General features: G+C 49.1%; 110 protein-coding genes and 3 tRNA genes. 41 read left to right on the plus strand and 72 right to left on the minus strand.

The window, feature by feature from the left end:
- Positions 1-94: 94 nt before the first annotated feature.
- From ACTHUG_RS09375 to ACTHUG_RS09430, 12 genes are all read right to left on the minus strand, one after another.
- A complete protein-coding gene (locus ACTHUG_RS09375) occupies positions 95-400 on the minus strand; it encodes a hypothetical protein (protein ID WP_440385788.1) in 306 nt (101 codons plus the stop codon).
- A gap of 25 nt (positions 401-425) precedes the next feature.
- Positions 426-1,316, minus strand: a complete 891-nt coding sequence (locus ACTHUG_RS09380; protein WP_039863638.1) for an NAD(+) kinase — start codon at positions 1,314-1,316, stop codon at positions 426-428.
- A 26-nt stretch (positions 1,317-1,342) separates the two neighbouring features.
- Positions 1,343-1,915: a ubiquinone biosynthesis accessory factor UbiJ gene (locus ACTHUG_RS09385; RefSeq protein ID WP_003746353.1), complete on the minus strand. Its 573-nt coding sequence runs from the start codon at positions 1,913-1,915 to the stop codon at positions 1,343-1,345.
- Between the two features lie 50 nt (positions 1,916-1,965).
- Positions 1,966-2,739: an SDR family oxidoreductase gene (locus ACTHUG_RS09390; RefSeq protein ID WP_440385789.1), complete on the minus strand. Its 774-nt coding sequence runs from the start codon at positions 2,737-2,739 to the stop codon at positions 1,966-1,968.
- An 89-nt stretch (positions 2,740-2,828) separates the two neighbouring features.
- Positions 2,829-3,470, minus strand: a complete 642-nt coding sequence (locus ACTHUG_RS09395; protein WP_036491149.1) for a TetR/AcrR family transcriptional regulator — start codon at positions 3,468-3,470, stop codon at positions 2,829-2,831.
- Between the two features lie 18 nt (positions 3,471-3,488).
- Positions 3,489-4,529, minus strand: a complete 1,041-nt coding sequence (gene murB / locus ACTHUG_RS09400; protein ID WP_440385790.1) for a UDP-N-acetylmuramate dehydrogenase — start codon at positions 4,527-4,529, stop codon at positions 3,489-3,491.
- 46 nt (positions 4,530-4,575) lie between these two features.
- Entirely contained in the window at positions 4,576-5,349 is a 774-nt protein-coding gene (locus tag ACTHUG_RS09405) for an LEM-3-like GIY-YIG domain-containing protein (protein WP_440385791.1), read from the minus strand.
- Positions 5,350-5,412: 63 nt separating this feature from the next.
- Positions 5,413-6,792, minus strand: a complete 1,380-nt coding sequence (locus ACTHUG_RS09410; protein ID WP_440385792.1) for an MATE family efflux transporter — start codon at positions 6,790-6,792, stop codon at positions 5,413-5,415.
- Between the two features lie 103 nt (positions 6,793-6,895).
- Entirely contained in the window at positions 6,896-7,333 is a 438-nt protein-coding gene (locus ACTHUG_RS09415; protein WP_440385793.1) for an acyl-CoA thioesterase, read from the minus strand.
- 26 nt (positions 7,334-7,359) lie between these two features.
- Positions 7,360-8,289, minus strand: coding sequence for an LpxL/LpxP family acyltransferase (locus ACTHUG_RS09420; RefSeq protein WP_440385794.1), 930 nt, complete (start codon positions 8,287-8,289; stop codon positions 7,360-7,362).
- 4 nt (positions 8,290-8,293) lie between these two features.
- The gene (locus tag ACTHUG_RS09425) at positions 8,294-9,019 is read right to left on the minus strand and encodes a glycosyltransferase family 2 protein (protein ID WP_107737032.1); all 726 of its coding nucleotides are present in this window, start codon (positions 9,017-9,019) and stop codon (positions 8,294-8,296) included.
- Positions 9,020-9,165: 146 nt separating this feature from the next.
- A complete protein-coding gene (locus ACTHUG_RS09430) occupies positions 9,166-10,932 on the minus strand; it encodes an ABC transporter ATP-binding protein/permease (protein WP_440385795.1) in 1,767 nt (588 codons plus the stop codon).
- Positions 10,933-11,164: 232 nt separating this feature from the next.
- Here ACTHUG_RS09430 and ACTHUG_RS09435 point away from each other — a divergent pair, with 232 nt between their 5' ends.
- The 3 genes from ACTHUG_RS09435 (at position 11,165) to ygfZ (ending at position 15,190) form a co-directional block, all read left to right on the plus strand.
- Positions 11,165-13,447, plus strand: a complete 2,283-nt coding sequence (locus ACTHUG_RS09435; RefSeq protein ID WP_440385796.1) for a TonB-dependent receptor — start codon at positions 11,165-11,167, stop codon at positions 13,445-13,447.
- A gap of 199 nt (positions 13,448-13,646) precedes the next feature.
- Positions 13,647-14,210, plus strand: a complete 564-nt coding sequence (locus ACTHUG_RS09440; protein ID WP_004519955.1) for a peptidylprolyl isomerase — start codon at positions 13,647-13,649, stop codon at positions 14,208-14,210.
- A 122-nt stretch (positions 14,211-14,332) separates the two neighbouring features.
- Positions 14,333-15,190: a CAF17-like 4Fe-4S cluster assembly/insertion protein YgfZ gene (ygfZ, locus tag ACTHUG_RS09445; protein WP_440385797.1), complete on the plus strand. Its 858-nt coding sequence runs from the start codon at positions 14,333-14,335 to the stop codon at positions 15,188-15,190.
- 342 nt (positions 15,191-15,532) lie between these two features.
- On the opposite strand, the gene ACTHUG_RS09450 is transcribed toward ygfZ, so the two are convergent.
- The 3 genes from ACTHUG_RS09450 to alaS form a co-directional block, all read right to left on the minus strand.
- Positions 15,533-15,988, minus strand: a complete 456-nt coding sequence (locus ACTHUG_RS09450; protein ID WP_440385798.1) for a hypothetical protein — start codon at positions 15,986-15,988, stop codon at positions 15,533-15,535.
- A 2-nt stretch (positions 15,989-15,990) separates the two neighbouring features.
- Positions 15,991-16,890 carry a hypothetical protein gene (locus tag ACTHUG_RS09455; protein WP_265511163.1) on the minus strand — a complete coding sequence of 300 codons (900 nt, stop codon included), beginning with the start codon at positions 16,888-16,890 and terminating at the stop codon, positions 15,991-15,993.
- 75 nt (positions 16,891-16,965) lie between these two features.
- Positions 16,966-19,860, minus strand: coding sequence for an alanine--tRNA ligase (alaS, locus tag ACTHUG_RS09460; RefSeq protein WP_440385799.1), 2,895 nt, complete (start codon positions 19,858-19,860; stop codon positions 16,966-16,968).
- Positions 19,861-20,110: 250 nt separating this feature from the next.
- Between alaS and ACTHUG_RS09465 the strand changes: the two genes are divergently transcribed.
- Positions 20,111-21,241: a polyamine ABC transporter substrate-binding protein gene (locus tag ACTHUG_RS09465; RefSeq protein ID WP_070504654.1), complete on the plus strand. Its 1,131-nt coding sequence runs from the start codon at positions 20,111-20,113 to the stop codon at positions 21,239-21,241.
- 167 nt (positions 21,242-21,408) lie between these two features.
- Here ACTHUG_RS09465 and ubiE read toward each other — a convergent pair whose 3' ends face one another.
- The 7 genes from ubiE to ilvD form a co-directional block, all read right to left on the minus strand.
- Positions 21,409-22,146, minus strand: coding sequence for a bifunctional demethylmenaquinone methyltransferase/2-methoxy-6-polyprenyl-1,4-benzoquinol methylase UbiE (ubiE, locus tag ACTHUG_RS09470; protein WP_004519946.1), 738 nt, complete (start codon positions 22,144-22,146; stop codon positions 21,409-21,411).
- 29 nt (positions 22,147-22,175) lie between these two features.
- Complete coding sequence (locus ACTHUG_RS09475) at positions 22,176-22,439, minus strand: ribonuclease Z (protein ID WP_440345872.1); 264 nt, start codon at positions 22,437-22,439, stop codon at positions 22,176-22,178.
- A 120-nt stretch (positions 22,440-22,559) separates the two neighbouring features.
- Positions 22,560-22,991 carry a gamma-butyrobetaine hydroxylase-like domain-containing protein gene (locus ACTHUG_RS09480; RefSeq protein WP_049344227.1) on the minus strand — a complete coding sequence of 144 codons (432 nt, stop codon included), beginning with the start codon at positions 22,989-22,991 and terminating at the stop codon, positions 22,560-22,562.
- Position 22,992: 1 nt separating this feature from the next.
- The gene (locus ACTHUG_RS09485) at positions 22,993-23,226 is read right to left on the minus strand and encodes a cytochrome b6 (RefSeq protein ID WP_314511984.1); all 234 of its coding nucleotides are present in this window, start codon (positions 23,224-23,226) and stop codon (positions 22,993-22,995) included.
- Between the two features lie 76 nt (positions 23,227-23,302).
- On the minus strand, positions 23,303-24,592 hold the full coding sequence (locus tag ACTHUG_RS09490; RefSeq protein WP_314511982.1) for a CAP domain-containing protein: 1,290 nt from the start codon (positions 24,590-24,592) through the stop codon (positions 23,303-23,305).
- Positions 24,593-24,661: 69 nt separating this feature from the next.
- On the minus strand, positions 24,662-24,793 hold the full coding sequence (locus ACTHUG_RS09495) for a hypothetical protein (protein WP_256388404.1): 132 nt from the start codon (positions 24,791-24,793) through the stop codon (positions 24,662-24,664).
- A 69-nt stretch (positions 24,794-24,862) separates the two neighbouring features.
- Positions 24,863-26,722 (minus strand): dihydroxy-acid dehydratase, encoded by a 1,860-nt coding sequence (gene ilvD / locus ACTHUG_RS09500; RefSeq protein WP_003746398.1) that lies wholly within the window; start codon positions 26,720-26,722, stop codon positions 24,863-24,865.
- A gap of 278 nt (positions 26,723-27,000) precedes the next feature.
- On the opposite strand from ilvD, the gene ACTHUG_RS09505 reads away from it, so the two are divergent.
- Positions 27,001-27,564: a YceI family protein gene (locus ACTHUG_RS09505; RefSeq protein WP_070585678.1), complete on the plus strand. Its 564-nt coding sequence runs from the start codon at positions 27,001-27,003 to the stop codon at positions 27,562-27,564.
- Between the two features lie 97 nt (positions 27,565-27,661).
- Here the strand turns inward: ACTHUG_RS09505 and ACTHUG_RS09510 are convergent, their stop codons facing one another.
- Together ACTHUG_RS09510 and ACTHUG_RS09515 are read right to left on the minus strand one after the other, a co-directional pair.
- A complete protein-coding gene (locus ACTHUG_RS09510; protein ID WP_314511979.1) occupies positions 27,662-28,609 on the minus strand; it encodes a bile acid:sodium symporter family protein in 948 nt (315 codons plus the stop codon).
- A 149-nt stretch (positions 28,610-28,758) separates the two neighbouring features.
- A complete protein-coding gene (locus ACTHUG_RS09515; protein ID WP_314511977.1) occupies positions 28,759-29,640 on the minus strand; it encodes an NAD(P)H-hydrate dehydratase in 882 nt (293 codons plus the stop codon).
- Between the two features lie 53 nt (positions 29,641-29,693).
- Here ACTHUG_RS09515 and ACTHUG_RS09520 point away from each other — a divergent pair, with 53 nt between their 5' ends.
- Positions 29,694-30,350 (plus strand): cytochrome b/b6 domain-containing protein, encoded by a 657-nt coding sequence (locus ACTHUG_RS09520; RefSeq protein WP_314511975.1) that lies wholly within the window; start codon positions 29,694-29,696, stop codon positions 30,348-30,350.
- Between the two features lie 91 nt (positions 30,351-30,441).
- On the opposite strand, the gene ACTHUG_RS09525 is transcribed toward ACTHUG_RS09520, so the two are convergent.
- The 9 genes from ACTHUG_RS09525 to ACTHUG_RS09565 all read right to left on the minus strand — a co-directional run bounded on the left by ACTHUG_RS09525 (position 30,442) and on the right by ACTHUG_RS09565 (position 37,336).
- Positions 30,442-31,530: a class I SAM-dependent methyltransferase gene (locus ACTHUG_RS09525; RefSeq protein ID WP_440385800.1), complete on the minus strand. Its 1,089-nt coding sequence runs from the start codon at positions 31,528-31,530 to the stop codon at positions 30,442-30,444.
- Between the two features lie 36 nt (positions 31,531-31,566).
- Positions 31,567-33,270 carry an AMP-binding protein gene (locus ACTHUG_RS09530; RefSeq protein WP_440385802.1) on the minus strand — a complete coding sequence of 568 codons (1,704 nt, stop codon included), beginning with the start codon at positions 33,268-33,270 and terminating at the stop codon, positions 31,567-31,569.
- A gap of 15 nt (positions 33,271-33,285) precedes the next feature.
- Positions 33,286-34,041, minus strand: coding sequence for a hypothetical protein (locus ACTHUG_RS09535; protein ID WP_440385803.1), 756 nt, complete (start codon positions 34,039-34,041; stop codon positions 33,286-33,288).
- Positions 34,042-34,080: 39 nt separating this feature from the next.
- Positions 34,081-34,620: a hypothetical protein gene (locus ACTHUG_RS09540; protein ID WP_440385804.1), complete on the minus strand. Its 540-nt coding sequence runs from the start codon at positions 34,618-34,620 to the stop codon at positions 34,081-34,083.
- A 122-nt stretch (positions 34,621-34,742) separates the two neighbouring features.
- The gene (locus ACTHUG_RS09545) at positions 34,743-35,183 is read right to left on the minus strand and encodes a hypothetical protein (protein WP_440385805.1); all 441 of its coding nucleotides are present in this window, start codon (positions 35,181-35,183) and stop codon (positions 34,743-34,745) included.
- Positions 35,184-35,301: 118 nt separating this feature from the next.
- A complete protein-coding gene (locus ACTHUG_RS09550) occupies positions 35,302-35,550 on the minus strand; it encodes an acyl carrier protein (RefSeq protein WP_003680823.1) in 249 nt (82 codons plus the stop codon).
- 12 nt (positions 35,551-35,562) lie between these two features.
- Positions 35,563-35,823: a phosphopantetheine-binding protein gene (locus tag ACTHUG_RS09555; RefSeq protein WP_003680822.1), complete on the minus strand. Its 261-nt coding sequence runs from the start codon at positions 35,821-35,823 to the stop codon at positions 35,563-35,565.
- A complete protein-coding gene (locus ACTHUG_RS09560; protein ID WP_003746415.1) occupies positions 35,820-36,578 on the minus strand; it encodes a lysophospholipid acyltransferase family protein in 759 nt (252 codons plus the stop codon). Before ACTHUG_RS09560 ends, ACTHUG_RS09555 begins: the two co-directional genes overlap by 4 nt.
- The gene (locus tag ACTHUG_RS09565; RefSeq protein WP_315611849.1) at positions 36,575-37,336 is read right to left on the minus strand and encodes a beta-ketoacyl synthase chain length factor; all 762 of its coding nucleotides are present in this window, start codon (positions 37,334-37,336) and stop codon (positions 36,575-36,577) included. Before ACTHUG_RS09565 ends, ACTHUG_RS09560 begins: the two co-directional genes overlap by 4 nt.
- 110 nt (positions 37,337-37,446) lie before the next feature.
- Here ACTHUG_RS09565 and ACTHUG_RS09570 point away from each other — a divergent pair, with 110 nt between their 5' ends.
- The 3 genes from ACTHUG_RS09570 to ACTHUG_RS09580 all read left to right on the plus strand — a co-directional run bounded on the left by ACTHUG_RS09570 (position 37,447) and on the right by ACTHUG_RS09580 (position 39,958).
- Positions 37,447-37,935, plus strand: coding sequence for an ApeP family dehydratase (locus tag ACTHUG_RS09570; RefSeq protein ID WP_204787863.1), 489 nt, complete (start codon positions 37,447-37,449; stop codon positions 37,933-37,935).
- 65 nt (positions 37,936-38,000) lie between these two features.
- Positions 38,001-38,729 carry a 3-oxoacyl-ACP reductase FabG gene (gene fabG, locus ACTHUG_RS09575; RefSeq protein WP_003746422.1) on the plus strand — a complete coding sequence of 243 codons (729 nt, stop codon included), beginning with the start codon at positions 38,001-38,003 and terminating at the stop codon, positions 38,727-38,729.
- On the plus strand, positions 38,723-39,958 hold the full coding sequence (locus ACTHUG_RS09580; protein WP_440385806.1) for a beta-ketoacyl-ACP synthase: 1,236 nt from the start codon (positions 38,723-38,725) through the stop codon (positions 39,956-39,958). Before fabG ends, ACTHUG_RS09580 begins: the two co-directional genes overlap by 7 nt.
- Positions 39,959-40,052: 94 nt before the next feature.
- On the opposite strand, the gene ACTHUG_RS09585 is transcribed toward ACTHUG_RS09580, so the two are convergent.
- From ACTHUG_RS09585 to rluD, 6 genes are all read right to left on the minus strand, one after another.
- Positions 40,053-40,577 carry an RDD family protein gene (locus ACTHUG_RS09585; protein ID WP_440385807.1) on the minus strand — a complete coding sequence of 175 codons (525 nt, stop codon included), beginning with the start codon at positions 40,575-40,577 and terminating at the stop codon, positions 40,053-40,055.
- Between the two features lie 91 nt (positions 40,578-40,668).
- Entirely contained in the window at positions 40,669-41,088 is a 420-nt protein-coding gene (locus ACTHUG_RS09590) for a hypothetical protein (RefSeq protein ID WP_003746427.1), read from the minus strand.
- A gap of 147 nt (positions 41,089-41,235) precedes the next feature.
- Positions 41,236-42,237: a DNA polymerase III subunit delta gene (gene holA / locus ACTHUG_RS09595; protein WP_440385808.1), complete on the minus strand. Its 1,002-nt coding sequence runs from the start codon at positions 42,235-42,237 to the stop codon at positions 41,236-41,238.
- Positions 42,237-42,716: an LPS-assembly lipoprotein LptE gene (locus ACTHUG_RS09600; protein ID WP_003680809.1), complete on the minus strand. Its 480-nt coding sequence runs from the start codon at positions 42,714-42,716 to the stop codon at positions 42,237-42,239. The genes holA and ACTHUG_RS09600 overlap by 1 nt, the downstream gene beginning before the upstream one ends.
- 120 nt (positions 42,717-42,836) lie before the next feature.
- Positions 42,837-43,607 (minus strand): peptidoglycan editing factor PgeF, encoded by a 771-nt coding sequence (gene pgeF / locus ACTHUG_RS09605; protein ID WP_440385809.1) that lies wholly within the window; start codon positions 43,605-43,607, stop codon positions 42,837-42,839.
- Positions 43,608-43,689: 82 nt separating this feature from the next.
- A complete protein-coding gene (gene rluD / locus ACTHUG_RS09610) occupies positions 43,690-44,814 on the minus strand; it encodes a 23S rRNA pseudouridine(1911/1915/1917) synthase RluD (RefSeq protein ID WP_070822062.1) in 1,125 nt (374 codons plus the stop codon).
- Between rluD and ACTHUG_RS09615 the strand changes: the two genes are divergently transcribed.
- The 5 genes from ACTHUG_RS09615 (at position 44,813) to pflA (ending at position 51,972) form a co-directional block, all read left to right on the plus strand.
- On the plus strand, positions 44,813-45,616 hold the full coding sequence (locus ACTHUG_RS09615) for an outer membrane protein assembly factor BamD (protein ID WP_049328486.1): 804 nt from the start codon (positions 44,813-44,815) through the stop codon (positions 45,614-45,616). The genes rluD and ACTHUG_RS09615 overlap by 2 nt on opposite strands.
- Before the next feature lie 321 nt (positions 45,617-45,937).
- On the plus strand, positions 45,938-47,095 hold the full coding sequence (locus ACTHUG_RS09620; protein WP_440385810.1) for an ATP phosphoribosyltransferase regulatory subunit: 1,158 nt from the start codon (positions 45,938-45,940) through the stop codon (positions 47,093-47,095).
- A 43-nt stretch (positions 47,096-47,138) separates the two neighbouring features.
- Complete coding sequence (locus ACTHUG_RS09625) at positions 47,139-48,437, plus strand: adenylosuccinate synthase (RefSeq protein WP_440385811.1); 1,299 nt, start codon at positions 47,139-47,141, stop codon at positions 48,435-48,437.
- Positions 48,438-48,740: 303 nt separating this feature from the next.
- Complete coding sequence (pflB, locus tag ACTHUG_RS09630; protein ID WP_049348204.1) at positions 48,741-51,026, plus strand: formate C-acetyltransferase; 2,286 nt, start codon at positions 48,741-48,743, stop codon at positions 51,024-51,026.
- 139 nt (positions 51,027-51,165) lie between these two features.
- Complete coding sequence (pflA, locus tag ACTHUG_RS09635) at positions 51,166-51,972, plus strand: pyruvate formate lyase 1-activating protein (protein WP_440385812.1); 807 nt, start codon at positions 51,166-51,168, stop codon at positions 51,970-51,972.
- Between the two features lie 65 nt (positions 51,973-52,037).
- Here pflA and ACTHUG_RS09640 read toward each other — a convergent pair whose 3' ends face one another.
- A complete protein-coding gene (locus ACTHUG_RS09640) occupies positions 52,038-53,750 on the minus strand; it encodes a proline--tRNA ligase (RefSeq protein ID WP_440385813.1) in 1,713 nt (570 codons plus the stop codon).
- Between the two features lie 496 nt (positions 53,751-54,246).
- Here ACTHUG_RS09640 and fghA point away from each other — a divergent pair, with 496 nt between their 5' ends.
- A complete protein-coding gene (fghA, locus tag ACTHUG_RS09645) occupies positions 54,247-55,095 on the plus strand; it encodes an S-formylglutathione hydrolase (RefSeq protein WP_440385814.1) in 849 nt (282 codons plus the stop codon).
- A 91-nt stretch (positions 55,096-55,186) separates the two neighbouring features.
- Here the strand turns inward: fghA and recA are convergent, their stop codons facing one another.
- The 3 genes from recA to ACTHUG_RS09660 all read right to left on the minus strand — a co-directional run bounded on the left by recA (position 55,187) and on the right by ACTHUG_RS09660 (position 60,383).
- Positions 55,187-56,233 carry a recombinase RecA gene (recA, locus tag ACTHUG_RS09650; protein WP_003680794.1) on the minus strand — a complete coding sequence of 349 codons (1,047 nt, stop codon included), beginning with the start codon at positions 56,231-56,233 and terminating at the stop codon, positions 55,187-55,189.
- Between the two features lie 147 nt (positions 56,234-56,380).
- Complete coding sequence (aroA, locus tag ACTHUG_RS09655) at positions 56,381-57,673, minus strand: 3-phosphoshikimate 1-carboxyvinyltransferase (RefSeq protein ID WP_440385815.1); 1,293 nt, start codon at positions 57,671-57,673, stop codon at positions 56,381-56,383.
- Positions 57,674-57,818: 145 nt separating this feature from the next.
- Positions 57,819-60,383, minus strand: a complete 2,565-nt coding sequence (locus ACTHUG_RS09660) for a glycoside hydrolase family 66 protein (protein ID WP_440385816.1) — start codon at positions 60,381-60,383, stop codon at positions 57,819-57,821.
- 319 nt (positions 60,384-60,702) lie between these two features.
- Here ACTHUG_RS09660 and cysG point away from each other — a divergent pair, with 319 nt between their 5' ends.
- Positions 60,703-62,100, plus strand: a complete 1,398-nt coding sequence (cysG, locus tag ACTHUG_RS09665) for a siroheme synthase CysG (RefSeq protein ID WP_440385817.1) — start codon at positions 60,703-60,705, stop codon at positions 62,098-62,100.
- Between the two features lie 52 nt (positions 62,101-62,152).
- Here the strand turns inward: cysG and ACTHUG_RS09670 are convergent, their stop codons facing one another.
- Positions 62,153-62,758, minus strand: coding sequence for a CoA pyrophosphatase (locus ACTHUG_RS09670; protein ID WP_440385818.1), 606 nt, complete (start codon positions 62,756-62,758; stop codon positions 62,153-62,155).
- A gap of 175 nt (positions 62,759-62,933) precedes the next feature.
- Between ACTHUG_RS09670 and ACTHUG_RS09675 the strand changes: the two genes are divergently transcribed.
- The 8 genes from ACTHUG_RS09675 to ACTHUG_RS09710 all read left to right on the plus strand — a co-directional run bounded on the left by ACTHUG_RS09675 (position 62,934) and on the right by ACTHUG_RS09710 (position 68,346).
- Positions 62,934-64,796 (plus strand): tetratricopeptide repeat protein, encoded by a 1,863-nt coding sequence (locus tag ACTHUG_RS09675; RefSeq protein ID WP_440385819.1) that lies wholly within the window; start codon positions 62,934-62,936, stop codon positions 64,794-64,796.
- Positions 64,797-64,852: 56 nt separating this feature from the next.
- Positions 64,853-65,437 (plus strand): lipoprotein insertase outer membrane protein LolB, encoded by a 585-nt coding sequence (lolB, locus tag ACTHUG_RS09680; RefSeq protein ID WP_188213225.1) that lies wholly within the window; start codon positions 64,853-64,855, stop codon positions 65,435-65,437.
- 8 nt (positions 65,438-65,445) lie between these two features.
- On the plus strand, positions 65,446-66,294 hold the full coding sequence (gene ispE / locus ACTHUG_RS09685; protein ID WP_440385858.1) for a 4-(cytidine 5'-diphospho)-2-C-methyl-D-erythritol kinase: 849 nt from the start codon (positions 65,446-65,448) through the stop codon (positions 66,292-66,294).
- 5 nt (positions 66,295-66,299) lie between these two features.
- Positions 66,300-66,375 (plus strand) — tRNA-Gln (locus ACTHUG_RS09690).
- Positions 66,376-66,385: 10 nt separating this feature from the next.
- Positions 66,386-66,461: transfer RNA gene (locus ACTHUG_RS09695), tRNA-Gln, on the plus strand.
- Between the two features lie 11 nt (positions 66,462-66,472).
- A tRNA-Gln gene (locus tag ACTHUG_RS09700) sits at positions 66,473-66,548 on the plus strand.
- Between the two features lie 176 nt (positions 66,549-66,724).
- A complete protein-coding gene (locus tag ACTHUG_RS09705; protein WP_107831933.1) occupies positions 66,725-67,708 on the plus strand; it encodes a ribose-phosphate pyrophosphokinase in 984 nt (327 codons plus the stop codon).
- A gap of 65 nt (positions 67,709-67,773) precedes the next feature.
- Positions 67,774-68,346, plus strand: a complete 573-nt coding sequence (locus ACTHUG_RS09710; RefSeq protein WP_049349632.1) for a 50S ribosomal protein L25/general stress protein Ctc — start codon at positions 67,774-67,776, stop codon at positions 68,344-68,346.
- Between the two features lie 150 nt (positions 68,347-68,496).
- Here the strand turns inward: ACTHUG_RS09710 and hscB are convergent, their stop codons facing one another.
- Positions 68,497-68,997, minus strand: a complete 501-nt coding sequence (hscB, locus tag ACTHUG_RS09715; RefSeq protein WP_440385820.1) for a Fe-S protein assembly co-chaperone HscB — start codon at positions 68,995-68,997, stop codon at positions 68,497-68,499.
- Positions 68,998-69,079: 82 nt separating this feature from the next.
- On the opposite strand from hscB, the gene ACTHUG_RS09720 reads away from it, so the two are divergent.
- Positions 69,080-69,301, plus strand: a complete 222-nt coding sequence (locus ACTHUG_RS09720; protein WP_003746467.1) for an alternative ribosome-rescue factor A — start codon at positions 69,080-69,082, stop codon at positions 69,299-69,301.
- On the opposite strand, the gene iscA is transcribed toward ACTHUG_RS09720, so the two are convergent.
- From iscA to iscR, 7 genes are all read right to left on the minus strand, one after another.
- Positions 69,261-69,581: an iron-sulfur cluster assembly protein IscA gene (gene iscA, locus ACTHUG_RS09725; RefSeq protein WP_440385821.1), complete on the minus strand. Its 321-nt coding sequence runs from the start codon at positions 69,579-69,581 to the stop codon at positions 69,261-69,263. The genes ACTHUG_RS09720 and iscA overlap by 41 nt on opposite strands.
- 66 nt (positions 69,582-69,647) lie before the next feature.
- Complete coding sequence (locus ACTHUG_RS09730; protein ID WP_440385822.1) at positions 69,648-69,893, minus strand: recombinase RecA; 246 nt, start codon at positions 69,891-69,893, stop codon at positions 69,648-69,650.
- Between the two features lie 448 nt (positions 69,894-70,341).
- Entirely contained in the window at positions 70,342-70,728 is a 387-nt protein-coding gene (gene iscU, locus ACTHUG_RS09735; RefSeq protein ID WP_003674559.1) for a Fe-S cluster assembly scaffold IscU, read from the minus strand.
- 38 nt (positions 70,729-70,766) lie between these two features.
- Complete coding sequence (locus tag ACTHUG_RS09740; protein WP_440385823.1) at positions 70,767-71,369, minus strand: putative adenosine monophosphate-protein transferase Fic; 603 nt, start codon at positions 71,367-71,369, stop codon at positions 70,767-70,769.
- A gap of 4 nt (positions 71,370-71,373) precedes the next feature.
- Positions 71,374-71,796 carry a hypothetical protein gene (locus tag ACTHUG_RS09745; protein WP_440385824.1) on the minus strand — a complete coding sequence of 141 codons (423 nt, stop codon included), beginning with the start codon at positions 71,794-71,796 and terminating at the stop codon, positions 71,374-71,376.
- Between the two features lie 106 nt (positions 71,797-71,902).
- Positions 71,903-73,117 carry an IscS subfamily cysteine desulfurase gene (locus ACTHUG_RS09750; protein WP_440385825.1) on the minus strand — a complete coding sequence of 405 codons (1,215 nt, stop codon included), beginning with the start codon at positions 73,115-73,117 and terminating at the stop codon, positions 71,903-71,905.
- Positions 73,118-73,168: 51 nt separating this feature from the next.
- The gene (gene iscR, locus ACTHUG_RS09755) at positions 73,169-73,615 is read right to left on the minus strand and encodes a Fe-S cluster assembly transcriptional regulator IscR (RefSeq protein WP_003746476.1); all 447 of its coding nucleotides are present in this window, start codon (positions 73,613-73,615) and stop codon (positions 73,169-73,171) included.
- A 359-nt stretch (positions 73,616-73,974) separates the two neighbouring features.
- On the opposite strand from iscR, the gene ACTHUG_RS09760 reads away from it, so the two are divergent.
- Positions 73,975-75,147 carry an alpha-hydroxy acid oxidase gene (locus ACTHUG_RS09760; RefSeq protein WP_070838113.1) on the plus strand — a complete coding sequence of 391 codons (1,173 nt, stop codon included), beginning with the start codon at positions 73,975-73,977 and terminating at the stop codon, positions 75,145-75,147.
- Between the two features lie 61 nt (positions 75,148-75,208).
- Here the strand turns inward: ACTHUG_RS09760 and dsbD are convergent, their stop codons facing one another.
- Together dsbD and folE2 are read right to left on the minus strand one after the other, a co-directional pair.
- The gene (dsbD, locus tag ACTHUG_RS09765; RefSeq protein WP_440385859.1) at positions 75,209-77,014 is read right to left on the minus strand and encodes a protein-disulfide reductase DsbD; all 1,806 of its coding nucleotides are present in this window, start codon (positions 77,012-77,014) and stop codon (positions 75,209-75,211) included.
- A 217-nt stretch (positions 77,015-77,231) separates the two neighbouring features.
- Positions 77,232-78,005: a GTP cyclohydrolase FolE2 gene (gene folE2, locus ACTHUG_RS09770; RefSeq protein WP_440385860.1), complete on the minus strand. Its 774-nt coding sequence runs from the start codon at positions 78,003-78,005 to the stop codon at positions 77,232-77,234.
- 177 nt (positions 78,006-78,182) lie between these two features.
- On the opposite strand from folE2, the gene ACTHUG_RS09775 reads away from it, so the two are divergent.
- The 5 genes from ACTHUG_RS09775 (at position 78,183) to ACTHUG_RS09795 (ending at position 82,728) form a co-directional block, all read left to right on the plus strand.
- A complete protein-coding gene (locus tag ACTHUG_RS09775) occupies positions 78,183-79,340 on the plus strand; it encodes a trans-sulfuration enzyme family protein (protein ID WP_440385826.1) in 1,158 nt (385 codons plus the stop codon).
- A 66-nt stretch (positions 79,341-79,406) separates the two neighbouring features.
- On the plus strand, positions 79,407-80,276 hold the full coding sequence (locus ACTHUG_RS09780; protein ID WP_440385827.1) for a hypothetical protein: 870 nt from the start codon (positions 79,407-79,409) through the stop codon (positions 80,274-80,276).
- Between the two features lie 33 nt (positions 80,277-80,309).
- Positions 80,310-80,765 carry an META domain-containing protein gene (locus ACTHUG_RS09785; RefSeq protein ID WP_440385828.1) on the plus strand — a complete coding sequence of 152 codons (456 nt, stop codon included), beginning with the start codon at positions 80,310-80,312 and terminating at the stop codon, positions 80,763-80,765.
- 98 nt (positions 80,766-80,863) lie between these two features.
- Positions 80,864-81,643 carry a ferredoxin--NADP reductase gene (locus ACTHUG_RS09790; protein ID WP_440385829.1) on the plus strand — a complete coding sequence of 260 codons (780 nt, stop codon included), beginning with the start codon at positions 80,864-80,866 and terminating at the stop codon, positions 81,641-81,643.
- Positions 81,644-81,720: 77 nt separating this feature from the next.
- Positions 81,721-82,728 (plus strand): adenosine deaminase, encoded by a 1,008-nt coding sequence (locus tag ACTHUG_RS09795; RefSeq protein ID WP_440385830.1) that lies wholly within the window; start codon positions 81,721-81,723, stop codon positions 82,726-82,728.
- 49 nt (positions 82,729-82,777) lie between these two features.
- On the opposite strand, the gene bioB is transcribed toward ACTHUG_RS09795, so the two are convergent.
- Positions 82,778-83,830: a biotin synthase BioB gene (gene bioB, locus ACTHUG_RS09800; RefSeq protein WP_440385831.1), complete on the minus strand. Its 1,053-nt coding sequence runs from the start codon at positions 83,828-83,830 to the stop codon at positions 82,778-82,780.
- Positions 83,831-84,047: 217 nt separating this feature from the next.
- Between bioB and miaA the strand changes: the two genes are divergently transcribed.
- Genes miaA through hpnC form a run of 3 tightly spaced genes read left to right on the plus strand, consistent with a single transcriptional unit; the run spans position 84,048 to position 86,584 of the window.
- Positions 84,048-84,989 carry a tRNA (adenosine(37)-N6)-dimethylallyltransferase MiaA gene (gene miaA, locus ACTHUG_RS09805; protein WP_440385832.1) on the plus strand — a complete coding sequence of 314 codons (942 nt, stop codon included), beginning with the start codon at positions 84,048-84,050 and terminating at the stop codon, positions 84,987-84,989.
- A gap of 3 nt (positions 84,990-84,992) precedes the next feature.
- Positions 84,993-85,715: a tRNA adenosine(34) deaminase TadA gene (gene tadA / locus ACTHUG_RS09810; RefSeq protein WP_070838098.1), complete on the plus strand. Its 723-nt coding sequence runs from the start codon at positions 84,993-84,995 to the stop codon at positions 85,713-85,715.
- A gap of 53 nt (positions 85,716-85,768) precedes the next feature.
- Positions 85,769-86,584 (plus strand): squalene synthase HpnC, encoded by an 816-nt coding sequence (hpnC, locus tag ACTHUG_RS09815; RefSeq protein ID WP_440385833.1) that lies wholly within the window; start codon positions 85,769-85,771, stop codon positions 86,582-86,584.
- Between the two features lie 47 nt (positions 86,585-86,631).
- Here the strand turns inward: hpnC and htpX are convergent, their stop codons facing one another.
- From htpX to surE, 6 genes are all read right to left on the minus strand, one after another.
- The gene (htpX, locus tag ACTHUG_RS09820) at positions 86,632-87,471 is read right to left on the minus strand and encodes a protease HtpX (RefSeq protein WP_440385834.1); all 840 of its coding nucleotides are present in this window, start codon (positions 87,469-87,471) and stop codon (positions 86,632-86,634) included.
- 189 nt (positions 87,472-87,660) lie between these two features.
- Entirely contained in the window at positions 87,661-88,569 is a 909-nt protein-coding gene (gene hemF / locus ACTHUG_RS09825; RefSeq protein WP_314595268.1) for an oxygen-dependent coproporphyrinogen oxidase, read from the minus strand.
- Between the two features lie 129 nt (positions 88,570-88,698).
- Complete coding sequence (locus ACTHUG_RS09830) at positions 88,699-89,232, minus strand: C40 family peptidase (protein ID WP_036491269.1); 534 nt, start codon at positions 89,230-89,232, stop codon at positions 88,699-88,701.
- A 43-nt stretch (positions 89,233-89,275) separates the two neighbouring features.
- Entirely contained in the window at positions 89,276-90,799 is a 1,524-nt protein-coding gene (locus tag ACTHUG_RS09835) for a phospholipase D family protein (protein ID WP_440385835.1), read from the minus strand.
- 78 nt (positions 90,800-90,877) lie between these two features.
- The gene (locus ACTHUG_RS09840) at positions 90,878-91,789 is read right to left on the minus strand and encodes a peptidoglycan DD-metalloendopeptidase family protein (RefSeq protein ID WP_049343617.1); all 912 of its coding nucleotides are present in this window, start codon (positions 91,787-91,789) and stop codon (positions 90,878-90,880) included.
- Between the two features lie 93 nt (positions 91,790-91,882).
- Positions 91,883-92,638 carry a 5'/3'-nucleotidase SurE gene (surE, locus tag ACTHUG_RS09845; protein ID WP_440385836.1) on the minus strand — a complete coding sequence of 252 codons (756 nt, stop codon included), beginning with the start codon at positions 92,636-92,638 and terminating at the stop codon, positions 91,883-91,885.
- A 98-nt stretch (positions 92,639-92,736) separates the two neighbouring features.
- Here surE and ACTHUG_RS09850 point away from each other — a divergent pair, with 98 nt between their 5' ends.
- The gene (locus ACTHUG_RS09850; RefSeq protein WP_049349531.1) at positions 92,737-93,075 is read left to right on the plus strand and encodes a hypothetical protein; all 339 of its coding nucleotides are present in this window, start codon (positions 92,737-92,739) and stop codon (positions 93,073-93,075) included.
- A 54-nt stretch (positions 93,076-93,129) separates the two neighbouring features.
- Here ACTHUG_RS09850 and ACTHUG_RS09855 read toward each other — a convergent pair whose 3' ends face one another.
- Both ACTHUG_RS09855 and ACTHUG_RS09860 read right to left on the minus strand, forming a co-directional pair.
- The gene (locus ACTHUG_RS09855) at positions 93,130-93,498 is read right to left on the minus strand and encodes a rhodanese-like domain-containing protein (RefSeq protein ID WP_003746517.1); all 369 of its coding nucleotides are present in this window, start codon (positions 93,496-93,498) and stop codon (positions 93,130-93,132) included.
- 112 nt (positions 93,499-93,610) lie between these two features.
- A complete protein-coding gene (locus ACTHUG_RS09860; RefSeq protein WP_003686488.1) occupies positions 93,611-93,946 on the minus strand; it encodes a carboxymuconolactone decarboxylase family protein in 336 nt (111 codons plus the stop codon).
- 128 nt (positions 93,947-94,074) lie between these two features.
- Here ACTHUG_RS09860 and ACTHUG_RS09865 point away from each other — a divergent pair, with 128 nt between their 5' ends.
- A complete protein-coding gene (locus ACTHUG_RS09865) occupies positions 94,075-95,031 on the plus strand; it encodes a cupin domain-containing protein (RefSeq protein ID WP_440385837.1) in 957 nt (318 codons plus the stop codon).
- Between the two features lie 101 nt (positions 95,032-95,132).
- Here ACTHUG_RS09865 and typA read toward each other — a convergent pair whose 3' ends face one another.
- Entirely contained in the window at positions 95,133-96,944 is a 1,812-nt protein-coding gene (gene typA, locus ACTHUG_RS09870; RefSeq protein WP_003746523.1) for a translational GTPase TypA, read from the minus strand.
- A gap of 419 nt (positions 96,945-97,363) precedes the next feature.
- On the opposite strand from typA, the gene bfr (ACTHUG_RS09875) reads away from it, so the two are divergent.
- Both bfr (ACTHUG_RS09875) and bfr (ACTHUG_RS09880) read left to right on the plus strand, forming a co-directional pair.
- On the plus strand, positions 97,364-97,828 hold the full coding sequence (gene bfr / locus ACTHUG_RS09875; protein ID WP_036491023.1) for a bacterioferritin: 465 nt from the start codon (positions 97,364-97,366) through the stop codon (positions 97,826-97,828).
- Between the two features lie 29 nt (positions 97,829-97,857).
- Complete coding sequence (gene bfr, locus ACTHUG_RS09880; RefSeq protein WP_003680736.1) at positions 97,858-98,331, plus strand: bacterioferritin; 474 nt, start codon at positions 97,858-97,860, stop codon at positions 98,329-98,331.
- Between the two features lie 121 nt (positions 98,332-98,452).
- Here the strand turns inward: bfr (ACTHUG_RS09880) and ACTHUG_RS09885 are convergent, their stop codons facing one another.
- Positions 98,453-99,568, minus strand: a complete 1,116-nt coding sequence (locus tag ACTHUG_RS09885; RefSeq protein WP_440385838.1) for a methyltransferase — start codon at positions 99,566-99,568, stop codon at positions 98,453-98,455.
- Positions 99,569-99,793: 225 nt separating this feature from the next.
- Here ACTHUG_RS09885 and ACTHUG_RS09890 point away from each other — a divergent pair, with 225 nt between their 5' ends.
- On the plus strand, positions 99,794-101,587 hold the full coding sequence (locus ACTHUG_RS09890; protein ID WP_003746532.1) for a 2-isopropylmalate synthase: 1,794 nt from the start codon (positions 99,794-99,796) through the stop codon (positions 101,585-101,587).
- An 82-nt stretch (positions 101,588-101,669) separates the two neighbouring features.
- On the opposite strand, the gene ACTHUG_RS09895 is transcribed toward ACTHUG_RS09890, so the two are convergent.
- The 5 genes from ACTHUG_RS09895 to ACTHUG_RS09915 all read right to left on the minus strand — a co-directional run bounded on the left by ACTHUG_RS09895 (position 101,670) and on the right by ACTHUG_RS09915 (position 104,292).
- On the minus strand, positions 101,670-102,002 hold the full coding sequence (locus ACTHUG_RS09895; RefSeq protein ID WP_440385839.1) for a hypothetical protein: 333 nt from the start codon (positions 102,000-102,002) through the stop codon (positions 101,670-101,672).
- A gap of 89 nt (positions 102,003-102,091) precedes the next feature.
- Positions 102,092-102,577 carry a 5-(carboxyamino)imidazole ribonucleotide mutase gene (gene purE / locus ACTHUG_RS09900; RefSeq protein WP_440385841.1) on the minus strand — a complete coding sequence of 162 codons (486 nt, stop codon included), beginning with the start codon at positions 102,575-102,577 and terminating at the stop codon, positions 102,092-102,094.
- 79 nt (positions 102,578-102,656) lie between these two features.
- Positions 102,657-103,412, minus strand: coding sequence for a tetratricopeptide repeat protein (locus ACTHUG_RS09905; protein WP_440385842.1), 756 nt, complete (start codon positions 103,410-103,412; stop codon positions 102,657-102,659).
- 14 nt (positions 103,413-103,426) lie between these two features.
- Positions 103,427-104,095 (minus strand): class I SAM-dependent methyltransferase, encoded by a 669-nt coding sequence (locus tag ACTHUG_RS09910; RefSeq protein ID WP_440385843.1) that lies wholly within the window; start codon positions 104,093-104,095, stop codon positions 103,427-103,429.
- 11 nt (positions 104,096-104,106) lie between these two features.
- Positions 104,107-104,292: a DUF3460 family protein gene (locus ACTHUG_RS09915; protein WP_003746542.1), complete on the minus strand. Its 186-nt coding sequence runs from the start codon at positions 104,290-104,292 to the stop codon at positions 104,107-104,109.
- Positions 104,293-104,509: 217 nt separating this feature from the next.
- On the opposite strand from ACTHUG_RS09915, the gene ACTHUG_RS09920 reads away from it, so the two are divergent.
- On the plus strand, positions 104,510-105,862 hold the full coding sequence (locus tag ACTHUG_RS09920; protein ID WP_440385844.1) for a polynucleotide adenylyltransferase PcnB: 1,353 nt from the start codon (positions 104,510-104,512) through the stop codon (positions 105,860-105,862).
- A 104-nt stretch (positions 105,863-105,966) separates the two neighbouring features.
- Here the strand turns inward: ACTHUG_RS09920 and rpoD are convergent, their stop codons facing one another.
- Positions 105,967-107,919 carry an RNA polymerase sigma factor RpoD gene (rpoD, locus tag ACTHUG_RS09925; protein ID WP_440385845.1) on the minus strand — a complete coding sequence of 651 codons (1,953 nt, stop codon included), beginning with the start codon at positions 107,917-107,919 and terminating at the stop codon, positions 105,967-105,969.
- Positions 107,920-108,113: 194 nt separating this feature from the next.
- Positions 108,114-109,886 (minus strand): DNA primase, encoded by a 1,773-nt coding sequence (dnaG, locus tag ACTHUG_RS09930; RefSeq protein WP_440385846.1) that lies wholly within the window; start codon positions 109,884-109,886, stop codon positions 108,114-108,116.
- Between the two features lie 197 nt (positions 109,887-110,083).
- On the opposite strand from dnaG, the gene ACTHUG_RS09935 reads away from it, so the two are divergent.
- The gene (locus ACTHUG_RS09935; RefSeq protein ID WP_141756472.1) at positions 110,084-110,224 is read left to right on the plus strand and encodes an IS3 family transposase; all 141 of its coding nucleotides are present in this window, start codon (positions 110,084-110,086) and stop codon (positions 110,222-110,224) included.
- Positions 110,225-110,445: the final 221 nt, after the last annotated feature.

Raw genomic sequence — 110,445 nt, forward strand, 5'->3', positions numbered from 1 at the left:
GTTATAAAATATTAAAAAGGCCGTCTGAAACAATCCAATGTTTCAGACGGCCTTTTTATGAAATCAAAAATTGTTAGAGCTAAGACAGAGGTCTTTATTCACAGCTCAAGTTTTTTGTTTTTTCGGCGAATGTATCCATGGCAATTTGGCACATGCGTTCACGTTGGCCTACGTCGGCAGCAGGCAGGATTTGGCGCAGGTATTTTGTGTTGTCGCGTTGAAACGATGCTTTATTGCCTGCTTTTTGGTAACACGCATCCGCACGGGTAAAGTATTGCTGGCAGATTTTCGGCAATTCTTCAAAGGACAAGGGTTTGCTTTTGTGCATGCCGTGTGCGGAGACGGAGAGGGAGGAAAGGGCGCACAGCGCGATGATTAAGGTTTGGGAAATGGTTTTCATGGTCAGCCTATTTATTGAAGTGGTTTTAAATCAATTGTTCGCCCCAATGCAGCTTTTGGCGCAGGGTTTTGAAGTATTGGTAATCGGTGGGATGGAGGACGCGCAAGGGGTTGTGATAGCGGCGGATGATGATGCGGTCGAAGTTTTGCACGTCGATATGGGATTGTCCGTCAAAATGTGCGCGTGCGTCGCCGCTTTTGGTAATGAGGATTTCGATCACGCTGGTGTCGGAGATGGCAATCGGGCGGTTGGTCATGGATTGCGGGCAGATGGGCACGAGTGTGAAGGCGTGCAGACCGGCCTGCATGATGGGGCCGCCGGCGGCAAGCGCGTAGGCGGTCGAACCTGTCGGTGTGGAAATAATCAGGCCGTCCGAACGTTGGGTATAGACAAATTCTTGATTGATAAAGACTTCAAATTCGATCATTTGGCCTGCGCCGCCACGAGACAGTACGGTGTCGTTGAGGGCGAGGGCGCGTTCGATGGTTTCGCCGTCACGAATGATGCTGGCTTCGATGAGGATGCGTTCTTCGGGCAGATATTTGCCCTCTAGTACGGGGCGGATGCCTTCAACCATGGTGTCGCGCGAGATTTGGGTGAGAAAGCCCAAGTGGCCTTGATTGATGCCGATGATGGGTACGGCGCGCGGGGCGACTTCACGGGCGGCGGAGAGGAAGGTACCGTCGCCGCCGAGTACAACGACGAGGTCGCAGTATTTGCCCAGCTGGGCTTTGTTGACGGTTTCGCAGTAGGCGGAATCTTGGATATAGACGCAGTGTTCTTCTACGCTCAATTCATCCAGATAGATGGTAAAGCCGTTTTCGCGTAGAAAAGAAACCAATGTGTGGACGGTATCTTGAATCTCGGGTGTATTGGGACGCGTAACGATACCGATGTTTTTAAATGGGCTTTTCATGTAATAGGCCGTCTGAAATTAAGTATTTAATCTATCCAGATATCGCGCTCGAGGCGGTCGAGGCGTTCGTTTAAGCGGGCAACGTCGTCGCGCAGTTTGTCCACTTCTTCCAGCCATGCGGCAAGCGTGGCTTGGTCGATAACAGGGGATTCTGGTTCGCGTGAAAAGTCGCTGATTTGCTCGGCAATGCTTTTGCCGATTTTTTTCATGGTGCGGCCGATGTCGCCGGCACGCGAGCTGATGCTTTCTGCGGCCACATGACCGAATACACGCGCCAAATCTTCGCTCGGATAATAGCGCAGTCCACCCAAAATAGGAAGGACGGACATGCCCAATACCAAGTCGCCTTCGAGGCTGATATCGCCCACGCCGGGCTGGCCGCCTTGGAGGATTTTTTGGATGGCGCTGTTGTGGAATGTGATGTTGGTGTCGGCGGTGTCGTTTGCGGTTTCAAGAAAACCTTGTTCGCTGATGCGTCCGGTCAGTCTGAAACCGGTCAGGCTGATGCAGATGATGCTGCCTGCAAATTCAGACAGCTCGCGCTGTTGCTCCGGATTTTGCTGTATCAGGTGGTTGATAATGGGAAATAGGGCGGACATGGTTTACTCTAAATGCCGTCTGAAACGGATGAATGGATTGAGTCGCAATTTTACAGGCTTAGCCCGTCTGCGCAAACGGTATTTACAATTTTGCCGTTGCTTTCATCATCAACGATGAAATCAGGAGCCGGCAGCCCGAGTTTGGCCGCTTCGGCAGTATAAAATTCGCCCCGGCTTGGGTGGCGGGGTTCGACAATATTGCGGATACGTTTGCCGTCTGCTTGGCAGGCCGTCTGAAAAAGGATTTGGACGGCCAAGTCTTTATGAAGGATATTGACGGGTTGATTGCCGCCTTGAATGCGTGTTTTCCGAACCAGTTTGGTAACGGGGTGACGGTCGGCAGAGTAAAGCCCGCCCAGTCGCAGTATGTCGATATGGGGGACGGCACTTTCCAGCAAGGCTTGCTCAACCGCGAGGATTTGACGGGCGGATTCGGTTTGCGGATCGGGCGGCGTGGTTTCATCGCATACGCGTACTTGGTTGCCATATACGCTGGTGCTGCCGGTAAAGATGATGTGTTGTACCTTGCATCGCTCGGCAAGCTGAATCCATTTTTTCAGGGTATCGGCGTAATGGTTTAATGACGAAGGCGGAAGCAGGCAAAACCATGTCGGCTTGTTGATGTGGTTTTGCCACAAGGCCGAACTGTGAAAAAGATCGTCTTGATTCAAATCGATGATGTCGAGCTCAATCGGCAGATTAATGTCGTCGGAGGTTAGATTGCGTTTGACGGCGGCTACCTGACTGCCTTGCTCGTAAAATTTTTGTGCCAGCGGTAGGCCGAGATAGCCTAAGCCGAGAATGGAAATATCGGGAAGGTGCATAAATAAAGCATCCGAAAATTAACAGGCCGTCTGAAAATAGCTTTAACTTGGTTAAAGCCACGTTTTCAGACGGCCTTTGTATGGAAAAATTAATGGTTGCTGCCGATTTTTTGGTCGAATTCGGCACGGTGTTCCGGCAGGAGGTAAGGGCGCAACAGGCTGAGTGTGCGGCTGATGCCCCGTACTTTGGAATCTTCGGTCAACTTGGCGCGGCCGCGCAGGGAGCTGTCGAAGTCGAACCAGTATTTCGTCACCATCCACATATTGACGGCAAGGTCGTTCATGGCGGTTTGGTCTGCGCTGATGATGTTCAGCCCGTTGAGCTGGGTCAGCAGGTTAACCAACAGTGGGGACACTTTGGCTTGGGTAAAGGTATTGTGTTCGCCCAATAATTCGGCACTGCGGGCAAGCAGGGTATTCACATCGCTGAAAAGGAAACGGTATTCCCACATCACATCATAAATACCGGCCATGTAGTTAATGGAGTCTTCGACATTAGACGGCAACACGGCTTCGTTAAGATAGGCAAGCAGGGCCTCGCTGTAACGCTTGAATAATTGGACGATGATTTCGTCTTTGTTGCGGAAATGGTAGTAGAGGTTGCCCGGGCTGATGCCCAAGTGGGCGGCAATGTGGTTGGTGCTGATATTGCGCTCGCCTTCTTCGTTGAACAAGGCGAGGCTGGCATTGATGATTCGTGTGTAAGTGTTGACTTTAGCAATGCGCGGCATGGGATACACTCCTTTGTTTTATAGGCTGTATGAAGTCGGCAGCCAGTTGGGTTCTGCGTGTAATTCTACCTGAAATTGAGTAAATACTGTATTACAAACATATTGCGCCAGCTGGTGGACATCTTGCGCGGACGCGTTGTTTTTATTCACCAAAACCAAAGCCTGCCTGTCATGCACGGCCGCACCGCCGATCTGATGGCCTTTCAGACGGCATTGGTCAATCAGCCAGCCGGCCGCGAGTTTGACCGAACCGTCAGGCTGCGGATAGCGTGGCATATTGGGGTATTGCTGCAACAAATCGGCCGCTTTTTCAGCGCTGACAACTGGGTTTTTAAAGAAACTGCCGACATTACCAAGTACGTTAGGATTAGGCAGTTTACTGTTGCGGATTGCACACACCGCATCGGAAACATCTTTGGCCGTCGCCTCGCGGCCTTGGCTCAGCTGGGCAACCGCGGCCGCCAAATCGCCATAGCCCAAGTTCGGCACAAAATGCTCTTTTAACGCAAATACAACCGAAACAATCACATAACGCCCTTTGCCTTCCTGTTTGAACAGGCTTTCACGATAAGCAAAATCGCAATCGGCATTGGAAAGCTCGACAAAGGTTTCTGTATTCAAATCAAAGCAGCGTACGCTATGGATAACATCTTTGACTTCAACGCCGTATGCGCCGATGTTTTGTACCGGAGATGCGCCGACCGTACCCGGAATCAGGCTGAGGTTTTCCAGTCCGCTCAAACCCAGTCCAACCGTATGCAAAACAAAATCATGCCAAATTTCCCCGGCCTGCGCTTCGATATAAACCAGGCCGTCTGAACGCTCAATTTTGCGTATTCCCTTGTTTTCCATATGCACAACCAGACCGGCGTAGTCTTCCATCAAAAGGATATTGCTGCCGCCGCCGAGCCATAAAACAGTATCTCGGTCGAACTCGGGCAGCCGGACGATGTCGCGCAACTCGTCGGCGTGTTCGAGTGCGATAAAGGCTTGAGCTTGGGCTTTGAGGCCGAAAGTGTTGTAAGGGGTAAGGTCGGTTTGGTATTGGATGGGTTGCATGATGATTTGTGATTTTGTGGATTCAGGTCGTCTGAAAACTTACTATTTAACAATTACGATAGGTAATGGGGTTTTGGGGCGCTTTATAATTTTCTTGGGAAGAATAGGTCAGCTTATTCACGATTTCTTCATAAATGTCGGAGCCTTCTGGTAACGACTTGCCTTCAAACATCCAACGGCCTTGAATAATATCGTCGGCAGAAATCCATCTTTCGATTTCATACACTGCCAATGTCCAGCCGCGATAGACTGCAACTGCATATTTTGCTTTTTCACGTCGGCTTCCGATTTTCCAATATTTCCGTGTGCGTTCGTAAATTTCCTTATCCCTATTGGCTTCAGGAATATTCCCAGATCTAATGCCTTTTTTTAGTTTCTCATATTCGTTATTAATCGTAATTAAAACAATGGGTTTATCAGTTTTTAATTCTTGAGCATCATACTTTCGTTTTAATTCCGACAAACTCATTAATCCTACTTCTGAAGAATGCGCACCCCCTTGAATATTAGTCAGCGGCTGCTGGCTCGGCTTGACTAGGGAGAGTAGGTCTATTGCCATTGCTTCATATTCAAAAGCCTGTTTGTCTGTTTGGATGTTGTGCCGCAGAATGTAATACACGGGCTGGTTTCCGCTTTTATGTATTTCCCTAATCAAAGCAATTTTATCACTTGGCTTTTCTGTTTCTTGTAATGAACCTAGGGCATGATGGAAAACGCGATTGCCCACGCCTTTTCCTACATAGAAAATATTGCCGTCTCTAGGGTCAATCAAGCAATAAACATAGTAAGCAAGTTTTTCTATAATGGGAGTTGAAAACATTTTTTTCCTTAAGAGTGAATAAGCCGTAAATGAAATATCAATGGAGGCCGTCTGAAAGAAATTTCAGACGGCCTTATGCGATCTGACCCTCTCTTTACTGCAAAGCTCCAAGCACCATACCAATGCAATGGCGGCAATCGTCAGTGAAACGGTCAGCGCGGTCCAGAAGCCGTAAATGCCCATATCGGCATAATAGGCAAGCAGGTAGCCGGGCAACAGGCCGCAACCCCAGAAAGCCACGGCATGGATGAACATCGGCATTTTGGTCACTTTATAGCCGCGCAGCGCATATGAAGCGATACATTGGGTGGCGTCTGCCAATTGGAATAGGGAGGCGAAAAATAAAACAGTCGCGGCAATGCCTAATACTGCCGCATCGTTGGTGTACATACCGGCCAACTGAAAGCGAAAGATGACCAAGAGCAGCGCGGTGCAGGCAGCAAGCATCCAGCCCAACACCAATGAAACGCCTGAAATATAACGCGCCCGCAAAAAATCGCGCCGCCCGAGCGAAAAGCCAACGCGTACCGTGCTTGCCGAGCCGACGCTTTGCGGAACCATATACAAAATACCCGACAGGCTGATGACGACTTGTTGCGCGGCGACATAATCCTCGCCGAATGGTGCCACCAAAAAGACGATAAACGAAAACGCGCTGGCTTCTAAAAAATAAGACAAGCCGATGGGGGCGCCGATTTTCCAAATCTGTTTGAAAGCCGTCAAATCTGGTTTGCCGATTTTTGCCGTCAAACCAAACGGGCGGAAGAATTTTTCTTTGGCGATATAAAGCCACAAAGCCAATGCGCTGAACCAAAATACCGCTGCCGTTGCCACGCCGCAACCTGCGCCGCCCAAAGCAGGCATACCGAATTTGCCGTAAACGAACACATAGTTCAGCGGCACATTCAACACAAACGCCGCAAAGCTGACCAACATAATCACGCGCGGACGGTTCAAGCTGGAGGCATAAGCGTGCAGGGCGCGGTGTATCATGGCGGCCGGCATTGCCAAGCTGGTGAAGAACATATATTGCGCCATCGTGTCTTCGACATAATCGTTCAATGTCAGCCAATGACGGAACGGCGTAATCATCGCCCACATCAACAACATGCCGAATACGCCCAAACACAAGCCAAACCAAATGCCCTGCATTCCTGTTTTGCCGACTTCTTCGGTTTTACCCGCGCCGTACAACTGGGCAATCATCGGGTTCAACGCCGCCATCACGCCCATAAAGGTAATGTAAATCGTAGAAAACGCGCTGCTGCCCAAAGCCACTGCGGCCAAATCTTCCTTGCCTGCGCCGCCGGCCATTACTGTATCGACAAAACCAATGCCCACTTGCGCCACTTGCGCCAACAGCATGGGCAGGGCGAGGGCGGTAAGCAGGCGGGTTTCTTTTAAGAAAACAGGAAAGGCAAAGCGGTTGAGGTTCAGTAGCATAATGTGTGCGGTTTGAGGACAAAGGCCGTCTGAAAACGGAAATTTAAAATTATAAAGGGTAATGTTTGTACACAGACAAAGATTGGTTTAATCGTTAAATTTTTCAGACGGTCTTAAATGTCGGATGTCTTTTGACGGCTTCCAACCAGCTGTCCGGCGTTTGAAACTGCATCAGGCCGTCTGAAAGCGAAACTGCGGCTTGGGTAGTCGAAGCGCGGGTCAGCTTTTCATTGGTTTCGGCATCGTAAATGGTGTAATCGATACGCAGGCAGCTTTCGATTTCGACAATGTCCATATCAACGCGGATTTTTTGGCCGAAACGGGCAGGGCGGATGTATTTGAGGTTCATCTGCACAATCGGCCAGCTGTACCCCTGCCGCCCCATTTCGTTGTAGTCATAACCGATGGAAGACAGAAAAGCGCAACGTGCGGTTTCAAGGTATTTGACATAGTTGCCGTGCCACACGATGTGCATGGCATCTACGTCAAAAAAAGGAACTTCGGTTTCAAAGCTGTGTTGGCAATAGATGTGTTTTTTCATGGCTTAAAAAAGTGAGTGTGATGGTTTCAGACGGCGTCTTCGCCCCAAAAATCATAAAAATTGAACCATTGTAGCGGATTTTGCGCACATTCTTGCGCCAAAATGTCGGCAAAACCCTGCATTGCATCCTTAACGGCAGCCTCACGGTTGCCGCGTTTCCAGCTGGAAGTATCGGTAAAGCGGCGCAATTTCAAATGATAGCGGCCGTTTTGTTTGACGCAAAACAGCGTGTTTACCTGCGTTTTTAAAAGCGAAGCCAATAGCCATGCGCCTTGCGGCATAGGGGCCGTGTGGCCTAAGAAATTAATGTCGGCGGTTTTCTCGCCGCGTACAGGTACTCGGTCGGCCGCGATGGCAATCCATTCGCCGTCTTCGATACGGCGGTTCAATTCCATCATCAGGGTAGTGTCCAAATCGGTTACCTGAATCAGGCGGATATGTTCTGCGCCGGCTTTTTGCAATGCCTCGTTAAATGCCTGCGCGTGTTTGCTGTGCACCAATACATTGAGTCTGAAATCTTTATGGTGCGACACCAGCGCACGGCAAACTTCGGTATTGCCTAAGTGCGAACAGGCAAAAATCTGGCCGCGTTCGTTACGCTTGACTTGCGAATAGATGTCGTCCGGATCTTCAATCACCAAATCTTCATAACGGATTTTGCGTTGCCACACGGCAAAACGGTCGCAAACCGCTTCGCCAAATGCGACGAATTGTTTGAATACGCTGTGTTTCGGCAGGACGGTATGGGGAAAGGCCGTCTGAAGACGGGTTTGATAGCGTAAGACATGACGGCGCGGTTTGGGCGCGGTTGCATAAAAATACAGCACCACAAACCAAATGCACGGCTTCATCAAAAAGGCCGGCAGATGGCGCACCATCAGCGTGGTCAGGGCGAGAAACAAGCGGCTGCCGCGTTCGGGCTGCGCCGCCCAATGGGTTTGTTTATGGTCGGTCATGGTTTCAGACGGCCTTTCCGAAAACTTTGCCCAATCGGTGTTTCAACATACCGAAAAACAGCCGTGTGTGCATTTTGCTGATGCGGACATTGTCGGCAAAGGCATCGAAGTGGGACACGCCGTCGGCGGCGTATTGGACGGGTGTTTTAATCCAAACCGGTTTGACGTCGCGCCAGTACAGGCGGATAAGGATTTCCGTATCGAAGTCCATACGGTCGCCTACGGTTTCTTCGCGGACGACGGATAGCGCGGGTGCAAGCGGATAGAGGCGGAAGCCGCACATGCCATCTTTGATGTCGCATGACCAAGTGTGCAGCATATTCCAAAAGTCGGTAATTTTGCGTCCGTAAAGCCGTGCTTTGGGCGCGTCGTCGCCGTATTGCGGCCAACCGCAGACAACGGCTTCGGGATTTTGTTCCGCAGCGGCAAGGAGTTTGGGTGTGTCGTTTAAGCAGTGTTGGCCGTCTGCATCAACCTGCAAGACGTGGGTATAACCATGCTCTTCGGCGTATTCCAAGCCGGTTTTGACCGCTGCGCCTTTGCCGCCGTTGATAGGGCGGTAAAGGACATCGATGCCGTCTGAAACCAAAGCCTGCAATACAGGTTTGCATTCTTCGCGTGAACCGTCGTCCACAATTAAAACGTTTAAACCGAAGCCGCGCATGGTTTCGGCAACGTAGCTGATGGTGGTCGGGTGGTTGTAATGTGGAATGAGGGCCAGGGTTTTCATCAATATTCTTTAGGCGACGTTAACACAATGCAGAGTATAGCAAATAAACATGCCATAGCGTTTGAAAAGGCCGTCTGAAACGGCGATGACAAAATCGTTAGATTTCGTTTTTCACTGTTTCAGACGGCCTTTGGTATGCCCTTAATTCAGCATTGTACATAACCGACATCAAGGCATAAATCATGGAACTCGTTGAGCGTGCTGCGGTGTCCGATGCTGATGATGATGGTGTCGGGCAGTTTTTGTTTTAAAGCACGGTAGAGCATGGCTTCGGTCGGTTCGTCCAAGGCAGCAGTGGCTTCGTCGAGTAGGATGACTTTAGGCTGCGAGAGCAGGGCGCGGACGAAGGCGACGCGTTGCAGCTCGCCCGGCGAGAGTTTGTGCTGCCAGTCGTCGGTTTTATCCAATTTGTCCACCAGGTAGTCCAAGCGGCAGGTATTCATGGCTTCGGCTAACTCGGGGTGATGATGGTCAATGTCGGGGTAACAAATCGCATCGCGCAGACTGCCTTGCGCCGTGTAGGGGCGTTGCGGCAGGAAAAGGATGTCTTGGTGCGGCGGATGGCTGACTTTACCGCTGCTGCCGAAAGGCCAAAGACCTGCCAGCGCGCGCAGAAGGGAAGTCTTGCCGCAACCGCTCGGGCCACGTATCAACAGGGAATCGCCGCTTTTAAGGTTGATGTTGATGCCGTCTAATAAAACTTCGCCGTTGTGGCGGTATAGGGCAACGTTTTCTAAGATCAGGCCGTCTGAAACTTCGGTAAGCTCAGGTTGTTGTGCGGCGTGTTTTTCTTCCGTGCTCAGCAAAAAGCCGTACAGACGCTCCAATCGGGCGCGGTAGGCGGTGAACTTGTCATAGAACATTCGAAAGAAAGACAGCGCACTTTGCAGTCGTGCGAAGGCTTGGACGGTCTGCTGGATGTCGCCGATTTTGATTTGTCCGGCAAACAGGCGCGGGGCTTGCAAAATAATGGGGAAGAGCTTGATGCCGTTGGTAAACATATCGTTAAAGCCGCTCAGGCAGACGCTTTGCCGCGCGATGCGCCAACGGTTGCGGATGATGGCTTTGAAGCGGTCGGCAAGCTGTTCGTGTTCGTATTTTTCGCCGTTGTAAAACGCGACGCTTTCCGCATGGTCGCGCACGCGGACAAGGGAATAACGGTAGTCGCCGTTGAGTTTTTCGTTTTCATAATTAAAACGAATCAAAGGGTTGCCTATCCACATGGCGATAAAGGTCGCCAAAATCACAAACATATAGACAAACCAAACGATGCCGTGCGGAATATCGAAGCCGAACACGGTCAGGATGCCCGCCAAGCCCCACAAAACAACGGCAAATTCCAGCGAGGTAACGACCGAATTGACCATGCCGCGCACAAATTCGATGGTCGAAGCGATGAATTCCTGCGCGTCCTGTTGGATACGCTGGTCGATATTGTCCGGCGCATGACGGCGCATTTGCAGGCGGTAGTAGTTTTTGTCGGCAAGCCAGCGCGAAGTCAAAACTTTATTGAGCCGCTCCGACCATTTAATCGCCAAGCCTTGATCGAGAAAGTCGTTGACGACGTTGTTAAACGCCCGTATCAACACCACGCCTGCATTCATCGCCGCAAACATCCAAAACGCGGAGGCATTCAAATCCTGCATTGAGTCGTAAAGCCCTTTGGACATAAAGGTACTCAAAACATTCAACCGCACTTCGGTCAGCAGCAGCGTAATCATCGCCGTAATCAGCAGCAATACTTTAACTGCACTTTTGGGCGTCAGGCAAAGGCGCAGAATATAGCTGAACTCGCGCCCGAAACGCGTGTTGCGTGCAAAAAACAGAATCACCGCCGAAGCTGCGGCGACCATCAACAAGGTCTGCACCAGCCAAGACGGTGAGGAATAAAGCTCGGTTTGCCATTTTTGCATGGGTGTATTCTCTGAAAGGGTCGTAAAGGCCGTCTGAAAGGACGGCGAATTTATTGAATTATGATCACTATGAAAATAGTTTTTCAAACTGTTGTATTTTTGTATTTACAAACAGTTCTTATTTGTTTTTGTGGAAAGTAGGAATCTTATCAAATATAATCGCAAAGCTAAATTACTTTGTAATTTTTTACCCGATATAAGAATTATTAATATTTCAACTCAGAAGGAATTTATGAACAGCAAATTAGCCCTGATGCCGCTTGTGGTTGCAAGCGCATTCGCCTACGCCGCCGATGAAGCCACCCCTGCTCCCGAAGCCCATGCAGAAGTGCAGGAAGTCAAAGTCCACGCCGACGCCAAACGCGTGAAGGCCGCACGCTCGTATTCTATTGCCAGCGACGGCGATATGCGCGACCGTGTGAATTTGGGCGTATTGGGTAAAGCCAATGCCTTTACCGCGCCGATTACCGTGGTCAATTACGACGAAAAAGCCCTCAACAACACCGAAGCGCGTACTTTGGTGGATGCCGTAGCGAAAAAAGACGCTTCGACTTGGCAGTTTGGCGGCGAAAGCAATACTTTGACCGGTCTGTACTTCCGCGGTTACCAACTTGATGCGCGCCAATTCAGCGTCAATGGTTTGGCGGGCATGTACGGTACGCAAGGTACGGCCAGCGTGCAAGTCGGCTCCGCGCAACTGATTAAAGGTGCGTCCACCGCCGTAAACGGCATGGACCCTGAAGGCGCGGTATCCGGTTCCGTCAATATCGAAACCAAAAAAGCCGCCGACGAAGGCAACCGCAAAATCGGTTTGGGCTGGTTCAGCAACAATCGCGCCCAAGGTACGTTCGACTTGGGCCAACGCTTCGGCGAAAACAAAGAATTCGGCGTACGCGCCAACGGTAAACTGCGCCACGGCGACACCCCGCGCCACGGTTACAGCGAAGACAACAAAGAATTTGCCTTGAATGCCGATTATCGCGGCGAAAAACTGCGTATGGCATTCGATTCCATCTACGCGAAACGCAAAACCAACGGTGGCCGCGCACGTATTCAGGATATTCAAAACGCCAACGGCCGCTTGTTTGACGCACCTGACGGTAAAACCAACCTGCTGCCTTCTTGGAACTGGCAAAACACCGTCGGCCAAACCAATATGCTGACGTTTGAATGGGATGCGTTTGACAATGCACAGATTACAGGCGGTATCGGCTACAACAAAGCGCGTTATTACGGTACGCTGATTTCCCCTACTGTATGTTTGAATGCCACCAGTACTTGTACCGATGCGCAAAACACAAACGCCAGCGGCAAAGTAACGGCCCGCAACTATGACTACAACACCGGTACGGCCCGTCTGACCGACCAATACTTCCGCACTTTAAGCATGAACCTGTCTGCGCGAGGCGAATTTGAAACCGGCCCTGTAACGCACAACTGGAGTACGGCTTTTGACCGCGTTATCCGTCAACGCGCCACTACGCGCGGTTTGTCAGCAGGTAGCAGCAGTGCGAAAATTTCTGCAAGCGGCGATATTGCAGCGCAACTTGATTCTTTCCAACCGGACTATGCAACCGATTGGGAAAGCTCTGCCAATCTTGATGCCAATATCAAAGTCAACAGCTTGGCTTTGTCTGACACACTGGGTTTTGCCGACAACAAATACCGTCTGACTTTGGGCGGTCGTTTCCAAGCGGTTGAATATACCGATAAAAAAGCAGGACAAAGCGGCGATGCCAAACGCTTCAGTCCGATGTTGATGGCTGCATGGGTGCCGCAGCCCGATTTGGTGGTATACGGCAACTATATGGAAGACTTGGAGCCTGCCGATATCAAAACCGACGATGACGGCAATACCACCATGTCCAAACCGCGTGTCAGCCGTCAGTTTGAAGTGGGTGTGCGTAAAAACTGGGGTAATTTCGTGACCACGTTAAACGCGTTCCAAATCAAACGTCCGGGTTACTGGCGCGGTTCTACCACCGGCAAAACAGACTTCGCAGCGTATAAAGCTTTGGGCGGCGCAGCCGGCGACGAGCAAGGCATGGAGCGTAGCCGCGGTATTGAGTTCAACACCTACGCGAACTTGCTCAACAATACTTTGCGTCCGACTTTGGGCCTGATGTATCTGCAATCGACCGTGAAAGACTACCCAAATTCACGCGATATGCTGGTAAACGGCGTACAAGTCGCCAATCCGCGCGTAATTGCCAAAGCAGGTGTCGAGTGGGATACCCCGTTTGCTAAAGGCTTGACCTTGAACAGCAATGTTTCATATTTCGGCAAGTCTTACCAAGACACGCAAAAACAATACGCCTTCCCGTCCTACACCTTGGTTGACGTAGGCGCGCGCTACAAAACCAAGCTTGGTAAAAATACTTTGACCGTCAGCAGCTCGGTAGAAAACCTGTTCAACAAAAACTACTGGCAGGTTCAGCGCGGCCAATTCGACCGCAGCTTCGCCGTCGCCGGTATGCCGCGCACTTATTGGCTGAAAGCGGAATTGGATTTCTAATCTGATTTTGGTTTGACCGTAATAGCAGGCCGTCTGAAAGGGAATGATAAAAAGCAAGAATTTGTTTTTTATCCCTTTTCAGACGGCCTGATTTGATTGCCTTATGTTTTTTGCTTGAAAAATCTTACATGTTTTTTATGGATTTCACGCGAAACAAGGTTAATATTCCATTTTCACAATACATCATTCGAGAAGACATATGAAAAAATCCATCAAACTGACCCTGTGCGCCCTCGCACTCTCACTCTCCGTGCAAGCGCAAGCGGTTACCCATGCCGTGATTGAAACCAATATGGGCAACATCCAACTGGAGTTGGATGAAGTCAAAGCGCCGAAAACCGTGGCAAACTTTGTCAATTATGCCAAAAAAGGTTTTTACGACAACACGATTTTCCACCGCGTTATCGACAATTTTATGATTCAAGGCGGCGGATTTACCGAGAAAATGGTTCAAAAGTCCACCGATAAAGCCATCAACAACGAAGCAGACAACGGCCTGAAAAATAATGTCGGCACCATCGCCATGGCGCGCACCGGCGATCCGAATTCCGCAACCAGCCAGTTCTTTATCAATACGGCCGACAACGACTTTTTGAATTTCAAAAGCAAAACCCCTCAAGGCTACGGCTATGCCGTTTTCGGTAAAGTCACTTCCGGCATGGACGTTGTCCGTAAAATCAGCAAAGTGAAAACAGCGACACGCGGTTTCCATCAAGATGTACCGACCGAAGCCGTGATTATCCGCAAAGTCAGCATCAAATAATTTTGATTGCTTGAATCCAAACAACAGGCCGTCTGAAACATTCAGATGGCCTGAATTTATTTATTTGATAATAAGCGGCAATTTGGGAGATAATTCAGCATCTACTATTTAAGGAGTCGATTATGCAAACCCACCTGCCTTTTTTCGGCGTTGTCCGTGTCAGCGGTGAAGACAGAGCATCATTTCTTCATGGCCAATTATCCAACGATATTAATAATTTAGCTTCCGGTCAGGCATGTTACGCCACATACAATACGCCTAAAGGCCGTGTGTTGGCGAATATGCTGGTCATCAATCGCGGAGAAGATTTACTGTTGGTCATGGCTCAAGATTTGACCGAAGCCATCGTCAAACGCCTGAGAATGTTTGTCTTGCGTGCAAAAGTCGTCTTCGAGCTTATGCCTGATTTAGCAGTCAGCGGCGAGTTGGCAGACAATGCAGAGCCTCATCCCGCTGCCGAACCGCAACTGTCTTTCCCAGCCCAAATTCAAGCAAACACCGTAGAAATTACCTTGCCGCACACAGGCCGTCTGAAAATTTCAGCAGCCGAAAACGCAGCCGAATATCAAGCAGGAGCCGAAAACGCGTGGAACCTGCACGAAATCCGCAGCGGCTATCCGTGGATTTGCGCTGCAACCAAAGAAGCGGCTGTTGCCCAAATGCTCAACCAACACATCATCGGCGCAGTCCATTTCCGTAAAGGTTGCTACCCCGGCCAAGAAATCATCGCCCGCGCCCAATACCGAGGCCAAGTCAAACGCGGTTTGGCCGTATTAAGCGGCGATTCTTTGGAAGCCGCCGGTATTGTCGTCAAAGTCGGCGAAGAAGAAGCAGGCGTCATCCTCAACACAGCACTGACTGAGCAAGGCAGCCTCAGCCTTGCTGTTATCAAGTTTTCCGCAGCAGAAGCAGCATTGACCGATGCAGACGGTAATGCTTTGAAACAGGAAGAACTGTTTTTTACGGTTGAGAAAGATTGATTGTTAGATGATTGAATAAAAAGCTTAAATATCAGCTTGAAATGAAAACAGAAAGGCCGTCTGAAATTCAGACGGCCTTTGATATTGAGTTTTGTTGGTACATGACCCAAGCTGCGTTTGCTGCTGACTGGATTACGGCATGGTTTGGAATCATTCGGTAGCAACAAAAACCGCGTGCGTGCGTACCGCACACACCCTACACCTTAACTTAAGGTTTGCGTCGCCCGCAGGTAGGGTGTATGGCGTAGCCACGCACGCGGTTGATGGGAATGCAAGCTACGGCTTACTCAAAACCACACTTGCTGTGAGTTCGTTGATTTTGCAAAACAATCTTATGCACAATTATGAAGAGCTTTTAACAAAAATGTCTTTTATCTCCCCATGAGCGAGATAAAAGCTAATTGCAACAATTGATAAAACTAGCACGCCGCAACAAAAAGCTATTGTATGCAATGCCGTCTTTTGATAAGTTACTGCGGAAATAATACATATTATTAACGAAGATACCGCATGAATAAAGCCAACATAAAAACATATTTTTAATTTTTTATATTCTTCTAAGTGAACCAATATTTTTGCATACTCTGTATCACGAAGGAGAAATTTTCCCCCATCCTTAAAAATCCAGCAGAATATTGCAACTGGAATGGGCAAAATATATTTAAGCATATCTTCGTTTAATGCTATCGTTTTTAACAAATTCTCTAAGACTTCTCCAAAAAATATATATACAAATATACTGAATAAAATTGTAAGAAATTCAAAACTAATAAAAAATGTTCTAATAAATTCTTTCAAATTTAATGCTCCATTTTTCTTTCTTCACTAACTTTTATAAATTCTTCATTAGCTTTTCGTGCTAAGAAATCCGGGGATGGATCTTTTTCAAATAGAAAACTTTTTTGTACATCTCTAGTCCTTACTTCTATTATTTCTCCATTATTATCTTCCCCTGCAACTTTTCCTGTACCGTAACCATCTGCTGCCATAAGAATAGCAGCATCAGGCAATGCAACTTCTTGCTTGTAATTAGATATATTATTTTTCTCAATACTATTAACCAAGTCGTGAAGATTTGTTTTTAGTCCTTCTCTTTTTTCGCTTTCCTCATTAATTCTAAGTGTACTTGTATTCCTTTTTTCCAAGGTCTCTTTTAAAGATTTCCAAATTCTGCCAAACAGAGGATTAGGGGGAGATACGGTAGCTTCAATTTGAGTAATTTTTTTAATCATTATGATTTTATTACGGAAAGAAGCGTAGTCAGAAATTGCATCTACATCGCACTCTATCAATAAATCGTTATATTTTAAATTACGAGCATCCTCTATAATTTTCTTAAACCTACGGGGAAACGTTTCGGATTCTATACCGTTATATACATGCAAGAAACACAATCCAGAAAATCTAGGTAAATAAACAAATGGGGAAGATGCTTTGACAAGGTTTGCTGTCATCGACTGGTCTTGTGTGTGATTATATTCATCCACTACGTCCTGAGTATCATCAGCGTACTTAACCAATCTACCATAGATAAAAGGTAAAGATTCATCATCCCTTTTGTCTATCATATCCGTTATTGTCCAGTTATATTTTCCAACTTTGATAATTGCAGGATTACAAATTGCATCTATCAAATTTTCCTGAGAAAGATTAATTTTTACAACTCGGCTGAGGAAATAACGGCCTTTTCTAATACGCATTTATTTACCTTCAAACAATTTATAACAGAGGTCGTCTGAAATAATTCAGACGACCTTTCTTATTTAATCAAAGAATTAAGCTAACTTCTCTCTAACCCAGCCTTCTGCTGAATTCAGCATCGCGCCGACTTGGGAAACATCCGCCCCCCCCGCCTGTGCCAAATCCGGTCGGCCGCCGCCTTTGCCGCCGACTTGTTCGGCTGCAAATTTAACCAGATCGCCTGCTTTGACTTTGCCAGTCAACGGTTTGGATACACCTGCGCACAGGGAGACTTTGCCGTCGTTGACTGCGGCGAGCAATACGATGGCTTGTTCTGATTTGCCGGTCAAGTCGGTCACGATTTCGCGCAGGGCTGCGGCATCTGCTTCGATTTGTGCGGCAACGAGTTTGGCTGAACCCAAGTCTTTTGCATCGTCCAAGAGTTTGGCGCCTGCGTGGACGGCGAGTTCGGCTTTGGCGCGTGCCAATTCTTTTTCCAATGCTTTGGCGTGTGCCGCGCCTGCTTGGATTTTCGCCAGTACGTCTTTTTCGGTTTGGGCTTTGGTTTCGGCAATAATGTCTTTCACCAAACGCTCTTGTTCTTGCGCCCATTTGAGTGCGTTCAGGCCGGTGATGGCTTCGATACGGCGTACGCCTGCGGCAATACCGCCTTCGCTAATGATTTTGAAGAGGCCGATGTCGCCGGTGCGTGAAACGTGTGTACCGCCGCACAATTCGGTAGAGAAACCGCCCATTTGCAGTACGCGTACTTCGTCGCCGTATTTTTCGCCGAAGAGCATCATGGCGCCGGTTTTTTGGGCATCTTCCATGCTCATAATGGCTGCGTTGACGGCAACGTTGGCCAAAATGGCTTCGTTGACGCGGCGTTCTACTTCGGTGATTTCTTCGGCAGTGACCGCTTGAGGATGGGAAATGTCGAAACGGGTGGATTCGGCGGTAACCAAAGAGCCTTTTTGTTCAACGTGTTCGCCCAATACGTCGCGCAGGGCTTTGTGCATCAAGTGGGTCGCGCTGTGGTTGCGCATATTGGCATTGCGGATTTCGTCATCCACTTTGGCGGTAACGCTGTCGCCGACTTTCAGACGGCCTGAAGTCTGTACGCCGAATTGGCCGAATACGGCCGCTTTGATTTTTTGGGTATCGCGTACTTCAAAGCGGTTTTCGCCTGCGAAGATATAGCCGACGTCGCCGACTTGGCCGCCGGATTCTGCATAGAACGGGGTAAAGTCGATAACGACGGCACCTTCGTCGCCTTCGTTCAATTCGTTGACTTGCTCGCCGTTTTTGTAGAGGGCGAGGACTTTGGATTCGGTTTGGCGTTCGCTATAACCTTTAAACTCGGTGTCCTGACCTTCGTAAGGCAGTTGAGCGTTGGCTTTGAAGCTTTGTGCGGCGCGTGCGCGTGTGCGTTGGGCTTCCATCTCACGCTCGAAGCCTGCTTCGTCCAGTTCGATGCCCAGTTCGCGCGCCATGTCGGCGGTTAGGTCGTAGGGGAAACCGTAGGTGTCGTAGAGTTTGAAGATGTGTTCGCCGCCGATAACGAGTTTGCTGTTGGCGATGTTGTCCATCAAGTAGGTATTCAAGGCTTCGGCAAACGGTTTTTTCGCGTCGGGAATATGGGCGGTTTCCAAAGCAGCCTGCAAATCGATATACATGCCTTCGTTCAGGCTGCCTGAAACTCGAGGACGGATAACGATTTGCTTTTTGCTCGGAGCAACACGGGAAGCGGCGGTAAATTCCACACCATCTGCGGTTTTCAATGTCAGAGGTTTGCCTACACCGTCTTGCGGCAACAAGCTTTCCAGTTTCAGGAATTTCATGCCGTTGAGCACTTGGTTGAACAAGCCCATGCCTTTTTCCAGCGTTTCGCCGAAGCGGCTTTCTTCCGCGCGCAAGGCTTCCATAATCTGTGTCTGTTTCTCTTTCAACTCAGGATACGCGGCGCCCATTTCTTTCACCAAATCGGGCACGAGTTTGTAGAAAAACGCCTGTTTCTGGCCTAGTTTGTAACCGTGGCGCACGGCGCGGCGGATGATGCGGCGCAATACGTAGCCGCGGCCTTCGTTGGAAGGCAAGACACCGTCTGCAATCAGGAAGGAGCAGGAGCGGATGTGGTCGGCGATGACTTTCAGGCTGGGTTCTTCCATGCTGAAAGCTGCGCCGGTTTCGCGGGCAACGGCTTTGAGCAGGTCTTGGAACAAGTCGATTTCGTAGTTGCTGTGAACATGCTGCATGACGGCGGCCATGCGCTCCAAGCCCATGCCGGTATCGACGGAAGGCTTAGGCAGTGGATTCATATTGCCTTGTTCGTCGCGGTTGAACTGCATAAATACGCAGTTCCAAATTTCAATCCAGCGGTCGCCGTCTTCTTCAGGGCTGCCCGGAATGCCGCCCCAGATTTCTTCGCCGTGGTCGTAGAAAATTTCGGAGCAAGGGCCGCAAGGGCCGGTGTCGCCCATTTGCCAGAAGTTGTCGGATGCGTATTTCGCACCTTTGTTGTCGCCGATGCGGACGATGCGTTCGGCAGGCATACCGATTTCGTTCAACCAGATGTTGTAGGCTTCGTCGTCTTCTGCGTAAACGGTTGCCAACAGTTTGTCTTTAGGGATGTTCAACCATTCGGGGGAAGTCAGGAATTCCCAAGCGAAGTGGATGGCATCGCGTTTGAAGTAGTCGCCGAAGGAGAAGTTGCCCATCATTTCAAAGAAGGTGTGGTGACGGGCGGTGTAGCCTACGTTTTCCAAGTCGTTGTGTTTGCCGCCTGCACGTACGCATTTTTGCGCGGTAGTGGCGCGGTTGTAGGGGCGTTTGTCAAAGCCGAGGAATACGTCTTTAAATTGGTTCATACCTGCGTTGGTAAACAGCAGGGTTGGGTCGTCGTGTGGCACGAGCGAGGAGGAGCGGACGATGGTGTGGCCTTTAGATTCAAAGAATTTTAAGAATTTTTGGCGTAGTTCGGTGGTTTTCATAATGTCTCGATAAATTTTTTACAAGGATTTTAGACGGCCCGGACGGCGCGTTGCGATTAAAAACGAATGGGCGTTATCTTACCGCAAAACCATATTTCAAGCTATCGGCAGAAAGGTTTTAAGTTGACTGCAACCTATCTTTCAGACGGCCTCAAGCGGGGCGATATCTTTTAACAATGAAGCCTATCCGCTCGGGCTTGCCTGCTTTATAATGCCTCTCTATTTTCAACCGGATACGCAAGGAATGATAATGACCAAACATCTGCCCCTCATCGTACTGACTGCGCTGGCACTGGCCGGCTGCGGCGGCTCGGACAAAACTTCTGCCGACAAGGCGGCTCAAACCGATAATCAAAAGGTATTGAGCATTTACAACTGGTCGGAATATGTCGATCCCGAGACGGTTGCCGCGTTTGAGAAAAAACACGGTATCGCAGTAACTTACGATGTATATGACAGCGATGAAACGCTGGAGAGCAAGGTGTTGACCGGTAAGTCGGGTTACGACATCGTAGGTCCTTCCAATGCGTTTGTCGGTAGGCAGATTAAGGCAGGTGCGTATCAGAAAATCGACAAATCATTGATTCCCAACTATAAAAACTTGAATCCTCAGTTGATGAAGTTGATGGAAGGCGTTGATCCGAATCACGAATACGCCGTTCCATTTTATTGGGGGACTAATACTTTCGCCATCAATACCGAGCGTGTGAAAAAGGCTTTGGGCACGGATCAGCTGCCGGACAATCAATGGGATTTGGTGTTTAACCCCGAATACACGTCCAAACTCAAGCAATGCGGCATCAGCTATTTGGACAGCGCGGCGGAAATTTATCCTATGGTATTGAACTATATGGGTAAAAATCCAAACAGCAGCGAAACGGCGGATATTAAGGCGGCTACGGAAGTTTTGAAGAAAAACCGTCCATACATCAAGCGTTTTACCTCGTCCGGTTTTATCGATGATTTGGCGCGCGGCGATACTTGCGTAACGATTGGTTTTGGCGGCGATTTGAACATTGCCAAACGTCGTGCCGAAGAAGCGGGCGGCAAGGAAAAAATCCGTGTGATGATGCCGAAAGAAGGCGTGGGGATTTGGGTGGATTCGTTTGTGATTCCGAAAGATGCCAAACATGTGGCCAATGCCCATGCGTATATCAATGATTTCTTAGATCCTGAAGTTGCGGCGAAAAACGGCAATTTTGTTACTTATGCGCCGTCCAGCAAACCTGCTCAAGAGCTGATGGATGAAGAGTTTAGAAACGACAATACGATTTTCCCGACTGACGAGGATTTGAAAAACAGCTTTATCATGGTGCCTATCCAACCGGCGGCATTGAAATTTATGGTCCGTCAATGGCAAAGCGTGAAAGCAGGGACATAAGCTGATTTGAACATATTAAGGCCGTCTGAATGGTGTAACCGAAATCCTTGATTTCGTTTTACGGCTGTTCAGACGGCCTTTGGTTTGTATCAGATTGGCTTGGGTAAGGTTTAAAAAACAAAGGGCGTGTTTATCAATCACGCCCTTTGTGTTTGCTTCAGACGGCCTTAGAATTTCACGCCTTTATGCAGGGCGACGATACCTGCGCTCATGTTGTGGTAATCCACGCTGTCGAAGCCTGCATCCAGCATCATTTGCTTCAAGGTTTCTTGGTCGGGGTGCATACGGATGGATTCGGCGAGGTATTGGTAGCTGTCGGCATCTTTGGCAATCAGTTTGCCCATAATCGGCAATAGTTTGAACGAGTAGAGGTCGTACACGCCTTCCAAAGGTTTGTACACTTTGGAAAATTCCAATACCAGCAGGGTGCCGCCCGGTTTCAATACGCGGTACATTTCTTTCAGCGCGGCATCTTTGTGTGTCATGTTGCGCAGACCGAATGCGACGGAAACCAGATTGAAATAGTTGTCGGGGAACGGCAATTTTTCAGCGTCTGCCAACGATACGGGCAGAATCATGCCTTCGTTGAGCAAGCGGTCGCGGCCGACCGTCAGCATGGAGGAATTGATGTCTGTCAGCCAAACTTCGCCTTCTTTACCCACACGTTTCGCCCAGCCTCGGGACAAATCGCCAGTACCGCCGGCGATATCCAATACTTTGTCGCCTTTTTTCAGGCGGGCGGTATTGATGGTGAAATGTTTCCAAACGCGGTGCAGACCGCCGGACATTACGTCATTCATAATGTCGTAGTTTTTTGCCACGGAGTGGAAGACTTCGGCAACTTTGCCTGCTTTTTCGTCTTCGTCAACGGTAGAGAAGCCGAAATGGGTTTTGTGGTCGCTCATAGTGTCTGCCTTCTTAAAATAATACGGATTCAGGTATCGAATACGTCGAAATCGCCAACCACTTTCGACGCGGGAAATATAGTTTGTGCCTGCCGCTCCAGCATCAGGCGTTGTTTTTCTTCGGTATAACGTGCGCTGATGTGGGTCAGGTAAAGTTGTTTCACATTGGCTTGCAAAGCCAGCTTGGCGGCATCGGATACGGTCGAATGGAACACTCGTTCCGCTGTCTCTTCATCGCCTGCCGCAAAGGTTGCTTCATGCACCAAAATGTCTGCGTTTTGTGCGGCGCGCACTGCCTGCGGACAGGCTTTGGTATTGCCGAAGATAGCCGCTACTCATCCTTTTTTAGGCGGGGAGGAACGCTTTGCCGTCAATAATTCTGCCGTCGTTGAATGCTACAGTCTCGCCTTTTTTCAGACGGCCTTTCCGCCGCAACCTCCGCTACCGCAGGAATGTGTGCGTTTGGGTTTCAAATCTTCGGCACTTGGCGTTCTAGACGCGCCTGCTTTCTCGAGGCGGTCGAGATAGTCTTGCCAAAGCGCGTCTTGATTGTGCGCCAGTCGGTAGAGATAGTCCCAATCGTAAAGGCCGCTGTCGTGGCCGTCTGAAAAAGTAATTTTCAAGGCGTATTGACCGACGGGATCTAAATCGGTAATGCTGACTTCGGCTTTGCCTGTTTGCAATACATCTTGACCGGCACCGTGTCCGCGCACTTCCGCGCTGGGCGAGTACACGCGCAGGTATTCGGCAGGAAGGCTCTTGGCACCGTCAACATAGACCAAAGTTAGTACGCGTCGCTCTTGCTGGAGGCGGATTTCTTGTGGAATTTTATCGGCTTGGGTCATGTCATGCTCCGTTCTTTTTACGCAAATAGGCAACGCGTACAGAAAAAATACCGCCAAGTACAGCAAACAGCACGATTGCGTAGAGTGAAAGCCGTATCAGGCTTACTTGCGTGCCCGCCGTCAGCCCCAAAGGCAGCAACATGACGGCAACGAACAGTAAAAACGCGGCCAACATGGTGGCAATGCTGGCAAAGGCATAGCGGGTATTGGCTGCTGTTTGAGGATGTTTGGTCATATTGGATAGCTTGCCGTAGGGGGGTGAGGCGGTATTTTATCAGCTTTTTGGTGCTTCATGCCGTCTGAAAACGGCTTTATTTCCATAAATAAAGTGTAATGGCGCGCCTGTCTTCGCCTTCGGGCATTAAGCGGATGCTGCTGCCTTTGCTTCCGTTGACACGAATAATAATACCACCGGCCTGTCGTTCGATAATGTCGATTTGGGTGTCGCGGTTCATGCGGTAGTTGTAGCGTTCGCATTGCTTCAAGCACCAAAAATTCTGCCAATGGATAAAATATTTTTGTCCGGATTCGATGGCCAGCGTTTCGCCGCCTTTGACGATGAAGTAAGGATAATCGGGTTTTTGCGTGCTGAATGTCCATTCAGCTGTTCTGTTTTTTCCGTTTTGACGGTATTCAAATACGGCACGGTAGTCGGTGTCGTATTCCAATGGCTGTAAAGGAAACAGCGCAAATTGGCGTTCGGTCAGGAGGCGGTTTGGGTCATTATCTTTATCTAAGATTTTGACGTCTCTGATTTCTTTTGTGTCCTGATACAGTTTGAACGAGCGCATTTTGACCGGAGGCGATTGTTCTGAGAACGCGATGCTGACAGGATTGCCGGTCATTTCATAATGCGGCATAGGGTCGGGACGTTCGCCATGGAAAACCGGCGAAGCGAAGTTGCCTTGCGGATAGGTGATGTAAGGCTGGAATTTGCGGTTGGAGATTTCATCCGCATAAACAATGGCATGACCATGGCAGGCATCTTGATAAAACGAGCGGCTGAGGTCAGAGAGGGGGCGGTTTTTTTGGCAGAGGCTGTTGAATCTGCTGTCGCCCTGATTGATGCTCAGCGCGATTTGTTTGCCTTGTGATTCAAACGCCGCTCCGGCCTCGTCGATATTTTGATCGAGTAGGGAGAGACGGTGGTAAATCGCCGTCATCAGATTGTCCAGTTGATGTTGGGCAGGTAGATGGTCGTTGATTTTTTCGTTTGGCGGATGCTGGCCGGTGCTGACGTTTTCGTGCACGCCTTTATAGGCATAACCGGCTTTGCGCGTGCGGTCTGATGGGCGTGGACCTGTATAAAAGGGATTGCGTGTATTTTTTTCGTCATGTCCGTCGTCAGGGTTTTGCAGCAGATAGCGGGCATGATTGCGCGCGGCGCGTTCGAGTGTGGCTGAGTGCGCCAGTGCGGGCAGATTGGCTGAGGAGCGGAGGAAGTTTAAATACGCCAAGGCATCAAAATCGGCAACGGCAGTACGATTTTGCGGCGGTTGGGCGTAGATAAGCTGGTCTTCGGAATAGCGATGGGTTTCGTAGTATTGGAATATGCCGAGGGCGATGGCAAAACCACCCAGCCAGTAAAGAATGTGTTTCATTATATGTACTGCGTTCAGACGGCCTTGAGTATGTAGATGTTTCCCCTTGAAACTCATGCTGTTAAATGATTATTTTGATAGCGGCTTGACTTGGAATGCTTCAGGATGGGATTTGAAATATTCGACAGCGATAAATCCGCCGCCAATAATAATCAAGAGGGCAATGGCCATGCCGATCATCGCTAAAATGAATTTGTCCATATGTGTCCGTTTGAATGAAGGCCGTCTGAAACACTTGAAAGCGTTCAGACGGCCTTAAAGTCAGGTTAATTAACGTTCGATTTGCGATACGTCGCGTACTGCGCCTTTGTCGGCGGAAGTCGCCATCGCGCCGTAGGCACGCAGGGCTGCGGAGACGTAGCGGTCGCGGTTTTCCGGTTTCCAAGCTTTGCTGCCGCGTGCTTCCATTTCGGCACGGCGTGCGGCAAGCTCTTCATCGGAAATGACAAGGTGGATGCTGCGGTTTGGAATGTCGATTTCGATGGTGTCACCTTCGTGTACCAAACCGATTGCGCCGCCTTCTGCCGCTTCAGGCGAAGCATGGCCGATGGACAGGCCGGAAGTACCGCCAGAGAAGCGGCCGTCGGTCAGCAGGGCGCAGGCTTTGCCCAAACCTTTGGATTTCAGGTAAGAAGTCGGGTACAGCATTTCTTGCATGCCCGGGCCGCCTTTAGGGCCTTCGTAGCGGATGATGACGATATCGCCAGCCACAATTTGATTGCCCAAAATGCCTTCTACTGCGTCTTCTTGGCTTTCAAATACGCGGGCGCGACCGGTAAATTTGAGGATACTCTCGTCCACGCCTGCGGTTTTCACTACGCAACCGCGTTCTGCGATGTTGCCGAACAATACTGCCAAGCCGCCGTCTTGCGAGTAGGCATGTTCAACATCGCGGATACAGCCTTTTTCGCGGTCGAGGTCGAGGGTTTTCCACATACGGTTTTGCGAGAACGCCTGAGTAGTGCGCACGCCGCCTGGAGCCGCTTTGAAACGCTCGATGGCATGGGTGTTTTCAGGGTTGGTCACGTCCCATTTTTCAATCGCGTCTTTCAGTGTCGGCGCGTGGATGGTGTACACGTCGGTGTGCAGTTTGCCTGCTTTGTCCAGTTCTTTCAGGATGGCGAAAATGCCGCCGGCTCGATGCACGTCTTCCATGTAGTAGTCGTGGTTATTTGGCGCGGTTTTGCAGATGCAAGGTACAACGCGGCTTAAGCGGTCGATGTCTGCCATTTTGAAATCCACGCCCGCTTCGTTGGCAACGGCGAGCAAATGCAGGATAGTGTTGGTAGAGCCGCCCATGGCGATGTCCATGGTCATGGCGTTTTCAAACGCTTTTTTAGTGGCAATGCTGCGCGGCAATACGGTTTCGTCGTCCTGCTCGTAGTAGCGTTTGGTGATTTCGACAATCATGCGGCCGGCTTCGAGGAACAATTCTTTGCGGCCTGCGTGGGTAGCCAAGTATGAACCGTTGCCCGGCAGGGAAAGGCCGAGTGCTTCGGTCAGACAGTTCATGGAGTTAGCGGTAAACATGCCGGAGCAAGAGCCGCAAGTCGGGCAGGCGTTTTGTTCGACTTCTTCGACTTGTTTGTCGCTGATATTGTCGTCAGCCGATTCGATCATGGCATCAATCAAGTCCAAGCGGCGTTCGGGTTGAATGTTTGCAACTCCGATAACTTTACCGGCTTCCATCGGGCCGCCGGAAACGAAGATGGTCGGAATGTTCAGGCGCATGGCGGCAATCAGCATGCCCGGGGTGATTTTGTCGCAGTTGGAAATGCACACCAGCGCGTCGGCGCAGTGGGCATTGACCATGTATTCGATGGAGTCGGCAATCAGGTCGCGGCTGGGCAGGGAGTAGAGCATACCGCTGTGGCCCATGGCGATACCGTCATCAATGGCAATGGTGTTGAATTCTTTAGCAATGCCGCCGGCTTTTTCAATTTCACGGGCAACCAGTTGGCCCATATTGTGCAGGTGCACATGGCCTGGGACGAATTGGGTGAAGGAGTTGGCAATGGCGATAATCGGTTTGCCGAAGTCGGTTTCCATTACGCCGGTCGCACGCCACAATGCGCGCGCGCCTGCCATATTGCGGCCGTGGGTAGAGGTTTTGGAGCGGTATTCAGGCATTTTTGTTCCTTTGTTTTATGCTGAGGCCGTCTGAAATAGGCTGGTAGTTTGGCGGCCCGTTGTAGAAATAACTCGGTATTTTATACCAATTACGAGCGATGAAGCACGCTATTTTGTAATAAAACTAAACTGTATTTGCTTCACCTGAATTTGCTGTCCTCTCGTTCAGACGGCCTGAAGTTTTCTTAGGATAAAACGCTGTCTTTCTCAGTTACAAAAGATGTTGGCATCAAAAAGTGATATGATAGGGAACTTCTCACACTTTTAAGGATAAGACGATGAAAAAAATCATGTTTGCATTGTGTTCGGCCATGTTGGCTTCTGCTGCGTCTGCCGCTGTTTATAAAGTGGACGAATTTCATGCCAATGCCCGCTTTGCCATCGACCATTTCAACACCAGCACCAACGTCGGCGGTATTTATGGTTTGACCGGTAATTTGGAATTTGACCGTGCCAAACGCCAAGGCTCAATCGATATTGTATTGCCTTTGTCCAAACTGCAAACCGGTTCTGACCACTTTACCCAACATTTGAAATCTGCCGATATTTTCAATGCAGACAAATACCCTGAAATCCGTTTTGTATCCACCAAATTCAATTTCAACGGCAAAAAACTGCTTTCCGTTGACGGCAATCTGACCATGAACGGCAAAACTGCGCCGGTAAAACTCAAAGCCGATAAATTCAACTGCTACCAAAGCCCGATGTTAAAAGCAGAAGTATGCGGCGGCGACTTCAGCACCACCATCGACCGTACCAAATGGGGCTTGGATTATTTAGTGAGTGCCGGTATGAGCAAAAAAGTAAACATCAATATCCAAATCGAAGCAGCCAAACAATAATCCTGCTTGATTTCAAAATAAAGGCCGTCTAAACAGGTAAGGCAGAAATCGTTGATTTCGTTTATCCCTGTTCAGACGGCCTGATGATTAAAGACGTTTAGGATTCTTTATTTTTATCGGCTTTGGCTGCCCAATAAGTTGCCAGGAGTGAGCCGGAGATATTGTGCCACACGCTGAACAATGCGCTGGGAACGGCAACAACCGGAGCGGCGGCAAAGTGTGCGGCGGCAAGCGCGGCGCCTAAGCCCGAGTTTTGCATACCGACTTCGATGGCCAGCGTTTTTTGTGCATCATAAGGCAGGCCGGTCCATTTAGCGGCAAAGAAGCCGAGCAGATAGCCGATGCCGTTGTGAAGTACGACAACGGCAAAAATCAGCAGGCCGCTTTCAATAATCTTGCCTTTGCTGGCACCGACGACTGCGCCGATAATCAGCACGATGGCGGCAACGGAAACCAGTGGCAGCGCGTCGGTCAATTTTTCAGTTTTGTTGCCCAAGACTTTATGGACAATCAAGCCCAAAACGATGGGGAACAAAACCATTTTGACGATGGACATCAACATACTGCCCGCTTGGATTTCCAGCATTTCACCGGCAAGCATCAGGAAGATGGCGGGGGTCAGCAATGGGGAAATCAGAGTAGAAACCGATGTAACGGCAACCGACAAAGCCACATTGCCGCGCGCCAGATAAGTCATTACATTGGAAGCCGTACCGCCCGGGCAGCAGCCGACCAAAATCACACCGACTGCGATTTCGGCAGGCAGGTTCAACAGCTTGGCCAGCAGATAGGCGGTTGCCGGCATGATGGCGAATTGTGCAATCACGCCGATGATGACGGCTTTGGGGCGTTTAAACAAAATATCGAAGTCGGAAGGTTTGAGCGTCAAGCCCATGCCGAACATGATGATGCCCAGAAGCCAAGGAATGTAAGGACCGACCCATTTGAAGGTATCGGGTGCGAAAAAAGCGATGCCGGCAAAGAACGCCGCCCAAAGAGAAAATGTTTTTCCAATAAAGTTGCTGATTTTATTGAGGATACTCATGATAATATGTTGTGAAGTTGTTTTTAATGGAAATCAAGGATACACGCCTTAACCTTAATTTGCAAAATGGCTTAAAATAAATAAGGCCGTCTGAAAATAAGGATTGATTTTCAGACGGCCTGCAATTTGTATTTATGATATAGACAGTATTACTCTTTTGATAAAATATTGCGCAGCCATCGGGCGGCAGGTGCAATTTCTCCGGCAAGTATTCCGGTTTCGATTTTGCCGCTGTGTTTGATGACATCGGCCGCCGCACCATGCAGCCATACGCCGGCGCAGGCGGCCTGGAATGCCGGAATACCTTGTGCCAGTAGGCTGCCAATAATGCCGCTCAAGACATCGCCACTGCCTGCGGTAGCCAATCCGGCATTGCCGCTGGTGTTTGTATAGACTATGCCGTCTGCCGTGGCCACCAATGTATGATGGCCTTTCAATACGACAGTCGCGCCATATTTTTGGCTGATTTCGGTTACGGCTTTGGGTCTGTCGGCTTGAACTGATTGGGTATCGGTACCGAGTAGGCGGGCGGCTTCGGCCGGATGAGGTGTCAGGATGATATGTTTGTACGATTTGAGGCGTTCGGCCAATTCGGGAGAACGGGCCAGCAGTGTCAAGGCATCTGCATCGAGCAATAAAGGCTGGTCATGGTGTGTCGACAGGATTTGGAGCAGTAGCTGCTCTGATAATCTGTCCAAACCGAATCCGCAGCCGATTACCCGTGCGCTGACATCGTTGCGCTCCATCAGTTGGGTCGCAGTGGCGAGCATGATTTCAGGGCGTTCGGGAATGATGGCAAAAGGCAGCGTGGCTTGGTTGAAACCCGCCCAGACCTTGCCGCATCCTTGATACATGGCGGCTGTGGCTGCTAAAACCACCGCACCGCTCATTCCCGTTGCACCGCCGATAATGGCAAGTGTGCCGTATGTGCCTTTGTGCGACTCTTGGGCGCGTGGGCGGAATATGTCGGGAAATGCTAAGGCCGTCTGAAAAGTTTGAAGCGATTCGGGAAGCGTGTAGATGGACTGCATGGCATAACCTTCCAAGATAAGAAATTTAATTTTAAATCAGAAAGTAAAAGGTAATGAAGCAAAAAATAAAAGTTTGGGACGCACCTACACGCCTGTTCCATTGGCTCTTGGTGTTATTAATGGGATTTATGTGGTACAGCGCAACCCAAGGCGGCGATATGCTGGTATGGCACTTGCGCGGCGGCTTGTTGATGCTGGCATTGATGGTTTTCCGCTTGTGTTGGGGGATATGGGGCAGCGATACGGCAAAATTCAGCCGATTTGTGCGTCCGTTTTCCGAAATCCGCCGCTACACGCAAGGCCAGATGTCTGAAGACGAATTGGTCGGCCACAATCCTTTGGGCGCGCTGATGGTCATCGCTTTATTGGCCGCCTTGGTTTTTCAGACGGCCACAGGTTTATTTGCCGCCGATGAAAATACGTTTACCAATTCCGGCTTTTTAAATCATTTGGTCAGCGAACACGCCGGTACGTTGGCGCGAAAAATCCATGTCAATTTCTTTAATATTTTGGCTGTTTTGGCGGGCGTACATATCGCAACTGTTTTGCTGTATCGCTTTGTGAAAAAACAGGATTTGATTACGCCGATGATTAACGGCTTTAAAACCATTGATGCTAAGCAGCCTAAATTGGCCGGAATGGGACAACTGTTTACCGCTTTGTCGGTGGTGATTGCGTTAGTGTGCGCAGTATGGATGTTGCGCGGCTGATGCATTAAGGCTGTTACCTAAAAAGAAACCGACCCCGATAGCTGCAATGGCTGTTGGGGTCGGTTTGTTTTTAGGGTTTAAAAGATGATGTTCAGACGGCCTTAACGCAGCGCAAGATGCTATGGCCGCGGCCGATGCCGTCTGAAATTTCCGCTACTTTCAATCCGGCTTTTTCAACGCAGCGGATCAGGTCTTCAGAATGGAAGATTTTGCTGTTGCCGTTGGCCATGGCAGTGAAATACAGGCTGGTCATGGTCAGGCAGTAGGCGGCGGTTTCGTAGCGTTGCCTGTCCCAGAAAGGCTCCATGATGTAGAGGCTGGTGTTTTCGCTCATAGACTCAGCGGCGCGTTGAAGAATGCTGGTGGCTTGTTCTTCGGTGAAACAGTCTAGGAATTGGCTCATCCAGATCGCGTCAAAACCGGTCGGGAACGGAATCACAGGATCAAGCAGATTGGCCGGATGGGCGTGGATACGGTCCGCGCCGTTTTTGCCTTTGGTCGCTTCGCGCATCAAGCCGATTTGTTGCGGCAGATCCATGATGGTGACTTCGACTTCGGCATTGTGGTTGACGCATTGCTCCGCCCAGCGGCCGGTATTGCCGCCGACATCGAGCAGTTTTTTAACTGGTTTGGCAAACACGGTGTTCAGTGCTTCGGCGAAGGAATTGTCGGAATAATAATGGTCGAATGCAAACCATTTTTCCTGCGCGATGCTTGGTAATGAAGACAAGCCTTCGTAAATGGTCGGCCAGTCGCCGAATACTTTCAGGCCTTCGGGCTTGCCCGTTTGCAGGGTTTTTTCCAAGTCAAACATGCCTTGGTAGCAGATTTCTTGCGTGAAATCCATATTGACGCGGGCCATTTTGTCTTTGAGGACAAACCAACCGGCCTTGCTGATGAAATAGCGGTTGTCGCGAGTCAAGACAGTGCCGATGGATAGCGAAGCTTCCAGCAGGACTTGTGCCGCGTAGTTGCTGATTTTTGCTTTTTCAGCGATTTCGGCTTGAGTAAGGCCGTCTGAATGGTCGTTCAGCAGATCCAAAATGCCAAATTTCACCATCAGGCGGGAAACTTGGAACACAATCGGTGCAAAAGCGATTTCTTGAGCCAGACGTTGAGCCTCGCCTGCGGACTGGTGTTCGTGGGAGTAGCGTTGTTCTAGGGCGGGGAAGAGTTGCATATTGTTGGTTTTCCACTAAAAAGTTAATAGGTATATTCAGACGGCCTCAAACACAATCCGTCCTGATGCACACGGATGCTCTCCGTTGTTGATTTTAAAGCTCAGTTTGTTTTTGCCTTCATCGTATTTCAGCTCTACCGACACTTCATCGTGAGGACGGATAAACTGCTGATATTTTAGATTTTCGATGCGGATGATGCGCTGTTTGCCCCATGGCTTGGGCGCGATCAGGTTGCGCACCCATTGCAGCTCGACCACACCGGGAACCAGCGGGAAGGTGGCAAAATGGCCGCCGAAATAAACCAAATCCAAAGGCACGCGGCCGATGAAGGTTTCGGTATTGGTTTCATCGTCAGATGATGTTTTCGACCAAACAGGCGAAGTTTGGGCTACGGTAAAGGCCGTCTGAAAATCCGCCGAAGCGATTTTGGCTTGGGCATTGCGCGGCAGGCTGTCGGTAAAACGCCAGTAACGCGGCAGGGCGATGGTGTCCTGCGTGGCGGCCAGATGGTGTTTGAGCGTATCGGCGACCGCAGCGCGGCCTTTCTCGCGCAAGGCGGCGATACCGTCTGCGTTCAATGCCGACCATATGGCAATGCGTTGATGTTGCGGATGACGGCCGCAGTGGGCGTCGGCAATCCAAGGATGTTGTAAAAGTTCGTGTTCGATTTGGGTCAGCGACACGCGTTTGTCCTCAAATTTAATAATGCGGTCTTGCCGACCGAGTAACAGAAAACCGTCATCTTGCGGCTCGATCAAATCGGCTGTTTGACGGCGTTCGGGCGACCAAGGCGAAGAAGCCCAAAGTGCGCCTTCTTCGTTTTGCCCGATTTCCACGCCTTCGAAAGGCTGCCATTCTTGGCGTTCGCAACGTGAGGCAATCACGCCGGTTTCGGTACTGCCATAAACTTCAAACGGGCGGACGGCAGCCTGTTGCAGCAAATCCGCCGTGGCTGCGGGCAATGCGCCGCCGGCCGAGACAATGCCTGCAATTTTATGGCCGATACTTTGCCAGTTGCGGTTTTCGCCCAAGCGGTTGAGTACGGCCGGGCTGGCAATCCAAACCACTTTATCATGTGCGGCCGTGCTGGAAAGCAGGTTTTCCGGATAAACCGCCTGCTGTCGCTCCATAGTCCAACCCATTGTCAGCGCGAGTGCAAAGCGGAATGTGAAGCCGTAAAGATGCTGCGGAATGACGCTGCCGACCACGGTTTCACCGTGTTGCCCAAATGGCAGCGTATTTGCCAAAGTCAGGGCTTCTGCCTGCATTTGCGCGGCGGTTTTCACAATAATCTGCGCTTCGCCGCTGGAACCTGATGTTTTTAGCCATGCTTCAGCATCGTCGGGAATCAGATGGTTTTCAGGATAGGTGTGCAGCGCTTCCGATTCTGTTTTAGTCAATACATCAGGCAAGTGCCAGATGTTCAGGCCGTCTGAAGACAGCTTTTTATCTGTTGAATCCGTTAAAAACGCTTCTGCCGTTTTTCCCCATTCCAAATTGTCTTGCGCCAAATTGGGCAACAATAAAACCTTTCCGCCCGAATGCCACACTGCCAACACGGCACAGGCAAACAGCGCGGCATCGTCAAACCACAACGCGGCCGTTTGCACGCCTGCCTGTTTCAGACGGCCTGACAGATGGAAAACCGCACGGTTGAAATCAGCACGCGTCCAATTCGGATGGGTGGCGATAAGGTCGTGTTGAGGTAGGTCGGGGGATAGGATTCGGGTTAGGTGCATGATGGTTCTAAGGTTTTATAATTTCGATGTATTTGCCTTGGCATCTTCTTTGATTTGTGCCAAGCATTCATCGTATTGTTTGTTTGTCGTTTGGCGTACCAATTCGTAATCATTTGCCTGCCACTCTTCCAATGAATGGCTTTCACTTCTTTTGAAGCAATGGAGTAAGCGATCGGTTTTGCCGCTTTGTCCGTTTACCAAAAGGCTGACTTCATTATTCAGAAAGAATCGGTCTCGTCTATTGAATTTTTCATAAACCAAATAGAAACGGCCCGGTTGGACAAATAGTTTTTTATTGGCACTATTGCCTTTAAATGACCATTTTGCCGCCCAATCGCGAACTTTGGGGGAAAATTGTTCAAAAACGGGATTCGCAAAATTCGGTTTAATGGGCTTCCCGCTTAAATTGTGTTTGCCCAGCAGGTCAGGGCCTTCATATCCAATATGACCGCTACTACCGGCAAGAATGAATAATGCAAAAGTTGCTGTAAATACGGCTGTTTGTGCAGCCCTTGCTTTTACCGTATTGGATTTTCGAATAATCATCAAATTCATGCTGCTGGCTGTAGTATCGTCAGAATAACGATTGTGTATTCGGTCAATGACGGTCAGGTTTCCCGAGCGCGTTTTGATGGTGTGGCTGGCAACTTCCGTATAATTTTTCTTGTATTCGGCTTCCGCCTTTTCTTCAGGGGATAAAGGCGTTTTAGACGTCGAAGAGCATGCGGTAAATGTGAAGGAAATCAGGGTGAGTAGGATGATTTTTTTCATTATGGTTATTCGTCTAATTGATGAAATATTTTTAATGGATTAAACCTTCAAAACCAATTTCCGATAAATCCACTCTCCGGCAAATAAGATTCCCATTAACACATACGACACAATGCCTGTATAAGCTGCCCACCAATCGTAATATTGCAAGCCTGCCAAAATGGCGGCGGTTGCGCCGTTGAAGATAAAGAACGAGCACCAGATTTGCGTAACGCGCCGAGTGTGGCGCACGCCTTCGGGCGGCAGGTCGGGGTGTTGCAGTCGGGCGAGGCGTTCGATAACCGTTTGTTTGGCAAACAGGCTGCCGCCGAAAACGGCAAGCATCAGCACGTTGACGGCGACGGGATACCAATACATCGATTCAGGCCGTCTGAAAACCAGTACCACCGCAAAAAAGGCGGCAAGGATAATTGCCGTAATGCGTTGGGCTGCAGTTTGCGGCATGGCGGCGCGTATCAGCCACAGGACGCACATGGCCGCAGCAAGCCAGAAAAATGCGCCGTTTTCCCTGCCGTAATACCATAGGAGTGGATACGCGAGGCTGGCAAGGGTCAGTAGGAGTTTTCCTAGTATTTTCATGGTTGTTGTTATTTTTCAGGCGAGTTTCGTTGAGGGGGTGTCGTCTGAAAATGTCGGTGTAAGGGCGTTTGGGTGGCAGAGGTTTTCAGAGGATCATCTTTGAGAATTTCCGCGATATCGGGTTATTCGTTTTCTTCCTTATTTTTGCTTTTGTTAAAGTCGTCATATTCTTTGAACAGTTTAGAATATGTTGGATAAAGCTTGGCGATGCGTTTACGGTTTTCCGAGGTGCAGAATTTTGCCACTTCTTTGGGTTCATGAGATTTTGGATAGCGGGAAAACATTTCAGCCTGCTCTTGTTTGGTCATTTTTTTGACCGTTGGGCAGATAGGGGACATTTCTGACTTGCTGTTGGCAAATCCAGCCATAGCCCATGCCAGCATCCCGTTACGTTGAGTTTCCTCGTTCGTGTTTTTTTCACAAAATTCCATATCGTTATACATATCCAATGAATCACGAATGACTTGCATACACTCGGCATGTGTCATTTTTTTGATGAGAGAGATTTCAGCGTGCGCAGATAAGGCAGGGAGTAAGAGAACAAGAGGAATGAGTTTTTTCATGGTGTTAGCTGCATATTAATGAGTAAGCGATAACTGTGGCTGACGATGTCGTGATTGATTTTCAGACGGCCTTGCGGATTGACAAGGCCGTCTGAAAATATGCTGATTCAAAGCAAAATCAGGAATCTTGTTGTACTTTCAAAACCGCTTGAACCACGTCTTCTACGGTACGCACATTGCGGAAGTCTTCGGCTTGCAGTTTGCGGCCGGTTTCGCGTTTGATATGGTCGATAAGGTCGATGGCGTCGATGCTGTCGATTTCCAAATCTTCGTAGAGGTTGGTTTCGGGTTTGATGCGTTCCGGTTCGATTTCAAACAGGTTAACCAGTGCATCGGTCAGCAGGGTGCGTACTTCTTGTTCGGTCATCTTCTCTCTCCCTTATGCTTGGCGGCTCTTGACGAACTCGGCCAGTGTTTTGACGTTGGCGAAGTTTTCGCGCAGGTTGTCGTTTTCACCGTCGAGCTGGAAGCCGAAGGTTTTTTGTACGGCCAAACCAAGTTCCAATGCATCAACCGAATCCAGACCCAGGCCGTCGTCGCCGAAAAGCGGATCTTCGCTGCCGATGTCGGCAACGGTAATGTCTTCCAGACCTAAGCTGTCGATGATTAATTGTTTGATTTGGTTTTCTAAATTGCTCATGTGGTTTTCCTTGTAAAATAGTCTTGCAGGTATTCGTTTAAACGCCTTGCGGCGATGGGCAGGGGTTTTTCTGCCAGCCATTCTTCCGGCAGGATGTCGTCGCCGACGGTAATTTCATAATGAATTTTTTGCGGTGGGATTTTGTACCACGGTTGCCCCTTTTTGAAATTGGGCGGCGTCATCTTGATGCACACGGGTGTGATGACTGATGCGCTGCGCAAACCGAGCGATACGGCGCCGCGGTGCATTTTAACCTGTCCGTCCCAACCTGTGCGCGTGCCTTCGGGGAAAATCAGCATACTTTGCCCGCTTTTGAACACGGCGTCTATTTCTTCCAACATTTCCATGCTTTCGTCGTTGGGGATGTAGCCTGAAGCGATAATTTGGCTTTTCATGCTGGGGTTGTGCAACAGGTCTTTTTTGACCAACACGTTCGGGTCGGGGAAGTGGCTGATCAGTAAAACAACATCCAAAAGCGAAGGATGGTTGGCAAGGATGAGCTGACCGGGTCTGCCGAGTTTTTCCAAGCCGTTGAAGCGGACGCTCAATACGCCTGACCATTGCAGGTAGCCGACAAAGAAACGCCAAACTTTGCCTATCATGCGTCTTGCTTCAAGTTGGCGTTTGATGTCGCCTTTAGTGGACTTGAGCGTATAGGGCAAGAGTGCGATTTTGAACAATACGCCTGCAACGCCGAAGAGGATGAAGCCGAAGAGTGTGGCAAAAAAGCGACGGAAATAGTCTAAAGTCTTCATGCGTTTTTCTGCCAGTGCCAGTTTCTACCGATATAGTGTTGCGTGTGTTGTCGGCCGTCTGAAAGCAGGAAGCGTACCCACTCCAAGCTGCTCCAATAGGGCTCGACTGTTGTATCGTTAAGGTTTTCAGACGGCCTTGCGGATGCGGTTTCCAAGCTTAAGGTATAGTCTTCGCCCTTTGTGATTACCAGTGCCAATGCATAGGCAAACGGCGCACGTGTAGCCAAGACGGGATAGTCTTCGGACAACGGATCATCGGCGACAATCACTAAAACGGATGGCGCGCCGTCTTGCAAAAGCGCAAATGCCTCGGTCAGCGCGGTTTCAAAGGAATCGGCGGCAACGGCCAAGGCAGTATGCTCACTCATGTCTTTACGCAACATCGACCATTGCCCAATCGTTGCGTTGTGGACGGACAGGCCGAATGAGGTCGGCGACACGGTATGCGTGTTCAAAAGCTCTTGCCACAATTCAAAGCTGCGGTTGCTTTCGCCGTCGTGCGAAACGTACACCGGGACGCTTTCAGGATATTGGTCGGCCAGATTCCATGCGGCATCGCAAACCAAGCGTGCCGCTTTTCCCAGGCGGCGGCGTTGCATTGGCGGTAAAAAGGAGAGCGCGGGTTTGCACTCCGGCAGTGAGGCGGTATCGAGTTTTCCCTGCGCCCAGTCCTGCCATTGCTCCGGCGTACTGATTTTGCTGGAGGAGGCCTGCCATGCGGCGATATTGAAGCTGAAACGGCAAACGTTTTGAGGCATGATGTCTTTCAATGTTTTACATTTTCATACATTGTAATGAAATGGGTTAGTAAAAGCTAGGCTCTGTTATAATGCATATTGTAACGTAATTTATTCCCGGATGACATTTTATGCCTTCAATACCGAGTGCCCCGATTTATGATGTGGCTTCGCTGCTTCCTCACAGCGGACATATGGTGCTTATCGATTGTGTGAAAGAATTTGGCGATGACTACACGGTTTGCCGTGCGCCGGTTGGCGACAAGCATATTTTGCTGCAGGACGGCGTGTTGCCGTCTATGGCTTATATGGAATTGATGGCGCAGGGCATAGGCGCGTTTGCAGGCATTGAGGCTTTAAAGGCCGGAGAGCCTGTCCGTTTGGGTTTTTTATTGGGAACGCGTAAGCTGGATTTGTTTGCCGATTCCGTGCCTGTCGGTACTGAGTTGGAAGTCAGGGCGCATGTGTCCATTCAGGATTTGGGCGGCATGGGCGTATTTGATTGCGAGTTGCGCTGGACGGATGCGCCGGAAGATGTGAAGCCTCTGTTGCCGCCGGACGGTTTGCTGGCAAAAGCCTCTTTAAATGTGTACAGTCCGAAAGACGGCCAAATCATTTAAACTGTTTACAAGGCCGTCTGAAAAGACAAAGATTCAGACGGCCTGTCGATATAGTGAGAAAACGTATGAGTGAAACTATTTTAATTACAGGGTCTAATCGCGGTATCGGCAAAGCTGTCGCGCTTGGTTTGGCACAGGACGGCTTTGATATTGTCGTCCACTGCCGCAGCCGCCGCGATGAAGCGGAAGCTGTCGCGGAAGAAATCCGTGCATTGGGTAGAAATGCACGCGTGTTGCAGTTTGACGTGTCCGACCGCGAAGCCTGCCGTGAAATTCTGACTGCTGACATCGAAGCAAACGGCACATATTACGGCGTGGTGTTGAACGCCGGACTGACGCGCGACAATGCGTTTCCTGCGTTTACAGATGATGATTGGGATTTGGTGCTGCGAACCAATTTGGACGGTTTTTATAATGTGTTGCACCCTTTGACCATGCCGATGATCCGCCGCCGTAAAGCAGGACGGATTGTGTGCATGGCGTCGGTGTCCGGTTTGACGGGCAACCGCGGTCAGGTCAATTACAGCGCGTCCAAAGCGGGCTTGATCGGCGCGGCAAAAGCCTTGGCGGTCGAACTGGCGAAGCGCAAAATCACCGTCAACTGTGTGGCGCCGGGCCTTATCGATACCGATATTATCGATGAGAACGTACCTGTCGAAGAAATCTTAAAGGCCGTCCCTGCCGCGCGCATGGGATTGCCGGAAGAAGTGGCGCATGCGGTGCGCTTTTTGATGGATGAAAAAGCGGCGTACATTACGCGCCAAGTGATTGCTGTGAACGGAGGTTTGTGTTGAATACCAGAAGAGTCGTTGTAACAGGTATTGGCGGTATTACCGCCTTCGGCCGTGATTGGCAAAGTATACAGGCGGCGTTTAAAGCCGAAAAAAATGCCGTCAAATACATGGACTGGAGCGGACGCTTTCCTGAATTGGAAGCGCAACTGGGTGCGCCGATTGAAGGCTATTCCCCTCCAGAGCACTGGACGCGCAAGCAGCTCAGAAGTATGGGTCGCGTATCGCATTTGTGTGTCGATGCGGCGGAGCAAGCCTTGACGGATGCGGGTTTGCTGGACGATGAAAGCATTACAGACGGTCGTATGGGCGTGGCATGCGGTTCGTCTGTCGGCAGCACCAAAGACATCGGCGATATGGGTGAACTTTTGATAACAGGCACATCGCGCAATTTCAACGCCAATACTTATGTGCGCATGATGCCGCATACGACTGCCGCCAATATCGGCATTTTCTTCGGTTTGAAAGGCCGCATTATCCCGACATCGAGCGCGTGTTCGTCCGGCAGCCAAGGCATTGGTTATGCCTACGAAGCGATTAAATACGGCCTGATTGATATGATGCTGGCGGGAGGCGGCGAAGAATTTTGTCCGTCTGAAGTTTATGTTTTCGATTCACTTTATGCCGCCAGCCGCCGCAACGGCGAACCCGAACTGACCCCGCGTCCTTACGACAACGAACGCGACGGCTTGGTCATCGGCGAAGGCGCAGGCATTTTTGTATTGGAAGAATTGGAACACGCCCGTGCGCGTGGTGCGAAAATCTATGCCGAGCTTGTCGGCTATGGTGCCAACAGCGACGGCAGCCACGTTACCCAACCGCAAAAAGAAACCATGCAAAAATGTATGGAGCTTGCGCTGAAAGACGCCGGTATTACGCCTGATAAAGTCGGCTACGTCAGCGGCCACGGTACGGCGACCGAAAAGGGCGATATTGCCGAAACATTGGCGACCGAGGCCGTGTTCGGATTCATCCCCATGAGTTCGCAAAAAAGCTACCTCGGCCATACACTCGGCGCGTGTGGCGCGTTGGAAGCCTGGTTCACCATCGAAATGATGAACAACGGTTGGTTTGCGCCGACTGTCAATTTGGAAAACATCGATCCGCGTTGTGGTAAGGTAGATTACATTCAAACAGGCGGACGTGAAATTCAAACCGATTATGTGGTCAGCAATAACTTTGCTTTTGGCGGCGTCAATACTTCGCTGGTGTTCAAACGTTGGCAAGAATAATCATCGCTTGATTTCATGATTAAAGGCCGTCTGAAACTTATCTGGAGTTTCAGACGGCCTTTATTTTATTTACGGATTGAGCCGCTTTTGGATTTTATTCGTTTGTTTTCTTCTGATTTAAATCCACCAGCCTTGTTCCGGCCAAGAAGTCGTAGAGGAACTGGCGGTCGGGATGGAACAGGGCGAAGCCCCATGGCAGGATGAGCCAGATGAGCGCGGCGCCGAATGCGCCTTTGGGCGGGATATTGAGCAGATGACGCAATCCGGCGTAGGCGAGAAGGGGAATGAAAACAATAAAAATGCTGGCCCAAATAAAGCGCAGGCGCAGTTGCGGCAGGGATGGCTGGGTATCGTTTTTATCGGTCAAACCGATTTTCCATGTCTGCATGGCGAGGGTTTGGCCTTTTTTGTGCCAGTTGGCGCGGAAGTAGAGCCACCATGCGTAGAACAGAATCAGGCAGGTTGCCAGCATGGACAGGCGCGTGGAAACGGGATTGAGAAAGATGGCGGCAATACCGGCTGCAAGGGCGGCAATGCTGGTCACGGCGCCGGTCAGCAGAAGTTCGTAAACCAGTGCAGCGAGGCGGCGTTTGAGAGGGGCGGTGAGAAGACGGGTCATAATGCGATGGAAACGGAAATGGGTTTGATGGCAATAAAAACAGGCCGTCTGAAACGGGGTGGAATGTTCAGACGGCCTGTTACTGTCGGGATTAACGATGTGGACGTTTTTGACCGCGTGCCTGTTGGGCGGCCATTTGGTTCATTTCCTGACGGGTCGGACGTTTTTTAAAGATGGCGTGCGCTTCGTCAACGGAACATTTTTGCGACAGGCAAACCAAGGTAATCGCGTCTTTTTGATGTTGGCCGCCGCTGTGGTACATGCGGCGCAGGTTGGCTTCGTTGATACGGCCTTTTTCCGGATCGATGTCGAATTTTTTCAGGCGCTCGAGGAATTGGCGTTGCTGACGGCGCGAAGTCCAAACGAAACCGCCTGCGGCAGCGGCCACGATGATGACGGCCAACAGGATGGCCAGCGGCCATGAATCGACGATCAGAACGATGATGAGGCTTAATACGGCAGTGGTCAGCAGGGCCAGACCGCCGATGCGAAGTTTGGTTTTATTATCCATACGGTTGGTGTTTCCTTGTTTTTTGCTGGAAGAGGCCGTCTGAAATGCGAGGTTCAAACGGCCTGAATTTAAGTTTACGCTATTTTACAGTATTTTCTGTTTTTGGGGCGTATTGCGTGCAAGTTTCTTGACGCGTGGCAACGGTTTTCAAGCGGCCAGCGAAGTAACGAGTTGTTTGAACTCGGTCCATGCATCGCCTTCTTCCGCGCCTTTGATGATGCGGTCGATTTTGGCGCAGGTTTTGAGCGCGTCGAGCAGGCGGTTGATGGCAATGCGTTTGGCCGCCATCGGTGCAAGGGTCTGCTTGTCGCCCCATAAGCGCAGGCTGTTGCGCAGGCTTTGGATGTTTTGGCCTTGCTTGAGTGCGGCAGTGAGGCGGATTAGGGTGCGGATGTCTTCGGCAACCGCCCACAACAGCAAAACCGGCTCTTCGCCTTCTTCTTCCAAACCGTCCAGTAAGCGGGAAACGCGCAGGGCATCGCCTTTCATCCATGCGCCGGCCAGTTGGAATACGTCGAAGCGGGCGACGGTGGCAACTGCGGCTTCTGCGTCGGCAATATTGATCAAATGGCCTTTGGGATGGAGCAGTGCGAGTTTTTCGATTTCCTGACGGGCAGCCAAAAGATTGCCTTCGACGCGCTCGGCAAACAGGGCGAGTGCTTCAGGTTCGATGTCCAAACCCTGCTGTTTCAGACGGCCCTGTATCCATTGCGGCAAAGCATGTGGCACAACGGCTTTGGCTTCTAAGACGATGCCTTTGCCAGCCAATGCGGAAAACCATTTGGACTGGATTTGTGTTTTTTCAAGCTTGGGCAGGAGGATGAGCGTAACCGTATCTTCGGGCAGGCGTTCGGCGAAGGCTTGCAGGGCATCGCCTCCGTTTTTGCCAGGTTTGCCGTTGGGAATGTGGATTTCCAGTAATTTCAAATCGGCAAACAAACCTGCGCTGCCGGCACTTTGCAACAGCTCGTTCCAGTCAAAATTGTTTTCAGCGGTATAGACTTCGCGGTTGAGATAACCTTGTTTTTTTGCGGCTGCGCGCAGCGTATCCAAAGCCTCGATGCGCAACAAATCCTCTTCGCCGTGGATGATGTACAACGGCTTAAGCGGCGTATCGGGGCGCAGGCTCTCAATAGGCGCGGCAGCCATTATTGCGCTTTCAGGAAAGTCAGGCGGCGGACGATTTGATCTGCGGCGTCGATGCGCATTTCAGACCAAATGGTTTCTTCCTCTTCCTGTTTGCCCAAGACTTCGCTGTCGGCGTAGTCCATGGTGCGGTGCACCTTGACTTCCATCGGTTCGCCGACCGGCTCGCCGTTGCGGAAGGCTTGGGCTTTGACGGTCATGGCCAGCAGGTATTCGTTGATTGCGGCGGCGCGGGTGATGGTGTAGATGTCGCGGCGTTTTTGGAAGTCGACAACGCGCAGGGTGATTTGTGATTCGGCTTCGCTAACCGGATGGCCGTCGGCACGGCGTAAGGCATTTTCCAGCGCTTTTTGCATGACGGCTCCGCCTTCTACATGCCAGTTCTGATAAGGAAGCGGCTGAGAAGTCACGCCAGTGCCTTTCAGGTGGAAACCGCAAGAGGCAAGCAATAGGGCGAGTGCAGGCAATAGGATTTTTTTCATTGGATATTCCTTCGTTGAAACCGGTTACGGTATCGTCGGATTATAACGAATAATGTTTAGGCCGTCTGAAACCGTAAACGGAAAGTATTTCAGACGGCCTTGTCTTTGATGGCATAAATCTTATTTTTCCAACCAGATCAGGCTGACCATGCGGCCGGTTTGTCCGTCGCGGCGGTAGGAGAAGAAAGTATCGCGTTCCAAAACGGTGCAATGGGTGCCGCCATAAATCATGTTCACGCCTTCGCGGTGCAGAACTATGCGCGCCAAAGCGTAAATGTCTGCAAGGTATTTGCCGCCGCCGATGTCTTCAAACGCATCGGCAGCTTCCGGCATGGGTGTGCAAAACGCATCAAATACATCTTGCCCTACCTCAAACGCATCAGGGCCGATGGCAGGGGCGAGATAGGCCATGATTTCCAACGGCTCGACCTTCATTGCCGCAATGGTGTTTTGCAAAACGCCGCCGGCCAAACCGCGCCAACCCGCATGGGCTGCAGCAACCACCGTCCCTGCTTTGTCGCAAAACAAGACAGGCAGGCAATCGGCAGTCATTGAAGCGCAGGCGACCGTCCCCGTCGTATCCACCGAGGCATCGGCATCAGGCGTATTGCCTAATGCTTCAGCGGCATTTACAACAATGGTGCTGTGGATTTGATTAAGGTAGGCAACAGGCAGACCGACTTGTTCCTGCACGATTTCACGGTTGCGGAGCACGGCTTGCAGATTGTCGCCGACGTGCGAACCGACATTCAGGCTGCGATATACACCTTCGCTGACACCGCCGTTGCGCGTGGTAATAAGCGTTTTAACATTGGCAGGGGCAGGCCAGTCGGCAGTCAAAAAATTCTTGCCTTGCGGGGCGAGGTTTAGGGTTTCTGTGATGGTTTTCATAAAATCTTTAATCGCTGAAATATTGGAACGGATTGATTTCAGACGGCCTCAAATAATATTTTAGGCCGTCTGAAAAATGGGTTTAATCCCTTACATAAACGACTTCGACATCGTAGTCGTCTTCATTCCAATCGTCGTCATCGTCCGTGCCGAATTTCTCCTGCCATTCTTCCTCATTACTTAAAGACGAATCCAAACCGGCTTCCAAACGCAGGACGGAAAGCAGGTGGTACATATCGTCAGGTATAGGTGCTTCAAAAGAAACGGTTTCGCCGGTTTTCGGATGGACAAAGCTCAAGCGGTAGGCATGCAGGGCTTGGCGCGCGCCGAGGGCTTTGACGGCTTCTTTAACCGCGTCGCTGCACGGGTGGCGCAGGTTGCCGTAAACAGGGTCGGCGGCCAGCGGATGGTTGGCTTCGCGCATATGGACGCGGATTTGGTGCGTGCGGCCGGTTTCTAGCGAGCATTCGATGTAGCTGTGTGCCAGATAACGTTCCAACACTTTGACGTGGGTGATGGCAGGTTTGCCGCCGAATTTGACGACTGCCATTTTCAGGCGGTTGTGCGGATCGCGGCCGATTTGGGTTTCGATTTTGCCGTCAAAAGGAACGATGCCGTTGGCGATTGCGCGGTAAATGCGTTTGACTGTGCGCTCTTGAAGCTGTTGAACCAGTGAGTTTTGCGCCGGCAGGGTCTTGGCGACCACCATCAGGCCGCTGGTTTCTTTGTCCAAACGGTGTACGATGCCCGCACGCGGCACTTGGCTTAATTCAGGACAGTGCGCCAGCAGGCCGTTGAGCAGGGTGCCGCTCCAGTTGCCTGCAGCAGGATGGACGACCAATCCGGCCGGTTTGTTGATGACGATGACGGTATCGTCTTCATAAATGATATCCAAATCCATCGGTTCGGGCGTGAACGCGAGGTTTTCTTCGCTCGGACGTACCGTAACGGCAATCAATTCACCGCCTATCATTTTGTCTTTGGGTTGAGCGGGCTTATCGTTTACAATGACTGCACCCTCTTTAATCCACGAACTCAGGCGGCTGCGCGAGTAGTCGGGCATGAGTTTGGCCAATACGGCATCCAGCCTTCCGCCCGCCATTTCGAGCGGAACGGTCAAATTAACACAACTTTCTGTTTCGGGGGATGACGGAAAGTCTAAATCATCGCTATAATCGGCTTCGTTATCAAAGGAAGTATTCTGCATGAAAAAAATTCTTTTAGTAGTTTCTTTAGGTTTGGCACTGAGTGCCTGCGCAAATAAAGGCACAATCGATAAAGACGCCCAAATTACTCAAGATTGGAGTGTGGAAAAGCTTTATGCCGAAGCGCAAGACGAGTTGAACAGCAACAATTATACGCGAGCTGTCAAGTTATACGAAATTTTAGAATCCCGTTTTCCAAACGGCCGCTATGCCCAGCAGTCCCAGTTGGATACGGCGTATGCCTATTATAAAGACGATGAGCCGGAAAAAGCCTTGGCTGCCATTGCGCGCTTCCAACGCCATCATCCGCAACATCCGAATATGGACTACGCGCTGTACTTGAAAGGTTTGGTCCTGTTTAACGAAGACCAGTCTTTCTTGAACAAGCTGGCTTCCCAAGACTGGTCCGACCGCGACCCGAAAGCCAACCGCGATGCTTACCAGGCGTTTGCCGAGCTGGTGCAACGTTATCCAAACAGCAAATACGCTGCCGATGCAACCGAGCGTATGGCCAAGCTGGTGGACGCTTTGGGCGGTAACGAGATGTCTGTGGCGCGTTATTACATGAAACGCGGTGCTTATGTTGCAGCGGTCAACCGTGCGCAAAAAATCGTCAGCCGCTACCAAAATACCCGTTACGTCGAAGAAGCTTTGGCGATGATGGAATTGGCGTACAAAAAACTGGATAAGCCGCAACTTGCTGCCGATACACGCCGCGTTTTGGAAACCAACTTCCCACAAAGCCCGTTCTTGCAACACGAATGGCGATCTGACGATATGCCTTGGTGGCGTTACTGGCGCTAAGCGTCGAGTTGTTCAGGCATGAATAAGGCCGTCTGAAAATGATGCAGCTATGCATTTGGTTTTCAGACGGCCTTTGTTTTTAATGTTTTTTACGTTCTCTGTAAACAGGGTGCAAAATTCGTTTTAATATGGTAAAGTCTGATTTTAATAACTCGACGGTTTGAAGCCGTTACTCAGGGGCTGTTTAAATTTAAAATCAGTTTTGTTGAAGCCGCATCGGATTTGCCGTTGATGCATTCAGGAAAATTTCAGTCGTCAGGCTGATTTGGTTTTAAATTTAAGCAGCCCTTTATGTTTACAAAAAAACAGAGGTAGATTCTCATGAAGTCTTGGCAGCTTCCTGAACACGTCGCCGACGTATTGCCGACCAATGCGCGACAATTGGAAAGCGCCCGTGAGCGGCTGTTGGCTTTGTTCCGCGTGCATGGTTACGAATTGGTACAGCCGCCGTTGATGGAATACAGCCATTCCTTATTGACGCATATCGATGCCGGTTTGTCTTTGAAAACCATTTTGGTCGTCGATCAGCTCAGCGGCCGCCAGCTCGGTATCCGCGCGGATATTACGCCGCAGGTGGCGCGCATTGATGCCCACTTGCTTTCCGCCAATCAAGGCATCAACCGTTTGTGCTATGCCGGTTCGGTGCTTCATGCGCGGCCTGACGGATTGCTCAATATGCGCGAGCCTTTGCAGGCCGGTGCGGAAATGTACGGCTTGGAAGGCATTGAAGCAGACATCGAATTGATTGATTTGATGCTGAAAAGCATGAAAATTGCCGACATGGGCGAAGTTTTGCTTTCATTGGGTCATATCGGCGTATTCCGCGCATTGGCGAATGCTGCGCATTTGGATGAGCAGCAATCGGCAACCCTGTTGTCATTGATGCAGGACAAAGATGCCGAAGCTGTCAGCCAGTTGGTCAAAGAATGGAAACTCGACGGCATGTGGGCAAAAGCGTTTTCACTGTTGCCCCGACTGTACGGCGGTCGCGAAGTGCTGACTTTGGCCCGTGAGAAATTACCGGAATTATCCGCAGTCAGTGCGGCGCTGGATGAATTGCAGGCTGTATGCGATGCGTTCCCAAATCAAAAAGTGCATATCGATTTGTCGGAATTGCGCGTTGACAATTACCATACCGGCTTGCTTTACGCGGCCTATGGTTCAAATCTTTATGATGCCGTGGCACGCGGCGGCCGTTATGACGGATTGGGCGGATACTTCGGACGCGCGCGCCCTGCTGCCGGATTCAGTTTTGATTTGCGCAGCTTTATCGGCCGCCTTCCCGCTATCGGACGGGAGTCCGTGGTGGCGGTCGATATCAAAGACATGCCTGCGGTTCAAGAAGCGGTAGATGCTTTGCGCGAACAAGGACAATGTGTCGTTATCGATTACGGTATCGGCTACAACGGTTCGGAAGAGGTTACAGGCCGTCTGAAACAAGTGGACGGCGTTTGGAAAGTAATCGATTTGAACGATTGAGTTTTATTTTGAAATTTTGTATCTGAAATAAGGTTAGATAGCTATGGCTAAAAATGTTGTCGTAATCGGTGCCCAATGGGGTGATGAAGGCAAAGGTAAGATTGTTGACTGGCTGGCGGAAGAAACCAGCGGTGTTGTACGTTTCCAAGGCGGCCACAATGCCGGCCATACTTTGGTCGTCGGCGGCAAAAAAACCATTTTGCGCCTGATTCCAAGCGGCATTTTGCATGAGACTTTAGACTGCTTCATCGGTTCGGGTGTCGTGGTTTCTCCTGAAGCATTGTTGGGTGAAATCGACGAATTGAAAGCCGCCGGTGTGAAAAACGTTGAAGGCCGTCTGAAAATTGCGCCGACCTGCCCATTGATTCTGCCTTACCACATTGCGCTTGATCAAGCACGCGAAGCTTCACGCGGTAAAAGCAAGATTGGTACAACCGGCCGCGGCATCGGCCCGGCTTATGAAGATAAAGTTGCCCGTCGTGCGATTCGCGTGGTGGACTTGTTGCATCCTGAAAAACTGGTTGAAAAACTGGAAGCTGTTTTGGCCTATTACAATGTCCAGCTGCAACACCTGCACCATGCCGAGCCGGTAAAACTTGAAGACGTGATGGCGGTCATCGAAAAAGTTGCGCCGCGCATTACACCGATGATTACCGATGTTTCCCGTGTTTTGAACGAGAAAAACCGCAAAGGCGAAAGCCTGTTGTTTGAAGGCGCACAAGGTACGTTGCTGGACATCGACTACGGTACTTATCCGTTTGTAACTTCGTCCAACTGCCTGGCAGGTGCTGCTTCTGCCGGTGCAGGCGTAGGTCCGCAAATGCTGGATTACGTTTTGGGTATTGTTAAAGCCTATACGACCCGCGTGGGTTCCGGCCCATTCCCGACTGAATTGTTTGATGAAGTGGGCGCGGGATTGGCTGAGCGCGGTCATGAGTTCGGCTCCGTAACCGGTCGTGCGCGTCGTTGCGGTTGGTTTGACGCGGCTGCGTTGAAACGCTCCATTCAAGTTAACGGTATTTCCGGCATGTGCATTACCAAGCTGGACGTGATGGACGGTATTGAAAACATCAATATCTGCGTAGGCTATGAATTGCCTGATGGCAGCAAAACCGACATTCTGCCTTGCGGCTCTGACGCGGTGGAAACCTGCAAACCGATTTACGAAACCATGCCGGGCTGGAGCGAGTCGACTTTCGGCGTGAAAGAGTACGACAAGCTGCCTGAAAACGCTAAAGCTTACCTGAAACGTATTGAAGAAGTTTGCGGCGCGCCTGTGGCCATTGTTTCAACCGGTCCTGACCGTGAAGAAACCATCGTTTTGCACCATCCGTTTGCTTAATTGATGAAGTGAATAAAGGCCGTCTGAATGTTTCAGACGGCCTTTATATATGCAATGCAATAAAAAATCAGCCCTGAAAGACGTCTGCCTTCAGGGCTGAATTTTGTATTTTACGCCGTTTTGAAGTACGAATGTTTGGAAAGTGAGATGTAGTGCCAAGTAACAATTATTCTCATTGACGTAAATCAAGAAAAACCAAATCTGTAATTTTATTTCACAAAAACCCCTGTAAATAAATGGGTATTGATGTTATCCTTTCAGAAAATTTACAGTCTATATTTTCAATAAAATTAGGAGCTTGATATGTCAAATGATGTTCAGCAACGTCCTGCCGCTTGGGAAGGTTTTGTCGGTGGCAACTGGGAAACCAACGTAGATGTCCGCGATTTTATTCAAAAAAACTACACGCCATATGAGGGTGATGCTTCATTCTTAGCACCTGCAACCGAAGCCACAACCAAGCTGTGGGCGGAAGTGATGGAAGGCATCAAGGTTGAAAACCGTACGCACGAGCCGTATAAAATCGACGCGCAAATCGTCTCCGGCATTACCAGCCATGCTCCAGGCTATATCGACAAAGATTTGGAAACTATTGTCGGCCTGCAAACAGACGAGCCTTTGAAACGCTCGATCATGCCGTTTGGCGGTTTGAAAATGGTGCAAGACGCGTGCAAAGTGTACAACGTCGAATTGAATCCCGAAGTCAGCGAAATTTTCACCAAATACCGCAAAACCCACAACCAAGGCGTGTTTGACGTTTATACGCCCGACATCCGCCGTTGCCGTAAATCAGGCGTGATTACCGGCCTGCCGGATGCTTATGGCCGCGGCCGTATTATCGGCGACTACCGCCGCGTGGCATTGTACGGTATCGACTTCTTGATGAAAGACAAACTCAACCAGTTCAACTCACTGCAAGCCGATTTGGAAAACGGTGTGGACTTGGAAGAAGTCATCCGCCGTCGCGAAGAAATCAACGAACAATACAAAGCCTTGGGTCAAATGAAAGAAATGGCGGCTTCTTACGGCTACGACATTTCCGGCCCTGCAAAAAATGCACAAGAAGCCATCCAATGGACTTACTTCGCCTACCTTGCCGCCGTTAAATCTCAAAACGGCGCAGCGATGTCCTTCGGCCGTGTATCTTCATTCTTGGATATTTACATTGAACGCGACCTGAAAAACGGTGTGATTACCGAAACCCAAGCGCAAGAATTTATCGACCACTTGGTAATGAAACTGCGTATGGTTCGTTTCCTGCGTACGCCGGAATACGACCAACTCTTCTCCGGCGACCCGATTTGGGCAACCGAATCCATCGGCGGTATGGGCTTGGATGGCCGTACCTTGGTAACGCGCACCAACTTCCGCGTGCTGCACACCCTGTACAACATGGGTCCGTCTCCTGAGCCAAACATCACCGTATTGTGGTCAGAACAACTGCCGCAAGGCTTTAAAGAATTCTGTGCCAAAGTATCCATCGATACTTCGTCCATCCAATACGAAAACGACGATTTGATGCGCCCTGACTTCAACAGCGACGACTACGCCATTGCCTGCTGCGTCAGCCCGATGGTGGTCGGCAAACAAATGCAGTTCTTCGGCGCACGCGCCAACTTGGCAAAAACCCTGCTGTATGCAATCAACGGCGGGGTGGACGAGAAATCTAAAGAGCAGGTTGGTCCGAAAACCGAGCCGATTATGGACGAAGTTTTGGACTACGACACTGTCTTTGAGCGCATGGACAAATTCATGGATTGGCTGGCAACCCAATACGTTACCGCGCTGAACATTATTCACTACATGCACGACAAATACAGCTACGAAGCCGCGCTGATGGCGTTGCATGACCGTGATGTGAAACGCACTATGGCATGCGGTATTGCCGGTTTGTCTGTGGCCGCCGACTCGCTGTCCGCCATTAAGTACGCCAAAGTCAAACCGATTCGCGACGAAAACGGTATTGCTGTCGACTTCGAAATCGAAGGCGAATACCCACAATTCGGTAACAATGACGACCGCGTGGACGACATCGCCTGCGACTTGGTGGAACGCTTCATGAAAAAAGTGGCCACCCACAAAACTTACCGCAACGCCACTCCGACTCAGTCTGTGTTGACCATTACTTCCAACGTTGTTTACGGTAAGAAAACCGGTAATACTCCGGACGGCCGCCGTGCAGGCGCTCCGTTTGGTCCGGGTGCAAACCCAATGCACGGCCGCGATGTCAACGGTGCAGTCGCTTCATTGACTTCCGTAGCCAAACTGCCATTTGAGTTTGCCAAAGACGGTATTTCCTACACCTTCTCTATTATTCCCGGCGCGTTGGGTAAAGATGAGCATTCTCGTGAACGCAACCTTGCCGGTTTGATGGACGGTTATTTCCACCATGAAGAAGGAGAAGTGGAGGGCGGCCAACACTTGAACGTCAACGTATTGAACCGCGAAACTTTGGAAGATGCGATGCATCATCCGGAGAAATATCCACAGTTGACCATTCGCGTGTCCGGCTATGCGGTTCGCTTTAACTCGCTGACCCGCGAACAACAGCTTGACGTGATTACCCGTACGTTCACTGAAACCATGTAATCCGGGTTGAGAAACAAACCAAAAGCTAAATTTGCATTTGGTTTGTTTTGAAACAAAGCTCCAAGGCCGTCTGAAATGTTCAGACGGCCTTTATTATCGTACAATTCACATCAGCAAAATTATTTTTGAGCCGAACACTATGTCCACGACTTTTGCGATCACTCCCGAGCCGGAACTGAAAAATCTTGGTCACCGCCACTATAACGGCAAAGGCATTATTCATTCGATTGAATCTTGCGGCGCTGTCGATGGTCCGGGTTTGCGCTATGTTCTCTTTTTGCAAGGTTGTCTGATGCGTTGCCTTTATTGCCATAATCGCGATACTTGGGATTTGCATACCGAGCAGGCGCAGGAATTGGATGTGGCAACCGTGATGAAGCAGGTCATGACCTATCGCCATTATTTGCGTGCGACAGGCGGAGGCGTAACGGCAACCGGCGGCGAGCCGTTATTGCAATATGAGTTTGTACGCGATTGGTTTACGGCCTGTCGGGAACACGATATCCATACCTGTCTCGACAGTAATGGCTATGCTTTGCACTATGATTCGATTTTGGATGATTTGCTCGATCATACCAATTTGGTCATGCTCGACTTGAAACAAATCGATCCTGAAATTCATAAAGTGCTCGTCGGTATTCCCAATACCAAAACGCTGAAATTCGCGCGCTATCTTGCCGAACGCAATCAGCCGATGCGGGTGCGTTATGTGGTTGTTCCCGGTTATACCGATGATGAGCGGTCGGCGCATTTATTGGGCGAGTTTATCGGTGATATGGATAATGTCGAAATGGTCGAGCTTTTACCGTATCACGAATTGGGCGCACACAAATGGGCTTTGTGCGGTGACGAATACAAGTTAAAAGGCGTACATCCGCCGCCTAAAGAAACCATTTTAAAAATCAAAGAAATATTAGAGAGTTACGGAAAAAATATTATTTATTAAAACAGAAAAAGGCCGTCTGAAACGAAATAATCAGTTTCAGACGGCCTTTTTATCATTGAAAAAACTTAAGCGTTCAATGCGGCCAAAACTTTGGTAACAACTTCTGAGACTGCAACGGCTTGAGCCTGATTGTCACGGCGTTCGGCATATTCGACATTACCTTCTTTTAAGGCGCGATCGCCGATGACGATGCGGTGAGGAATACCCAACAGCTCGGAGTCATTCAGCAATACGCCCGCACGTTCGTCGCGGTCATCCAACAATACATCTGCACCGGCAGCCAAAAGCTCGGCATAGATTTTGTCAGCGGCTTCGCGTACAGCTTCTGATTTTTTGTAGTTCATCGGCACGATCACAACTTCAAACGGCGCCATTGCTTTGGTCCAAACAATGCCTTTTTCGTCATTGTTTTGCTCGATGGCGGCGGCAACAACGCGGGTAATACCGATACCGTAGCATCCCATTTCCATGATTTGGGATTTTCCGTTATTGTCCAAGAAGCTGACATTCATGGCTTGGGTATATTTGTCGCGCAATTGGAAGACATGGCCGACTTCAATACCGCGCGCCAGTTTCAGACGGCCTTGTTCGTCAGGGCTGATATCGCCTTCGATGACATTGCGTAAATCGACAAATTCAGGCTCGGCAGCATCTCGGCCGAAGTTGAAGCCGGTATAGTGGTAGTCGTCTTCGTTCGCGCCGATAACCCAGTCTGCGCCTTTTTCGGTGGCGAAATCCGCATAGACTTTGCCTTTGAAGTTGACAGGGCCGAGAGAGCCGCCGTTTGCACCGAACTGTTCAACAATTGCGGCAGGGCTTGCCATGGTCAGCGGTGATTTCACGCCGGCCAGTTTTTCTGCCTTAATATCGTTAAACTCATGGTCGCCACGCAACAGCAGCAGGACGAGTTCGCCTTCGTTTTCGCCTTCGACTACGATGGATTTAAGGGTTTGTTCAACCGGAATATTGAGGAATTCAACCAAAGACTCAATGGTTTTGACGTTTGGCGTATGTACTTTGGTCAATTCGGCCTGAGCGGCGGCGCGTTCGCCTTTAAGCGGCAAAGTCGGTGCCAGCTCGATATTGGCGGCGTAATCGGAAGTATCGCTGTATGCGATAACGTCTTCGCCGCTTTCAGCCAATACTTGGAATTCGTGAGAGCCGGTACCGCCGATGCTGCCGGTATCCGCAGCAACAGGACGGAATTCCAAACCCAAACGGGTGAAGATACGGCAATAAGCGTCGTACATATCTTGATAGGTCGTCTGAAGCGAGGCATAGTCGGCATGGAAGGAATAAGCGTCTTTCATGACGAACTCGCGCGCACGCATCACACCGAAGCGCGGACGCACTTCATCGCGGAATTTGGTTTGGATGTGGTAAAAGTTTTTCGGCAGTTGTTTATAGCTGTTGACTTCTTTGCGTACGATGTCGGCAATGACTTCTTCACAAGTCGGACCCATGCAGAAATCGCGGTCATGACGGTCTTTCAGGCGCAGCAGTTCTTTACCGTAAAACTCCCAGCGGCCGGATTCCTGCCACAGCTCGGCAGGTTGTACCACCGGCATCAGCAGCTCCACGCTACCTGCGCGGGCCATTTCTTCGCGCACGATATTTTCAACTTTGCGCAATACGCGCAGACCCATCGGCATCCAAGTATAAAGACCGGATGCGTTGGCTTTGATCAAACCGGCACGAATCATCAGCTTGTGGCTGGCAAGTGCGGCTTCGGCAGGAGCTTCTTTAAGGGTGGAAATGAAGAACTGGGAGGCTTTCATGGCGTATTTTTCTTTCTTAAAAATAAGTGCGTATTGTAACGCAAAATGTATGGCCGCGTGTCTTTTGAATGGCATCTGATGAAATAGGCCGTTGTTTTACGCAGCTTTTGATTCGGGGCGATTTTTAGGGATGTCAACCCTAATTTATGCACAAAGCCGCATAACCTTGTTTTACCTATAAATTTTCACTGTATGATTATAGTAAAATCTTATAAATATAACTATTTGATTTTATTGAATTTTATTTGATTAAATTTTAGTCAATTTAAGATTTGGTTTGTTCCTAAAGAAAATTTTACGATTACCCAAAGCTTATCAACAGATTTATCCACAGAGATTGTGTATAGATTTTAAATGCTGTCGGCGTAATGATTTCGCATGATTGGCAAGCCTTGATTAAAGTAGATTGGGTCGCCTTAAAAAGATGGGAGAGCAACACGACGGGTGGGTTTTGCGCTAACATTCTGCTTATTGTTGTTTCCTTACAAGGAATAAAATGAAAAATTCAGAATTGCATTTGCTGGAACGCAGAAAGATGTTTAACGGGCATCAGGAACGCTACCGCCATTTTTCTCAAACCTGCCGGACGGATATGGTATTTGATGTCTATCTGCCGCCACAAGTCTTAAAAGGTTATCCCGCGCCTGTTTTATATTTTCTTTCCGGCTTAAATAGTGATGGTTCTGAATTGGTTCGGCAAAGCGGAATCCAACGTTTTGCGGCACAATGGAATATTATTGTGGTTTTTCCGGATACCTCGCCACGCGGTCAGCATGTTGCCGACAGTGAAGAGCATTATCTTGGACAGGGCGCCGGATTTTATGTCAATGCAACTGAAGCACCTTGGGCGCAGCATTATCAAATGGAAAGCTATATCAGCCAAGAATTGCCTGATTTGATCGAGCATCATTTTCCGGTAACGCAAGAGCGAAGCATTGCAGGTTTCAGCATGGGCGGGCATGGCGCGCTGCATTTGGCTTTGAAGCATCCTGGCCGATATGTTGCGGTTTCTGCCTTTGCGCCTTTATGTCATCCAATCGATACGGAAGGCGGCAGGCAGGCGTTTTCAGCTTATTTGGGTCAAAACGTGGAAACATGGAAACGCTATGACAGTACAGAACTGCTTCAGACGGCCTCGCCTAAATTGCCTGTTTTGATTGATGTCGGTAGTGAAGATGCTTTGTACCCTGAAGTCCTGCAACCCGAAGGGTTTGTCCGCTCAGCACGAGAGAAAGGTTTCAATATCCAATATAAAGTCCGTCCGGGCTATGGCCATGATTATTTCTTTATTGCCAGCTTTATTGATTCGCATATTGAGTTTCACGCTCAGGCATTAGGACTCTAAACTATATTAAATAAAGGCCGTCTGAAATCCGATTAATGGTCAGATTTCAGACGGCCTTTATTTGGTCTTTAACCTTTAATTTCAAACAGACTTATTCTTCAGGACGTTCGCCGTCGGTGTCGTCCAATTTGCCTTCGGTAATATCGACATTGATACCGACTGCCGCACGGATTTTGGCATCGATTTCGTTGGCGATATCAGGGTTTTCTTTCAGCCAAACGCGTACATTGTCTTTACCTTGGCCGATTTTTGCGCCGTTGTAGCTGTACCATGCACCGGATTTCTCAACGATGTCATGTTTGACGCCCAAGTCGATCAATTCGCCTTCCCAGCTGATGCCTTCGCCGTAAAGAATATCGAATTCGGCTTGACGGAATGGAGGCGCAACTTTGTTTTTGATGACTTTGACTTTGGTTTCGTTACCAATCACGTCATCGCCTTTTTTAATCTGACCGGTACGGCGGATGTCGAGGCGGACGGAGGCATAGAATTTGAGCGCGTTACCGCCGGTTGTGGTTTCAGGGCTGCCGAACATCACGCCGATTTTCATACGGATTTGGTTAATGAAAACAACCAATGTATTGGTGCGTTTGATGTGGCCGGTGAGTTTGCGCAGGGCTTGGCTCATCAGGCGGGCTTGCAGGCCGACGTGGCTGTCGCCCATTTCGCCTTCGATCTCGGCTTTAGGTACAAGTGCGGCTACGGAGTCGACAACGACCATATCGATACCGCCGGAGCGTACCAAGGTATCGCATATTTCCAATGCCTGTTCACCGGTATCAGGTTGGGAGAGATAGAGTTCTTCGACTTTTACGCCGAGTTTGCGGGCGTAAATCGGGTCAAAAGCATGCTCGGCATCGATGAATGCGCAAATGCCGCCATTTTTTTGGCATTGGGCAATGGCCTCGAGACAGAGTGTGGTTTTACCGGAGGATTCCGGGCCGAAAATTTCAACCACACGGCCGCGGGGCAGGCCGCCGACGCCGAGCGCCAAGTCCACGCCGAGGGAGCCGGTGGAAATAACATCAAGGTTTTCTTCCTGTTGGCTGCCGTCCATTTTCATGATGGAGCCTTTGCCGAAGTTTTTTTCGATTTGGGCAAGGGCGGCGGCTAAGGCTTTGCTTTTTTCGTCTGACATGTTTTCTCTCCGAAAGGAAATATGAATCGCTAAGAATTTATTTAGCTATTATCGCACAAATTAAGAAAAAGTATAGTTTTATTTTTGTTTTTCAGACGGCCTGTGTTTTTTGTATGCAACAGGCCGTCTGAAATGTTGAATAATCAATTAGTTGGTCAATGATGCAAAAACTTGGAAATACTCGGGGAAAGTTTTATGCGTACATTTTGGGTCGTTGATGATGACGGGGACGCCCAAAAGCGAAACCAGCGAGAAACACATGGCCATACGGTGGTCGTCGTAAGTATCGATGACGGCATCGGGGGTAAGCGTTTCGGGCGGTGTAATATGGATGGCTTCGGCTTCTTCAACGACTTCTGCGCCCAGTTTGCACAGTTCGGTTGCCATGGCAGCGATACGGTCGGTTTCTTTGACGCGCCATGAGCCGATATTGCGCAGGGTGCAGGGCCGTTTGGTGGCCAATGCAACAATGGCCAAGGTCATGGCCGCATCAGGAATATGGTTGGCATCTAAATCAAAAGCCTGAACCTTGCGCTCGGCAGGACGGGAAATTTCTACAAAATTTTCGCCCCAAATGACATCCGCACCGATTTTCTCCAATTCGCGAGCGAAGGCAACATCGCCTTGAATGCTGTGTGCGCCGATACCGGTTACGCGGATGGGGGTACCGGCAATCAGGCCTGCACCCAAGAAGTAAGACGCGCTGGAGGCATCGCCTTCTACATATAAATGCTCGGGCGCATGATATTTGGCACCGGCCGAGATTTTAAATACACGGTAGTCTTCATTGATGATGTCCACACCGAACTGCGCTATCAGCTTGAGCGTGATGTCAATATAAGGTTTGGAAATCAACTCGCCTACCATGTGGATTTCAAATGCTTGTCCCGTCAAGGGCAAAGCCATCAGCAGGGCGGTCAGGAATTGGCTGGAAACATTGCCTTTAATTGGAATAACGCGCTCGCCGTTGTCTTGGCGTTTGCCGATCTGAAGAGGCGGATAGTTTTCATTGCCCAAATATTGTACGTCCGCTCCGGCAATACGCAACGCGTCGACCAAATCGCCGATAGGGCGTTCGTGCATACGCGGTACGCCATGCAGATGATAGTCGCCGCCCAAAACGGCAAGTGTGGCAGTCAAGGGACGGAATGCCGTACCGGCATTGCCTAAAAACAAATCGGCGGATTGGTTGGGAAAGCGGCCGCCGGTGCCATGAACTTTCAGACGGCCTTCAGGTAAAGATTCAATTTGCACGCCGAGTTTGTCGAGTGCTTCAAGCATTCGGTCGGTGTCGTCGGATTTGAGCAAAGAATGGATTTCGCAAACGTTGTCGGAGAGTGCTGCCAAGAGCAGCGTGCGGTTGCTGATGCTTTTGGAACCGGGCAGGGCAACGGTAGAGGGCTTGAGTGTAGAAGCGGGCAGGCGGATGGATTCGGTCATGGCTAGACTAAGCTCGTTTGAGTTGTAAATTAGACCGATATTATACGCAGGCAAAGGCCATCTGAAAAATGGAAGTGGCGTTGCAGGCAAGAAAAGCCGGACTCTTTTTGAAAGTCCGGCTTTAGGGTGCCCGATATTTTAATGGTTAACCCAAAATATGCATTAACTGGTCAATGTTGAACGTACCTTCGTCAAAGCGGAATTCGCTGACTGAGGGGATTTTTTGACCTTGGGCGTCGGTATGGATGTCGGCATATTGGTGGTCGATGGTGATGAGGTCGTTGTGATTGTTTTCGCCACGAATGGTGATGTTCCAAGTCGTGCCGTCTTTTTCGTTGACCGTTTCGAGCGACAGATCCGAGAGGGAAATGCCAACGCCGAATTGGATGGCGTTTGTGCCGTGATGGTCGAAAATGGTGTCATAGCCTTCGCCGCGATTGAATACATAGGTATCGTTACCGGCTTCGCCGTGCAATATATCGTCCCCTAAGCCGCCAAACAGTGTGTCGTTGCCAGCGCCTCCGTGAAGGATATCGTTACCTGCTTCGCCCAACATAGTATCGTTACCGGCGCCGCCATACAGCGTGTCATTGTCTAAACCGCCGTTCAGATGGTCATTGCCACCGCCTCCGTAGAGAATATCGCTGCCGGCATCGCCGTTGATGACGTCGTCGCCGGTGCCGCCGGACAATTTGTCATTGCCGCTGCCGCCGTGAATCTCATCATTGCCCCGGTTACCGTAGATGATGTCTTCGCTTTCAGTACCTTTGATATGGTCGTCGGCGTGGGTGCCGTTGAATGTGGTTTTGCCGTCGGCAAAGGTTTGGCTGACGCTTGCCTGTCCTAAATTGCTGACATAAAGCATATCCCAGACATCCAGGCTCGGGACGGTGACTTCCAGTGCCACCGGTTTGCCGTTTTCATAGATGACGGAAGATTCCAATGTGTGCATGGATATATCGTCTGAGTCGGGGGAAGCCAGTTGTACGATGGCTTGCTCGGCCTGTTCTGCGCTGATTTCCATATCAAACGGGATTCTGACTTTAGGATTGTCGAGATTCAGCGTGTGGTGGTTGGAGCTGTTCCAATTGGTGTCTTTGTCGAGGCCTGCGAGATTGATTAATTGGACAACTCGGCCGCCGTCTGCGGTGGCCTTGGTCCATGTATAAACTTTGCCTCCTTCGCCTGAGGTGGAAGTCATGTCGTAGCCGTCGGATGCTACGATGGAGGCATGACTGTCTTTGAGTTCAACCAAGCCTTCGCCGCGAAGCAGCTCCTCATAGGCGGTAATGAATTGTTGATAGTTGAATTCTGATTTGGCTAGGGTTTCGTTGGTTTTGAGCGTTTGAGCGGGATAGTATGGATCTTGCAAAATACCAAAACCATGTGCGTTTTTATCCGGGTGGTTGTTGAGTGCGGCAACAGTCATGTGGTAGCCGCCACTCGCTGCGATAACGGCATCGACCAGCAATTCGTTGTCCGGATTGAGTTCGGAAGAATGATCTTCCGGGTGGGTACCTTTTTGAGTATAGGCGGCAATAATCGGGAAAACGTGATTGTAATCGTACAGACGGCCTACCAAGCGTTTAAGCTCGGCATAGTTGTGGTTTTCATAATGGGTATTTCCGGCTGTATCTTTAAAATCGCGCGGCCAGATTTCTGAGTAAGGAACATCCATGCCGGTGGTGGATAAGACATCGGCCCTGCCTGTGCTGATGTCGTTGATCATATAAGTTTGACCGTAATCGTGTAACTTTTCCGCAGCCGCGGCTGACAAATCGTCATAACCGTCAGACATTCTGAAGTTTTCAGTCTTTTGGCCGTTTTGTATTTTGTAAACGAGGTTATCACCCATGGTATCGGCCTGCCAGCCGTCGAAGCCGCCTGTTTTCAGGGCTTTGATCATGGTATTGACGATATAGTTTTGCCAGCTTTTGTCGGCAGGATCGACGAATTGTTGTACGGATGTTTTGGTTTCTGCACCGGCTTTGCCGAAGTTGGAATGCTCTTGGGCATTGTAGAGTTTGACATTATTTAAAATGTCTTTGATGGCCGGGTTATCGAGTTCGTCATTGGAGGCGGCGTTAAGCATATTGTAGAGCATGGCACTGCCGCCTTTTTCGTGAATTTTGTTCACGAGGTTTTTAATCAGTAGGGTATCGATTTGGGGAGGGTTGGGTTGGCCGTTGTTGACAGCCCAAGTCGCCCATTCTTGCTTGAAGCTGTTGACGTTTGGAAATGGATTGGAGGTTGTGTCGTACACATCATAGAAGAAATAATTGTTGATGTGCATTTGTGCCAGTTGCTCGATATTGTTTTGATAGCCTGCGAGCTGGTCATTGGTCATGGAGTTGTTTCGTTCTGCCGAATTATCGTTAGATCCCGCCACTACGCCATAGCGGGGAAAAATGGTCCAGTCGTCTTCGACAGACAAACCCAGTGTTTTGCTGGTGTGGTTGCCGGTGTTGTCAACGGTTTCTACTTTGACGACGTAGCCTGAATTGGGTGAAAAAATATCGGAAGAAAGTTTGACGGTGGTTGAGTTCAGATGATCCAATTTTTGGATTTCTGTACCTAAATGGCTGACGGTAACAGAGGTGATTTTGTCTGTCGCATTGGAGATGTTCAGAATAACATCATCGCCGTTGGTATAGGCTGCCTTGTTAAAGAGAATAGTCGGTAAAGGGGCTGTTTTTGCTTCAGTTGTCATGCTGTATATTCGCTTCTAAATATTATATTTTGAAATTGCCTTAACAAATTAATATCACTTAAGTTGTTGATATGGATAATTGTTAAGACTTTTTAGTAGGAAGAGCGGAAAATAAGTTCCCCGTTTGATAGCAAATATCTAAAATAATTCGGTTTATGATTGAAATTCAAAAAGGCCGTCTGAATGTTTTGTTATTCGAAAGACGGTTTTTTCAGACATATAACCAAACACCATAAGAAAATCAGAAACCATTCTTTCCTATTTTTTCAGACGGCCTTTAATATCGGCGGATAATCATTGATAAAGCAAGAACACGACCATGAGCCATTATCCTTTGTTTGCCGATTTGAAAAACCGCCCTGTTTTACTGGCAGGTGCGGGTAAGGTTGCCGAGCGCAAGGCGGAAAGTCTGTTGTCTGCCGGAGCGCGCGTGCGTGTTGTTGCGGAAACTTTGAATCCGCAGTTTCAGCAATGGGCGGCTGAAGGGAAAATAGTTTGGCTGGGCGGCTTGTTTGAAGAAGCCATGTTGGACGAGGTATATTTCGTTATTGCGGCGACGGATGACGGTGTGTTTAACCGCCGTGTTTTTGAAGCGGCGGAACGACGGGCGAAATTGTGCAATACGGTGGATACGGCGGACTTGTGTTCGTTTATCGTGCCTGCCGTGGTGGATAGGGGGCCGTTGAAGATAGCCATATCCAGCGGCGGTACTGCGCCTGTATTGGCGCGGAAATGGCGGCAGATGATCGAGACATTGATTCCGCTGCATACGGGCACGATGGCGCGTATTGCCGGTAAATGGCGCGAAAAGGTTAAGCAAACGCTGAATAATGTCGAACAACGCCGTTATTTTTGGGAAAAGTTGTTTGACAGCCGTTTCGGTATTTTTGCGGCTCAAAACAATATCGAGGCGGCGGAACGCGAATTGATCACGCAGTTAAACCGGGAAACGCCGTTTGGCGGCGAAGTGGTCTTGGTGGGGGCAGGGCCGGGCGATCCGGGCTTGCTGACCATACATGCTTTGCAGGCGATTCAGGCTGCGGATACCGTGTTTTACGATGCTTTGGTGTCGGATGAGATTTTGGCGATGGTGCGTAAAGATGCGGTGAAAATCAGCGTGGGCAAACGGGCCGGCGCACACCATGTCCAGCAGGAAGAAACCAACCGTCTATTGGTTGAACACGCTCAAAAAGGCGAGCGCGTAGTGAGGTTGAAAGGCGGCGATCCTTTTGTGTTCGGGCGCGGCGGGGAGGAAGTGCAAACCCTGCATCATGCCGGAATTGCTTACCGCATTGTGCCGGGCATTACTGCCGCGCTTGGTGCCACTGCTTATGCCGGTATTCCGTTAACCCATCGCGATTGTGCGCAAAGTGCGTTATTTGTAACCGGCCACAGCAAACACGAGGGCAACCAGCCCGATTGGCAGACTTTGGCTTTAAGCCGCCAAACGTTGGTAATTTATATGGGGACGCTTAAAGCGACCGAGATTGCGGAAAAACTGATGGCTTATGGCAGACAGCCTTCTACGCCTGTCGCCGTGATTTCCAATGGGACTTTACCGAATCAAACCGTGCGGACAGGCCGTCTGAAAGATTTGGGCTTGCTGGCTGCCGAAGCGGAGCGTCCGGCTTTAATGGTGATTGGCGAAGTGGTCGCCCTGCGCAATGAGATGAAATGGTTCGGAGAAGGTATCGAATATTTCGAAGAAGCTGCGTAAAGAGAATGGATTAAATCAGGCCGTCTGAATATTGATTTCAGACGGCCTTGTCTTATTTAAAAGCTTGGCAATATTGCTGATAACGTTCTGCCAGTCCGTATAGAATGAGTGCGGTCAGCCCCCAGATGTCGTAGCGTTGGAAAGGCAGGGCGGGGAGGGCGAGGGTTTGATTGTTGTGATGAAGCCGGCGGAATGTGTAGTTTTGCAGGTTTAAGGCGAAATCCAAAGGCAGATAAAAAATTTCAGCTACTTCGTCGGGATTGGCTTTGGGGTTGACGGGCTGGATGCAAATTGCCGGAACAGGCGTAACACGATAGCCGGTAGGTGTGTCATAAAAGGGTAGCGGCGTAAAAGTTTGCCATACGGTAATCGGAATGGCGGTTTCTTCATAAGCTTCTCTTAACGCCGTTGCCGTTAGGCTGTCGTCTTGGGCATCTTTGCGGCCGCCGGCAAAGGCGATTTGCCCGGTGTGCTGCCTTAAGGTATCAGCTCTTTTGGTCAGTAAAATTTGCCACGTTCCTTCATGCAAGACAATACCGACCAAAACGGCTGCTTCTTTGACCGTGTGGGCGGTAAATAATTGATTGCGCTCTGCTTGCATACGGCTGCTGAAGTGTGAAGTTTGAGTGAAGAAATGGATAATTTGATCGGTATCCATCTTTGATGCTGATGGTTTTATGCAGATGAGGATTACACAAGGTTTACGGTTGCTGTGTCAACAAAATAGGGTGCGTGTGTTACAGTTATGCCTGAATGATAAATAAAGCTTTGCGTCTGTTCTGCAAGTGCTTAGGCCGTCTGAAAATGTCGGCAGGTTCTCAAAAAGGATAGTTATGTTGTTTTCCCCATCCCGTATTCGAGTAGCAGCTGCGGCTGTCATGATGTTGTTTGCTACACAAACTTTTGCCGCGCCCGGCGATTCAAAGGCTGTTTTTGAATCGGCTAAGATTATTAAAAAGAAAAGCCGTGCCGACCGTTTTTCTCCCGAAGAGCGCGAACAGGAGCGGATACGTCTGTTGGGTATACAAAACCGCACCTCGCAGGTTTTTACTTTGTTAAATTCAGAACTGGCCTTGCAAAAGGGCGATGCGGCTTCTGCGCTGTTTACTTATATTTTGACTTTGCATCGCACCAAATCTCCTGAAGTGGCCGAACGTGCTTTGGAGATGGCGGTTTCGTTAAACGCGTTTGAACAGGCTGAAGCCATTTACCAAAAATGGCGCGAAATCGAGCCGGAGCCTGGTGAAACACAAAAGCGTATGACTTGGTTGCGCAATTTGCTGCTGGGTAAAGCCGATAAGAATTTGAGCGGATTGGACAAGGTGATTGCCGGCGGTAGCGAAGACGAGCAAAAGCGCGTGTTCCTGCTTTTGGCGCAAACCGCAGCCCAACAGCCGAATCTGACCAGCGATGCAGTCAAACAGGTGCATAAAACGGCCTTGAATTATAAAGATTTTCCAGAAGCGGCGATTGCAGATGCAATTTTTAGTGCAAAAGACGGTCAAAAGAAACATGCCATTGCCGCATTGCAACGTTTGGCCAAGTTGGACAACGAAATTCTACCGCCGACTTTTGTTACCCTGCGTCTGATGGCGCAACGGCATCCTGATATTCTGGACGGCTTTTTCAAAGAGACAGACACCAAAACCTTATCTCCGATTTGGCAGGAATTGGACATCGCCAATTTGATCGCCCATGGCCAAAATGATAAGGCTTTTAAGCGTTTACAGACTTTGTTGGAAGAAAATCCTAACCCTGATTTGTATATTCAGGCCGCCTTATTGTCAGCCAGCAAGACGGAAAATATTTCTGCGGTAAACAGCTATCTGGAAAAGGCTTATAAAGTCGGTACAGAAGAGCAGCGCAGCCGTGCGGCGTTGATTGGCGCGGTTTCTTATAATGATATTGAAGAATTGGCCAAAGCCAAACAATGGCTGGATAAGGTAACGGCTACGGCTTATACATTTGATAAAACCATTTTGGCCGCTTCCATCGAAGCCAAACAGGGCAACCATAAAGAGGCTTGGGCTTTGGTACAACGCGCACAAAAAATGCCCGAGCAAAGAGGACGTTATTTTGAAGCTAAGGATTTGTTGAGTACGGCTTTGTTCGTATTGTCTAAAAATACCAATCTTCAAGAATCGTTGAACGCTTTAAACAGCTTGGTAAATTCCACCGAAAAATCCTTGAAAACCCAAGCTTCTCCGGAGCTGCTTGCCAATGTGTTGTATCAGCGTTCGATGGTTTATGAGAAGCTGAATCAGCCAGGCAAGGCGATTGCCGATTTACGCCGTGTGGTAGAGCTGTATCCGGATAATCCGCACGGTTGGAATGCTTTGGGCTATACCTTGTTGTCCAACGGCAAGGATTTGGACGAGGCATTCAAAATGGTTCAGACGGCCTATCAAATGGAGCCGGAAAGCGCAGCCATTAATGACAGTGTAGGCTGGGCTTATTATCTTAAAGGCGATGCACAAACAGCTTTGCCGTATATCCAATATGCCTACGAAAAAGAACCTGAAGCCGAAGTCGCCGCACATTTGGGCGAAGTCCTATGGACGCTTGGCGACCAAGACAAGGCCAAAGAAATCTGGAATGACGGCTTGAAACGCGGAAGCAATCTCCGAGTATTGAAAGAGACAATGTCCAAATTCGGCATAACGCCCAGCAAACCGCATACTCAAAAACACAAATAAAACCAAAAGACCGTCTGAAAAGCGTTTGATTTCAGACGGCCTATGAAGGAATATCCATGAATTTAAAACAATTATCATCGGTTGCAGCCTTATTGCTTTTGGCTGCCTGTGCGCAGCCAAACTTACCTCAGCAAAACAGTTGGCAAGCGGCCGAACAGGTGCAGGATTTTAGCGCAGACGGTCGCTTGGCTGTCAAAGTGGAAGGAAAAGGCTCTTATGCCAATTTCGACTGGACTTATCAAAATGCGGTTCAAACCATTGATGTTAATACACCGTTGGGTAGTACCGTAGGCCAGCTGTGTCAAGATAGCGAAGGCGTATTGGCAGTAGACAGTAAGGGTAAGGTTTATCAGGCGGAAACGGCTGAAGAATTGAGCAGACAGCTTTTGGGTTTTGCTTTGCCGGTTCAATATCTGCATATTTGGGCTGATGGCAAACGCGTTGCCAATGCGCCATACAAAATCCTGCCTGACGGCCGTCTGGAGCAGTTTGACTGGACAATATCGCGCACATTAAATAGTTCAGGACAGCCCAAAACGCTACAACTTGAAAATGCCAAGTTTAATATCCGCTTGGTGTTCGACACGGTAAACCACTCTTTGGATAAAAATGGACAAACCCGATGCGCAGCACGCAAATAGAGGATGCCATGTCTGTTTCAGCGGAAATCCAAGCCTTTCCAGCGCCGGCCAAATTAAATTTGGATTTGAGGATTACCGGCCGCAGGAGCGATGGTTATCATAATTTGGAAAGTATTTTCTGTTTGATCGGCTTATACGATACCGTTCATCTGAAAATGCGTACCGATGGGCAGATTATTCTGCATACGCCGGTTGAAGGGCTTAAGCCTGAGCAAGACTTGACTTATCGGGCGGCTAAATTATTACTGCCCTATGCAAACGTGCCGCACGGCGTTGAAATTTGGCTGGATAAAGTGATTCCTACCGGCGGAGGCTTAGGCGGCGGCAGCTCCGATGCAGCCACGGTCTTAATGGTTTTAAACCAATGGTGGCGATGTGGTTTGAGCAGGCAGCAACTGATCGATTTAGGCGTAAGTCTTGGTGCGGATGTTCCTTTTTTTATTTTTGGCAGAAGTGCTTTTGCTAAAGGCGTGGGTGAGAAACTGGCTGAAATAGATGTCCCTAAACAATGGTATGTTATCGTTAAGCCACCTGTTCATGTAGCGACCGCTAAAATTTTTGCACATGAAGGCTTGACACGGGATTCCAAACCCAGCATAATGCCGACTTTCCAATCGTTACAGCCGTTTCAAAATGATATGCAGGCGGTTGTGTTTCAGGAATATCCTGAAGTTTGGAAGGCTTATGTTGAGTTATCCCAATATGGTCATGCATTAATGACCGGTTCCGGAGCATGCTTATTTATAGCATGTGAATCTCATCAAGAAGCAAATACAATTTACCAACAGGTTTCTCAATCATATGAAGCTTATTGTGTGGAAGGATTAGATATTCATCCGCTGTTTTATATGATTTAGTAAGTTGGGGAGTCGTCAAGCGGTTAAGACACTGGATTTTGATTCCAGCATGCGAAGGTTCGAATCCTTCCTCCCCAGCCAAACCCTTTGTTGGGGAGTCGTCAAGCGGTTAAGACACTGGATTTTGATTCCAGCATGCGAAGGTTCGAATCCTTCCTCCCCAGCCAACACTCTTTATTGGGGAGTCGTCAAGCGGTTAAGACACTGGATTTTGATTCCAGCATGCGAAGGTTCGAATCCTTCCTCCCCAGCCAAATAAAAGCGTGTAAGTTTTCTTACACGCTTTTTTACGCTAAGGGAAAAATAACGCTGAAAAACTTTTTTTTACCCGTCTTTACGCGTATAATCGCGAAATTAGTGTCTTGGACATAGGGCAAAGGGAAGCGTAATGTTTTCTGAGCGTAAATCAAATATTGAATCAGGTGAAGATATGGCTGCTTATGACAGTTTAATGGTGTTTACCGGTAATGCAAATCCGGAATTGGCGCAACGTGTTGTCAAACATTTGGATATTTCACTTGGCGAAGCCACCGTTTCCAAATTCTCAGATGGCGAAGTAGCCATTGAATTGTTGGAAAATGTACGTGGTCGCGATGTGTTTATTTTGCAACCTACCTGCGCGCCTACCAATGACAACCTGATGGAAGTTTTGACTATGGCCGATGCACTCAAACGTGCTTCTGCCGGTCGTATTACCGCTGCGATTCCTTACTTCGGCTATGCGCGCCAAGATCGCCGTCCACGCTCTGCCCGTGTACCGATTTCCGCCAAATTAGTGGCGAATATGTTGTACTCAGCCGGTATTGACCGTGTGTTGACTGTTGACTTGCATGCCGACCAAATTCAAGGTTTCTTTGATATTCCGGTAGATAATATTTACGCCACCCCGATTTTGTTGAACGACATTAAACAGCAACGTATTGATAATTTGACCGTTGTCAGCCCCGATATCGGTGGTGTTGTACGTGCGCGCGCTGTTGCTAAATCTTTAAATGCTGATTTGGCCATTATCGATAAACGCCGTCCTAAAGCCAACGTGGCTGAAGTAATGAACATCATTGGCGACATTCAAGGCCGTACTTGCTTGATCGTAGATGATATGATCGATACGGCAAATACTTTGTGTAAAGCAGCCGTTGCCCTGAAAGAGCGCGGTGCAGATCGTGTATTGGCATACGCCAGCCATGCAGTATTCTCCGGTGAAGCAGTGAATCGAATTGCTTCTTCTGAAATTGACCAAGTAGTTGTAACAGATACGATTCCGTTGTCTGAAGCAGCTAAAAAATGTGAACGCATCCGTCAAGTAACTATTGCCGGTTTGCTGGCTGAAACGGTACGCCGTATCAGCAATGAAGAATCCGTCTCATATCTTTTTAATGAAGAAGTGATGACAGGCAGCATGTTGCTGCCATAACCCCATGTCGTCTTAAGCTGGTCGCGGCCGATGACGACGATTTTATCTAAATTGGAGTATTAAACATGACTTACGAAATTCAAGCCTCTGTACGCGAAGCCCAAGGCACTGGTGCGAGCCGCCGCCTGCGTCGCGAAGGCCAAATCCCTGGCATTCTGTACGGTGAAGGTCAAGAGCCTGTTGCTATCGCTGTAGACCACAAAACTGTATTCTACGCATTGGAAAAAGAATCTTTCCATACCGCTTTGATTAAACTGTCTCTGAACGGTGAAACCAAAGACGTTATCGTGCGTGACTTCCAAATGCACCCATTCCGTCGCGAAGTTCAACACATCGACTTCCAAGCTGTGAAAGCCGATCAACCTGTACGTATCCGCGTTCCTCTGCACATTGTTAACGCTGAAAACTCTCAAGCTGTTAAACTGCAAGGTGGCCGCGTATCTCTGTTGAACACTTCTGTTGAAGTAATTGCTTTGCCTGCAAACATTCCTGCTTTCTTGGAGCTGGATTGTACATCAGTAGTTGCCGGCGACATTCTGCACTTGTCAGACATCAAACTGCCGGAAGGTGTTGAAAGCGTTTCTCTGAAACGTAACGAAAACCTGGCTGTTGCTACTGTTACCGGTAAAAAACGCTAATCGTAGTGAATATAAGAAAACCGTATCAGATAAATCTGATACGGTTTTTGTTTGATGTAAGCGGCTATAAATTCAAATAGTGGAGATAAAGCCAAAGTATCTTATAAAGTCATTTGCTATAAAACTTGGTATAGCGTAAAGCGATACGTTTTATAAGATTGAAGCAATTTCTTTGCGAAGCTTATTAAGAAAGCGTCCATGCCGTACCCATTGTGCAGCCGATTCATAATCCTGCTGTTCAAATGTTTGTTGCAAATCTTGATATAGGTTGTTTTGTGCATTTTGGATTTCTTGATCCAATGCTCGGATGGCATCATGATTTTGTTCCATCTGAGCATCCATCAATGTTTCTCGCCATTCCATTTGCTGCATGAGGAATTCCGGAGAGAAAGAAGTATGTTCAGGTGCGTCAGCATCGATACCTTGCATTTTCAACAGGTACGCAGCGCGGTCGATGGGATTTTTTAAGGTGCGGTAGGCATCGTTGATGGTGGACGACATCATCACAGCCTGTTTTTGCTCGAAGGTGGATGCTGAAGCGAATTTGTCAGGATGGAAGCGGGCAGCCAAGGCGCGGTAGGTTTGCTCCAAGTTTTCGGCGTCGATATCGAAAGTGGGTTCAAGCTGGAAGAGTGTGAAATATTGAGACATGGCGGGATAATTAATGTGAAATTTTCGGCAGAAGCCTGATTTTGCCTTATAATCCGCTGATTCTTAACCAAAAGGACTGAATATGAGCAGTAAAGTGCAACATAATAAAGGCAAAATACGCGACAATGCTTTAAAAGCCTTAGTGAAATCTGATTTGTTCCGACACAAGGTGGAACGGAAAAGAAAAGGCAAAGGCAGCTACAACAGGCAGGAAGCGAAAAAATGGCGGGACGGTTTTGATACTGTCCCGCCATTTTTATGTCTTAAACGTGGAAGCTCTCGCCGCAGCCGCAAGAGTCTTTGACATTCGGGTTTTCAAATGTGAAACCTTCCTGTAAACCTTCTTTGGTGTAATCGACTTGAGTGCCGTCCAGATAAACCAAGCTTTTCGGGTCGATATAAATGCGCGCGCCGTGTTCTTCGAAAATTAGGTCGTCCTCGTTCGCTTCATCGACAAATTCAAGATTGTATGCCATACCTGAGCAGCCGCTGGTTTTCACACCCAAGCGAACGCCCAAGCCTTTGCCGCGTTTTGTCAGGTAGTTATTGATGTATTTGGCTGCGTTTTCTGTGATGGTAATCATACTTTTTTCCTCATTTCGCAATTATTTTCTGTTTGCCAGTTTTTATTTCAGACGGCCTCTTGATTTTCAGGCCGTCTGAAAACGCTGTTTTGCCCACTCTATTGCGGCGGCAATGGCAGCTTTAGCTTGCGGACTGTTTTTCCAACAGGTCGAGCCGGTCAATTTCGCGCCCTGTTCCAAAACATCGTCCAAATCCGCTGCCACCAGCGTGGCGACATCATCCAAACCCATTTGCTGCAAACGCTGCAATACGGTTTTGCCTATGCCTTTGACGGCAAGCAGGGATTGGGCTTCTTCATCGGTAAAAGGCATATCGTCTTCTTTGATTTTGGATTTTGCAGGTAGAACGACTAAATATAAACCCTTATCGCCCTCTCCCTAACCCTCTCCCACGGGGAGAGGGGATAGATTTGCAGGCAGTCCCAAATTTGGCAGCAACTTCAAAAGGATTAAGTTTCTGTGTCCTTACCCTCTTCTTTACAAGAAAAGGCATGCCGTTTCTTTTGATTTTGCAGGCGTATCGACTAAATATAAGTCTGCGGCTTATTGCCCTCTCCCTAACCCTCTCCCGCGGGGAGAGGGGATAGATTGGTAGGCAGTCTCAAATTTGGCGGCAATTTCAAAAGGATTAGGTTTCTGTGTCCTTGACTTCCCACCTCCGAGGGAGATGGGAATAAATCATCAGGTTTGCTTTTCCCGAAAATCCTAAGACTTTCAGAAATCCTGTGAACGTCTGCCGACAAAGCACCCACTAATCGGATTATTTGTTTTCCTGACGTTTGCGATAGTCGGCAACAGCCGCTTTCACTGCATCTTCAGCCAAGATGGAGCAGTGGATTTTCACAGGCGGCAGTTCCAATTCTTCGGCGATTTCGCTGTTTTTGATTGCCAGCGCGTCATCCAGACTTTTGCCTTTGACCCACTCGGTAATCAGGCTGGAAGAAGCAATGGCAGAGCCGCAGCCGTAAGTCTTGAATTTTGCATCTTCGATAATACCCTCATCGTTTACTTTGATTTGCAGACGCATTACGTCGCCGCAGGCCGGTGCGCCGACCATGCCGGTGCCGACAGATTCGTCGTTTTTATCGAAAGTACCGACGTTGCGGGGATTTTCGTAGTGATCGATTACTTTATCGCTGTATGCCATGATGTGGTTTCCTTAAAATATCGTGGTTTGTTGATGTTTTAGTCGTCTGAAAAAGACGATAGTTCTAAATTGTCTAAAATTAGGCGTGCCAATAAGCTGCTGTCAGCATGGTATGCCTGAATACAGGCTTGAATCATTTGTTCGGCGGAGATATTTTGCCAATGTATCTGCAAACCGTTTTTCAGTGCCAATTGTGTCATAAACAGGCGCAATGTTCTGCCGTTTCCTTCACGAAAAGGATGTAGGACGTTCAACTCGCCCAAATAATAGGCTACACGCTCAGCGAATTTATCTTTATCCAACCCCTGCAAATAGTTTTCGCTTCGCAGCTTCTCCAAAAGTTTACGGCTTTCGTTTTCGATAAAAGCAAAATTGGCAAATCGGGTATTACCTTTGGAAATATCAATCCGCCGGATTTCACCTGCCCAATCATAAACATCGCCGAACAGTTCGCGATGAATGGTCTGTAAATGCGCCAAATCGAAATTGCCCGTAATGGGTTGCAAAAGCAGATTTTGGGCGGAAATAGCAGAAATGTCTCTTTCGACCTTTTCTAATTTAAGTGGATCTTGAATGGCTAATTTATTTCTAAATACACCATCATTCATATAGATTATGTCTTCACCACCGTATTTACTCATTTTTTTAGAACCTTTGTTTAATTTTTCTTATTTCTTTCTCAATATTTGTTTTACCAATCTTTAGAAGTTGCATTGCATATTGAGTTTGTCGGCTAATTTCTAAATTCTCCATTTTCCATGAACCAGTGATATCATCAACATCTTTTGTCCAATGATCTTCAATAGTTAACCATTCCAAACTTCCTTTATCATGATCAATAATATCAAGATGATGCCCTCCTTGATAAACAAAAATGTTTTTATTCTTAAATAAGGAAGAGAATTTTTTGAATATAGATCGATTGTATTCAATAACAGATAAAGCAAATTCAATATCTTTTTTTAATACGTCTAAATCTTGTTCGTAATCTAAGTCAAATTGTTCAAAATATTTTCCATAAATAATACGTTTATAACCATTTGGCAAATTAATAATTTTAACTTTCATGGTATTCTTTCTATGAAAATAGCTTACAAGACTGTCTATAAAAAGTGTTTTGCTGTATTCAAAAATCAGACTCACTTTATCAGACAGCCTTTGTTTGACATCAATCTTAATGCGTTGCCCATTCAATCGAGTTCAAGTCAATCCCGTCTTTGAACATTTCCCACAGCGGAGACAGTTCGCGCAGTTTGCCGATTTTGGATTTAATCAGTTCTGCTGCGAATTTCACTTCTTCTTCGGTGGTCATGCGGCCGAAGGTGATGCGCAGGGAGGAATGTGCCAATTCGTCGTTGCGGCCGAGTGCGCGTAAAACGTAGCTTGGCTCAAGGCTTGCGGAAGTACAGGCGGAGCCGCTGGATACGGCGAGTTCTTTCACTGCCATAATCAGGCTTTCGCCTTCGACGAAGTTGAAGCTGATGTTCAGGTTGTTCGGGGCGCGGTGTTCGAGGTCGCCGTTGATATAGACTTCTTCGATGCCTTCGATGCCTTTGAGGAAGATGTCGCGCAGTTTGCGGTAGTGCGCCATGTCTTGCTCGAGTTCTTCTTTGGCGATGCGGAAGGCTTCACCCATGCCGACGATTTGATGGGTCGGCAGGGTGCCGCTGCGGAAGCCGCGTTCGTGGCCGCCGCCGTGCATTTGGGCTTCGAGACGCACGCGTGGTTTACGGCGTACATACAGGGCGCCGATGCCTTTGGGGCCATATACTTTGTGGCCGGACATAGACAGCAAATCAACTTTGGCGGCTTCAACGTCGACAGGCACTTTGCCACAAGCTTGCGCTGCATCGACGTGGAAAATGATTTTGCGTTCGCGGCAGATTTCGCCGATGGCGGGAATGTCTTGCACCACGCCGATTTCGTTGTTCACCCACATTACGGAAATCAGGATGGTGTCTTCTCGGATGGCGGCTTTCAGTACGTCTAAATCAACCAAGCCGTTTTCTTGTACGTCCAGATAAGTTACTTCAAAACCTTGGCGTTCGAGTTCGCGCATGGTGTCGAGCACAGCTTTGTGTTCGGTTTTGACGGTAATGAGGTGTTTGCCTTTGGTTTTGTAGAAGTTTGCCGCGCCTTTGATGGCGAGGTTGTCGGACTCGGTCGCGCCGCTGGTGAAGATGATTTCTTTGGGGTCGGCGTTAATCAGTGCGGCGATGTCGGTGCGGGCTTTTTCGACTGCCTCTTCTGCTTCCCAGCCGAATGCGTGGCTGTTGGAAGCGGGGTTGCCGAAGGTTTCGGTCAGATAGGGAATCATTTTTTCGGCAACGCGTTTGTCAACGGGGGTTGTGGCGGCGTAGTCGAGGTATACAGGGGTTTTGACGGTCATGGTTTGCTCTTTCGTTGGGTCATCTGCCTGCGGTCTTTGCCGTAGGTCGGTTTAATGAATGTGTGTAAAGGTAACGACATGACTGCTGTCGCTGCAGTTTTTTTGTTCAATGATGCTTTGCAGCGTAACGCCACTGAGGTAATCATTGATGGTTTTGTTTAAGTTTTCCCAAAGGTCATGGGTCAGACAGGGAGCGCCGTGGTGGCAGTTTGCTTTGCTGCCGCATTGTGTGGCATCCAGTCGGTCTTCGGCTGCGGAAATGATTTGTGCAATATTGATTTGCTCGGCGGGCGCGGCAAGGATGTAGCCTCCGCCTGGGCCGCGTAGGCTTTCAACCAATCCGGCACGGCGCAGCTTGCTGAATAATTGTTCGAGGTAGGAGAGCGATATGCTTTGTCGTTCGCTGATGGCACTGAGTTTGACAGCACCGGTTTGCGCGTTCATCGCCAAATCTATCATGGCGGTTACTGCAAATCGCCCTTTGGTAGTCAGTCTCATGGTGTGGTTGCCTGTGTGGGGCGTTTTTATTAGTGGGGGAATTGTCTAATATCTGAGTGTTTCAGTCAAGTATGTGGCGGCTCGGTTTGATTGTTTGTTTAAATGGTGGCATGGGTTGATTTTTAAATCGGAAAATATTTTCTTTATTTTTCTGTAATTTGGATTTGAGGCCGTCTGAAAAAAGGCTATCAACCCTACAAATATCAGGGTTAAAATGTTTTGATTTAATATTGATAGTAATATAGATTATCAAAATTATTCTTAAAATTTAGTTGTTTTGATGGAGCAGAGCAAAGGGTTGTTTGAAATGTTCAGACGGCCTGAACCATCCGTCTTTACCTTAACAGAGGCAATCGACAATGAAATGTGATTTAAGCAAAATAACCTGTATCGAAGACTTGCGCCTTGTTGCCAAACGTAAAATGCCGCGTATGTTTTATGACTATATCGATTCGGGCTCTTGGACAGAAACTACTTATCGTGAAAACACTTCGGATTTCAAAGACATCCGTTTCCGCCAAAAGGTATTGGTTAATATGGAGGGACGCAGTCTCGAAACCAAAATGATTGGGCAGGATGTGAAAATGCCGGTAGCGATTGCGCCGACGGGCTTTACCGGCATGGCACACGCCGACGGCGAAATCTTGGCGGCGCGGGCGGCGGAGAAGTTCGGCATTCCGTTTACGCTCTCCACCATGTCCATCTGCTCGATTGAAGACGTTGCCGAAAACACCAGCGCGCCGTTTTGGTTTCAGCTTTATGTGATGCGCGACCGCGAGTTTATGGAAAACCTGATTAAGCGTGCGAAGGATGCCAAATGTTCGGCCTTGGTATTGACCGCCGATTTGCAGGTTTTGGGCCAACGCCACAAAGATATCAAAAACGGTCTGTCCGCACCGCCGAAACCGACCATCGCCAATTTAATCAATCTGGCGACCAAGCCCGAATGGTGCATGAAAATGCTGAACACGGAACGCCGCACGTTCCGCAATATCGTCGGACACGCTAAAAATGTCGGCGATTTGTCTTCGCTGTCTTCATGGACGTCCGAACAATTCGACCCGCGCCTGAGCTGGGACGATGTGGCGCGTATTAAAGATTTGTGGGGCGGCAAGCTGATTATCAAAGGGATCATGGAACCCGAAGACGCGGAAAAGGCAGCGAAAAGCGGCGCGGATGCATTGGTCGTTTCCAATCATGGCGGCCGTCAGCTTGATGATACCGTATCCGCCATTAAAGCTTTGCCTGATGTGGTCAGCGCAGTGGGCAGCGACATCGAGGTTTGGATGGACAGCGGCATCCGCAGCGGCCAGGATATTTTGAAGGCTTGGGCTTTGGGTGCAAAAGGCACGATGATAGGCCGCGCGTTCCTGTATGGTTTAGGCGCATACGGCGAAGAAGGCGTAACCCGTGCGCTGGAAATTCTGTACAAAGAAATGGATATTTCCATGGCGTTTACCGGCCATCGCAATATTCAAGATGTGGATTCCAGCATTTTGCGTTCTACGCGTTGGCATCAAGATGAGTTTTAATCTTTGAACATAGGAAAAGGCCGTCTGAAAATCTGTTTTCAGACGGCCTTTTTATAGACGGCTATTTCTCATTTTGGCGATACCATTCGATGAAGGCATCGGGTTTGACAAAGCCTAATAAGGGTTCGCTATGACTGCCGTCGGCGCGGACAACAAACACACCCGGAGGGCCGAAGAGGCCGTATTCTTTCAGTAAGGCCTGATGGTCTGGAGTGTTGGCGGTTACGTCGATTTGGAAGAAGCGTTGCATATCGACTGCTTCGTGTACCTGCGGCTGGTTGAGCGTGTAGGCGGCCATTTCTTTGCAGGATACGCACCAGTCGGCGTAGAAATCGATCAGCACGGGCTTGCTTGGGTCGGCTTTCAAGGCAGCATCCATAGCGGCTTTAAGTTCGCCGACATCGGTAAACATCTTGCCGTGGTCGGTTTCTTGTCCGGCTTCGGATGGTGGAACCAACGTTAAGAAGTGGTGCAGGGCGGTGGTTTGTTTATTGAAGCTTTGCCAGCCAAACCACGAGCCGCCAATCAGCAGTAAAAAGCCCAATACGGCAGCAACGGTTTTCAGACGGCCTTTTTGTTTGCCTGATTTTGCCAAAAGCATCAGGGCGGGAACAATCATCAGCAAGGTGTAGAGGCCGACTACTGCGAAATAGGGCAGATGCGGCGTGGCGAGATATACGGCAACGGCCAGCAAAATGAAGCCGAATGCGTATTTGATGCAGTTCATCCAGTCGCCTGCTTTAGGCAGGATATGGCCGCCGAATGTGCCGATGATGATGAGCGGCACGCCGGTGCCGAGTGCCAAGACATAAAGCGCGAGGCCGCCCAACACGGCATCGCCGGTCTGGCCGATATAGCCCAAAGCAAACGCCAGCGGAGGCGCAACGCACGGGCCGACAATCAGCGCAGACAAAATACCCATGATGAAGACGGAAACGATTTTACCACCGGAGAGTTTGCTGCTTTGATTTTGGAAATAGGATTGGACGGAGTTGGGTAGCTGGATATTGAAGAAGCCGAACATCGATAGCGCCAATACCACCATCAACGCAGCGGCGGCAAGTACGACCCAAGGTTGTTGCAGCCATACGGTCAACAGCGCGCCGGTCAAACCGGCAATCACGCCGACCAAGGTATAGGTCAATGCCAAACCTTGTACATACACCATAGACAAGGTAAACGCGCGGCCTTTGCCGGCTTTTTTATCGCCCACGACAATGCTGGAAACAATTGGCAGAAGCGGATACATACAGGCGGTAAAGCTTAAGCCCAAACCTGCGACAAAAAACGCCAACAGGTTGGCGTTTAAAGTATCCCAAGAGAGCTTGAAGCGGCTGCTGTCGGGATTGTTTGCACTGGGCTGGGCAGGCATTGGGCCGTCTGAAGAGGCGGACGGTTGCAAAAAGCGGTCTTTGGCAGAAACCGGCTCATCGCTTTGCGGCTGGTAAACCCCGTTGCCTTTTACGTCAAACTCAGTATCCACCGGCGGATAACACACACCGGCTTCGGCGCAGCCTTGATAAGTCAGTGTCAGTTTGTATTGCGGCGCGGCTTGTTTGTAAGGCAGGTCAACCTGTGCGGTATGGTGGTAAACCGTTTGTTTGCCGAAGAATTCGTCTTCTTTTTCTTCGCCTTTGCTGAATTTGGGTTCGGCCAAGACTTTGTCCGGATCGGTCGCTGCAACGATTTTGGACTGGTACATATAGTAGCCGTCAGCGATTTTGAACTGCACGCTGACGCCTTGGTCGGTTACATTGACCTGGGGCACAAAGGCTTGCTCGGGTGGCAGCAAATCATTGGCATCTACTGCGAACGCGAAGCTGCTCAAGCCTAAAAATGCAATGAGGAAATAAAGGAATTTTTTCATAATATCCACGGATATGCCGTTGAGAAACCGTCATTATAAATGATGGGGAAAACAATCGGCTTAATTTAAGTTAAAGATTACGCGAGTTGTCTAATTCTTTTGAATTATATCGGATTACAGTTAACCGTACATGAGCGATAGTCTCATGTTATCGTTCAATTTATGCCAAAGGCCGTCTGAAACGTTCAGACGGCCTTTGTTGCTATTTGGCTTAACTTTAAGGATAAGCGATATAAGCGTAAGCGGAATGGTTGTGTATCGATTCGAAGTTTTCGCTTTCGACGACGAATGATTCGATGCGTTTGTCTGCTATTAACACCGTGGCCACATCACGAACCATGTCTTCGACAAACTTCGGATTTTCGTATGCTTTTTCCGTTACATACTTTTCGTCAGGGCGTTTGAGCAAGCCGTAGAGCTGGCAGCTTGCCTGTGCTTCAACGTAATCGATGATTTCTTCAATACCTACATCCGCATTCGCAATCAGGCTGACCGTCACATGCGAACGTTGATTGTGCGCGCCGTATTGGGAAATTTCTTTGGAGCACGGACACAAGGAAGTAACCGGAACCATCACTTTTAGGCTGTGGCTGTATGTACCGTTTTTGATTTCGCCGGTCAGGGTAACATCATAGTCGAGCAGCGATTGGATGCCTGAGACCGGCGCGCTTTTCTTGCGGAAAAACGGGAAGGAAACGCTGATTTTGCCGGAATGCGAATCCAGCAGGGCAACCATGTTGGCAGTCAGCTTGTGCAGTGTATCGAAATCCAAAGCATCGGTTTGTTTTTCCATCAGGGCGACAAAGCGCGACATATGCGTGCCTTTTTGGTCGGCAGGCAGGAAAACCGTCATGGTCAGGCGGGCGACGGTGGATTGTTCGCCTTCTTTGCTTTTGAGGGAAATCGGAAAGCGCAGGTCTTTGATGCCGACCTGATTAATCGGCAGGTTGCGTAAATCGCGGCTGGATTGCACGTCTGCAATGGCGTTCATGCGTTGTATGTCCTTCATGATAGGATTGTTGAGATGCGTGTAGGGGAATCGGCTCGTGTCGGCCGATTTGCAAATGCGAGATTATATCACTTGCTTTATCCGCCTGCATTGATTGTTTCTATTTTTCAGATAGTGATAAAATCTTCGATTATTCACATCTACATAGGCAGAGACCAAATGAAATTCGCCACGAAAGCCATCCATTCCAGCTACGATTGCGACGAACACAACCGCGCGCTGATGCCGCCGATTTATCAAAACAGTATGTTCGCGCTGCACGAAATCGGCGAGCAGGTTCCTTACCGCTATTCGCGTCTGAGCAACCCGACCCGCCAAGTCTTGGAAGATACCGTTGCCGATTTGGAGCACGGTGCGGCCGGTTTTGCGTTTTCCAGCGGCATGGCGGGGATTGATGCCGTGTGGCGCACATTCTTGCAACCTGGCGATACCATTGTTGCCGTCGCCGATATTTACGGCGGCGCTTATGATTTATTGGTCGATGTTTATCAAAAATGGGGGGTGAACGTTGTTTTTGCCGATTTGGGCAATCCTGACAATTTGGATGAATTGCTCAAAGCGCACAATGTCAAACTGGTTTGGCTGGAAACGCCGTCCAATCCGCTTTTACGTTTGGTAGACATCAAAGCGCTGGCCACGAAAGCCAAAGCGGCCGGCGCGCTAGTCGGCATCGACAACACATTCGCCACGCCGTATCTGCAACAGCCGCTGGATATGGGGTGCGATTTTGTGTTCCATTCCGCTACCAAATATTTGTGCGGCCATTCGGATGTATTGATGGGCATTGTTGTAGCCAAAACCAAAGAGCTGGCGCAGCCTTTACACGACATGATGGTGCATACCGGCGCGATTGCAGGGCCGATGGACTGCTGGCTGGTGTTGCGCGGCATCAAAACGTTGGCTCTGCGCATGAACGCCCATTGCCAAAACGCACTCGAAATCGCGCGCAGTTTGGAAGCTCATCCTGCCATTGAAAAAGTGTTCTACCCCGGCCTGCCGTCGCACGAACATTACGAACTTGCCCAAGCACAAATGCCCAAAGGCATCGGCGGCGTGGTGACGGTTTATCTCAAAAACGACACGCGTGAAGCGGCAAACAGCGTGATTAAAAACATGAAACTGGTCAAAATGGCTTCCAGCCTCGGCGGCGTGGAAAGTCTGGTCAATCATTGCTATTCCCAATCCCACAGCGGCGTGCCGCATGATGTGAAAATGGAAATGGGCATCAAAATCGGCCTGCTGCGTTTCTCTATCGGTATTGAAGATGTGGACGATATTTGGAACGATATTTCCAAAGCATTGGATACGACTTTGTAAATAAGGCTTAAAGGCCATCTGAAGGTGGATAGTTTTTCAGACGGCCTTTAAATTATGGTAATTAAGATGAATATCCCTGAAAAATTTATTCGTCCATTCCCCTCTCCGGAAGAAGTTTTTTCTGAAGAGATAGAGCGTCATGCGAAACATTTTTTACCCATTTGTTCGCTTAATCTTCAATTTATACGTCCTGACAGTGAAGAGTTTTGGATACATTTCGTCCAGCCTGCGGAAATTCATTCGGGTTGCGTAGGTGAGCATACATCGGCATTTCATGACCGTTATAATTTTGAGGACAGTATTTGTTTTGATGTCGATGAGAACGGTAAATATCGTTTTAATGGCGATTGGCGTTTTTTTATTTTGGAAAACAAGGAAATACCGTCTGAAATCAAAACCAGAATAATGGAACAAGCGCAAAAGATTGCGGAAAAACAGGGTATGAGTTTTGATCAGGCAGTTTGGTATAAAACGCCGCATATTTATCGGCAGGATACGCAGGAAGAGTTAGAAAACGTATATAGAATCAATCATCTTTGTTTTAATGCCATCAAAAATTTGTATCTGAAATATGGAAAATTCCTTCAGGGATATGTACCTATTGATCTGGACAGCGAATATACTTTGGAAAAATTGGTTGCATTGAAGGAAGCCGCAGATTCACAATGTCAGGGGGATGGATTGGATAGAGATTTGATTGATGATGCTGGCGGATTATCAGAGGGTATGTTGGAAGAAGGTTTCGACCATATTGATGAAATGTTCCAAGAAGAGTACGGTAATTTAGTGGATACACCCAAACGAGATGATGGAAAAGTTTTTCCTTATGTCGGCTATTTGAGCGGATATAAATTTCAGAAATATGGTTGCGATGAGTTATATCTATTTTTTGATGCGGACAGTAAAAAAGCCGTTGTCCGTTTGGTGTACAGTTAGACGATAAAGAAGATTTCTAAAAAAGGATGAGTCATGAAAACCCTTATTTCAGCAATGATTGGTGCATTTGTATTGGCTGCTTGCTCTACGCCTGCCGATAAGCCTTTATCAAGTCAACCACATATTTCTTCTGCCAAATCATCTGAATCACAGCAAATGAAAATGCCTACTTTAGCCGCCAAATGGCGTGTTGTCGCTTTCAATAAATTCACTGAAAAAGAGTTGGCGGATAAAAACGCCTATTTGGATTTCAGCGAAATGCCTAAGGCCCATGGCAATATGGGTTGCAATAGTATGATGTTCCAAGCGAATGTAATCGGTGCGGATAAAATTGATTTTGGCCCTATCGCGGCAACCAGAATGTTGTGTGAAGACATGAAGCTGGAAAATGCGTTTTTGCGCAAACAAAGCGTATGGAACTATCGTTTTGACGGTAATGATTTGATTTTGGAACAAAAAGGCATCAGCATCCGTTTGCGCCGTGAATAATCTTAAAGGCCGTCTGAAAATAAATATTTCAGACGGCCTTTTGAATCTTTATAATAAGCCCTATTTGAAACTGATACCGAATATCAAGGAAACCTATTATGGCAGCTTCTCCAGAAGCCAAGTTTACAGAAGAAAAAGTCTTGTGGATCAAACACCATACGCCTAAGTTGATGACTTTTGCCATCAGCCGCCCCGAGTCCTACCGTTTTTCGGCAGGGCAGTTTTCGCGGCTCGGTTTCCGTGACGGCGAGGGCTTTATTTGGCGCGCGTATTCTGTCGTATCTGCCGAATACGCCGACACGCTTGAGTATTTCGCGGTGTTAATTGAAGGCGGTCCGATGTCGGCGCGTTTTGCTGCAATGAAAGAGGGCGACACCATTTTGCTGGATAAAACGGCTACCGGTTTCCTCTTGCCCGAGCGTTTCCCCGACGGTAAGGATTTGGTTATGCTCTGCACGGGTTCCGGCATTGCGCCTTTCCTCTCCATTATCGAGCAGCCTGAAATCTGGCAGCGTTTCGACCGTTTGCTTTTGGCGCATTCCGTCTCTTACGCCGATGAGTTGATTTTCAATCAACGCCTTGCCGATTTGAAAGGGCATCCGCTGATTGAAGAATATTTCCATAAATTCACTTTTGTTCCGGTTACCACGCGCGAAGAAACGGAAGGCGCATTGAGCGGCAAACGGATTCCCGAATTGCTGAAGAATGGTGGCTTGGAAGCAAAAGTCGGCTTCAAGTTTACCAAGGCCGATACGCGCTTTATGGTTTGCGGCAATCCGGCAATGGTTAAAGACACTTTCCAAGCCCTGATGGATTTGGGCTACGCCATGCACCGCAACCGCATCCCCGGCGAAATCATGATGGAAAATGGTTTTTAACAGATAAATGGTCAAAGGCCGTCTGAATATTTCAGACGGCCTTCAATATTAAATATAAACCGAAAAACAGAGAAAATATGAATATCAAACAATTGATCCAAGCCTTGCCTAAAGCCGAGCTGCACGTCCATATCGAAGGGACGTTCGAGCCGGAATTGATGTTTGAAATCGCCAAGCGCAACCACATAGCGATTCCTTATGAAAATGTCGAAGCGGTACGGCAGGCTTATGATTTTCACAATTTGCAGTCGTTTTTGGATATTTATTATGCCGGTGCCGGCGTATTGTTGCACGAGGCGGATTTTTACGATTTGACCCTTGCGTATCTTGAGCGTTGCCGCGAAGACAATGTCGTGCATACGGAAATATTTTTCGATCCGCAAACCCATACTGCGCGGGGTGTGGCGTTTGAAACCATGATTAACGGTATTGTTCGCGCCTGCCGTGAAGCTGAGCAGCAATGGGGCATAAGTACGCGTTTGATTATGTGTTTCCTGCGGCATTTGTCGGAAGAAAGCGCATTTGAAACCTTAAATCAGGCTTTGCCTTATAAAGAACACATCATCGGCGTAGGCTTGGATTCGAGCGAGTTGGGGCATCCGCCGTCCAAGTTTGAACGCGTGTTTGCGCAGGCGCGGGCGGAGGGTTTGTTGACGGTAGCGCATGCCGGAGAAGAAGGCCCTCCCGAATATGTTTATGAGGCTTTGGACTTGCTGCATGTCCGCCGTATCGATCATGGCGTACGGGCGGAAGAAGACGAGACGTTGATGGCGCGTTTGATTAAAGAACAAATGCCGTTGACCGTTTGCCCGTTGAGCAATTTGAAATTAAAAGTGTTCCCTGAAATGGCAAAACACAATTTGCGCCGTATGCTGCAACGCGGCGTGTTGGTAACCGTCAATTCCGATGATCCGGCGTATTTCGGCGGCTATATGAACCGCAATTTTGAAGCGCTTGCCGAGGCTTTGGATTTGTGTGTGGAAGAAATCAAAACCTTGTGCGCCAATTCGTTCCGCGCTTCGTTTTTGAGCGAGGCGGAAAAGGAAGAATGGATACGGAAGATTGAAAGTTTTGATGTTGAATAACGATAAAAGGCCGTCTGAAAAAGTTTCAGACGACCTTTTATGATGGCGGTTAATAATCAACTTTGATTTTGGGCGTTTCCTGCACGGCTTTGTATTCTTCTTCCAATTCAAAGCGCAGCGGATACAAATTCAATTTTTCCATCAGCAGGCGGTCGCCGTCTTCGTCCGGATTGCCCGTAGTCAGCAGCTTGTCGCCGTAGAAAATCGAGTTTGCACCAGCCATGAAACACATGGCCTGCATGGATTCCGGCATATTGCTGCGGCCTGCAGAGAGGCGGACGTAGCTGTGCGGCATGGTAATGCGTGCGACGGCGATGGTACGGACAAATTCCGTCCAGTCCAAATCTTCGGCATCGGCCAGCGGCGTGCCTTCCACTTTGACCAACTGGTTAATCGGCACGCTTTCGGGCTGAGGGTCGAGGTTGGCAAGGCTGGCAATCAGGCCTGCGCGTTCGGCGCGGGTTTCGTTCATGCCGACGATGCCGCCGCAGCAGACTTTCAAACCGGCATTGCGGACTTTGCCCAAAGTATCCATGCGGTCTTCGTGTTTGCGCGTATGGATGATGTCGTTGTAGCGGTCGGGGTCGGTGTCGAGGTTGTGGTTGTAGTAATCCAGACCGGCTTTTTTGAAGTCTTCAGCCATACCGTCTTCGAGCATGCCGAAGGTGCCGCACACTTCCATGCCCAAGCTTTTCACCGCGCTGATGATTTCGGAAACGACAGCTACGTCTTTGGGTTTGGGGCCGCGCCATGCCGCGCCCATGCAGAAACGGCTGGCGCCGCGCGATTGGGCAATTTTGGCTTTTTCGACGATTTCGTCCACATCCATCATCTGCTCTTTGCCCAGATTGGTGTTATGGTGTGCCGATTGCGGACAGTAGGCGCAGTCTTCGGGGCAGCCGCCGGTTTTGATGGAGAGCAGGGTGGAAAGTTGGATTTCACGCGGGTTGAAGTTTTGGCGGTGGATTTCGGCCGCTTGGAAAACGAGGTCGAGGAAAGGCAGTCCGAATAAGGCCTCGACATCGCATTTTTTCCAATAACGCGCAGTCGGATGCGGCTTGCGCTCGGTTTGACGGCGCAAGGCTACGGGAGATACGGTCATAGTGTGTTCTTTCGTGTTTACAGCGGCGCAGTGTCGCTGACGGCTTGACTGCCGGCGCAATGACGGCAGCAGCAGGTTTGAAATCAATATAAAAGGCCGTCTGAAACGGCGCAGCAAGTGTAACGCTTTTGATAATGTAGGGCAAATGTTTCAGACGGCATGAAATATGGTCTGCCCGGGTTTGCTATAATCGCATTTTTAATTTTTCCGTTTTCTTATGAACGCGCCCAAAGCCTTCGCCGTACTCGGCCCGACAGCCGGCGGTAAAACCGCACTGGCCTTAAATATTGCCCAATCGTTGCCGGTGGAAATCATCAGTTTGGATTCCGCGCTGGTGTATCGCGGCATGGATATCGGTACGGCTAAGCCGACAGCCGAAGAGCTTGCTGCCGTACCGCATCATTTGATTGATATTATCTCGCCGCTGGAAAGTTACAGCGCGGCGGATTTTGTCGGCGACTGCGTGCGCTTGGTAAACGAAATACATGCGCGCGGACGCTATCCGCTGATTGTCGGCGGCACGATGATGTATTTCCACGCGCTGACGGAAGGTTTGAACGATTTGCCCGGCGCGGATGCGGCGGTGCGCGCACAGCTTCAGGCGGAAAAGAACGAACACGGTCTGGCAGGCCTGTATCGACGTTTGCAGGAAGTTGACCCGATTACGGCAGGCCGTCTGAAAGCCAATGACAGCCAGCGCATTGAACGCGCTTTGGAAGTCTATCTTCTGACCGGCAAGCCTTTGAGCGAACATTTCACAGAGCAGAAGCAGGCCGTGCCTTTATTGGATTTATGCACGGTCGCCCTTATCCCCGAAGACCGCCATTTGTTACACCAGCAAATCGAAAAACGCTTTTTAAATATGTTGGAACACGGTTTCCTCGATGAAATGCACGCCTTACGCCGTGATTATCCGCAACTGCATGCGGATATGCCGTCTATGCGCTGCGTGGGCTACCGCCAGGCTTGGGATTATCTCGAAGGCGAAACAGATTATGACACCTTTGTCGAAAAAGGCATTGTTGCCACGCGCCAGCTTGCCAAACGCCAGTTGACCTGGTTGCGGAAAATTCCTTTGGCGCACACGTTAGATCCTTACGCAGACAGCGATTATGTTCAGACGGCCTTAGCCTTGGCGCGTCGGCATTTTCAGGAATAATCCATGCTGACCACGCCACCACTTGCGCCTAAGACGTTGGCTGCGCTAAAAGAATTGGGTATTTACACACTGGAAGATTTGCAAAAAATCAGCGCAGTCCGCGCGTTTCTATTGCTGAAAGCATCGGGTTTGACCGTAACCAAAAGCACCTTGTGGCAACTGGATGCGTTGGTTTCAGGTGTGGATGTCGGGCATGTTTCCGAGGAGAGAAAGACGGAGCTAGGCGAAGCATTAAAAAATCATCCGCCTGTTGCCGTTTTCCCTTCGCAAAGCGATATGGAAGCCTTTATGCGGCTGGCGATAGAGCAGGCCAGACAATCGGCGGCATTGGGCGAAGTGCCCGTTGGCGCGGTCATCGTATATCAAAGCGAGGTAATCGCAGCGGCACACAATACCTGCATTGGCGACCACAATGTCAGTCACCACGCCGAAATCAACGCGCTTGCCGCCGCAGGCAAAGCTTTACAAAACTACCGTTTGGAAGATTGCGATGTGTACATCACCCTAGAACCTTGCACCATGTGCGCCTCTGCCTTGATACAGGCACGGGTCGGGCGCGTGATTTATGGTGCGGCCGAACCCAAAACCGGTGCGGCAGGCAGCGTGGTTGATTTGTTTGCCGACAAACGTCTGAACAAGCATACCGCAATTTTGGGCGGCAGATTGGCAGAAGAATGCCAAAGCGTATTGCAGGATTTCTTTGCGGCCAAACGGAAGGCCGTCTGAATTTCAGACGGCCTGTCAGCAAAAATACTTTATTTTAAATTTTCGGATTTCCCATGTCAGTCAATCATTACGAAAACTTCCCAGTCGGCTCCGTTGTGCTGCCGCGCCGTTTGCGTAAGCCGGTTCACGCCGTTTACGCTTTTGCACGGACGGCGGACGATATTGCCGACGAAGGCAATGCCGAAGCAGCCGAACGCCTGCGCCAACTGGATGAGCTGAAGGCAGAGTTAGACCGTATTGCACAAGGCGGGAAACCGCAAACGGCTTTGATGCAGCGTTTATATAACGAAGCGGTTGTGCCGTTTCAATTACCGTTGCAGCCGTTTTATGATTTGCTGGCGGCGTTCAGTCAGGATGTGGTCAAAACCCGTTATGAAAACTTTGGCGAATTGATTGCCTATTGCCGTTTGTCCGCCAATCCGGTGGGGCGCATTATGCTGCATTTGTACGGGCAAACAGATGAAGTGAGTATGGCGCAAAGCGACGGCATTTGCACTGCCTTGCAGCTGATTAATTTCTGGCAGGACGTGGCGGTAGATTGGCAAAAAGGACGCGTGTACATCCCTCAGGAAGATTTGCAGAAGTTCAAAGTCAGCGAAGAGCAGATTGCGGCCGGCAAAGCCGACTTTGCTTTCCAACGATTGATGGCGCATGAGTGTCAACGTGCTTTTCAAATGCTGAAGGCCGGTTCGCCGTTGGGTAAAACCCTCAAAGGACGAATCGGTTTTGAGTTGCGCATGATTATTGTCGGCAGCCAGTTGATTTTGCAGAAGCTGGATGGTTGCAAATATGATGTGTTTAACCAGCGGCCGTTGTTGGATAAGAAAGACTGGATGATTATCATCAAACGGGCTTTGCTGAAGAAATAAAAAAGGCCGTCTGAAATTGATGTTTCAGACGGCCTTAATGTTTTCGATTAGCGGTTTTTCAAACGGTTGATGCGGTTGTCCAAAGAAGGATGGGTGCTGAACCAAGAGTCTTTGGCATCGCTGGCAATGCCCATTGCCGTCATGGTTTGCGGCAAATCGCTGGGGTTGCCTTTCAAGCGTTGCAGGGCGGCAATCATTTTTGGCGCGCCCACCAGTTTTGCAGCACCCGCATCGGCACGGTATTCGCGTTGGCGGCTGAACCACATCACAATAATGCTGGCAAGGAAGCCGAATACAACCTGCAAGACCATGCTGACCATGAAATATGTGCTTTGAGAAGTGCTGCCGTCATTGTTTCGCGCCACCATGCTGGAAATGATACGCGCCAAGAAGACGACAAAAGTATTCACAATACCTTGAATCAGTGTCAGCGTTACCATATCGCCGTTGCCGACGTGCGCCATTTCATGCGCCAAAACGGCTTCGACTTCATCGCGGGTCATGTGGTCGAGCAGGCCGGTGCTGACAGCGACGAGCGAGCTATTTTTGGTCGCGCCGGTTGCAAAGGCGTTAGGCTCGGGCGAGTTGTAAATGGCGACTTCCGGCGTTTTCAGATTCCATTGGCGGGCTTGCGCTTCAACAGTTGCCAACAGCCAAGCTTCTTCTTCGCTTTGGGGCTGGTCGATGACGACGGCGCCGACCGAATGTTTGGCGATGGTTTTCGACATCAGCAGGGAGACAATCGAGCCGCTGAAGCCGACAACTGCGGAATAAGCCAACAGGCTGCCGACTTGGTCGGTACTGTTGATGCCCAAGATGGCCAAAATAACACGGATGACAACCAGAACTGCGATATTGGTCGCGATAAATAAGAAAATGCGTTTCACCGATTATTCCTTTTTAGTGTGGTTTGTGAGGTGATTTTTATATGGGCGCATTGTCTCAAAAACTCTATAGATATGAAACAGCATGATAGGCAAAGGTATGCAAATTCAAAGCAATTGAAGCAAAGGCCGTCTGAAAAGGCAGTCTCAACCAGTGAGAATCGCTTTTCAGACGGCCTTTGATAGGTAAAACTATCTGCCGGCTTCTTCCAGCCAGTTGCGCGGTATGAGGAATTGATTGAGGCGTGCTTCGGGCGAACCTTCTTCCGGCGCATATTGATACTCAAAGCGCACCAAAGGCGGCATAGACATCAAAATGCTTTCCGTGCGTCCGCCGCTTTGCAGGCCGAACAGCGTGCCTCTGTCCCAAACCAAGTTAAATTCCACATAGCGTCCGCGACGGTAGAGTTGGAAATCGCGTTCACGTTCCCCATAAGGCGTGTTTTTGCGTTTGGCCACAATCGGCAGATACGCTGTGATATAGCCTTCTCCGACCGCCTTGATAAAATTCAGGCAGGTATCGAAATCCCAGCGGTTTAAATCGTCAAAAAACAGACCGCCAACGCCGCGTGTTTCGTTACGGTGTTTCAAGTAGAAATATTCGTCACACCATTGCTTGAATTCAGAATAAACCGATTCGCCAAATGGTGCGCATACGTCTCGCGCTACGGTGTGCCAATGCACAATATCTTCTTCAAAAGGATAAAACGGCGTCAAATCAAAGCCGCCGCCGAACCACCAAACCGGTTCGGCATTTTCAGGATAGGCAATAAAAAAGCGCACGTTCGCATGGCTGGTCGGCACATACGGATTTTTTGGATGAATGACCAGCGACACGCCCATAGCTTCAAATGCCGCGCCCGCCAATTCAGGACGGTGCGCCGTCGCCGAAGCAGGCATTTTGCTGCCTTTCACATGCGAAAAATTCACGCCCGCCTGCTCGAATACCGCGCCGTTTTTTAATACGCGTGTTTCGCCGATGCCCAGTTTCCCCGTCCATGCTTCATGCACAAATTCGGCTTCGCCATCTTCTTGCTCCAACGCGGCGCAGATTTGGTTTTGCAGGGTTTTGAGGAGGGTTAGAACGGATTCTGTGTGCATGATATATCCTTGATGGTGTTTTGTTATGGGCAAATTTTTGCACAGGCCTATCTTGTAACCAAGCTTCATTCATCAGCAATAGATTGAAAGGTATCGATGATGTTGCGATACCTTTCAGACGGCCTTGATTTATTCAGTAAAAAAGGTATGTGCGCCCAAATAGTTTTTGGCGTAAAACGGGGTGGAAAGTTTTTCGGTTTTGATGGTTTTGCCGCTGCTGGGGGCGTGGATGAATTCGCCGTTGCCGATGTAGAGGCCGACATGGGAATATTTGTGTGCGCCGCCGGTGTTAAAAAAGACCAGATCGCCGGCTTTTAATTTGTCATCGGAAATTTTACGGCTGGCGGCGGCCATATCGCGTGCGGTGCGTGGCAGGTTGACATTGAGGGCGTTTTTATAGACGAATTGGATCATGCCGCTGCAGTCAAAGCCTGTGGCTGTAGTGCTGCCACCCCATTTGTAGGGCGTGCCGATCAGACCCATGCTGTGAAGCATTAATTCCTGCGAACCTTGTGTGCGGTCGATATGGGAAATGCGGACAGGTTGGACTTTTCTGGCGGTTGTTTGCGGCTTGTGGGATTTGTGCTTGCCGGTGGTGCCGCAAGAAGCCAACAATAGGCCGGCGGTACAAACAAATAGGGTTTTGCAGATGAGTCGAGACATGATGAATTCCTCCGGCCGCATGATTTATGTTTTCAGACGGCCTCTATAATAATCCTTCTATGGGCAGGATGGACAGGATTTTTGAAGTAACCCGTTTCCAGAATTTGGCTTCTGGTTCTTGTGCGTAAGTTCGTTTTTCACTAGGGTCATACCAGTATAGTTTATTGTAATTGCCAAGCGTTACCTGATAGGCGTAGTTTGGGGTGGTCGTAACGAGGGTGCGCTGCATTTGGCCTGCGATTTCGGGACTTTCGATGACGACACCCATTTCGGTATTGAGCCGTGCGGAACGTGGATCAAGGTTGAATGAGCCGATGAAAATGCGTTTCTCATCCACGATGAATGTTTTGGCGTGCAAGCTGGTGGCGGAGCTACCGGTCAAGCCGCGGTCTTTGGTGGTCGGAACGGCATGGTTGGGTTGGAGTTCGTATAGTTTGACCCCAGCTTTGAGCAAGGGCTTGCGGTATTTGACGTAACCGGAATGGACGGCGGCAACGTCGGTTGCTTGGAGCGAATTGGTCAAAACGGTAACATCCACGCCGTTGTGTGTCAGCTTTTCTATGGCTTTGACACCTGATTTTGTGGGCACAAAATAAGGCGAGACAAGGTAAACGCTTTTTTCGGGTTGCTTGAGGGCGTCTTGCAGGCGTTCGGAAATAGGCGGTTTATGCCGGTCACGGTCTAAGCCTTTGGCCGGATCGTCGCTGATTAAACGTGTGCTGACGCTTTGCCACTCTATAAGGTTGCTCTGCATTTTTTGATAGAGACTGGAATGCTCGATGCTTTGGCGATAGCGAATGAGCGTTTGATTTTTATCTTGGTCGGTGTAATTAAGTTCGGCCAGTCCTTTTTGCAGGTTTCCCCGTTTGATGACGCTGGTCGCATTATAGGCGGAATGGCTTGCCCAATAGCGGTCGAAGTCTTGGGAAACTTCGGTTACTACGCGGCCTGTGGCAAGAATGTCGAGGTCGGCAAAGATGGTATCGTCGTTAACCTTAAAATATTCGTCGCCGATATTGCGTCCGCCCAAAATGGTGGCACGGTTGTCGGCGGTAAACGATTTGTTGTGCATTCGGCGGTTGAGCCGTGGGAAGTCGGCAATATAGCCGAGTGCACGCCATTTTCTGAAAATAAAGGGATTAAACAGACGGACTTCGATATTGGGATGATTGTCGAGTGCCAGCAGGAGATCATCCATGCCGTTGGTGTTGTTGTCGTCCAGGAGCAAACGCACACGGACGCCGCGTTCGGCTGCGCGATGAATCAGGTTGAACAAAAGCTTGCCGGAGATGTCGTTGTGCCAGATATAGTACTGTAAATCAAGGGTATGGTCTGCAGCTTCAATTAAGGCTGCTCGGGCGACAAAGGCTTCATGGGCATCGTTCAGTAGATAGATATGGGAAATATCAGTCTTGGAGGATGTAGAAGGAATGCCTAATGCGCTATCCAGCCGCGGCGTCGCAGGTATGTCAAGATAACTGCTTTGGGTGCGTTCGTCCAGTGATGGCAAAAACGCGGCGCAACCGCCCAATAGCAGGGTATAAAGAAAGGGAAGATGAAATTTCATGGGAAACCGGTACAAACAATCCCTACCTAAATGACATTTAGGCAGGGATTGAATTGAAATTAGGTTGCTTGAATCAGCTTAGAAGGCAACATAATTTGCCGGGTTGACCGGTTTGCCGTTTTGACGGATTTCAAAGTGCAACTGGGTGCGGGATGCATCGGTATTACCCATGTGCGCAATGGTTTGACCGCGTTTAACGGTTTGGTTTTCATTAACCAGCAGGCGTTGGTTGTGGCCGTATGCGCTCAAGAATGAGGAGTTGTGTTGGATGATGACCAAGTTGCCGTAACCGCGTAAGCCTGAGCCTGCGTAAACGACTTTACCGTCTGCCGCTGCAACGACAGGCTGGCCTTGCGTACCGGCGATATCCACGCCTTTGTTGCTGCCGCCGAAGTTGGCGATAACGTTACCGGTAGTCGGACGTTGCCATGTAATGCCGCTGACGTTGCGGCTGCTGCCGGTAGACACGGTCGGGGTATTGGCAGGCGTGCTTGGAGTTGGAGCGGTGGTTGTAGTTGTTGGGGTAGAAGGTTTGCTTGCAGAAGCTGCCGGTGCAACGTAGCCTTCAGGTTTTACACGCAGGGTTTGGCCTACGCTGATGGTGTTGTCGGCCAAGTTATTCCATGCACGCAGATTGTCTTGGGTAATGTTGTAGCGTTTGGAGATGTTGTAAACGGTATCACCGCGAACAACAGTATGTGTCGCGGCATTGATATCAACAGGCGCATAAGAAGGCGTGTAAGTGCCGGTGCTGCCGCTGTTGTACGTTGGCGCAGGTGTACTTGCCGGCGGAGTGTATGGCGCATCTGCCGCAGGGCTGGTGTTGGTATTGTAAGGCGCGGCACCGTAAGGATTGTCAGCAGTAGAGCTTGTTGTTGAACCACCGCTTTGTGTGCCGACGACTACAGGAGCCGGTTGTTGGCTGGCACAGGCTGCAAGTAATAAAACCAAAGCTGCCGATCCGGCATAAGATACACTTTTTTTCAACATGTTAATGACTTTCGTATTCGGGTAATTGTTCTCGTCGGGGCATATCATAATAAAAATATGCTTGTTTCTCAAGTGTTCGGCTGTTAGGGACTGTTAAGGCGCAGGGATTTCTGACCAAAAGGAAGCGGTTTGCTCCATTTGTCCGTAGGCAGTCAAATCGACTTGAAGGGGGGTAATCGTGATGAAGCCGGCCGCGCATTCGCCAAAGTCGGTACCTTCTTCGCTGTCGGAAACATCGCCGACCGGCCCAATCCAATAAATTTGTTCGCCACGTGGATTATACATGGGAACAATGCTTTGTTCATGATGGCGACGGCCGAGCCGTGTTATTTTTATGCCTTGGATATCTTCAGGTGCGACGGCAGGGATATTGATGTTCCATAAGATGGGTTTGGAAATAGGGTGTTTGAGAAAGTAGGAAAGCAGCATCCAAGCGGCTTTTTCTGCGGTTTCCCAATAACGGCCGCTGGAATCGGCAAGAGAGAAGGCAATGGCGGGAATGCCCATCAGATAGGCTTCCGTCGCGGCGGCAACCGTACCGGAATAAAGCGTATCGTCGCCCATGTTTGCGCCGTTGTTAATGCCGGATAAGACTAAGTCGGGTTTGAAATCGGCAAGGGCATGCTGGCCGACATGAATGCAGTCGGTGGGCGTGCCATTCACATAATAAAACCCGTTTTCCGCCTGCTTCAGTTGTAAAGGACGGTCTAAAGTCAGGGAATTGCTGACGCCGCTGCGATCGCGTTCAGGCGCAACCACCCTGACATTGGCAAATTCTGCACACACTCTTGCCAAAACTGCCAAACCGGGCGCAAGATAACCATCGTCGTTTGAGATTAATATGTTCATGTGACAATATTGTGTCTATCGGTAGAATGGGCGGTATTGTACTGGTTTGCTTGAGCGATTGTCCACGAATCGGCAACGTTTGGGCGGAAAGGATAATAATGAAACATTATGAATTAGACCCCAAAGCTTTATTGGGCGGCGTGATTGCTTCAGACGGCAATCAGGAGATTGTTCAGCTTTCACTGCAGAAAAATAATGAAATTCCGGCATATGAGACGGATGCGATTATTTTGCTTTTGGTTTTAAACGGCAAAGCCGAAATCAAAACGGTGGACGAAGTTTTGCAGACTGAAGGCTTGCAAGTTATCCGTCTTGAGCCGATGGAGGCGCACAGTATCCGCGCGTTGGCCGATAACACCAATATTTTGGTTATCAAACAATTGATTCATGAAACTGGTCTCAGCAAACGTTTGAGATTTGGAAGTTGCTGTCTGTAATGCAATAAAGGCCGTCTGAAAAGTTTCAGACGGCCTTTTTAAAATCAGCTAGGTTTATTTCAAACCTTTTTTCACCAAATCTTCATAACCGCCATGGTTGGTTACGTTGGTGTAACCGGCTTTTTTCAGTTCGGTCAGCGCGGCTTCTGCTCGGCGGCCGCTGCGGCAGTAGAGGTTGACCGGTGCGTTTTTATCCGGGCTGACGGATTTGATGCGTTCAACGATTTGGTCGTGCGGAATATTGAGCGCACCTTGCAAATGGCCTTCTTTGAATTCTTCGGCAGAGCGGACATCAATCCAAACGCCTTTTGCTTTTGCAGGTTGTGCCGCGCTTTTTTCAACTTTAGGCATAGAGGCAGCGGAAGCGGCCAAAGGAGTAGCGATAGCGGCGGCAAAAAGTACGGCGGTCAGCAGTTTCTTCATGATTCAATCTCCTGTTAGATAGAAAATAATATAATAACTATATCAGTTTAGCATTTCATCAGGCCGTCTGAAAGGGGAGTCGTCTTTCAGACGGCCTGATTTTACAGACCGATTAGCGTTGGGTTTCTACTGCTTCCAAAGCGCGCAAAGCGTAGGTATAAGCGGCACCAGCATTCAGTGCGATAGCGGTGGCCAATGCGCCGGCGATTTCGCTTTCAGTTGCACCTGCTTTGGCTGCGGCGGCGGCATGCACGCTGATACAGCTTTCGCAACGTGTGGTAATGGCAACGGCAATGGCGATCAGTTCGCGAGTTTTGGCATCCAATGCTTCGGCAGCGGCTGCTTGATCCAGTGCGCCGTAGGCTTGCAGCATTTTAGGATGATTTTTACCCAGTTCACCGAATGCTTTTTTTACCAAGGCGGTATGTTCAGGCCAGTCTTTAAACATGATATGTCCTTTCTTAATATGAGTGGATAAGATAAAAAATCCTATCCGTTTATATTTGGTGTGTGTATTATTGCAATAATTGGAAGATTAAAATCGTCAAAACATCTCATTTATTGGTAAAAAACACTATGGATATTTTGGATAGACTGGTCGAATTGGCGCAGGTAAAAGGCAGCGTGGATGTTCAATGTCTGTTTCAGGGGGAGTGGTATGTGAGGCATGAATCAAAGCGTGCGCATGGTTTGGTGCATATCGTAACTGCCGGTTCGGGTTATATCCGAATTGATGGGGAGCAAGAGGCCAGGCTGCTGAGTGCGGGGGATATTATTTTCTTCCCGCGCAGCGTTGGCCATACTTTGAGCAGCGACAGCAGTTGTGAAAATTTCGGTGTTCGCGTGCTGACGGCTGAGAATGGTGCATTTAAAGTCAAGCAAAGTCATGCCGGTGGAGAGGCTGCCTTGCATCTTTTTTGCGCACGGTTTGAATATGAAGCGCAGGCGGATATGATGATGGGACTGCCTGATACCGTTTTATTGAATATCAACCATCCGTCTTTGCAGTATTTGGTGACCTTATTGCAATATGAGAGCAGTCAGGCTTTATCCGGCTCGGTGGCAGTTGTGAATGCATTGGCTTCGGTGTTGCTGGTCTTTCTGCTTCGTGCCTGTTTGGAGAAAAATGAGGAAGCTCAATTAAGCGGTTTGCTGAATGGTTGGCAGGATAAACGTTTGCGGAATTTGCTTCAGGCAGTCGTCGAAAAACCGGAAGAAGAATGGAATATTGAGAAAATGACTGCGATGGCCAATTTGTCCCGTGCCCAGTTGATGCGGGTATTTAAACAGCAGACGGGAACAAGCCCGCATGCCTTTGTTAACAGCATCCGCTTGCAGCAGGGGGCGTTATTGTTGAAACAGACGGCGGATTCGGTTTTATCGGTTGCGCTTTCGGTCGGTTTTCAATCGGAAACGCATTTTGGTAAGGCATTTAAAAAGCAATATGGGATATCGCCGGGACAATATCGTAAAAATGATCGTACTGATGAAGCGGCGGTGCAGGCGGAAGAAATGTCGATTTACTTTATTTAAACAGATGATAAAAGGCCGTCTGAAAGTGTAAAAGTGAAATCTAGGATTTCCAAAACACTTTTCAGACGGCCTTGATTTTAAAGTATGTCAATCAAACAGGATTAGTCCAGTTTTTTGAAATGGCGTCGGCGTTCCAACTCGCTCAGGTAGCGTTTGCGCAGACGGATGGATTGTGGCGTGATTTCAACCAGTTCGTCATCGTCGATGAACTCAACTGCGCCTTCCAAAGTCAATTTGATAGGCGTGGTCAGGCGGACGGCTTCATCTGTACCGCTGGCACGGATGTTGGTCAGTTTTTTGCCTTTCAGAGGGTTTACCACCAAGTCGTTATCACGGCTGTGGATACCGATAATCATGCCTTCGTAGACTTTATCGTTTGGAGAAACGAACATACGGCCGCGGTCTTCCAAGTTCCACAGGGCGTAAGCAACGGCTTCACCTTGCTCTTGAGAAACCAATACGCCATTGTGTCGGCCGGGCATATCAGGTTTAACCGGAGCATAGTCGTCAAAAACGTGGCTCATCAAGCCGGTACCGCGGGTCAAGGTCATAAATTCACCTTGGAAACCGATCAGACCGCGTGCAGGAATATGGTATTCCAAACGTGTACGACCGTTACCGTCGCTTTCCATATTGGTCAATTCGCCACGGCGGCGGCCGAGTTCTTCCATGACCGCGCCTTGGTTTTCATCCGGTACGTCCACAGTCAGATTTTCGTAAGGCTCGCATTTTTGACCGTCAATTTCACGGAATACCACGCGCGGTTTGCCGACTGCCAATTCAAAGCCTTCGCGGCGCATGTTTTCCAACAAAATGGTCAAGTGCAATTCGCCGCGGCCGGAAACGCGGAAGACGTCGGCATCGGCTGTATCTTCAACACGCAGGGCAACGTTGGTCAGCAATTCTTTTTGCAGGCGGTCGCGGATTTGGCGGGAAGTTACGAATTTGCCTTCAGTGCCGGCCAAAGGAGAAGTGTTGACCATAAAGTCCATGGTCAGTGTCGGCTCGTCCACGCTCAACATCGGCAAGCCTTTGGGGTTGTCTTTGTCGGTAATGGTTACGCCGATACCGATGTCTTCGATACCGGAAATAATCACGATGTCGCCGGCTTCAGCTTCTTCCAAAGGTACGCGTTCCAAGCCTTGGAAGCCCAACAGCTGATTGATGCGGCCTTGGGCGACTTGTTCTTCATGATTCATGACGGCAACGACTTGGCCGGGTTTGATGCGGCCGTTCAGGATGCGGCCGATACCGAGGCGGCCGGTGTAGTTGTCGTAGTCGAGTTGGGAAATTTGCAGTTGCAGCGTTTCGTCCGCGCTGCCGCTTGGTGCAGGCGTGTGTTTTAAGATGGTCTCAAACAGAGGACGCATATCGTTGCTCTCGTCGGTTTCTTCCAATTTGGCAAAGCCAGAGAGGCCGGAAGCATAAACGATAGGGAAGTCCAATTGTTCGTCTGTTGCACCTAAGCTGTCGAACAATTCGAATGTTTGGTCGATAACCCAGCTTGGACGGGCAGACGGTTTGTCGATTTTATTGATGACGACGATCGGTTTCAGACCCAAAGCCAAGGCTTTTTTGGTCACGAAACGGGTTTGCGGCATAGGGCCTTCTTGTGCGTCAACCAACAGTACGACACAGTCGACCATGCCCAATACACGTTCCACTTCGCCACCAAAATCGGCGTGTCCCGGGGTATCTACGATGTTGATGTGGTAGCCTTCGTATTCGATGGCGGTATTTTTAGCGAGAATGGTAATGCCGCGTTCTTTTTCAAGATCGTTGCTGTCCATGACGCGTTCTTCGACTTGCTGGTTGGAACGGAATGTACCGGACTGGCGCAGCAATTGGTCAACTAATGTGGTTTTGCCATGGTCGACGTGGGCGATGATGGCAATATTGCGGATTTGTTTCATGATGATTTATAAGGTTTAGCTGGTTGCTTAAAAAAAAGATAACTGGCGATTATAGCATGATTCGCAAGTGATGACGGAATGGGTGATTCAAAAAAATAAGGCAAAAGCAGTTGAGAATAATTCATAATTAAATTTGATTGATTTTGTCGGATTATTTGCTTTTATTTATGGTTAACGAATGTAAATGTTTTTGAATGATGCAATGGATTCTTAATACTAATGTCAAAAAAATATTATTAAAAACAGGGGATTAATTTTTCAGACGGCCTTTTGGGTGGGTTAAATTTTTTGATAATTGTTTGTATTTTAAATAAAAAATTTGTCAAAACCGCTACTTGTGCATACAATTCGCTCATTCCGTAACAACACACGAATCTTCATTTCGTGATCGTCAACTTTTAAAAGAAAGAGAAAGAATTATGCAAGGCAACCAAGCTGTTATTGATTACATGAATGAATTGTTGTCCGGTGAGCTGGCTGCTCGCGACCAATACTTTATCCACTCTCGTCTGTACTCTGAATGGGGTTACAACAAACTGTTCGAACGTTTGAACCACGAGATGGAAGAAGAAACCACTCACGCCGAAGACTTCATCCGTCGTATCCTGATGTTGGGCGGTACTCCTAAAATGACCCGTGCCGAACTGAATATCGGTACCGACGTAATTTCCTGCCTGAAAGCAGACTTGAACACTGAATACGAAGTACGCGATGCGCTGAAAAAAGGCATCAAATTGTGCGAAGAAGCTCAAGACTACGTTACCCGCGATTTGATGGTTGCCCAACTGAAAGACACTGAAGAAGATCACGCTCACTGGTTGGAACAACAACTGCGTCTGATCGAATTGGTCGGCGAAGGCAACTACTACCAAAGCCAACTGTAATCTAGCGTATAACATACAAGGAGCTGAATATGAAAGGCGATCGCTTAGTTATTCGCGAGCTGAACAAAAACTTAGGTTTGTTGCTGATTACCATTAACCAATACTTCCTGCATGCCCGCATTTTGAAAAACTGGGGCTTTGAAGAATTGGGCGAACACTTCTTCAAACAATCCATCCGCGAAATGAAATCCGCAGACGATTTAATCGAGCGTATTTTGTTCTTGGAAGGCCTGCCTAATCTGCAAGAATTGGGTAAACTGTTGATCGGTGAATCTACCGAAGAAATCATTGCTTGCGATCTGAAAAAAGAGTATGAAAAACATGATGCTCTGGTTGCAGCCATCGCTCTTGCAGAAGAGCAACAAGACTACGTCAGCCGTGATTTGTTGGAAAAACAAAAAGACATCAACGAAGAACACATCGACTGGCTCGAAACTCAGCAGGAATTGATTGGTAAAGTCGGTTTGCCAAACTACCTGCAAACAGCGGCGCAAGAGGACTAAAACACAAACCACTGCCAAATATAGCAGTCCCTGCTCCCATCAACGGCATATCTTTACGGATATGCCGTTTTCTTTTATGGAAATGCTTAAAGGCCGTCTGAATGTTCAGACGGCCTTGATTTTATATCGCTTTCAAACGGTATAGATAAGTAGTTTCCTTGTTTCTGGCAAACGCCAAAGGATCGGCTTCATCAATTGCTTTTTTATGCTGTGGCTTGGTTTCCAGAATATCGACGACATCGAGTGAGGCCGTCTGAAAGCATTGGTTTAAGAAGTCTTTTTCGCGTAAATGCAAGTGTTCTGCTAAATCTGAAATAATCAGCCAGGCTTCGCCGTTTGGATTTAAGTGGTGACTTACGCCGTTGAGGAAGGCTGTCAACATGACATTGTTTGGGTCGTAAAGTGCAATTTCAATGGCGGAGGTCGGTTTTGCCGGCAGCCAAGGCGGATTGCAGACGATAAGGTCGGCGCAGCTTTTAGGAAATAAATCAATCGATTGGATGTTGACAGCTTTATCCAAGCCTAGACGCTCAAGGTTTGCTGTGGCGCAGGCAATTGCTTTGGGGTTGGTGTCTGTGGCAATGATGTCGGTTATGCCTCGTTTGGCCAAAATGGCGGCAATAACGCCTGAACCGGTGCCGATGTCAAAGGCCGTCTGAATATTGGGAGCGAGTGGCGCTTGTGCGATTAAATCCAAATACTCGCCACGTAATGGAGAGAATACGCCGAAAGGAACATGGATTTTTCCGTTAAGCTGAGGAATGTCTATGCCTTTTTTGTGCCATTCGTGTGCGCCGATAAAACCCAGCAGTTGATTCAGTGGTAAGAGAAACGGTTTGTCGTTTGGTGTGTCGTAAACATCGCACAAGGCGGCGTAGATATCGGGTGCACGCGCATTGTCCAGTTGAAAATTCGGTTGGATTTCGATGGCAAGCATATTGAGCAAACGGCTTTGTTGCGCCTGTTTCATACGGTGGGCGTGAAAGGCCGTCTGAATATCGACAGGTACGTCTTTCTTTTTTTCAGACGGCCTGCGGATACGTTTTTTCATTGCAGATAAGACTTGCTTGGCATTGTGAAAATCGCCAGTCCAAACAGTTGCAGTTTGCGCGTGTGCATTTTTTAAAATTTCTGCTGCACCTGCTTCTTGTATGTAAACCGCCTGCTTGGGCGGCTTTTGTGTGCTTTCGTTGCGCCATTCGATGTCGGCGCGGTTGGTAGGGATGATGTGGGGCATAGTGTGTTTCAAATCGGGGAAATAGGGGATTAGTTTACTATATTTAGGATATGTTCGGTTTGAGGGGGCTTTTAATAGTCTAAATTAGACAAAATGTATAAAAAATTTTTAGGTTTTAAAAATTATATCAATATTTTGATAAAAATAGATTGTCGTTTTGTCTAAAATGAGTATAATGCAAAACCTAAACACAATAATCTTAATCAGATTTGGACAAGGAACATCATGCAATTAGACATTGACCGTTTGGTTGCCTATTTTGGCGGCGTAAACGCGCTGGCCGAAGCCCTGAAACAGCATGACCCGGAAAATGCTGCAACGACGGCGGCTATCTATAAATGGCGTACACGCGGTTCCCTGCCTTTGGCTCAGTTGCAAAAACTGACCGCTTTGGCGGAAGCGCAAGGCAGACCGCTTGATTTGAATGCTTTTTTACAAAAAAACGAATCTCTGGAGAGAACAGAAATGACACAAACCAACCGCGTTATCATTTTTGATACCACCATGCGCGACGGCGAGCAGTCGCCCGGTGCATCCATGACCAAAGAGGAGAAAATCCGCATTGCCCGCCAGTTGGAAAAGATGGGTGTCGATGTGATTGAAGCAGGTTTTGCCGCAGCCAGTCCGGGCGATTTCGAGTCGGTTAATGCGATTGCCAAAATCATCACCAAATCCACAGTCTGTTCGTTGGCGCGCGCCGTTGAAAACGATGTGCGCAAAGCGGGCGAAGCCGTTTCCCCTGCTCCGAAAAAACGTATTCACACTTTTATCGCCACCAGCCCCATCCACATGGAGCACAAACTGAAAATGAAGCCGCAGCAAGTTATCGATGCGGCGGTCAAAGCGGTAAAAATCGCCAAAGAATACACCGACGATGTGGAATTTTCCGCCGAAGACGCCGTGCGTTCGGATTTAGACTTCCTCGCCAAAATCTTTACGGCGGTTATCGAAGCGGGCGCGACTACCATCAACATTCCCGATACTGTCGGCTACTCCATCCCTTCCGTATGGTACGAACGTATCAGCAACATCATCAAAAGCGTGCCCAACGGCGACAAAGTAGTCTGGTCGACCCACTGCCACAACGACTTGGGTATGGCGGTTGCCAACTCTCTGGCCGCTGTTCAGGCAGGCGTGCGCCAGGTGGAATGTACCATCAACGGTTTGGGTGAACGCGCAGGCAATGCCAGCCTTGAAGAAATCGTGATGGCGTTGAAAGTGCGCCATGATTTGTTCGGCTTGGAAACCGGCATCGATACCACGCAAATCGTGCCAGTATCCAAACTAGTATCCACCATTACCGGCTATCCGATTCAGCCAAACAAAGCAGTAGTCGGTGCAAACGCCTTTGCACACGAATCAGGCATCCACCAAGACGGCGTATTGAAACACCCCGAAACCTATGAAATCATGACTGCCGAATCAGTCGGCTGGTCAACCAACCGCCTGACTTTGGGCAAACTCTCCGGCCGCAGCGCATTCCGCAGCAAGCTGGCAGATTTGGGCATTGAGTTGGAAAGCGAAGAAGCGTTGAACGCGGCATTTGCACGCTTCAAAGAACTCGCCGACAAAAAACGCGAAATCTTTGATGAAGATTTGCACGCTTTGGTGTCTGACGAAATGGGCAATATGAATACCGAAAGCTACAAATTCATTTCCCAAAAAATCAGCACTGAAACCGGCGAAGAACCGCGCGCCGATATTGTGTTCAGTATTCGCGGCGAAGAAAAACACGCTTCCGCTAGCGGCTCAGGCCCTGTTGATGCCATCTTCAAAGCCATTGAAAGCGTGGCGCAAAGTGGCGCAACCTTGCAGATTTACTCTGTCAATGCGGTAACTCAAGGCACGGAAAGCCAAGGCGAAACTTCCGTCCGCCTGCAACGCGGTGACCGTGTGGTCAACGGCCAAGGTGCGGATACCGACGTGTTGGTGGCAACTGCCAAAGCATACCTCTCCGCATTGAGCAAACTGGAATTCGGCCAAGCCAAGCCAAAAGCGCAAGGCAGAGGCATGATTTAATGCTTTGAACAAGTAAAGGCCGTCTGAAAACGTTGTAATACGTTTCAGACGGCTTTTTTATTAGTCCGAAGAACCAGCTCGGTTATTGAAGTTTCAGCAGCCTATCTTGTTCGACGGACAATACGCCGTTTACCTTTTTAAAATAGGCAATGGTATCTTCAATCTTGGTCTTAGAAGACGGACGAATAGCAATGCCGTTCAGGTTTTTGTATTCATAAATCAAACTTGCGCCGGAGGCTTTCACTGCTTTTAGCAATGGCTCAGAACCGGTTTGTACATCATAGAAGATAATCAGGTTGCCGGTAGTATCTTGGGCCTGTTGCTGAGATGGAATGGCGGTTGATTGAGCAGGAATACTTGGGTTTTGGCAGGCACAAAGCAGGGTGGAGAGTAGGACGAATAGCAGCGTTTTCATGATGTTGATTTAATCAATAAACAAGGCCGTCTGAAAAGCGTAAAACGAAATCTAAGTTTCCTTTTACAATTTCAGACGGCCTTAGTCCGTTATGCTTCAGGCAATTCCATGGCTAGAACGGTTTGTTCTTGTTTGGCACGGAAAGCTGCCAATTTTACAGCCAATTCAGGATTTTCATTGGCCAAAAGTGAAATGGCAAACAGCGCTGCATTGGCTGCGCCTGCCTCACCTATGGCAAATGTGGCAACTGGAACGCCTTTGGGCATTTGTACAATCGAAAGCAGGGAGTCTTCGCCGCGCAGATATTTGCTGGGAACGGGAACGCCCAAGACGGGGACGGTGGTTTTGGCTGCGACCATGCCCGGCAAGTGCGCTGCGCCGCCTGCGCCGGCAATGATGGCTTTGATGCCGCGTGCGCGTGCGGTTTCGGCGTATTCAAACATCAAATCAGGCGTACGGTGTGCCGAGACGACACGCGCTTCGTATTCAACGCCGAATTCTTTGAGAAATTGTGCTGCCTGCTGCATCACCGGCCAATCGCTGTTGCTGCCCATAATAATGCCGACTTGGATCATGAAGAGTTCCTTTTGTTTGAATGGATTAAGGGTAAAAAATATTCAGACGGCCTTGGGGATGACAAGGCCGTCTGAACGATTATCTTTGTTTCAGGCTGATTGCAGCGCGTTTTGCTGCTTCGCTGTTGGGGAAGCTTTGCATCAGTTTGCGCCATGTGCTGCGGGCAATGTCTTTTTGTTGCAGTTTGTATTGGCACTGGCCGATGCTGTACATGGCATCGGGAGCTTGCGGGCTGTTTCGGAATCGATTCGCATAGCGGTTGCCGATTTCGATAACGGATTCGCAGTTGCCCAGACGCTGTTGGCTTTGCAGAAGTAGATACATATTGCGGCGGGCAATTTCGCTGCCGTTGCCGCCGTCGGCTTCTTTCAAAATGGCTACTGCGGCGGCGAAATTATTACGCTGATAGTATTTTTGCGCTTGGTTATAAAGGCGCAGCTCGTTTTGTGCGGCTGAGTCTGTTTCAGACGGCACGCCGCCGCCATTGGCCAAATAGTTCATTTTCAGCTTGCGGTCGTCCAAACGCTGGGCTTTGGGTTTGGGAGCCAAAGGGGTTGGACGTTTGATGGTTCGCTGTTGTTCCAATGTGTGCAGGCGTTGATTTAATTCTTCAACGGTGCGTTCCAGTCGGGCGATTTGTATGCCCAAGTGGTCAATCTGGGTTTGTTCGTCCAAGCGCGGATAAGGAATATTTTTTTCAGGCAAAGGCTCGCGCGGAATATCCGGCAGGACAAAGTTGGCATTGTCGGCAGGTTGATGGGGATGGGAAACGGCGCATGATGCGGCCAATAGAGTAAGCAGTAAAAGAAACAGGGAACGTGATAATGTTTTCATCAGATTGTGTCGTTTTATTTTTTTAGCAGCAGTGTCAAACCGTCGCCGATAGGCAGGGTAATGGGAATAATACGTGTATCGTGCGGCAGGTTTTGGTTGAAATGGCGCAGGATATCCAAGCTGGGCGGATCGTTTTCGGCAGCTTCATTCATGACGCGCCCACCCAACAAGATATTGTCGATGGCAATCACGCCGCCACTCCGTACTAGTTGTAAACAGCGTTCAAAATATTTCGGCGTAGGCGGTTTGTCGGCATCGATAAGCGCCAAGTCGTAGCTTTCCGATTCGCCTTGCGTTATCAAATCGTCCAAAGTCAGCAAAGCCGGCTGCAGATGAAGCGAGATTTTATGCGCTATGCCTGCTGCCTGCCATGTTTCACGGGCTATATCGGTAAAGGTTACATTGATGTCGCAAGCCGTAATTTTTCCGTCTTCGGGGAGGGCGAGCGCCATGGCGGTGCTGCTGTAACCGGTAAAGACGCCAACTTCCAAATATTTTTTGGCATTCAATAATTTGGCCAACCACACCAACATGGCTGCCTGCTCTTGGGCGATGGCCATCTTTCCCAGACGATGTGATTGGGTACGCTCACGCAATGCGGTCAAAATGGGATGTTCGTGCTGACCGATGCTGTTGAGGTACTGCTGTAACGCCGGATCGGTATTGTGGGTGTTGGTCGTCATACCGATACGGGTTAGTCTTGATAGTAGGTGTAAGGTTTTTTGTTGACTTTGGCCGCTTCAAATTCGGCCTGTTCGGCTGGATTAAGGGTTACATCCCACAGTAAATGGCGGTTTTCGAGGCGTTGCGCTTCTAATTCGGGATGGTCGGCCATGAGTTTGTCGAGGAATTGGGTAGCTTCGGATTTGTAGTGGTACATGATGTTTTGCCTGAATCGTTGTCAGACCGTCATTATAGCCGATATTTTTTGTCAATACGTTAATTAATCGAACTTCCATAAGGTATAATGGCACGTCTTTTTTAGGCCGTCTGAAGCCTTTGCTCAATGTTTTGTCCTTATCTACGGCAGGATATTGTGCAAAGGCTTAAGCCGGACAAGTTTCAGACGGCCTTTTTTATTGTGAAAAGAGCTGCTTATGTTAAAAAAATGGCTGCATAAAGTGTTGCCTAAAAAACACGTCAAGTCGTTGCCAGAAAAGGAGATTATTCCGCTTGAGCAACACGGTATCCATGCGGATATGTTGAGCTTTGCCGCTGAGAAAATTGCCAAACGCCTGCATGAAGCCGGTTTTCAGGCTTATGTTGTAGGGGGAGCCGTTCGGGATTTGTTGCTCGGGGTTGAACCCAAAGATTTTGATATTGCAACTGATGCCACACCGGAGCAAATCCGTAAAATATTCCGCCGCAGCCGCATTATCGGCCGCCGCTTTCAAATCGTCCATGTGATGATTGGCCCCGAAACCATCGAAGTGACGACGTTTCGCGGTGGCGATAAGGTTCAGCAGAATGCGCAAGGCCGCATTATGAAGGACAATACTTACGGCAGCATTGAAGAAGATGCCATGCGCCGCGACTTTACGTGCAACGCGCTGTATTACGACCCGATTAAAGAGGAAATTTGGGATTTCCATCAAGGCGTGGCTGATGTTGCCGATAAGAAATTGGTGATGATAGGTAATCCTGCCGAACGCTATCAGGAAGATCCCGTCCGTATTCTTCGCGCCGTCCGTTTGTCGGGTAAGTTGGGCTTTGAAGTGGAAGAGCAAACGGCTTTGCTGATTGCCGAATACGCAGGCCGTCTGAAAAATGAGCCGGTGGCCCGTCTTTTTGACGAAATCATGAAAATCCTGTTTTCCGGCCATTCCCGTGCCTGTTTGAAACGGTTGAACGAGTTGGGTATTCCCGAAGGCATCCATCCGCTTTTAGATGCCTTGAAAACTGCCGAAGCAGCCGACAAACGTATGATTATGTTGGCTTTGAAAAATACCGATGAGCGTCTTCGTGCGGATAAGTCCGTTTCTGTCGGTTTTGTATTGGCGGCGGTATTGTGGCCGACACTAAACGCCATTTGGCAACGCAATCAAAGCCATGGTCAAAAACCTGTCCCTGCGTTGATGGATGCGATGAACACCATGCGCGATACGGTGGAGAAAGGTTGGGGCGTTCCGCAACGATTCTCTGCAACCATGCGTGAAATCTGGCAATTTCAGCCGCAATTTGACAATATGCGCGGCGCGCGCCCGTATCGTCTGTTGGCTCAAGCCCGTTTCCGTGCCGCTTATGACTTCCTGATTTTGCGTAGCGAAGTTGGCGAGGTTGATAAAGAGATGGCTTCTTGGTGGACAACTTTCCAGCATGCCGATGAGGAAACTCGTCAACAAATGACTGCGGCCAATGAGCGCAAACGTCAGAAACAAAGTGGATCAACCGATGGCAAGCCCAAACGTCGTCGCCGCCGTCCGAAAAAGAAAACCACTGAGGCTGAATAAAATTTAAGGCCGTCTGAAACGATTAAATCTTTTGAGATTTGGCTTTCAGACGGCCTTTTTGTATTTCAATAAAAACCGCAGGTCTTTCAACCTGCGGTTTGCTTTTACGATTTGTTTTCTTCGCTGTCGAGGAAGCTGCGGAGGCGGTCGCTGCGGGTCGGATGACGCAGCTTGCGCAGGGCTTTGGCCTCGATTTGACGGATACGTTCGCGGGTTACGTCAAATTGTTTGCCGACTTCTTCAAGCGTGTGGTCGGTATTCATATCGATACCGAAACGCATACGCAACACTTTGGCTTCGCGCGGTGTCAGGCTTTCGAGAATTTCTTTGGTTACTTCGTGCAGGCTGGTGTACATCGCAGCTTCTGCCGGCGCAACGTTGTTTGCATCCTCGATGAAGTCGCCCAAGTGCGAATCGTCGTCGTCGCCAATCGGTGTTTCCATGGAAATCGGCTCTTTGGCGATTTTCATGATTTTGCGGATTTTGTCTTCCGGCATTTCCATCAGTTCGGCCAGTTTGGCGGAATCAGGCTCTTCACCGGTTTCTTGCAGGTATTGGCGCGAGATACGGTTCATTTTGTTGATGGTTTCAATCATGTGAACCGGAATACGGATGGTACGCGCTTGGTCGGCGATAGAACGGGTAATCGCTTGACGGATCCACCATGTGGCGTAAGTCGAGAACTTGTAGCCGCGGCGGTATTCGAATTTGTCTACCGCTTTCATCAGACCGATATTGCCTTCTTGAATCAAATCAAGGAACTGCAAGCCACGGTTGGTGTATTTTTTAGCAATGGAAATAACCAAACGCAAGTTGGCCTGAATCATTTCTTGTTTGGCGGCTGAGGTTTCTTTTTCGCTCAACACCATGTTTTTGTTGATTTCTTTTAACTCTTCAATGGAAATGCGGGTTTCGCTTTCCATATTGGCCAACTCGGCTTGTTTTTCGAGGATGGCGTGGCGGAAACGATCTAAAGCATTGGCCCATACTCGGCCTTTGGCTACTTCTTTTTCAACCCATTCCAAATCAGTAATGGCAGGCAGGAAGTTTTCGATGAAGTAGTCGCGTTCCATACGCACGCGGTCGATGCAGATATCGCGGATTTCTCGTTCGAGTTTGCGGATGTTTTCAACGCGGCTGCGCAGGTTACTGCTCAAATTTTCGATTTGGCGTGTGGCAAAACGGACTTCCAGCAGTTTGTTGGCAATGGCATCGCGGTGTTTCAGGTAGTTGGCATGTTGGCTGCCGTGTTTTTCCAGCTGCTTGATCATTTTGCCGTATTCGCTCTCGATAAAGGCGAAATGCTCCAACACTTTTTGTTTTAGTTCGGCCAAATGGGCGGCGGACATGGCTTCAGAATCACTGCCGGAGTCATCTTCATCATCTTCGTCGTCATCTTCGACTTCGCTGTCAGTCTCGCCTTCTTCATCGTCAGGTTTGGTATTTTCCAAATGACCCAGACCCAATTCGTTTAACAAAACTTCATTAGGGTCGATGATGGCTTCAACCACTTCATCTACGCGAATTTCATCGTTGCGGACTTGTTCGATCAAAGCCAAAATCTCGGCAATCGAACCCGGGCAGGCAGAAATGGCCTGCACCATGTTTTTCAGTGCATTTTCGATTTTTTTGGCAATGATGATTTCGTCTTCGCGTGTCAACAGATCGACTTGTCCCATTTCACGCATATACATACGCACAGGGTCGGTTGTACGGCCGAATTCGGAATCTGCGCTGGAAAGTGCCGCTTCGGCTTCTTCAACGGCATCGTCGTCGGTCAGGGCGGCGGCATTGTCGCTCAAGAGGATGTCTTCAGCATCAGGAGCCTGCTCAGTTACCTGGATACCCAAGCCGGAAATCATGCTGACGATGTTGTCGATTTGCTCGGCGTCGGACATATCGTCGGGCAGCGCGTCGTTAATTTCGGAATAAGTGATGTAGCCGCGTTCTTTACCCATAATAATGAGTTGACGCAGACGGGCGCGCTGCTCTTCGATACTCAAGGGACGGTTGTCATCTTGGTCTTGGTATTCTTCGTAGTTTTGGTTTTTAGACATGGATTGCTCTCTAGGTTGATAGGATGCCGACGGTTTACGGTGATGTGGCCGTACCTGAAGGCGGAGCAGAGCTTTTTGTTGTGAAATCAGATTTCACTTTAATACTCTGAGGCCGTCTGAAAATATTACGGATGGAGTGTTCTGCGTGTCATGCTTCGCAGCGTGTGTTTAGATTGTTCAGACGGCCTGAGGGGTTAGTTTTGCTTTGCCGTCAAAAGCGACAGCAATAGTCTTTTTTCATTTTCGGTCAAACCGGTTTGAATACTTTTTTGCTTTAAAGTTTCGATTTGACTGTATTTTAATTCATTTAACAACTTTTTCATGCCGATTTGGAAACTTTCGCAATCTTCTTCGTCATCCCCTTCCATTTCTTCAGAGTGAAGGGTTGATAAAAAGATTTGATTGACGGTTTCCTCATAGGGCGAACCGCGCATATATTCAAGCACTTGCGCTGTTGCCGGAATCGTGGCGTGATTCTTGATGGTTTCGGCCAGATTGGCAAGGCAGGCAAAGTCACCGCTTAACGCCAGATAATCGGGCAGGTCTATATATGAAGCCCAAGCCGGATTTATCAAGAGGCTGCGTATTTGTCTTTGCACCAGTGTCAGTATGGTTGGCTGTTTGACAGAAATGGGCGGCAGTTTGTAACTTTTTTGTTTGACGTGCCGCTTGGGCGCTTCTTGTCCGAGTAACTGGGCGAGGTTGTCAGGATCAATGCCTACCAACTCGCTGAGTTTTTGTTTCAGGAGATAGCCCAATGCCGGCGCGGTAATTTGCGCTAAAAGCGGAGAACTGGTTTTGACCAATTCTGCTTTGCCTTCTTGTGTATTGAGGTTGAGGCCGTTTGAAAGATGTTCCCAAAAATATTCGGAAAGGGGCTTGCTTTGGTTTAACAAGGCATCTTCAAATTGCGTCTTGCCGTAGGCGCGGATATAGCTGTCCGGATCGTGTTCTTCGGGCAGGAAGAGAAAATGCAGCGATTTATCGTCTTTTAATTGCGGCAACGCATTTTCCAGCGCGCGCCAAGCCGCTTTACGTCCCGCGCCGTCGCCGTCAAAACAAAAATAAATACTGTCTGCCTGACGCATCAGGATTTTGACATGTTCCGCCGTGGTTGACGTACCCAAAGCCGCTACGCCGTAGCCGATGCCGAACTGGGCCAATGCGACCACGTCCATGTAGCCTTCGACCACCAAAATCCGTCCTGCCTCTTTTACGGCAGCACGCCCTTCGTATAGCCCGTAAAGATTTTTCCCTTTATCGAACAAAGGCGTATCCGGTGAGTTGAGGTATTTGGGTTTAGAGTCATCCAATACGCGGCCGCCAAAGCCGATGACCTGCCCACGCGGATTACGGATAGGGAACATAATCCGATGGCGAAAGCGGTCATAATGTTTACCTTCGTTATCAATGACCATGCCCGTATCCACCAACGCAGTATTTGGATAGGGTTGGAACACTTGTGCCAAAGGTTGCCAACCGTCGGGCGCATAGCCCAAACCGTAATGCGCGATGACTTCCGCACTCAAGCCCCGTTTGTCTAAATAAGCCTTCGCCGCCGGATTGAATTTCAACTGTTGCACGTAAAAATCCGCTGCCGCTGCCGTCGTTTCTTCCAAAGTCTGCTGTTTTTTCTTGCGTTCGGCACGGATTTCGGGATTGTCTTCCTGCCCGCGCACTTTAGGCACCGTCATACCGACGCGATCAGCCAAAAACTGCACCGCCTCCGGAAACGACAGCCCCTGATGTTCCATCACAAAACCAATCGCCGAACCATGCGCCCCGCAACTGAAACAATGGTAAAACTGCTTGGTCGGGCTGACCGAAAACGACGGCGTCTTTTCCTTGTGAAACGGACAGCAGGCCATATAGTTCGCCCCGCCCTTCTTCAGCGGAACCTGCTCGTCGATAATATCGACAATATCGACTTTGGACAAAAGCTCGTCAATGAAATCAGATGGAATCATGGTTCGGCAGAAGAGGATGGACGGAAAACATTTCAGACGGCCTTATAAACAGACAAAGGCCGTCTGAAAATGGAATTTCGAATGAGGGTTAAAATGAGTTTTGTATTATAGCAAATTGTTGTCATACATGTAGAGTATTGGGGAAGGGATTCCAATTAGAGCATGTTGCGTGAGGTGAATTGTTGGGATGATTCGTTATGGAGAGCTTCTTTGCGGTATTGAAGACGGAATGTTTCTATCAGCAGGGAAAATGGACTGTGTACGAATTGATGAAACAGATAGATGATTATATGAACTACTACAATCGGGAATATTGCAGTTTGAAATTGAAAAGCTGAGTCCTGTCACATACAGAACCCAGCTTGCACTGAATTTTTGAATAAGTTTTTATCAGACATCCAAGATTTTAGGGCTATTTCATTTCATTCTTACTCCGCCTTATTCAAACAAGACGTCTATACCTTCTGCCCCAACCTCCAAGCTCGCTCGCTCCGGCATATGACCCGCCGTCTGCTGCCATTGTAAAAAGCTTTGGGCTATCGCCGGCATCACCTGACGG

Origin of the sequence: Neisseria sp. P0022.S009 (genome assembly GCF_051956675.1) — a bacterium.
Lineage (GTDB): Bacteria > Pseudomonadota > Gammaproteobacteria > Burkholderiales > Neisseriaceae > Neisseria.

Bases quoted from the DNA above. Each gene is read 5' to 3' on its own strand.
- ACTHUG_RS09375 (WP_440385788.1), bottom strand. From the start codon at position 400: ATGAAAACCATTTCCCAAACCTTAATCATCGCGCTGTGCGCCCTTTCC.
- ACTHUG_RS09380 (WP_039863638.1), bottom strand. From the start codon at position 1,316: ATGAAAAGCCCATTTAAAAACATCGGTATCGTTACGCGTCCCAATACA.
- ACTHUG_RS09385 (WP_003746353.1), bottom strand. From the start codon at position 1,915: ATGTCCGCCCTATTTCCCATTATCAACCACCTGATACAGCAAAATCCG.
- ACTHUG_RS09390 (WP_440385789.1), bottom strand. From the start codon at position 2,739: ATGCACCTTCCCGATATTTCCATTCTCGGCTTAGGCTATCTCGGCCTA.
- ACTHUG_RS09395 (WP_036491149.1), bottom strand. From the start codon at position 3,470: ATGCCGCGCATTGCTAAAGTCAACACTTACACACGAATCATCAATGCC.
- murB (WP_440385790.1), bottom strand. From the start codon at position 4,529: ATGCAACCCATCCAATACCAAACCGACCTTACCCCTTACAACACTTTC.
- ACTHUG_RS09405 (WP_440385791.1), bottom strand. From the start codon at position 5,349: ATGTTTTCAACTCCCATTATAGAAAAACTTGCTTACTATGTTTATTGC.
- ACTHUG_RS09410 (WP_440385792.1), bottom strand. From the start codon at position 6,792: ATGCTACTGAACCTCAACCGCTTTGCCTTTCCTGTTTTCTTAAAAGAA.
- ACTHUG_RS09415 (WP_440385793.1), bottom strand. From the start codon at position 7,333: ATGAAAAAACACATCTATTGCCAACACAGCTTTGAAACCGAAGTTCCT.
- ACTHUG_RS09420 (WP_440385794.1), bottom strand. From the start codon at position 8,289: ATGACCGACCATAAACAAACCCATTGGGCGGCGCAGCCCGAACGCGGC.
- ACTHUG_RS09425 (WP_107737032.1), bottom strand. From the start codon at position 9,019: ATGAAAACCCTGGCCCTCATTCCACATTACAACCACCCGACCACCATC.
- ACTHUG_RS09430 (WP_440385795.1), bottom strand. From the start codon at position 10,932: ATGCAAAAATGGCAAACCGAGCTTTATTCCTCACCGTCTTGGCTGGTG.
- ACTHUG_RS09435 (WP_440385796.1), top strand. From the start codon at position 11,165: ATGAACAGCAAATTAGCCCTGATGCCGCTTGTGGTTGCAAGCGCATTC.
- ACTHUG_RS09440 (WP_004519955.1), top strand. From the start codon at position 13,647: ATGAAAAAATCCATCAAACTGACCCTGTGCGCCCTCGCACTCTCACTC.
- ygfZ (WP_440385797.1), top strand. From the start codon at position 14,333: ATGCAAACCCACCTGCCTTTTTTCGGCGTTGTCCGTGTCAGCGGTGAA.
- ACTHUG_RS09455 (WP_265511163.1), bottom strand. From the start codon at position 16,890: ATGCGTATTAGAAAAGGCCGTTATTTCCTCAGCCGAGTTGTAAAAATT.
- alaS (WP_440385799.1), bottom strand. From the start codon at position 19,860: ATGAAAACCACCGAACTACGCCAAAAATTCTTAAAATTCTTTGAATCT.
- ACTHUG_RS09465 (WP_070504654.1), top strand. From the start codon at position 20,111: ATGACCAAACATCTGCCCCTCATCGTACTGACTGCGCTGGCACTGGCC.
- ubiE (WP_004519946.1), bottom strand. From the start codon at position 22,146: ATGAGCGACCACAAAACCCATTTCGGCTTCTCTACCGTTGACGAAGAC.
- ACTHUG_RS09480 (WP_049344227.1), bottom strand. From the start codon at position 22,991: ATGACCCAAGCCGATAAAATTCCACAAGAAATCCGCCTCCAGCAAGAG.
- ACTHUG_RS09485 (WP_314511984.1), bottom strand. From the start codon at position 23,226: ATGACCAAACATCCTCAAACAGCAGCCAATACCCGCTATGCCTTTGCC.
- ACTHUG_RS09490 (WP_314511982.1), bottom strand. From the start codon at position 24,592: ATGAAACACATTCTTTACTGGCTGGGTGGTTTTGCCATCGCCCTCGGC.
- ACTHUG_RS09495 (WP_256388404.1), bottom strand. From the start codon at position 24,793: ATGGACAAATTCATTTTAGCGATGATCGGCATGGCCATTGCCCTCTTG.
- ilvD (WP_003746398.1), bottom strand. From the start codon at position 26,722: ATGCCTGAATACCGCTCCAAAACCTCTACCCACGGCCGCAATATGGCA.
- ACTHUG_RS09505 (WP_070585678.1), top strand. From the start codon at position 27,001: ATGAAAAAAATCATGTTTGCATTGTGTTCGGCCATGTTGGCTTCTGCT.
- ACTHUG_RS09510 (WP_314511979.1), bottom strand. From the start codon at position 28,609: ATGAGTATCCTCAATAAAATCAGCAACTTTATTGGAAAAACATTTTCT.
- ACTHUG_RS09515 (WP_314511977.1), bottom strand. From the start codon at position 29,640: ATGCAGTCCATCTACACGCTTCCCGAATCGCTTCAAACTTTTCAGACG.
- ACTHUG_RS09520 (WP_314511975.1), top strand. From the start codon at position 29,694: ATGAAGCAAAAAATAAAAGTTTGGGACGCACCTACACGCCTGTTCCAT.
- ACTHUG_RS09525 (WP_440385800.1), bottom strand. From the start codon at position 31,530: ATGCAACTCTTCCCCGCCCTAGAACAACGCTACTCCCACGAACACCAG.
- ACTHUG_RS09530 (WP_440385802.1), bottom strand. From the start codon at position 33,270: ATGCACCTAACCCGAATCCTATCCCCCGACCTACCTCAACACGACCTT.
- ACTHUG_RS09535 (WP_440385803.1), bottom strand. From the start codon at position 34,041: ATGAAAAAAATCATCCTACTCACCCTGATTTCCTTCACATTTACCGCA.
- ACTHUG_RS09540 (WP_440385804.1), bottom strand. From the start codon at position 34,620: ATGAAAATACTAGGAAAACTCCTACTGACCCTTGCCAGCCTCGCGTAT.
- ACTHUG_RS09545 (WP_440385805.1), bottom strand. From the start codon at position 35,183: ATGAAAAAACTCATTCCTCTTGTTCTCTTACTCCCTGCCTTATCTGCG.
- ACTHUG_RS09550 (WP_003680823.1), bottom strand. From the start codon at position 35,550: ATGACCGAACAAGAAGTACGCACCCTGCTGACCGATGCACTGGTTAAC.
- ACTHUG_RS09555 (WP_003680822.1), bottom strand. From the start codon at position 35,823: ATGAGCAATTTAGAAAACCAAATCAAACAATTAATCATCGACAGCTTA.
- ACTHUG_RS09560 (WP_003746415.1), bottom strand. From the start codon at position 36,578: ATGAAGACTTTAGACTATTTCCGTCGCTTTTTTGCCACACTCTTCGGC.
- ACTHUG_RS09565 (WP_315611849.1), bottom strand. From the start codon at position 37,336: ATGCCTCAAAACGTTTGCCGTTTCAGCTTCAATATCGCCGCATGGCAG.
- ACTHUG_RS09570 (WP_204787863.1), top strand. From the start codon at position 37,447: ATGCCTTCAATACCGAGTGCCCCGATTTATGATGTGGCTTCGCTGCTT.
- fabG (WP_003746422.1), top strand. From the start codon at position 38,001: ATGAGTGAAACTATTTTAATTACAGGGTCTAATCGCGGTATCGGCAAA.
- ACTHUG_RS09585 (WP_440385807.1), bottom strand. From the start codon at position 40,577: ATGACCCGTCTTCTCACCGCCCCTCTCAAACGCCGCCTCGCTGCACTG.
- ACTHUG_RS09590 (WP_003746427.1), bottom strand. From the start codon at position 41,088: ATGGATAATAAAACCAAACTTCGCATCGGCGGTCTGGCCCTGCTGACC.
- holA (WP_440385808.1), bottom strand. From the start codon at position 42,237: ATGGCTGCCGCGCCTATTGAGAGCCTGCGCCCCGATACGCCGCTTAAG.
- ACTHUG_RS09600 (WP_003680809.1), bottom strand. From the start codon at position 42,716: ATGAAAAAAATCCTATTGCCTGCACTCGCCCTATTGCTTGCCTCTTGC.
- pgeF (WP_440385809.1), bottom strand. From the start codon at position 43,607: ATGAAAACCATCACAGAAACCCTAAACCTCGCCCCGCAAGGCAAGAAT.
- ACTHUG_RS09615 (WP_049328486.1), top strand. From the start codon at position 44,813: ATGAAAAAAATTCTTTTAGTAGTTTCTTTAGGTTTGGCACTGAGTGCC.
- rluD (WP_070822062.1), bottom strand. From the start codon at position 44,814: ATGCAGAATACTTCCTTTGATAACGAAGCCGATTATAGCGATGATTTA.
- ACTHUG_RS09620 (WP_440385810.1), top strand. From the start codon at position 45,938: ATGAAGTCTTGGCAGCTTCCTGAACACGTCGCCGACGTATTGCCGACC.
- ACTHUG_RS09625 (WP_440385811.1), top strand. From the start codon at position 47,139: ATGGCTAAAAATGTTGTCGTAATCGGTGCCCAATGGGGTGATGAAGGC.
- pflB (WP_049348204.1), top strand. From the start codon at position 48,741: ATGTCAAATGATGTTCAGCAACGTCCTGCCGCTTGGGAAGGTTTTGTC.
- pflA (WP_440385812.1), top strand. From the start codon at position 51,166: ATGTCCACGACTTTTGCGATCACTCCCGAGCCGGAACTGAAAAATCTT.
- ACTHUG_RS09640 (WP_440385813.1), bottom strand. From the start codon at position 53,750: ATGAAAGCCTCCCAGTTCTTCATTTCCACCCTTAAAGAAGCTCCTGCC.
- fghA (WP_440385814.1), top strand. From the start codon at position 54,247: ATGAAAAATTCAGAATTGCATTTGCTGGAACGCAGAAAGATGTTTAAC.
- recA (WP_003680794.1), bottom strand. From the start codon at position 56,233: ATGTCAGACGAAAAAAGCAAAGCCTTAGCCGCCGCCCTTGCCCAAATC.
- aroA (WP_440385815.1), bottom strand. From the start codon at position 57,673: ATGACCGAATCCATCCGCCTGCCCGCTTCTACACTCAAGCCCTCTACC.
- ACTHUG_RS09660 (WP_440385816.1), bottom strand. From the start codon at position 60,383: ATGACAACTGAAGCAAAAACAGCCCCTTTACCGACTATTCTCTTTAAC.
- cysG (WP_440385817.1), top strand. From the start codon at position 60,703: ATGAGCCATTATCCTTTGTTTGCCGATTTGAAAAACCGCCCTGTTTTA.
- ACTHUG_RS09670 (WP_440385818.1), bottom strand. From the start codon at position 62,758: ATGGATACCGATCAAATTATCCATTTCTTCACTCAAACTTCACACTTC.
- ACTHUG_RS09675 (WP_440385819.1), top strand. From the start codon at position 62,934: ATGTTGTTTTCCCCATCCCGTATTCGAGTAGCAGCTGCGGCTGTCATG.
- lolB (WP_188213225.1), top strand. From the start codon at position 64,853: ATGAATTTAAAACAATTATCATCGGTTGCAGCCTTATTGCTTTTGGCT.
- ispE (WP_440385858.1), top strand. From the start codon at position 65,446: ATGTCTGTTTCAGCGGAAATCCAAGCCTTTCCAGCGCCGGCCAAATTA.
- ACTHUG_RS09705 (WP_107831933.1), top strand. From the start codon at position 66,725: ATGGCTGCTTATGACAGTTTAATGGTGTTTACCGGTAATGCAAATCCG.
- ACTHUG_RS09710 (WP_049349632.1), top strand. From the start codon at position 67,774: ATGACTTACGAAATTCAAGCCTCTGTACGCGAAGCCCAAGGCACTGGT.
- hscB (WP_440385820.1), bottom strand. From the start codon at position 68,997: ATGTCTCAATATTTCACACTCTTCCAGCTTGAACCCACTTTCGATATC.
- ACTHUG_RS09720 (WP_003746467.1), top strand. From the start codon at position 69,080: ATGAGCAGTAAAGTGCAACATAATAAAGGCAAAATACGCGACAATGCT.
- iscA (WP_440385821.1), bottom strand. From the start codon at position 69,581: ATGATTACCATCACAGAAAACGCAGCCAAATACATCAATAACTACCTG.
- ACTHUG_RS09730 (WP_440385822.1), bottom strand. From the start codon at position 69,893: ATGCCTTTTACCGATGAAGAAGCCCAATCCCTGCTTGCCGTCAAAGGC.
- iscU (WP_003674559.1), bottom strand. From the start codon at position 70,728: ATGGCATACAGCGATAAAGTAATCGATCACTACGAAAATCCCCGCAAC.
- ACTHUG_RS09740 (WP_440385823.1), bottom strand. From the start codon at position 71,369: ATGAGTAAATACGGTGGTGAAGACATAATCTATATGAATGATGGTGTA.
- ACTHUG_RS09745 (WP_440385824.1), bottom strand. From the start codon at position 71,796: ATGAAAGTTAAAATTATTAATTTGCCAAATGGTTATAAACGTATTATT.
- ACTHUG_RS09750 (WP_440385825.1), bottom strand. From the start codon at position 73,117: ATGACCGTCAAAACCCCTGTATACCTCGACTACGCCGCCACAACCCCC.
- iscR (WP_003746476.1), bottom strand. From the start codon at position 73,615: ATGAGACTGACTACCAAAGGGCGATTTGCAGTAACCGCCATGATAGAT.
- ACTHUG_RS09760 (WP_070838113.1), top strand. From the start codon at position 73,975: ATGAAATGTGATTTAAGCAAAATAACCTGTATCGAAGACTTGCGCCTT.
- dsbD (WP_440385859.1), bottom strand. From the start codon at position 77,014: ATGAAAAAATTCCTTTATTTCCTCATTGCATTTTTAGGCTTGAGCAGC.
- folE2 (WP_440385860.1), bottom strand. From the start codon at position 78,005: ATGAACGCCATTGCAGACGTGCAATCCAGCCGCGATTTACGCAACCTG.
- ACTHUG_RS09775 (WP_440385826.1), top strand. From the start codon at position 78,183: ATGAAATTCGCCACGAAAGCCATCCATTCCAGCTACGATTGCGACGAA.
- ACTHUG_RS09780 (WP_440385827.1), top strand. From the start codon at position 79,407: ATGAATATCCCTGAAAAATTTATTCGTCCATTCCCCTCTCCGGAAGAA.
- ACTHUG_RS09785 (WP_440385828.1), top strand. From the start codon at position 80,310: ATGAAAACCCTTATTTCAGCAATGATTGGTGCATTTGTATTGGCTGCT.
- ACTHUG_RS09790 (WP_440385829.1), top strand. From the start codon at position 80,864: ATGGCAGCTTCTCCAGAAGCCAAGTTTACAGAAGAAAAAGTCTTGTGG.
- ACTHUG_RS09795 (WP_440385830.1), top strand. From the start codon at position 81,721: ATGAATATCAAACAATTGATCCAAGCCTTGCCTAAAGCCGAGCTGCAC.
- bioB (WP_440385831.1), bottom strand. From the start codon at position 83,830: ATGACCGTATCTCCCGTAGCCTTGCGCCGTCAAACCGAGCGCAAGCCG.
- miaA (WP_440385832.1), top strand. From the start codon at position 84,048: ATGAACGCGCCCAAAGCCTTCGCCGTACTCGGCCCGACAGCCGGCGGT.
- tadA (WP_070838098.1), top strand. From the start codon at position 84,993: ATGCTGACCACGCCACCACTTGCGCCTAAGACGTTGGCTGCGCTAAAA.
- hpnC (WP_440385833.1), top strand. From the start codon at position 85,769: ATGTCAGTCAATCATTACGAAAACTTCCCAGTCGGCTCCGTTGTGCTG.
- hemF (WP_314595268.1), bottom strand. From the start codon at position 88,569: ATGCACACAGAATCCGTTCTAACCCTCCTCAAAACCCTGCAAAACCAA.
- ACTHUG_RS09830 (WP_036491269.1), bottom strand. From the start codon at position 89,232: ATGTCTCGACTCATCTGCAAAACCCTATTTGTTTGTACCGCCGGCCTA.
- ACTHUG_RS09835 (WP_440385835.1), bottom strand. From the start codon at position 90,799: ATGAAATTTCATCTTCCCTTTCTTTATACCCTGCTATTGGGCGGTTGC.
- ACTHUG_RS09840 (WP_049343617.1), bottom strand. From the start codon at position 91,789: ATGTTGAAAAAAAGTGTATCTTATGCCGGATCGGCAGCTTTGGTTTTA.
- surE (WP_440385836.1), bottom strand. From the start codon at position 92,638: ATGAACATATTAATCTCAAACGACGATGGTTATCTTGCGCCCGGTTTG.
- ACTHUG_RS09850 (WP_049349531.1), top strand. From the start codon at position 92,737: ATGAAACATTATGAATTAGACCCCAAAGCTTTATTGGGCGGCGTGATT.
- ACTHUG_RS09855 (WP_003746517.1), bottom strand. From the start codon at position 93,498: ATGAAGAAACTGCTGACCGCCGTACTTTTTGCCGCCGCTATCGCTACT.
- ACTHUG_RS09860 (WP_003686488.1), bottom strand. From the start codon at position 93,946: ATGTTTAAAGACTGGCCTGAACATACCGCCTTGGTAAAAAAAGCATTC.
- ACTHUG_RS09865 (WP_440385837.1), top strand. From the start codon at position 94,075: ATGGATATTTTGGATAGACTGGTCGAATTGGCGCAGGTAAAAGGCAGC.
- typA (WP_003746523.1), bottom strand. From the start codon at position 96,944: ATGAAACAAATCCGCAATATTGCCATCATCGCCCACGTCGACCATGGC.
- bfr (WP_036491023.1), top strand. From the start codon at position 97,364: ATGCAAGGCAACCAAGCTGTTATTGATTACATGAATGAATTGTTGTCC.
- bfr (WP_003680736.1), top strand. From the start codon at position 97,858: ATGAAAGGCGATCGCTTAGTTATTCGCGAGCTGAACAAAAACTTAGGT.
- ACTHUG_RS09885 (WP_440385838.1), bottom strand. From the start codon at position 99,568: ATGCCCCACATCATCCCTACCAACCGCGCCGACATCGAATGGCGCAAC.
- ACTHUG_RS09890 (WP_003746532.1), top strand. From the start codon at position 99,794: ATGCAATTAGACATTGACCGTTTGGTTGCCTATTTTGGCGGCGTAAAC.
- ACTHUG_RS09895 (WP_440385839.1), bottom strand. From the start codon at position 102,002: ATGAAAACGCTGCTATTCGTCCTACTCTCCACCCTGCTTTGTGCCTGC.
- purE (WP_440385841.1), bottom strand. From the start codon at position 102,577: ATGATCCAAGTCGGCATTATTATGGGCAGCAACAGCGATTGGCCGGTG.
- ACTHUG_RS09905 (WP_440385842.1), bottom strand. From the start codon at position 103,412: ATGAAAACATTATCACGTTCCCTGTTTCTTTTACTGCTTACTCTATTG.
- ACTHUG_RS09910 (WP_440385843.1), bottom strand. From the start codon at position 104,095: ATGACGACCAACACCCACAATACCGATCCGGCGTTACAGCAGTACCTC.
- ACTHUG_RS09915 (WP_003746542.1), bottom strand. From the start codon at position 104,292: ATGTACCACTACAAATCCGAAGCTACCCAATTCCTCGACAAACTCATG.
- ACTHUG_RS09920 (WP_440385844.1), top strand. From the start codon at position 104,510: ATGTTAAAAAAATGGCTGCATAAAGTGTTGCCTAAAAAACACGTCAAG.
- rpoD (WP_440385845.1), bottom strand. From the start codon at position 107,919: ATGTCTAAAAACCAAAACTACGAAGAATACCAAGACCAAGATGACAAC.
- dnaG (WP_440385846.1), bottom strand. From the start codon at position 109,886: ATGATTCCATCTGATTTCATTGACGAGCTTTTGTCCAAAGTCGATATT.
- ACTHUG_RS09935 (WP_141756472.1), top strand. From the start codon at position 110,084: ATGGAGAGCTTCTTTGCGGTATTGAAGACGGAATGTTTCTATCAGCAG.